Origin of the sequence: Mucilaginibacter sp., assembly GCF_028288205.1 — a bacterium.
In the GTDB taxonomy this organism is placed as follows: domain Bacteria; phylum Bacteroidota; class Bacteroidia; order Sphingobacteriales; family Sphingobacteriaceae; genus Mucilaginibacter.
Genome location: NZ_JAQBOD010000039.1, coordinates 115,344 through 230,686, shown reverse-complemented (window position 1 = coordinate 230,686; position 115,343 = coordinate 115,344). Strand labels below are relative to the sequence as shown.

Sequence of the window (115,343 nt, the reverse complement as noted above, 5' to 3'; positions counted from 1 at the left end):
AGCCAGTACTAATGATTCATTGTTTGTACAAATAAACTCCGAAACAAAAGCACCGCTTATTTATCAGCATAAGGGCCAGCTTGACCCTAAAATAGATACAGTGATGTTTAAAGCATCAAATGGATTTGTTTTTGGTCCATACCTGTCAAATGGCAGCTTTAAATTGGCAAAATTGGTTGATTCGCGTGTCGGGCCCGATTCTGTAAAAGCAAAGCATATTTTAATTAGCCCTGTAGATGGTGGTATGCCTAAGGCAATTGCTACAGCAGATTCACTTAAGAAATTGATTGAATCAGGAAAAAAATCATTTGCAGACCTTGCCTCAACATTTTCGGTTGATAAGGGCTCGGCAGCTAAAGGCGGCGAACTGGGTATGTTTGGTCGTGGCTCGATGGTACCTGCTTTTGAAGAAGCTGTTTTTAACGGTAAAAAAGGCGATCTTAAAATAGTTACCACACAATATGGCGCTCATTTGATCCAGATCGAAGATCAAAAAGGATCATCAAAAGTAGTAAAGGTTGCAGTTATTGATAAGCCATTATCAGCAAGCACCAAAACACAATCAGCAGCATACAGTAAAGCACAGGCGTTCCTGATCTCTTTAACAAAAGATAACTTTGATGCTCAGGCAAAAAAAGGAAGTTTAAGTGTTAAAACCGCTGATGATGTAACTGGTGTGGCGCGTACTTTGCCCGGACTTGATGATGCGCGTGATTTAATTAGATGGGCATTTAAATCAGCCAAAGGTGATATTTCTGACCAGGTATTTACTATAGGTAACCAATACATAGTTGCACATGTAACACAAATTAAGCCGCAGGGAACCTTAGCCCTTGATCTGGTTAAAAAACAAATAGAGCCGGCAGTAAGGAACCAGGTAAAAGGTAAATTATTAACCGATAAATTTGCAGCAGCCATAAGTGGCTCATCATCTATTGAGCAGATTGCTCAAAAGGCAGGTGCAAAAGTTGTTCCGGTACAAAATATTGTTTTTGCTAATCCTGTTATTCCGGGTTCATCGGCAGAGTATAAAGTTGTAGGTTCGGTTTTCGGCTCGCCGATTAATAAAATTTCTAAACCGGTTGCCGGCCAGCAAGGTGTTTATGTGTTTACGGTTAATAATTTTATAAGCCCGGCACCACTTACAAATGCAGTAAGAGAGAAAGAACAAATAGGCCAGGCAATGATGCAGCGATCAGAAGGGCAGATATTTGAGGCCCTGAAAGATAAGGACAATGTAAAAGATTACAGAGCCAAGCTGTTATAGACATATTTTAAAGTAATTTTGTATCCGGGATAACGTTAATAATACGTCATCCCGGATTTTTTATTTTGAAAACAATGGAAATACAGGAAAATTTTGTAAATAAGGTAGCACAAAGCGGTTTGGTTACACTTGACCCGGCCGAGTTTTATGCGCCCGGAGAACGCGTTATCTATGATATTAAAGACAATCTGTTCCAGGGATTAATACTGCGTGAGAAAGATTTCAGGGAGTTTGTAAAAGAACATGACTGGACACAATACGAAGGTAAAAATGTTGCTGTTACCTGCACAGCCGATGCTATTGTACCGGCATGGGCCTATTTGTTATTGGCTAACCGGATGGCGCCTTATGCCCACGAAGTGGTATTTGGCGATGCAGAAGTATTAGAGACCGTTTTGTATATAAAGGCCATAGCTAAATTGGATGTGGAGCAATACCGCGACCAGCGTTTGGTAATAAAAGGCTGTGGCGATATTGATGTACCTGTTTCTGCATATGTTGAACTGGGAAAAAAACTAACCCCGGTTGTAAAGAGCCTGATGTTTGGCGAGCCATGCTCTACCGTACCTATTTATAAAAAGAGGGATTGAGCCCCACCCAACCGTCCTTCGGAAAGGAGTGGGCTTTAAAATGCTGATACCCCCTTACCGAAGGAGATTAGAGGGGGCTAATAAGTTATAAATGAAGAAGAGTCTTTTTACTATCATACTTATTACAAACTGCTTTACTGCCGTTTTTAGCCAGGAGCTTAAGAGTATTAATGAACCGGTTTTTAAGGTTGGCGAACAATTAAGCTACCGTTTAAAATATGGGATTTTTACAGGAGCCGAGGCGAATTTACGTATCGAGGATGGCGAGAAGATTAATGGGCACCCTACTTTTCATATTACTGCCGATGGCAAAACGGCAGGTACATTTGATATTTTTTATAAAGTACGTAACCGCTATGAAACCTGGGTAGATCACAAAACGCTATTGCCCTACCTTTACCAGGAAAACCGGCGCGAAGGAAGCTGGAAACACACTGACAAAGTAAGTTTTGATCATGAAAGTGGTAAAATAACTGCCGGCAAAGGCGGTTTTCAGTTTAAAGGGCGGGTGTTTGATTTTGTATCCGCGTATTATTTTGCGAGAAATATAGATATTTCAAAGATCAAAGCAGGAGACAAGTTTGATTTGCCTTATTTCCTGGATGACGGCATTTATACCCTCAATATCACCTATATAGGCAAAGAAGCAGTTAGTTGTTCATTAGGTAAATTTAATTGTCTTAAATTTAACCCGACAATTATACCGGGCCGTATTTTTAAACAAAACAGCAAGCTATACTTATGGATAACTGATGATAATAACCGTATACCTATAAAAGCCAATGTAGGCCTAATTGTAGGCAGCGTAACAATGGACCTGACAGATGCTAAAGGGCTTAAATACCCACTTAATCCGATAAATAAATAGGTAGCAGTACAATAAAAAAATGTCATTTCGACGAGGAATGAAGAGAAATCTTCACCAGGCAATGCGCTTATATGTTGTATAAGATTTCTCACTATCGTTCGAAATGACAATAATTCTTTTGATAATATATAACGAAAAAATAAATGATAGAAGTTGGCAGCGTTTTAGTACATGAAGATGTAGTAAAAGAAAATTTTGTATGCAATTTAAACAAGTGCAAAGGCGCCTGTTGCTTAGAGGGCGATTCGGGCGCGCCGTTAAATACGGATGAACTGCATATACTGGACGAGATATATCCCAAAGTAAAGCCATACATGACTGCCAAAGGCATAGCAACCATAGAAAAAGTTGGAACCTACGTAACCGATTTTGAAGGCGACTACACCACCCCTTGCGTTGACGTTAACAAGGAATGCGCCTATGTAATATGGGAGGGCGGCATAACCAAATGCGCCATCGAAAAAGCCTATGAAGAAGGCGCGGTTAACTGGAAAAAACCTATCTCCTGTCACCTATATCCTATTCGGATAACAAAATACCCTGAGTTTGATGTATTGAATTATGACCGTTGGAGCATTTGCAGCCCTGCATGCAGTTTTGGTGATGAGCTTAAAGTACACGTACATGAATTTTTGAAGGCCCCGCTGATAAGAAAATATGGCGAAGAGTGGTACCGCGAACTGGAAGACGCAGTAGCGGGAATATAACTCATTCTGATCCTTTTATTCAAACTTTCCGTATAATATTAATCATAACCAATTAGATAGTTTTTCAATTAAATTGGATATTATTGCAGCTTAAAAAATTACATAGTAAATATTAAATGAAAATAGCTTTAATAACAGGTATTACAGGACAGGATGGTGCATATCTTGCAGAGTTTTTATTAAAAAAAGGTTATGAGGTACATGGGGTTAAAAGAAGATCCTCATTATTTAATACAGATCGTATAGATCATCTTTACCATGACCCGCATGAGCCTAATGTTAAATTTAAACTGCATTATGGCGATTTAACAGACTCCACTAATCTAATACGGCTTGTACAGGAGATCCAACCAGATGAAATTTACAATTTAGGAGCCATGTCTCATGTTCAGGTAAGCTTTGAAACGCCTGAATATACCGCTAATGCCGATGGCATAGGCACATTACGTATATTGGAGGCGGTAAGATTATTGGGCCTAACTAAAAAGACCCGCGTTTATCAGGCATCAACGTCTGAGTTATATGGTTTGGTGCAAGCCGTTCCGCAAAGCGAAACAACACCTTTTTATCCACGCTCGCCATACGCTGTTGCTAAACTTTATGGTTATTGGATAATAGTTAACTATCGCGAAGCATATGGTATGTATGCCTGTAATGGTATATTGTTTAACCACGAGAGCCCTATAAGAGGGGAAACTTTTGTAACGCGTAAAATTACCAGGGCGGCGGCTAAAATTGCTTTAGGGTTGCAAAATTGTCTGTATGTAGGTAATTTATCTGCTCGTCGGGACTGGGGCCACGCTAAGGATTATATTGAAGCAATGTGGCTGATGCTGCAACAAGATACTGCCGAAGATTACGTTATAGCAACCGGTGTAACTACAACTGTAAGAGACTTTATAAAAATGGCATTTGGCGAGTTGGGTATTGAAATTGAGTTTAGTGGCAAAGATGAGCATGAGCGCGGAGTAATTATAGATTATGATAAGCAAAAGGCTGAGGAATTAGGTTTAAATATAGAAAACCTTAAACCAGGGCAAACTGTAATTAAGGTAGATGCAAAATATTTTAGGCCAACAGAAGTGGACCTGCTGATAGGCGATCCTACAAAAGCACAAACACAATTAGGATGGAAACCTAAATATAATTTGCAGGCACTTGTTAAAGATATGGTGGAGTCTGACCTGCACCTGGTGAAAAAAGATGATTATTTGAAAAAAGGTGGCTTTAAAACCCTTAATTATTTCGAATAGCGTATACCATTACTAAAACTACCGCATGAAAAAAATATTAAGCAGTTTAATACTGCTTTTACTATTTGCTAAAGTTGCTACAGCGCAGGCCCAGTACATGCCTTATTCTTATCAATTTTACCAAAAATTTAACGACGAGCTTTATTCAACAAAAACCCGGATACACACCTCGTTAAAATCATATATTATTGATAGCGCTTTGCAAAGCCGGTATGATTCATTAATGAATTACGGTGCTGATACAATTGGGCACCATAGTTGGCTGCATCGTAAATTATTTAATGAGCATTTGATTGATGTAAAAACTAAAGAGTACACCTTTTTTGCTGATTATTTACCCGACTTAACAATTGGAAGAGATTTTGCAGGCAAAAAAACTACCTGGTTAAATACACGTGGTTACCAATTGGGTGGTACAATAGGAAAAAATTTTTATTTCTACTCGAGCGGATTTGAGAACCAGGCTGTTTTTCCTGAATATTTGAATACTTATATTAACCAGGTTGGGATAGTACCGGGTCAGGCTTATGATCGCAGTTATGGTAAGGCCACGAAGGATTGGTCGGATGCAACGGCAATAGTGTCTTATACCCCAATAAAATATTTGAATATTACCGCCGGGCATGATAAAACATTTATTGGTGATGGCTATCGTTCAGTAATCTTATCAGATTATGCAGCTGCTTATCCGTTTTTAAAGCTTACAGCCAATCTTGGTAATGTAAAGTATATGGTAATGTGGGCCTATATGACAGATCCGGCCTCCAAACAGCTTTCTTATACTAATGGCTACAAGAAAAAATGGGGAGTATTCCATTATTTGGATTGGAACGTAAATAACCGGTTATCAGTAGGGTTTTTTGATGCCATAATTTGGGCTGATATTGACAGCTTAGGTCACAAAAGAGGATTTGATTTTAATTATGGTAACCCGGTAATATTTTTAAGGCCTGTTGAAGCATCTATTGGATCGCCGGATAATGCCATGATTGGGTTTACCAGTAAATATAAAATAACAGATGGTATTACTGCGTATGGGCAGTTTTACTTAGATGAATTTAGGGCACAGGATTTTTTCTCTGGTAAAGGCAGTATAAAAAATAAATATGCCTGGCAAATAGGATTAAAAGGCGCAAATCTATTCAATATAAAGGCACTAAATTATTTGGCTGAATATAACGGAGCGTTGCCGTATACCTATTCTGAAGTAGAATCAATAAAAAATTATAGTGAAGAGGGCGAACCACTTGCTCATCCGTATGGCGCCAATTTTAAAGAACTGGTGGGTTTATTAAACTACTCCTATAAACGGTTTGATTTTAGTGGAGAGATTAATTATAGCCATTATGGTTTGGATGAGGGAGGACTAAACTATGGTAAGGATATATTTAAACTTTATATTAACCCCGTACATTTATATGGTAATTATATAGGCCAGGGGCTAACCACTAATATGACCTATTTGGAAGGAAAAGTAGCTTATATGCTTAACCCTAAATATAATTTAAGACTTGAGTTAGGTGGAATATACAGATTGGAAAAAAATACCGCGTTCACTGATAAAACAACTATGCTAACAATTGGCCTGCGCAGCTCATTCCGTATCATGTATACAGATTTGGCCAGTTATTTGAAGCATTAAGGTTAAAGGTTAAAGGTTAAAGGTTAAAGTACATTATGTTAAGCTGGATTGTAATTATCTACCAGTTAGACCTAATCTCTAATTAACTAATCTTTAATCTTTATGAAGCAATTGTATGAGTGTTGCGTTTTACAACTATGTTTTTTACTTGGGTAACAATACTTTTTGCATCATAACCACATTCGGCCCAAAGCTCAGGCTGTTCGCCATGTTCTACAATACGATCGGGTATACCTAAACGTATTACCTGGGCGTTGTAATTATTATCGGCCATAAATTCCAGAATAGCACTGCCCATTCCGCCTTCTATACAACCGTCTTCAACAGTAATTACTCTGTTAAATTTCTTAAATACCTCATGTAATAAAGCTTCGTCCAATGGCTTTACAAAACGAATATCATAATGTGCAGGATAATAGCCTTCGGTATTTAACTCGGCAACAGCTTTTACAGCTTCATTGCCAATATGGCCTATTGTTAATATAGCTGCATCTTCACCATCACATATTTTACGGCCCTTACCCACAGGTATAGCTTTAAAAGGACGCTGCCAGTCAACCATAACCCCATTGCCACGCGGGTAACGTATAACAAACGGCCCCATATCATCCTGCTGCGCGGTAAACATAAGGTTACGCAACTCTTCCTCATTCATCGGCGCCGATACCGTCATGTTAGGTATACAACGCATAAAGGCCAGGTCGTAAGCGCCATGGTGCGTTGGCCCATCGGCACCGGCAATACCGGCACGGTCTAAACAAAACACTACATTTAGCTTTTGTATGGCTACATCATGTATTACCTGGTCATACGCCCGTTGCATAAAGCTTGAATAGATGTTGCAAAAAGGTATCAACCCCTGTGTAGATAAACCTGCCGAAAATGTAACGGCATGCTGTTCTGCAATACCCACATCAAAAGCACGGTTAGGCATGGCCTTCATCATCAGGTTTAATGAGCAGCCCGACGGCATGGCAGGTGTAATGCCCATTATTTTAGGATTCTTCTCTGCCAGTTCAATAATACTATGGCCAAATACATCCTGGTATTTTGGCGGCTGTGGTTTTTCGTGCTTGGTTTTCTTGATCTCGCCGGTTATCTTATCAAACAGCCCCGGTGCGTGCCATTTGGTCTGGTCCTTTTCGGCAAGGGCATAGCCTTTGCCTTTAGTAGTGATGCAATGTAAAATTTTAGGGCCGGGTATATCACGTAGATCACGCAATACTCTAACCAGGTTTTTTACATCGTGCCCGTCTATAGGGCCAAAATATCTAAATTTAAGTGCCTCAAAGAAATTGCTGCGTTTAAGTAAAGTGCCTTTAATGCTTTTCTCTATTTTCTGCGCCATGTTATAAGCGTCCGGGCCTATTGACGATATTTTAGCCAGTACGTTGGCAATATCATCCCTGAAACGGTTATATGGCTTAGAGGTAGTAATAGTAGTTAAGTAATCCTTTAACGCGCCCACGTTAGGATCAATAGACATGTTATTATCATTAAGGATAACCAGCAGGTTAGAGTTTTCTATACCTGCATGGTTCAAAGCTTCAAAAGCTATACCGGCGGTCATGGCGCCATCGCCAATAACTGCTACGTGCTGCCTGTCGGTTTCGCCTTTATATTGCGACGCTACCGCCATGCCTAATGCTACTGATATAGAGGTAGAAGAGTGTCCAACGCCAAAAGTGTCATACTCGCTCTCTGAGCGTTTTGGAAAACCACTGATGCCACCATATACCCGGTTGGTATGAAAGGCCTCGCGGCGCCCGGTAAGTATTTTATGGCCATATGCCTGGTGCCCCACGTCCCAAACTAATTGGTCGTAAGGTGTATTTAATATGTATTGTAAGGCAACAGTTAGCTCAACCACACCCAAACTTGCAGCAAAATGCCCCCCGTTTACCGATACCACATCAATAATATATTGACGGAGCTCCTGGCAAACCTGTTCCAGTTGATCTTCACTAAGCTTCTTTAAATCAGATGGATAGTTTATCTTTTCTAATAAGTCACCGGCCTTTATCTGCATTGATATTAATAAGAATATTTTAACCTACAAATTAAGCAAGTTTAATTGGTAAATAAGGACAAATAATAGCTATTATTTGTTTGATATTGCATTTTTTAATTTGTTTAAAATCAATAAGGTGTATTTTTACCGGTAAATATGGAAGAAGAAGGCTTTGAAATAAAACTCCCCCAGTTTGAAGGACCGTTTGACTTATTGCTTTTTTTTATTGAAAGGGATGAGCTGGATATACACGATATACTCATTGCCCGCATTACCGACGATTTTTTAAATTATATACACCAAATGGTGAGCCTGAACATAGAGCTTGCCAGCGAGTTTATTTTTGTTGCAGCAACATTAATGCGCATTAAAGCCAAAATGCTGCTGCCCCGCTATGATGCCGAAGAGGGCGAAAGTGAGATAGACAGTAAAGAGGAACTGATACGTAAGCTTATTGAGTATAAAAAATTTAAGGAGCTATGCGAAGAGGTGCGCCCGTTTGAGGATGAGCGCATGAAGCAGGAAAAACGCGGTAATATTAAATACGACCTTGAACAGGCCGAACGCGTTGCCACCCCCGGCGAAGAATTATCAGATGTTAGTTTATATAAGTTGATGATGGTATATGGCCGCCTGATGCGCAATTATAATAATCGCAGCGAAGAAGTTACCCATACGGTAACACAATATCCTTATACCATCGAAAAACAGAAAAAAGCTATTGACGACTTGCTGCGCATTAATAAAATGATGGACTTTAAAGCCATCGCCAAAGAATCAGAAAACCGGGTTCATTTTGTATACAACTTCCTGGCCGTGCTGGAGATGCTGCAGCAGGAGCTGATAGATATACAAATAGGGTTGGGGTATAATAATTTTTGGATATCGGCGAAGGGAAGTGATTAGAGATTGGTTGATTGGAGATTAGTCGCCAGTTAAGAATTGCCAATTTCCATCATTTTCATGAGTCACTGGCATTTCTGTCAAATAAAGCGTCGGGAAATAAATTTTAATCAAAAATTTTCACCATATTTAAAAGTCAAATATATATATGAAGAAGTTTTTACTCCCTGCAATTATCATTTGCACCTTTGTTAACGCCTCCGCCCAAAAAATTAATAAAAAACCGCTTGACCACTCGGTATATGATGGTTGGCAAAGCATTACCGGCGACCGTATCAGCAATGATGGTAAATGGATATTGTATGCAGTTAAACCACAGGCCGGTGATGCCGAACTGGTAATTACCGACGTTGGCAATATCAATAAAACGCGCATTGCCCGTGCCGATACCGGCCATTTTACGCCCGATTCGAAATATGCGATATTGATGATAAGACCTTTTTATAAGGAAGTGCGCGAGTTAAAGATCAAAAAGAAGAAACCAAACGAATTCCCGAAGGATACATTATGCATAGTTACCCTTGGTATGCCGGGTGTTGAAAAAATACCTGCCATACGTTCCTTCAAAACTGCCGAAAAGGCATCGGTAATAGCTTATTTGGCACCAGCGGATAGCAGTGCTGTTACTACCGCCAAAAAGCCGGGTACAGATACCACCAAAACCCTAACTCCCCCAGTGCCGGGTGCAGAGCTTACGGTAAGGCAAATGGCTACCGGCAAAACCAGATCGTTTAAATATGTTAGCGATTACCAGCTGAATAAAACCGGTACTTTACTGGCATTTTCTGTTACCGCTCCACGCCGGTCGGCAACTATAAAATCAGGTGTATTTGTTTATGATATTGAAAAAGATGTTTTAAAACCGGTAAGCACCGGTCGCGGTACTTACCATACGTTAGTTTTTGATGAAGCCGGTAACCAGTTGGCTTTTACTGCCGAAAAGAATCCTGAAAAAGCCCCTATTAAGCCCTACAGTCTTTATTATTATGTTACCAGTGCCGATAGCGCCAAAATTATGGCCGCGCCAGGTTCGGTAGGTATGACTGCTAAATGGGCGGTAAGTGGCGAGGGCCGGGTATATTTCAGCAAGGATGGCAGCAGTCTGTTTTTTGGTACTGCGCCTATTCCAAAACCTATAGATACCACTATTGTTGATTTTGAAGTAGCTAAGCTGGATATATGGAACTATAAAGACGATTACTTACAGCCACAGCAATTGCATAACTTGAAGCGCGATCTGGGCCGCAGTTACCTGGCCGTTGTGTATCCGGCCGAAGGTAGTAAAATGGTGCAATTGGGTAATGAGGTTATACAGAATGTGCTGGTGCCTGATAATGGTAATTTTCAATATGTATTGGGCGTGTCTGATACCGGCGCTCGCATACAATCACAATGGGAAGGCGGATCACGCGAGCAGGCATTTTTGATCAATACTAAAACAGGCGAGCGTAAATTAATTAATCCCAGTTTAAAGGCGCGTTACAGCATTTCGCCGGGAGGTAGCTACGTAGTATGGTTCGATTCGAAGAAGCAAACCTGGAACAGCTATGCCATTGCCACAGGCAAAAAAACAAACCTTACCGCATTGATACTAACCAAAATGGGCGAGGAGGATAATGATGTACCCGATGACCCCTCGCCATACGGTATTGCCGGCTGGGAGCAGGACGATAAAAGCGTGTTGATTTATGACAGGTTTGATATCTGGAAAATAGACCCGGCTATCGGGGCTTCGGTAAATTTAACCAATCATGTGGGTAGAAAGAACAAGTTTATCCTCCGTTATCGTAATACCGATCCGGATGAAAAGGCTATCGCATCCGATAAAATGCTTTGGCTCATCACTCAAAATGATGTAAACAAAGAATGGGGCTATTATAAAAAAGCATTAAACAGTAGCGCCGGCCCTGAAAAGGTAATTATGGCGCCATACAGCTACAGCAGTTTACAGAAAGCAAAAAATGCCGAGAGTTTTATTTATACCAAGTCTAACTATGAGCACCCGGCAGATTTGTATGTATCATCCGACCTGAAAAAAGAAGTGCGTCTAAGTGCTATTAACCCGCAACAGGCCGACTACAACTGGGGCACCGCCGAGTTGATACACTGGACAACGCCTAAGGGCCATCTGGGTACCGGCATATTATTTAAACCGGAAAACTTTGATCCGAAGAAAAAGTATCCCATGATAGCCTATTTTTATGAGAAAGTATCCGAAACATTATACAACTATATTGCACCCTCGCCTACGCCTTCGCGGTTGCCTATTTCGTTTTTTGTAAGTAACGGATACCTGGTATTTACACCAGATATCAACTACGAAACCGGGCACCCCGGAAAATCGGCTGTGGAATACGTTAATTCAGGCGTAGAGGCATTAAAGAAAAACCTATGGGTTGATGATAAACACATTGGTATACAGGGCCAAAGCTGGGGTGGTTACCAGGTGGCCTATTTAATTACAGCCACTAATATGTATGCTGCTGCATGGGCCGGAGCGCCGGTTGCCAATATGACCTCGGCCTATGGGGGAATCCGCTGGGAGACGGGTGTAAACAGGCAGTTTCAGTACGAAAAAACACAGAGCCGTATTGGTGCAACCCTATGGGACAGGCCCGACCTATACATTGAAAATTCACCGCTGTTTCATTTACCCAACGTGCATACGCCGGTAGCTATAATGAGTAATGATGCGGATGGCGCGGTGCCATATTACCAGGGTATTGAATTGTTTACCGCCCTGCGCCGCTTAAATAAACCGGTTTGGCTGCTGATGTATAATGGGGAGGCTCATAACCTGGTACAGCGCCAAAACCGAAAAGATATATCCATCCGCGAACAGCAATTTTTTGATCATTTTTTAAAAGGCGCGACAATGCCCGAGTGGATGAGTAAGGGCGTGCCTGCGGTTGATAAGGGTAAGGATTGGGGGTTTGAATTGGGTGCGAAATAATGGATAATAGACTTAGTTTTTACACTTAAGTCTTTCTCACCATTAGCATAATGAAGCTATAATCTGAATTGTTAATTATAACGATCTGCTGTACCTATCAATTTACAAGGTTCTTCACTGCGTTGCCAATGACAAAAGCGAATTTTGTTTCACGCGAGTGTGAAACAAGTGAAACAAGTGAAACAAGATTTCGATTTAACCTATTGTAAATAAACTAATTATAAAAAAGTGATGAAACAAAATGTAACAACTTATTCGTCAGTATTTTTGGGTGTAATTTAAGTTTTTATCATTGATAATCAAACAATTATAAATTGCTAATTTAGGAGTGGTGAAACAAAATATTTGAAACAAGATGAAACAAAATCACTGACAATATAATGCAACCATTATATCAGTTGCCCAAAGTTTACAACACGCGAATGCTTGCATTAAGAATGGTTATCAAACAGATAATTTATCGTTATTTTCAATGCGGTTATTTGCACGCAAATATGGGTTACTCAGAATGACAAAAAAGCTCTTTTAGAATCTTCCCAACACTTATAGTGACAACACCAGCGAAAGTTATAAATATTGGCCACTTTTGGAAAATGTTAACAACTCCAAATTATTCACATAACCAACTAATCTCTAATCAACTAATTACTAATCAACCAATCTTTCTTAACTTAGCCGCGATTTTATTTATTACATGAAAAGAGACAAATTAATATTTAAGCTGTTAGATGAAGAACAACAGCGTCAGGAAGAGGGACTGGAGCTTATAGCATCAGAAAATTTTGTAAGCAAGCAGGTTATGGAAGCTGCCGGATCTGTAGCAACTAACAAATATGCCGAGGGCCTGCCGGGGAAACGTTATTATGGTGGCTGCCAGATAGTTGATGAAATTGAAACCATCGCTATTGAACGTGCCAAGCAACTGTTTAATGCCGGATGGGTAAACGTACAGCCGCACTCTGGGGCGCAGGCAAATGCAGCGGTTATGCTGGCCTGTTTGCAGCCCGGCGATAAAATATTAGGATTTGATCTTTCGCACGGCGGGCACTTAACACATGGCTCGGCGGTGAATTTTTCGGGTAAATTGTACGAGCCGCATTTTTATGGGGTTAGAAAAGATACCGGTTATGTTGATTACGATCAGCTAAAAAAAGTGGCCCTTGCCGAAAAACCCAAAATGATCATCTGCGGAGCCTCTGCTTACTCGCGCGATTGGGATTATGAGTTTATCCGCAAAGTTGCTGATGAAATTGGCGCGCTGGTATTGGCTGATATATCGCACCCTGCAGGCTTAATAGCAAGAGGTTTATTAGCAGATCCGTTGCCGCATTGCCATATAGTTACTACTACTACCCACAAAACCTTGCGTGGCCCGCGTGGTGGCATGATCATGATGGGTAAAGATTTTGAAAACCCATGGGGCCTTAAAACACCTAAAGGCGAGATCAGGATGATGTCTAACCTGTTAGATATGGCAGTTTTCCCCGGAACACAAGGCGGCCCGTTAGAACATATTATAGCAGCAAAAGCAATAGCATTTGGCGAGGCTTTGTCTGATAGTTATATGAAATATATACTGCAGGTAAAAAAGAACGGCGCTGCTATTGCCAAAGCGTTTACAGACCGCGGTTATGAGATCGTATCAGGAGGCACAGATAACCATTTGGTATTGATAGATCTTAGAAATAAAAATGTAACCGGCAAAGCTGCCGAGAACGCTTTGGTTAAAGCGGATATCACCATTAATAAAAACATGGTTCCGTATGATGATAAATCACCTTTTATTACTTCAGGCATACGCATAGGTACAGCTGCTGTAACAACACGTGGCATGAAGGAAAAACAAATGGATGCCATAGTTGAATTAATTGACGAGGTTTTAAAGGACCCTGAAAATGAACATTCTTTAATTAAAGTACGTAAAAAGGTGCATAAGCTAACGGAGAAATTTCCGTTATATAGTGACAAGGGCACCACCAATAGTGATTAAAAAACAAGACACCTCATCTGATATAGAAACTAAGCGCTTAAACGCGCTTAGTTCATACAATGTACTGGATACATTGCCAGAGAAGGAGTATGATGCCATAACCCGCCTGGCTTCCTATATATGCCAGGTGCCGATTGCACTTATTTCGTTAGTTGATAACGACAGGCAATGGTTCAAGTCAATAATTGGTTTGGATGCCACCCAAACTTCGCGTGCTGATGCTTTTTGCAACTATACCATTCTTAATGATGAGATATTAGAAATCAGCAATGCAGCCGAAGATAAAACTTTTAAAGATAATCCTTTTGTAAAAGGCGATACCCATATCAGGTTTTATGCCGGCGCGCCGCTTATCGATCCAGACGGGTACCGTTTAGGCTCGTTATGTGTTATTGACATGGTTCCGCGTAAGCTTACGGAGGAGCAGCGCGATGCTTTACGCACACTGGCAGATGAGGTGATGTCGCGTTTTTTATTGCGTAAACAAAAACGCGAACTGGAAGAATCATTAAATGCCCATAAAGAATTTTTTAATTTATTTGACACCTCACCTCAGATACATTTCATTGCCAATAAAGATTCTAATATTGAATTAATCAATAATTCGGTTAGTAAGATTTTAGGCTATGATCCTAAGCAGGCCATGGGGCGCTCTTTATGGGACTTTGTTGTTGGTAATAGCCGCGAACAATTTGTACCCCTTATTGAAAAAGCTATAGCAACAGGGCAATCATTTGAATTAGAAACCCAAACGGTTAGCCGCGATGGGAATGTGAAATGGATTGGTTGGTGTGGCATTTACAAAAGCGAAAAGTGGTATGCCAGCGGACGTGATATTACCTATCAAAAGCAAATTTTAGCAGAATTGGAGCAATTATCGCTGGTTGCAAGTAAAATGATTAATGGCGTGGCAATAAGTAATGCCAATGATAAAGTTATTTGGATAAATAATGCGTTTGAAACAATAACCGGTTATGAGTTTAGTGATGTAGAAGGAAAACGGCTGCGTGATATATTTGTACCCGACGTTAATAATAAAGAGAGTGTAGAGCAATATAATGCAAATATTGCAACAAAGCAATCATATTCTGTACATATACATGCCACACGAAAAGATGGGCAACAGGTATGGTTAGCAGTTTCAGCTTCTGTTATTTATGATAAGGATGGTGAGGTTGAAAAATATATTCGGCTTTTTGCTGACATAACTGCCCGCAAGATAGTGCAAAAAGACTTGGAGATACTATCATTTGCTGCACGTAAATCTCCAAGCGGAATGCTTAGCCGTGATGCCAATGGGGTGGTAATATGGATGAACGAGGCAATGGAACGCATAACAGGCTATACATTGGCCGAGATGAAGGGTAAAAAATTTGGCAGCATATTAATAGGAGAGGATACCGATATGGAGGTATTTAATAACGCGGTTAAAGCCGTTCAGGAAAAACGACCATATGATGCCGAAATATTAATTTACAGAAAAGACGGAACGCCGGTATGGGTAGTTATGTCAAACAGCCCATTGTTTGATGATGCCGGGGCCGTAGAGCGCCAGGTAACAACCATGTTAGATGTTACCGAACGAAAAATGGCCGAAAATGAGCTTAAATTACTTTCGTTAGTGGCGAGTAATACTATAAGCGGCGTTGTAATAAGTAATAAAGAAGGCGAGGTTGAATGGGTTAACAACGCATTCGAAAATATTACCGGCTTTAATATAGCTGATGTTAAGGATAAGCATCTTGGCGATATATTGCAAGGCGAACTGACAGATATATCTATCATACAAAAGAGCAGGGAGCTTTCTAAAAATAAACAATCATTTGAACTTGACCTGCTTGGTTATCGTAAAGATGGTAACCCAATATGGATTACGGTTATTAATTCGGTCATCCTGAATAAAGACGGGGACGTTGATAAATATATTGAAGTAGTTATTGATATAAGTTCTAAAAAGAAGGTTGAACTGGAACTTATGCAAGCCAAAGAAGAAGCATTGCAGCTTAACAAAGCTAAAGATATGTTCATCTCAGTAATGAGCCATGAAATACGCACGCCGCTTAACGCGGTTATTGGTATGTCGCATTTACTTTTAGAAGAAAATTTGCAGGAATCACAAAAAGAAAATTTAAATCTGCTTAAATTTTCTGCCGATAATTTGTTAAAGCTTATTAATGATGTACTTGATTTTACAAAAATTGAAACCGGAAATATTGAACTTGAAAAAGCAAAGTTTGATTTGCGCAAAACTGTTCAAAGTATTACAGGTTCGATGCAATATAGAACTAAAGAGAAAAATATTTATCTTAATGCCCGGATCGATCCCGCCGTACCTGCACACGTTATAGGCGACAGTACCAGGTTATCACAAATATTATTAAATTTGGTAAGTAATGCGGTTAAATTTACTGATAAGGGCGGCGTAATTGTTGAGCTTAAGGTAATAGATGATAACAATAAAAATGTACGTATACGTTTTTCTGTTACAGATACCGGTATTGGTATAGCAAATGATAAGTTAAGTACGATATTTGAATCGTTTAAACAGGCCGAGGCCGATACTACGCGTAAATATGGTGGTACAGGTTTAGGATTGGCAATTAGCAAGAGCCTGATAGAGTTGCATGACTCCCGAATAAACGTTGATAGCGAACCCGGAAAAGGCTCGACATTTTGGTTTACAATAACATTTAGCAAGGCAAACAGCAGCAATAATAATAACAATAATAATAAAGTGGAAACAGGATTAAGTATACATGTGCTTGTGGTGGATGATAACCAGATCAATAGATTATTAATAAATAAGATATTGACCAAATGGGGAGCTACTATTGATTTTGCTGAAAACGGCCTTCAGGCCGTTAATAAAGTTGAAAATAACAAATTCGATGTTGTATTAATGGACATCCACATGCCCGAAATGGGCGGTTTAGAAGCATCGCAGATCATCCGCAGTAAACACGAACCTTACTTTAAACAATTACCCATAATAGCATTAACCGCATCCATGTTAAATAGTCAGATTGACCAGATAAGTGGTGCCGGCATGAACGATTATATATTAAAACCTTTCGAGCCTAAAATGTTGCTCGAAAAGTTAAGCAGGTATCAGAAGCAGTAAGTTAGTGATCAGAGTTTAGTTAATTAGAGATTAGTTAACCGATTCCAACTAATCTCTGATCTCCAATTAACTAATCTCTTTATTCCGCATACGCTATAGTAGCAATACTTAATTTTAATCCCGGGATATTTAGTAGTTGTATGCCACACGCTTCGAGTGTTGAGCCGGTGGTTACTATGTCATCTACCAGCAATACATGCTTGTTTCTTAATCTTTCTATATCCTTTACCACAAAAACTTCCTGCATATTTTCAAATCTTGCAAAGCGCGATCTATGGGTTTGTGTTTCGGTAGCTTTTACACGTACCAGATTGGCATCCTCAACCACCGCGTTTAATTTATTGGCCAGGCCATTGGCAAAGCAGGCGCTTTGGTTGTAACCTCTTTCTTTGAGCCTGCTTTTATGCAAGGGTACAGGTATAATATAATCAACAGTAGTAAACTTTTCGTTTTTGCTAAGCTGGTCGCCGGCAATGCTGCCTAACAAATTGCCAATTTGGTGCATCCCCCTATATTTAAAATGATGCATTAAGTTTTGCACCTTACCGCCTTTGGTAAAATAATATAATGCGTAGGAGGCTTCTAAATTTATTTTGCCCCAAAACTGTTGGGCAACTATATTATCGGGCTGTAAATGAAAATTGGTAAGGGGTAAGTTGTAAAGGCAATCTGTACAAATTATTTTTTCATTCGCCATCAGATCTGTGCCGCAGGCGGGGCAAAGTTGGGGAAACAGTAAGGAAATAAAATTGGACAGGTAACCACTTTGCAATTTCATGGTATTAATATAGCACGTTTCTTTTTAAAATGAAATCATCACGTCAATTTTCACTCTTCGGCAGCAAAGATCCGTTATATATGCCTCTTATTCGGCCTTTGGTATCTATCACTACCAGATTTTCGATGTAGAAACTGGTGAGTCCCTTTACTAAACCCGAAAAACCCGGCCGAGGGTAACGTCTTATATTGATGGCTTTCATTCAGATTTGACACTTTTAAAAGTTGTCAAATCTTTTTAAACATATCGTCTAATTACTGCCCCTCTTTGATAGCCAGCTGCCCGCAAGCGGCATCAATATCTTTACCGCGGCTGCGGCGCAGGTGAGTGTTAACGCCATTTTTGCGCAAATGGTCGGCAAAGGCTTCTACTTTGTCTTCGCCGGCATTAATGAATGCGGCAAATGATATTGGGTTATATTCAATAATATTTACTTTGCATGGCAAATGCTTGCAAAACTGGACCAGCTCGGCAGCATCCTGTATAGTATCATTAAAACCATCAAAAATAATATACTCGTAAGGTACCGGGTTTTTAGTTTTGGCGTAGTAATATTTTAACGCTTCGGCCAAAGCTTTTAATGTGTTTTGCTCATTGATGGGCATAATGGTATTACGTTTTTCATCATTAGCGGCATGCAGCGATAGGGCAAGGTTAAATTTTACACCATCATCGCCCAGCTTTTTTATCATTTTAGCTATACCCGCGGTTGATACGGTGATGCGTTTAGCAGCCATATTCAAGCCATCTTCGGATGTTATTTTTTCAATCGAATCTAAAACATTCTTATAATTCAGTAAAGGTTCGCCCATACCCATGTAAACTATGTTACTTAATGCTATGCCATAATTTTCGCGGGCCTGTTTATCAATAAGCACCACCTGGTCATAAATTTCATCAGGGTTTAGGTTACGTTTTCGCTCCATATATCCCGTAGCACAAAATTTACAGGTGAGGCTGCAACCTACTTGCGAGGATACGCAGGCGGTCATTCTGCCCGGAGTTGGAATTAAAACGCCTTCAATTAGGTGCTTATCGTGTAAAATGAAAGAATTTTTTATAGTTTTATCAGTACTAAACTGTGAGTTGCTAATTTGTACATTATTAATGGCAAAATTCTCATCCAGTTTGGTACGAAGTTCTTTTGAAATATTGCTCATCTCGTCGAACGAAAAGCATGATTTTTTCCATAGCCATTCATAAACCTGTTTAGCACGGAAACTCTTTTCGTCCATCCGGATAAAATGTTTCTGAAGGCTTTCCAAGTTCAAGCTACGGATATCAATTTTTTGTTTTTCAGCAATCACGTTGCAAAAGTACAAATTTTAAAAAATCTATCTTTCTTTTAAAATTCATTAGATTAAAAACAATAATTTAAAGTTAATTGTATTTATCTATTGGATTAACAAACGAGGGGGTAACTCGCTAAGTTATATTTAATGAAAATTTTTAAAGCCGATTACGTTTTTCCTATTTGTGCCGATCCGATTAAGAATGGTGTTGTTACTGTTGATGATAATGGTAAAATTATTTCTGTAACAGACCAAATACCTCTTGGTGCAGAAAATGTACCTGTAGAGCAATTAAGTGGTATTATTTGTCCCGGATTTGTTAACGCTCACTGCCACGTTGAGCTATCACACCTTCAGGGTAAAATTTCCCCGAATAATGGTTTGATAAATTTTATTAAAGATGTTCAGCAATACCGGAACACTGATAGCAAAGAAATAGAGGCCGCGGCTGCTAAGGCCGATAATGATATGTACAGGAATGGTATTGTTGCTGTTGGCGATATATCAAACAGCAACGCCACCGTGGCTATTAAAGCCGGGAGTAAATTATACTACCATACTTTTGTTGAAACCTTTGGCTTTTTACCCAATAAAGCCGAAGAGGTTTTTAATAATGGATTAGCGCTGTTAAAAGAATTTAAGCCGCAATCATGCTCTATTACGCCGCACGCGCCTTATTCGGTATCAAAAGAATTATTTAAGCTGATAAAAAAGTACTGCGATACCCATGCTAAAAACCTCATCAGCATACATAATCAGGAATGCGAAGATGAGAATAAGTTTTACCGTTACAAGCTGGGTGGTTTTAATGACCTGTACAAGCATTTTGGCATTGATATAAGTTATTTTAAGCCACAGGCGCGCAATTCGTTACAATCGGTAATACCCTTGCTAAGCAGCAGGCAGGATATTTTGATGGTGCATAATACCTGCACTAATTTAAAAGATATTTACTTTATAAAACGGTTCGACCGTAAAATACACTGGTGCTTTTGCCCCAATGCAAATTTATATATTGAAGGTAGCTTGCCTAAGGTTGATCTGTTTTTAGACCAGGGGTTTAATATAACCCTGGGTACAGATAGCCTGGCATCAAACAGTAAACTTTGTATTTTAAGTGAAATGTTTACGCTGCAGCAAAAGTTCCCGGCATTAAGTATAGAAAGGATGCTACAATGGGCCACCATAAATGGCGCAAACTATTTAGGTATTGGTAAAGAAAAAGGAACTATAGAAGCCGGAAAAACTCCCGGACTAAACCTCATTACGGGGCTTGACGATTTAAAGATAACTGCTGATACAAAAGTTAAGCGGTTAATTTAACCCCATTGTCATTGCCACCAATGAGAGAAATCTATACACTTTATATAAGTTAAAAGGTGACTTTAATGGTTGGTTAACGCGTTTAGTGATTAAATTCGATATGAAAATTAGTTCGCCCGTGAAGTAAGCAAATGCAGCAATAAACCTATACCAGTTAAATATTGTCACTGTACTGTACCACGAACACATTGATACACCTGGGTGCACCTTGGTACACTAAAAATCACAATTGACTGAAAATCAATCATGTTAACTCATTGACAAATAAACTAACTATTAAATTAACGCGTTTAGCGATTGAAAATTAAGCAGCAAGCGCATGTTTAGTATGGTTAAGGAGTTTGCCGTGTAAATGGTAATATTATTGAATGACGGTCACAGCGGCCACTTTAGCCATAATTCTTATTCGCAATCCTTCAAAAGTTTTAGCATCATAATCGCTAAACACGTTTGGTTAATATTTTTTTGACTTTTTAATTTTTACTTTTGCCTTAACATGAAGCATTTCGATATTACAGTTAAGGGCAAAGTACAAGGTGTTTTTTATCGCGCATCAACCAAAGCCGTTGCCGATCAATTGGGTGTGAGGGGCACTATAAAAAATGAAGCAAACGGTGATGTAGTTATCGAAGCCGAAGGTGAACCCGCTATGATAGAAATGTTTTTAGAGTGGTGCCGTGAGGGCCCTCAAGGCGCCGAAGTTACCACAGTTGAAAGTAATGAGGGCGAATTAAAAAACTATCGTAATTTTGAAGTATTAAAAAGGGGATTGTTTAAATAATCCCTGTCACTTAATTGCCTAACTATTGTCAACAGCTAAAAAATTTGCCGGGCAAACTGCGGTGTATGGGTTAAGCACTATAGCCAGCCGTACATTAAGCTTTTTCCTTACATCAGCTTACACGCGTACCTACAGCAAAAATATTTACGGCATTTTTGGTAATATGTTTTCTTATGCTTCTATGCTGCAGGCTTTACTGGCTTTTGGCATGGAAACAACCTTTTTTAGGTATATAAATAAGTATGAAGGTAAAAAGCAACAGGTTTATAATAACTCTTTCGCTGCTGTCTTTGTAGTTACCATGATATTTTTGGCATCAACTCTGCCATTTTTAAACCCTATTACGCAGTGGCTTAAAATTGAAAAAACTACTTCTTTCCAGGATTACCGGTTGTATGTGGTGTTCTTTATATCATTCCTGGTTATTGATGCATGGTGCGTTGTGCCCTTTGCCAAAGTACGTGCCGATGGCAGGCCAGGCCGGTATGGCTTTATAAAACTGGCTAATGTGCTTTCATTTATTGGATTGAACCTTATTGTTATTTATGTTTTGCCTTTCATCATCAGCCATAATTATGTTGGTGCAGCCTGGATAAAAACATGGTTTAGGCCGAGATGGCTGGGTTATATATTTTTAGCTAACCTTATTTCAAGCAGTTTAACGTTGGTACTTTTACTGCCGGAGGTACTAAAGCTAACTTTTAGCTTTAGTACAGACATGTTTAAAAATATGTTTGTTTATAGCTTGCCTATATTGGTTGCTAATTTTTCATTCATCATTAATGAAAACCTTGATAAAATGCTGTTAGGTAAAATGCTGCCTGATACTATAAGCAGCGAGCAGGTGGGTATTTATACCGCTTGTGCCAAAATAGCCATCTTCCTGAGCATTTTTGTGCAGGCCTTTAGATTAGGTGCAGAGCCCTTCTTTTTCAGCCATGCAAAAAATAAAAACTCAGGTACTACCTACGCGCGCATTATGGATTATTTTGTAATAGCCATTTGTGTTGCTTTTTTAGGTATTGTAGCTAATATTAGCCTGTTAAAATATTTTATTGGCAGCAGTTACTGGGTAGGTTTAAACGTAATACCGTTATTATTATTCGGCTATATAAGTTTGGGTATATATATGAACCTTTCGGTATGGTACAAGCTGTCAGACCAAACCCGTTATGGGTTTTATATATCGGGCGTGGGCGCTATCTTAACTATTGTGCTTAACATAATTTTTATACCTAAATACAGCTACATGGCCTCGGCATGGGTGTCATTAATATCATACGCCGTAATGATGGTACTATCATACCTATGGGGGCAAAAAAATTATCCAATACCATATAACCTAAAAAAGAACCTGGCTTATATTATTTCTTCAATAATACTCGTTTATTTATCATTCTATGTATTTAACCGTAATATATTTATAGGTAATGGCTTGCTGATATTATTTGCTGCTACAGCATTGTATTTTGAGTGGAAAAATTTAAAAGCTATATTTATTAAACGTTAGCTGCTTTTTATAGTCAAGAGTTAAATATCAAGAAACAATAGTTTTTGAGAAAGTGATAAATAATACAGATCAATTAAAAATTAAGAGTTGGAAGCTGGTATCCGCCTTGCTGCTGGTTTCTTGTTTCCTGCTTTCTAATCCTGCCAGCGCGCAAACGCCTAAAGTACCAAAAAATAGCGGCGGAGTAGATAGCGACGCGATTAAAAGACTGTTTTATAACGCGCTGTTAGAAAAAACCGCCGAAAGAAATACCCAGGCTATAGAAATGTTTAACCAGATATTGGCCATTGATGCATCAAACGATGTCTCCATGTATGAACTGGCAAACATTAAAAAGCAGCAAAATAAATTTACAGAGGCGCAGCCATTGCTTGAAAAGGCGGTAACCATTAACCCCAACAATGAATGGTATTGGTCATCATTAGCTGATATTTACGAAAAAAACAATGATATTACTAAGCTTGAAAATGTATTTAATCAATTGATAAGAATCAACCCGGATAAGATTGAATATTATTACGATAAAGCCAACACGTATGCTTTAGAAAGCAAGTATGATGCGGCGTTAAAGGTTTATGACCAGATAGAACAAATAACCGGCCCAAGCGAGGAACTAATTATAAACAAGCAAAAAATTTATCTGAAACAAGGGAAGGTTGACAAGGCGGCCGAAGGACTTGAGCAAATGATAGCCGCTAATCCAAACCAGGTAAAATATTATTTGCTGCTATCAGAAATTTATACATCAAACAACGCCAATGATAAGGCTTTTAAGATTTTGGATAAGGCAAAAAGCATAGACCCCAATAATCCGCTTATTCATCTGGCATTGGCTGATAATTATCGCGAGAAAAAAAATATTGATGCCAGTTTTAAAGAGTTGCAACTGGCCTTTGCCTTGCCTGATCTGAGTATTGACCAGGAAATAAGAATTGTAATGGGTTATTTACCAAAGTTCCCGGATGTGAGCGCCAAAGCCAGCGCGCTTGAATTAAGCCGGATAATTGTAACCGCGCATCCAAATGATGCTAAAGCCTATGCACTGTATGGCGATATGCTGTTGCAAAATGAAAAATATAATGAAGCCAAAACTAATTACAAACGATCTGTTGAGCTAAACGGCCAGATATATGAAGTACGCGAGCAGTTGGTTCGCCTTGAACTAAGCAATGGCGAAATTGACAATGTTATAAAAGATGGCGAAACCGCGCTGTCCTTTTTCCCTAACCAGGGTTGGATGAATTATTTTGTAGGATTGGCCTGGCTGCAAAAAAAGGAATATAAAAAAGCATCAGGATATTTAAAGAATGTTGCAGCGGTAGAGTTCCAGGATAAAGAATTGCTTTCATTAAGCTACTCGGCATTGGGCGATTATTACCATGAAACGCAGAGCATTAAAAGCTCTGATGATGCCTATGATAAATCGCTAAGTTATAATGCTGATAATAAATATACGTTAAATAACTATGCTTATTATTTATCAATAAGGGGTGAGCAGTTAGATAAAGCCGCCCGGATGGCTAAACATGCCAATGAGCTTGAGCTTAATAATGCCGCATTTGAAGATACTTATGCGTGGATATTGTTTAAACAAAAAAATTATAAAGAAGCCAAAGTGTGGATGGAGAAGGCTCTTGCCCATGGCAAGAGTAAAAGCGCGGTACAAACAGAACATTATGGCGATATATTGTTTTGTTTAGGAGATGCCGCGGCCGCAGTACAATATTGGAAAAAGGCTAAGGAGTACGGCGCACATTCGCCGGTTTTAGATCGGAAAATAGATGAAAAGAAATATATTGAATAATTTATTGCTGATATGCTGCATATTGACAATAATAAGTTGTAAAGCGCATAAGCAAATAGTTGCCGCACCACAGGTAACTAATACTATAATTACGCCGACTACAACACCAGATGAAAATTTACTAAGAAACCAATTGGCGGCAATAAAAGGAAGACAGATTGTTTTTAATACGTTTTCTGGCCGGGCAAATACTAAACTTAATATTAATGGCGATAGCAATGATGTTACCTTAAACATCCGTATAAGCCGCGACAAGGAAATTTGGGTTTCTATTACCGCTTTATTAGGTATAGAGGTTGCACGCGCGGTAATTACGCCGGATAGTATAAAAATTGTAAATAAGTTACAGGGTTTATATACCATAAAACCTTTTAGCTATATTTATGATTATGCCAGTAAACAGGTTAATTATAAAACGCTCGAATCATTACTGGTAGGTAATGCCATGCCCGAGTTACTAAATGAAAATACCAGCCTGCAAACCGATAACGGCAACATTACACTATCAGGTAATTTGCAGGACCTTATTTATAAATTAATGTTGGGCCCGGATATGAAGGTTTCTCAATTTAATTTAGCCAATCAAAGCGCGGGGCAATCTTTGCAGGTAAATAATACTAATTTTATCCAGGCTGCTAATCGTATAATACCTTCGCAGATAGATATTTCATCAATTATAAAAGACAAAAAAATACTGGCTAATTTGCATTATACTAAGGTAGATTTTGACCAGCAATTAGAATTTCCATTCAATATTCCCGAAAGATATGCTCCGGCCAATTAAAATTAATATTTTTGACCGGATGAAATTTTTAAAAGTACTATTCTTCTTGATCTGTTTTTTTGCAGCGATAAGTGTACATGCACAAAGCAGTGCCGATTTAAAAAAACAACGCGATAAAATAACTGACCAGTTAGATCAGCTAAATCGCGAGTTGCAGGAAACGCAGAGCAATAAAAAGGCCACGTTAAAACAGGTAAATCTGTTAAAGGCCAAAATAAACCTGCAGGAAGAAAAGATAGTTGTAATAAATTCAGAGGTGCGGAACCTGGATAATCAGATATCAGAAAATACAAATACCGTACATAGCTTACAAAGCCAGTTAGACCAATTAAAAAAAGAATATGCGGCAATGGTGCTTTTTGCTTATCGTAACCAAAGCGCTTATAATAAGCTGATGTTTATTTTTGCTGCGAAGGATTTTAACCAGGCTTATAAACGTTTAAAATACTTGCAGCAATTTGCTACTTACCGTGAACGCCAGGCTACACATATAGAGGCCACGCAAAAAGATCTGCATGTAAAGATAGTTGAGCTGGATAAAACCAAAGACGAAAAACATACGTTATTAGTAGATAGGGAGAAGGAAAAAGAATCACTGGGTAAAGAGAAGAATAATCAATTATCTGTAGTAAAAGATCTTTCTAAGCAGGAAAAGCAATTAGTCAGCGAATATCAGGCTAAACAAAGAGAAGTATCAAGAATTATCAGGCAATATGCCAGGGCGTTAGCTGAAGAAGAAAGGCGCAAGGCCGAAGAGGAAGCAAGAATAGCGGCTGCGAAAGCTAAAGCAGCAGCAGCGGCGACAAATAAAGATGCCCCTGTTGTTGCTGCAAAACCTGCCGTACGTAAAACCAATAGCGAGATATTAAATGCTACTCCTGAGGCAGCCAAACTATCAAATGACTTTTTAGGTAACCGTGGCAGGTTACCATGGCCGGTAGCCAACGGCGAAATTACCCAGGGATTTGGAAATTATTATACAGAGGGCATAAAAAGTGAAAGTACGGGTTTAGATATCCGTGCAAATACCGGGGCATCGGTAAGAGCGGTATTTGAAGGCAATGTATCAAAGGTGCAGAATGTATTGGGCACGTGGTTAATAATTATGAGGCATGGCGAGTATTTAACAGCATATTCAAACCTTAAATCTGTAAATGTATCGGCGGGGCAAAAGGTAACTACCAAGCAAATATTGGGTACGGCAGCAACAGACGCGATAACCGGCGAAACGCAAGTGCACTTTGAATTGTACAAAGCCGGAACACCTGTTGATCCTAAAATTTGGTTAGCCGGCAGGTAGATTAAATTTGTAATACATTAATTGTTTATATTTGTAACTTTAATAAAAGATTATGTTTAGTTCAGTTTTTTTATTTTTTGAATTCAGCGCACCAGAAATAATGCTCATATTGTTTGTGACATTATTGCTTTTTGGCGGCGATAAACTTCCCGGCCTGGCAAAAGGTTTGGGTAAAGGTATTCGTGAATTTAAGGATGCATCAGAGGGTGTTAAGCGCGAAATAAATAACCAAATTGATAACTACGAAAACAAAAAGAAGGAAGAACCTGCTGCACCGGCGGTTGAAGAAACTCCTTTAGTTGCAGAGCACTCAACAGATAATATTGATAATGCCGCGCCTGATAGCCATGTAGTTAACACAATGCCTGTAGGCGAAAGCCAGGTGACGGGTACAGATAAGGTAGCGATCGAAACTCCCGCAAAGGAACACCATACGGGTGAGACTCAAATACCTGAGCATGAAAACACAAAACACGAATAATATTTATCAATTATATAAAACTCAATTATCATGGGATTAGATGGTCCGGCAATTTTTGTCATTCTAATAATAGTATTGTTACTATTTGGAGGTAAAAAAATACCTGAATTAATGAAAGGTTTAGGTAAAGGCGTAAAAGAATTTAAAGACGCGCAAAACAATCCTAACGAAGAAGATAAACCAAAGGTTTAGCCTTCGTTTCAAGATTAATTTGTTACAGCTTGTTACTAATACTACTTATCTGTTGAAAATATTTATGATTTCAACAGATAAGTTTTTTATTTTCGGCCCATGACTAAATTTTATTCCTCTTTAAGTGAAATAAAGAGTGGGTTACAAAACGGTAAAACTACTGTTGAAGGACTGGTAAAGAACTATCTAAGTCAAATAGAAATTAATGCCGGTTTAAATGCTTTTAACGAAGTATTTGATAAGGAGGCATTGCAGCGTGCAAAGGATATTGATGAGCGCCTAAAGCAAGGCATTGCCGGTAAACTGGCCGGTATGGTTATTGCCATTAAAGATAATATCTGTTATAAGGGGCATAAAGTAAGCGCCTCATCTAAAATATTAACAGGTTTTCAATCTGTTTATTCATCTACTGTAGTTGAGCGTTTATTGGCCGAAGATGCTATCATCATTGGCCGCTGTAACTGCGACGAATTTGCCATGGGCGCATCAAACGAGTCATCTTATTTTGGCCCGGTAAAAAACTATGCGGACCCTGCCAAGGTATCGGGCGGCTCGTCAGGTGGCTCGGCCGTTGCGGTTCAGGCAAATATGTGCCACGCGGCAATTGGTACAGATACCGGCGGCTCGGTAAGGCAACCTGCATCCTTTTGTGGTTTAATTGGCTTAAAACCAACCTACGGGCATGTTTCAAGGCATGGTTTAATTGCCTACGCTTCATCATTTGACCAGGCCGGCACCATAACCCGTTCTGTTGAAGATGCAGCACTTTTATTAGAAATTATGGCTGGCGCCGATGAGTATGATAGTACCACATCAAGTAAAGCCGTACCAGCTTACGCTACCGATCTGAAAAAATCAACAGATAAAAAGAAAATAGCCTATTTGCAGGAATCGTTATCAAGCCCGGCTGTAAATGATGAAGTAAAAAGTGCGCTTATCAACTCCATAGAAAAATTACGCGCTGCAGGGCATACAGTTAAACCCATCGCTTTTGAATACCTGGACTACCTTGTTCCGGCTTATTATATTTTAGTTATGGCCGAAGCTTCATCAAACCTGGCCCGGTTTGATGGGGTGCATTATGGCTACAGGAGCAAAGCAGCCACCGATCTGGTGTCGACTTATAAAAAGTCACGGTCTGAAGGGTTTGGCAAAGAGGTTAAGCGCCGCATTATGATGGGTACGTTTGTATTAAGTGCCGGCTATTATGATGCGTACTACGCCAAAGCGCAAAAAGTACGCCGGTTGATTCAGGAAAAAACCAATAAAATATTTGAAGAATACGATTTTATGCTGATGCCAACCGCACCCGAACCTGCGTTTGATATCGGCAGAAAAGTAACAGACCCGGTTGTAAATTATCTGGCAGATATTTTTACTGTACAGGCTTCATTAACCGGTACGCCGGCAATTTCATTACCGGCTGGCAATAATACCAAGGGATTACCGTTAGGATTACAGTTATTAACTAAACATTTTGGCGAACAGGAATTGTTAAATTTCTCTAAATATTTCCTGGAGCTATAATAAATTAATGTATTGGTAAAACTTTTGCGCTTGAAATGCGTATACGCTTATTCCCAACGAAAAAGAATGAAGAGATTATTAATTTTTGCTGCCTGCCTTTTATCACTGCAAATAGTAAAAGCTCATTCCTTGCCGGCTACAGATTCATCACTTCGGGTGGCGCGTGGCAATTACTCGCAAAAAATTTCACAGGATACAGCTTTAGCCCTTCCGCTTGGTATTTATTCAACTTCTATATTTAAGCTTCGGTTAGATTCTATCCAAAAGGATGTGCAGTTGGATTATAATGAATACGTTCAAAATTACATCGACCTGTATACCCGGCATAAAGAAGAAATGGGTCGGGTTATGGGGCTGTCCAAATACTATTTTCCTATTTATGAAAAGATATTTCGCGAAGCGGGTATCCCGGTTGAAATTAAATATTTATCTATAGTTGAATCAAAGCTTGATCCTAACGCGGTATCAAGAGTTGGCGCAACCGGGCCATGGCAATTTATGGCAACTACAGCCAAAATGTATGGTTTAAATATGGATAGCTATGTTGATGAGCGCCGCGACCCAATACAGGCCAGCTACGCGGCAGCAGCCTATTTAAAGGATGCTTATCAGGAGTTTGGCGATTGGCTGTTGGCCATAGCATCATATAATTGCGGTAAAAGCAATGTGGAACGAGCTGTTGAAAAAGCCGGAGCTATGGATTTTTGGTCCATTCGTCAATATTTACCGCCCGAAACGAGGAACTATGTACCTGCCTATATTGCAGTATCCTATGTTATGAATTATGCTGGTAAGCATAACATTATAACCCAAAACTGGAATTTTTCTGCGCGTACAGATACCGTTATGGTAGATAAGTTTATTGCTTTAAGCAATGTGGCCAGAGCATTAAATGTCGATTTAACCGATCTGGCCCTTTTAAACCCGTCATATAAACGGCAAATTGTAAATGGTACCACAGCTTTGCCACGCAGATTGGTTATCCCTTATGCAGAAAAAAGAAATTATAATGCATTGTATGATGTGTTAAATAACACGCCCACATCTGCTGTATTACAGCCTGAACCACAAATAGCGCCTGCGGCACGCGCGGTTAGTTTTGTTGATCCTGTTAGTACAATTAAACCGGCAGGAACAAAACCGCCTGATTATTACACTATTAAAGAAGGCGAGACTTTAGAAAACATAGCTGCTGATTACGGTCTTGATATACGCGAAATAAAAGCCTGGAACCATTTGCAAAGCAATAAAGCTATAGTTGGCAAAAAATTAAAGTTAAATCCTTTCGCTAAGATCAGCAGAGGATAAAAAAAATTATAAAAAAAGCCCGGTTTTGACTTCAAAACCGGGCTTTTTTTATAATACCGGGTCAAAAAAAGTTAACTTTAGGCCTTAATTTAGAACATGGATAAACCTAACCGTAAACAAGACGCACTTAACTACCACTCGAAAGGGCGCCCGGGGAAAATACAGGTAGTACCAACCAAACCTACAAATTCGCAACGCGACTTAACAATGGCCTATTCGCCGGGTGTTGCAGAGCCATGTTTACGCATTGCTGATAATGTTGACGATGTATATAAATACACAGCAAAAGGTAACCTGGTAGCCGTTATAAGTAATGGCACCGCGGTATTGGGCCTGGGCAATATTGGCCCGGAAGCAAGCAAGCCGGTTATGGAAGGCAAGGGTTTGTTATTTAAGATATACGCAGATATTGATGTTTTTGACCTGGAAATAAACGCCAAAACAGTTGATGAGTTTGTAACTATTGTAAAAGCGCTTGAGCCTACTTTTGGCGGCATAAACCTGGAAGATATATCGGCACCTACCTGTTTCGAGATCGAACGCAGACTAAAGGCCGAAATGAAAATACCCGTAATGCATGACGACCAGCACGGTACAGCAATTATATCGGGGGCGGCTTTAATGAATGCCTGCGAGATACAGGGCAAAAAGCTGGAGAAAATAAAAATGGTTATTAATGGTGCAGGCGCCGCCGCGGTATCCTGCTCAAAAATATATTTGGCGCTGGGGGTTAAAAAAGAAAACCTCGTGATGTTTGACATCAACGGATTAATAACCCCGCACCGTACGGATCTTGACGAAATGCGCCTGCAATTTGCTACCGAGCGCAAGGACATAGAAACACTGTCAGATGCCATGAAGGGTGCCGATGTTTTCATTGGCCTGTCAGCAGGCAATGTGGTTACGCCTGATATGCTGCGGGTTATGGCTAAAAACCCTATTGTGTTTGCCATGGCTAACCCCGAGCCTGAAATAGCTTATGATTTAGCCGTAACCTCGCGTAAAGATTTGATTATTGCTACAGGGCGCTCTGATTTTCCTAACCAGGTAAATAATGTATTAGGTTTTCCTTATATTTTTAGGGGCGCATTGGATGTTAGGGCAAGTGCCATAAACGAAGAAATGAAGCTGGCTGCTATCCACGCGATAGCCGGAATAGCTAAAAAACCGGTGCCCGAAGCCGTTAACCTGGCCTATAATGCCCGTAACCTAAAGTTTGGCCGCGATTATATCATCCCAAAACCAATGGATCAGCGGTTAATTACCGAAGTTTCATCGGCAGTTGCAAAAGCTGCGATCGATTCTGGTGTGGCACGACTGATAATAACGGATTGGGACGCTTATACAGAAGAACTGCGCTCTAAAATAGGGCCCGACGATAAGCTGCTGCGTAACATTACCAACACGGCTAAGAACAACCCTAAACGGGTGGTTTTTGCTGATGCTGATAATTATAAAATTTTGCGTGCCGCCCAAATTGTAAAAGACGAGGGTATAGCTACCCCCATATTGCTTGGGGATGTAGAAAAGATAAAACAGATAATAAAAGAAACCGAGCTGGAGTTTGGCGAGGTAGAGATCATCGATCCACATTTAGGCACCAAAAAATCTGAAGAATATGCACAATTTTACTTTAAAAAACGCCAGCGCAGGGGGGTAACCTTGTTTGAAGCGAGGCAGGTAATGACAGATTCTAACTATTATGGCGCCTGTATGGTGCAGTTTGGTGCCGCCGATGCCTTAATATCGGGCCTAAGTAAAAACTATGCTGATACCGTTAAACCTGCATTGCAAATCATCGGTACAGAAAAAGGGGTAAGCCGCGTAGCTGGTATGTATATGATGATTACCCAAAAAGGTCCTGTGTTTTTTGGTGATACTACGGTAAATGTTAACCCCACGGTTGAAGAACTGGTTGATATTACGGTATTAATAGAGCGTTCGGTAAAACAATTTAACATCAATCCACGGGTTGCTATTTTATCCTATTCTAACTTTGGGTCTAACGCCGGCCCTATCCCCGAAAAAACAAGAGAAGCTGTACAAATATTGCATGAAAAATATCCTGACATGATAGTTGATGGTGATATGCAGGCCAACTTTGCTTTAAATGCCGGATTACTTGCAGATAACTTTCCTTTTTCAACCCTAAAAGGCAGGGCGGCAAACACGCTTATATTCCCAAATCTTGAATCGGGTAATATAGCCTACAAGCTGTTGCAGGAAATTGGCAGCGCCGAAGCTGTGGGCCCAATATTATTGGGCCTAAAAAAGCCGGTGCACGTATTACAGTTAGATAGCTCCGTACGCGAAATTGTGAATATGGTAACTATTGCTGTTGTTGATGCACAGGAAAAGGCAGATAAATAGAAATTAGTGAACAAAGATTAGAGATTAGTGTTTAACGTTATAATTTATTAATATCAACTTTTTTACCTTTTAACCTTTCGCCCTTTACCTTTAACCTCAAAAAAATGTACGCTTATATTGATGGCCGTTTAGTTTTTAAAAGCCCCGCATATGTGGTGATTGATGCCGGTGGTGTGGGGTATCACATCAATATTTCATTAAACACGTATTCTTTATTGGCTGATGCTGAAAGATGTAAACTATTTACATGGCTGCACGTAAAAGAGGATGCACATACTTTATACGGGTTTGCAGATGAGGGGGAGCGCAGGTTGTTTTTGCACCTGATATCCATATCGGGTATCGGCCCAAATACGGGCCGGATGATGTTATCGTCTATTACTCCTGTTGAAATACAAACAGCTATTATTAATGGTAATGTTGCTTTAATACAGCGTATAAAGGGTATCGGGCCAAAATCTGCACAGCGGGTTATATTGGAGCTGCAGGATAAATTGAAAAAAGAAGGTCCTGACACATTAAGTACAACTCCTGTTGTTAAAACCGTTAAAGACGAGGCTCTTGCAGCATTAGTAATGCTTGGCTTTGCACGTAACGTAGCCGAAAAAGTACTTGAGCAGGAAATAAATAAAAATAGCGGCATATTAACTGTTGAACAGCTAATTAAGTTCGCCTTAAAAAACTTATAATTACGTCTATTTTAAACCGTATCTGTGGCGAGAAATTTTACTCATAAATTTCTTATTGGCGTACTCTTTATAGCTGCATTTTGCGGATTTAAAAATACTTTTGCTCAACAAAAGCCAATAGCTGCACCTAAAAAAGATTCGCTTACAGTTAAAGCCCCTTTTAAGTATACCGAATCAAAAAATGCATTAGCACGAAAGGGTATTTTTGATACAGTGCCTTTTGGTGTAACGCGTACCATTGAGTATGACGCTATCACCAATAAATATGTGCTTTATGAACGTATAGGGAATTTGCTGTACCGCCCGCCGGTATACCTCACTTTCGATGAATATATACGCTTAAAACAAACCGAACAAAAACGCGATTATTTTAAAAAGCTGGCAGATAATTATGCCTACCAACAGCAACAACCCGGTTTTATACCGCAGATAAACGTGCATAGCCAAACTTTTGAAAGGATATTTGGCAGTTCTGTTATTGATATAAGGCCGCAAGGTTCGGCCGAGGCTGTTATGACCGGGCAAATAAACCATAATGAAAACCCGTTGTTTAATGCCAGTCAACGCACGCAATTTAACTTTAACTTCGATCAGCACATTCAACTGAATGTAACTGGTAATATTGGCGATAAATTAAAGATAGCCACTAACTATAATACCGATGCCCAGTTTCAGTTTGATAACCAGGTAAAGCTTGATTATTTGGGCCATCCTGACGAGATTATACAGGAAATACAGGCGGGTACCGTAAGCATGCCGTTAAACACATCGCTTATTACCGGTACACAGCAACTGTTTGGTGTAAAAACCAAATTAAAGTTTGGTAAGCTAAACGTAACCTCTATTTTATCGCAGCAACGGTCGCAATCAAAAACCATTACCATAAACAACCAGGGGCAGCAGGGTAATTTTGCAGCAATGGCTTCTGATTATGAGGCCAACAAACACTATTTCCTGTCGCAATACTTCCGTAATAACTATAATAAGGCGCTGGCTAATATCCCCATCATCAACTCAAATATTAACATTACAAAAATTGAGGTTTGGGTAACCAACCGCAAAAACTCAACTACCGACTCGCGCGACGTGGTTGGGTTTTTGGACCTGGGTGAAAACGCGCCTTACAATACAACCCAAATACAAGGCGGCGCGGGTTTTTCTGGCCTGCCTGCAGGATTTAAGGGCCCGGGCTTTCCGGATCAGTCAAACTCGCTGTTAAATAACCTGCCCGCGGGCGCACGTTTAACTAATGATCCGTCAAACTCGCTGATAAGCTATTTTGCCCCCCGTGGCGGTACTGATAATTATGCCAAGCTAACTTATGCCCAAAAGCTTACCCCAAAAGAATATACGCTGCATCCGCAATTGGGCTATATATCGCTTAACTATCCTTTAAATAATGATGAGGTGCTTGCGGTGGCTTATCAATATTCTTATAATGGCAAGCAATACCAGGTTGGTGAATTTTCGAGCGATATCCCCGTGGATCCTACCGCGCCTAAAGTGCTTTATTTGAAACTACTTAAAAATACTTTATTAAAAACCAACCTCCCTACCTGGAAGCTAATGATGAAGAATATTTATTCGCTTAATGCATATCAGGTTAGCCCTACCGGTTTTAAATTGAGCATAGCCCGGCTTGACGATAAATCGGGCATTGAAAAGCCCATAATGGAGGAAGGGCAAAATACCAAAAGCAAGCTCTGGCTGCAGTTAACCAGCCTGGATAACCTAAACCAGCAAAATGAAAAGCAACCAGACGGTTACTTCGACTTTTTAGAGGGGATAACTATTGATTCGCAAAACGGGCGCATTATGTTCCCGGTGATAGAGCCTTTTGGGAATGACTTGTCCAAACAATTCAATCCCGGCGAAACGGATTTGATCAAACGATATACCTATCAGCAATTATATGATTCTACCAAAACTGTCGCGCAGCAATTTTTTCCACAGCTAAACCGGTACGCTATTAAGGGGACCTATAGCGCGCAAGGCGGCGGTGGTGTTTACCAGCTTAATGCAACCAACATTCCGCAGGGCTCTGTAATTGTATCTGCCGGCGCGTCAAAATTAGTTGAGGGTACAGATTATACCATTGATTACAGCGTGGGCCGTTTAAATGTAATTAATACAGCCATACTCTCATCGGGCCAGCCCATTACTGTAAATTTAGAAAATAATGAACTTTTTGGCGTTCAGCAAAAATCATTATACGGCTCGCGGTTTGACTATAAGCTGAACCCTAACCTGGCTTTGGGAGCCACTATTATGCACTTAACAGAACAGCCTATATCGCAAAATGAAGCGATAGGGCAGGAGTCTATATCAAATACCATATGGGGGCTTGATGGTAATTACTCATCAAACTCGCGTTTATTAACAAGGATGGTAGATAAAATACCATTTATACATACCAAAGCACCATCGTCAGTAAACTTTAGCGGCGAGTTTGCACAGCTGTTACCGGGTAGCCCCAGTGTACTAAATTATGCGGGGTCAAAAAATGGCACTTCATACCTGGACGATTTTGAGAACAGTCAATCTATAATTGATGTAAAGAGTGCTAACACCTGGCAAATTTCGGGTACGCCGCAGCTTTTCCCTGAGGCTGCTTTGTTTAATAACCTTAGCTATGGTTTTAACCGTGCCCGTTTAGCTTTTTATAATATCGATCCTATATTTTATACCAATACCAGTTCAACCTCGGTTACGAGGGCACAGCTATCAAACCATTATGCAAGGCAGGTGTTGCAAACAGAAGTATTTCCTTATAAACAATCTGTAACCGGGCAGCCATTGGCTTTATCAACGCTCGACCTGGCTTTTTATCCTACAGTTCGTGGTCCGTATAACTATACTACAAATGGCATTAATGCTGATGGTTCATTACAAAACCCTGCATCGCGCTGGGGTGGTATTTACCGGGGTATTTCTACCAACGATTTCCAGGCATTAAATGTGGAGTATATTGAATTTTGGGTGCTTGATCCGTTTATTTATAAACCGGCATCATTAGGTGGTGATGTGTATTTTAACCTGGGCAGCATATCAGAAGACGTGCTGAAAGATGGGCGCAAAAGTTTAGAGAATGGCTTGCCCGTTAACGGCGATCTGAGCACAATTGATACCACCGCATGGGGCCGTGTGCCGAAAGGACAGCCTGTTGTAAATGCTTTTGATAGCAACCCTTCATCGCGCCAGCTGCAGGATGTGGGTTTGGATGGTTTAAGTGATGCCGATGAGCAAGCCAAATTTGCACCGGTAATTCAATCTGTTAAAACCAAGGTTACCCAACAAGCCGCTAATGCTTTTGTTAATGACCCATCATCTGATGATTATCAGTATTACCTGGGTGCAGATCAGGATGGCGCCAAAGCAAGTATTTTACAGCGTTATGCCAAGTATAATGGTAATGAAAGTAACTCAAAAACTGCCGAACAATCGCTTGCGTTGCTGGGTTTGCAAACATCGGCATCAACATCCCTGCCCGATGGGGAAGATATTGACCATGATAACAACATGAGCCAGGATGATCAGTATTTTCAATACAAGGTATCCATGCGCCCAAAAGACCTGGTTGTGGGTCAAAACTTTGTAAATGATAAAGTAACCTCACAAGTTAAGCTGGCTGATGGTAGTACGCAATCTGTTACCTGGTACCAGTTTAGGGTACCTATTACAGCATATCAATCGGCAGTGGGTGGTATACAGGATTTTAAAGCTATCCGTTTTATGCGGATGTTCATGACCAATTTTGCCGATACTGCTGTATTGCGTTTTGCTACTTTACAATTAGTGCGTGGCGATTGGCGGGCATATAATACAGAAAACAATCCTTTAAATGTTATTGCCGACCCTGCAATTATTAATCCGCCGCTGGACAACTCGGCTATTAATGTAGAAACTGTAAATATTGAAGAAAATGGTAAAAGGGTACCTATACCATATATGGTGCCTCCCGGCATAACGCGCCAGCGCGATTATAATAACCTGCAAACCAATTCACAGTTAAATGAACAGTCATTATCACTAAACATAACTAATCTTACTGATGGTTATTCAAGAGCAGCATTTAAAACTTTTAATAATGACCTGCGCAAGTATAAGCACCTACAAATGTTTATCCATGCCGAAGCGAACCAAACCTCGTTGAAAGATAATGATGTTAATGCCTTTATCCGTTTAGGTGCAGATTACCAGGATAACTATTACGAGTACGAAATACCATTAGCGGTTACCCAGCCTAATACAACTAATGCCGATGCTATATGGCCCGCATCAAATGCGCTGGATATTGAATTATCACTTTTAACGGATGCCAAGGTGGCCCGCAACAATGCCAAATACCAGGGCAGGCCGTGGCCCATAAACATGCCGTTTACTTACCTGAGCGGAAATAATAAGATCACTATTATGGGTACCCCTGATCTGAGCCGGTTACGAACGATAATGCTGGGGGTGCGCAATCCGTACAGAAATAATGCACCTGCAGGGGTTGATGACGGATTAGCAAAATCGGCAATTGTATGGTTTGATGAGTTGCGGCTTACCGATTTTGATAACAAAGGTGGTTGGGCCGCTGTGGCGCGAGCCAATTTTAAACTGGCCGATTTTGCCGATATTACCGTATCGGGCAGTAAAAGTACAGCAGGCTTTGGTACGCTTGATTCTAAAATGGAAGACAGGTCATTAAGCGATAATCAAGCTTATGATATATCTGCCAATATGGATCTCGGTAAGTTTTTACCAGCTAAAAGCGGTGTGAAAATTCCTACCTATATCAATGTTTCGCAACAGGTAGCTACACCCCAATATGACCCCGCGCAGCCTGATATTTTGTTAAAACAAACGCTTAACGGCGCAACATCATCACAACAGCGCGACTCAATAAAAAATGCTGCCGAAGATTATACCATGCGCAAAAGCATAAACTTTACCAATATGCATAAAGACAGGGTAAATGCGTCGGCACCGGTACATGTATATGATGTTGAAAATTTTAATGCCACGTATGCCTTTACAGAATACATACACCATGATTTTACCACACAGAGCGACCTGGAGAAAACCTATCACGTATCGTTAGCTTATAATTATGTTAACAGGCCTAAGTATATTAGTCCGTTTGAAAAGATCATCAAAAACAATATGCTTACGTTGATAAAGGATATTAATTTTAGCCTGGCACCCACCCGTTTAAACTTTAGTATTGATTTTGACCGCTTTTATTCTGAAAACATATTGCGAAATAATGATCCAAACAACCCGGTGTTTATACCAACAACCTATAACAAATCTTTTAATATAAGACGGGTATACGGCTTGGGCTGGAACCTGACTAAATCATTAACCATGGATATTGATGCTACCAATTTATCGGTAGTTGATGAGCCTTATGGCAAGCTTGATGGTTTAAAAATTGATACGTTATGGCAAAATATACGCAAGCTTGGCCGTACCACTAATTATAACCATGCATTTAATGTAAATTATATAGTGCCATTAAATAAAATCCCGGGGTTTGATTGGGCATCGCTAACGGCGCATTACAGCACCAACTTTAATTGGCAGGCCGCACCTGAATTCGCAATTGGTAACCCGGCGTTTAACGTAGGCAACAGCATACAAAACGGGCGTAAAATACAATTAGATCCTGCTCTTAATTTAACTATGCTATACAATAAAATAGCATTTTTAAAGCAGGGCGGTAATGAAAAAGCGCCCGTAATTACGCGGGTTTTGGTTGGATTGTTAACCAGTATAAAAAACATAAGCGGTTCTTATACGCGTACAGATGGTACGTTTTTACCCGGTTATTTGCCGCAATCAAATTTATTTGGCGAGGACCTGAATTATGATGCACCCGGTATAGGGTTTTTATTAGGCAGCCAGGCCGATATACGAAACAAGGCGATCAGCCGTGGATGGATATCATCAGATACGCTGCAAAACCAGTTGTATGTAAAAACATTTAGTACAGATTTGCACTTAAAAGCAAGTGTTGAACCTATACATGATCTGCGTATACAGTTAACAGCTTTTAAAACCCAGGATCAGACTTATCAAACCAATTTCAAATTTTTAAGCACTACCGGTACATTCCAAAACCTGTCGCCTATAACATCAGGCGATTATAGTATTTCTTATTTTTCGCTGGCTACGGCATTTTCAAAAGAGAGTGGTGTGGATAATACCTCGGCACCGTTCCAAAAGTTTTTAGATAACCGGATCACTATTTCCAGAAGGCTGGGCAGCACCAATCCAAACTCGTTTGTTGGAACCACCGGTTTTGCAGATGGTTACGGGCCAAACTCTCAGAATGTGCTGGTGCCGGCTTTCCTGGCAGCTTATACGGGCAAAAATGCTTCGGGATCAAGCCTTAACCAGTTCCCTAACATACCTATACCTAATTGGCAATTAACCTATAGCGGTTTTGGCCACATGGCGGTATTCGAGGAGTTATTTGATTCATTTGATGTGCGTAACGGCTACCAGTCTACCTATACAGTAAACGGGTATAATACCTTATTGCAATACCAGGAAACTAATGGCGTTGCAAGTGCAAGGGATGTTAATAATGATTTCCTGCCGCTATACCAGTTTTCGCAGATAACTATTTTTGAGCAGTTTGTGCCATTGGTAGGTCTTGATATCCGCTTTAAAAATAACGTGACCACCAGCTTAGAGTACAGGAAAAGCCGTGCATTAAGCCTGAGCTTATTAAACAGCCAGCTTACCCAGCAAAACGAAAACGTAATAACATTTGGCTTTGGCTATAATACTAAAGATTTCCGGTTCCCTTTTGGATTGTTTAGTAATTTCATACTTAAAAACGATATAAAATTTAAGCTTGACTTTGCTTTACGCGACAATAAAACATTAATATACCAGGCTGATGTTAAGGTGGCACAGATATCCTCGGGAGCGCAAAATATTACTTACCGCCCATCTATTGATTACAGCATCAGCCAGCGATTTAATTTGAGTTTATTTTACGACTCCAACCTCACCAAACCATTTACCTCGCAGGCATTTAATACCTCGTTTACTAATTTTGGGGTTAATTTGAAGTTGTTACTACAATAAATAATTACAATATACCAGTTAAATGTTATTACTGTACTGTACCACGTACACGTTGATACACCTTGGTATACCCTGGTATACAAAAAGTTGTAATGTACTGAAAATCATTGTATTAAATGATTTAAAATAAACTAACTACTAAATTAACGTGTTTAGCGATTGAAAGTTAAGCAGCAAGTTAAACATTACCTGGTACTCGCCACACTTTTCTCTGCTTCTTTTTGTTGCCGTTTTATTTCTCTTTTCAATTTTCGTTCCGTGCGTTTCTTTATTCTCTGGTCCTTTTTAATTTTTCTATTTTGCTTATTCCGCTCGCCCTGTGTCATGCGGGCCGTGGCCATCTGTTGGGTTTTTGTATCATAACCAACTGCCGGTTTTATGCCTATAAGTAAAGTTTGCCATGCTGTTTTAAAAAAAGGCGAGTTTATAGGGCGCTTATACACCACATTAAATGATCGGGCTACTTCACCCTCCTTATCCGGGTTATTATGCTTTAATATAAAAATATTGGTAAACAGGCTTGCTACGATTTTTTGTTTAAGTGCAGCATTAGCAGTATCGGCTCTTAAAATATTAACCTTAAGGTCATTATATAAAACAGTGACCCTTCCTTTAGATACTTTGCTGTCGCCTTTGATATCAAAATTAAAGCTTTTAAGTGTTCCTGATGTAATTTTAACCATAGCTAACGGCATGGTAGCTGGATTAACTGCCTGCAGCCCCATTGGGCCCAGCGTACCTTTATAGCTATAAGATACATCTTTATCAGTTAAATTAAAGGTAAAGCTTACATCAAGCTTGCCATGCTCCATAAAATAGCTGGTAAGCTGTATTTTACTGATATTGTTTTTTTGCAGGGCAGCTTTGTTATTGGTAAAGTTTAATATTTTGCCGCTGGTGTTATTAAAAGATATAGTGCCAACCTGTTGCGATTTTTTATTGAGTTCGCTGTAGATAACGTTAATATGTTTAACAATAACGGTATCTATCTTTACTTCGGTTTTTAAATTATGAATAGCAACATTTGGAAAACTGGATACTTTGTTATTGAATGTTTGTGGTTTATTAGGGTTATTAAATACTTCAAAATCGCCCTTGGTTAATATCATGCTTGAGCTGCTTAACGTGCGGAATTTATGATAGGATAAAAAATCAAAATTATTTAACTGTAGCGAATCGAGCTTTAGGGTAAATTTGTCTTTACGGGTACTGTTAAAAAATAATCCCGTTTTAACAGGTTCCCACGTTAACCCCTGGGCATTTAATTGGGAGGTCCGTGTTGAAATTTTAAGCTTTTTAATAGTATAGGTATATAATCCGCTGGCCGATTTGCCTTTAAAATTGTTCAGATCGGCCACAATATCCTTAAAATAGAATAACCGCGATTTGTCCGTTTGTGTAGCCGAATCTATCAGCAGGTCATTGCCATGCAGGTTCATTTCCTTTAGTTCGGTTAAAAGTACCTTGCTGTTAGTATGATCATAATATTTAAAATTAACATTGCTTAAAAATATATTGCCGATATGAATTGATTTAAGGTTTGGTTTGATCTTTTGCCAAATGGTTTTGTGATCTATTATAACGGTATCTTTATTTTGGTTTAGCAGGTAACTGATCTTTATTTCCGGAGCATTTAGGCTCATTTGCCCAATATTTAATATATGCTTAAAATAAAGCCTTAAAGGGTGGATGTGTGAGAGGATGAGCCGTTTGGCATGAAATTCAAATAAAGTATTGGGTGCCGTATGCTGTTGGTTGCGTTTATTGTAAACGGCAGTATCGGGCTTAAAAGTGATATTGTAAAAAATTAGTTTTCCTTCCAGCACCTTTAGTTTAGCATCAGAAAAATCAACCGTATATAAACCACCAGTGCTGTTTAATACGCCGCTTTTTAATTTATCAGCTAAAATTGGCGACCAGTACCTATTAACCAGGAAGGCTAAAAATAAAATCACTACAGTAAGTGATGCAAAAACAATAATTGTAACTCTGTGCCGCTTTTGCTTTAATAATTTAAACGCCATAATTTATAAGCTCTGCTTTTGTTTAATACGGTTTATCGAGTCTTTTTTTGCCTGGCGCCTTGCCTGTCGTTCCACTTTTCGTTGTTTACGGCCGACTTTAAATTTATTGAACTTGTCTACCACGGTACTTACTTTAGCAACTATTTTATTAACCTTGTTTTCTGTTTTTTTGTCAAAACCAACACTGGGTTTTAACCCATCAAGCAAGCCTTTGTAAAGAAAACTAAAAAACGATGCCGTTGGTTCGCGTTTCAAATTAATTGGGCCTGGCCTAAAAACGCCTTTTTTATTGGGGTTATCTTTTTCAATAATAAGCGCGTTCGCAACTTTTGATATAAAGCCCTGCGTTTGCAGCCCGGCACGGCCGTTTACCTTTTTAAGCAATTGTACATTAAGGTTTTTATAGTAAAATTCTAAGTGCCCTTTGCTATTGTAATTATTAGCATCAACATTAAAATCTAACCGTTCCACATCGGCAGATTGTACCTGTACTAATGCTAAGGGTTTTACCAGCTTATTTAATATACGGCCATCAAATTTACCTAACGTACCCGAATAGTTAAATGCTCCGTTTTTAGCATTCAGATTAAATTTAAAATTTACCTGTAATGGCGCCGTTTTCATAAAATGAGTTTTTATGCGGGCTACCATAAAAGGATTTTTCTTTTTAGCGCGGGCATCATTGGTAACATTTACAATAGCGCCGCTGGTATTATTAAAAGTAATTACGCCGGTTTGTTCTGTGATGGCATCCGTTTCAGAATATATAATATCTGTATGCGCGATATTTAAACGGCTCAGCTTCATATCCAGCGCAACCCGTTGCAATGATTGGTGCGGGTCGTGCCCAATTTTTATTGATTTTTTGCCTTTATAAGCATTATTGCTATATATCTGCACATCAGCGTTAGAGACATTCATTATACCCGCATATAGCTTCTGGTCGCGCAGAAAACGTTGCAGGTCAATATAGGTAATAGTTATCTTCTTAAACTTTAATGTAAATATATCGCCTGATGTACCCATCTGGCGATAAAACTCGTTACGGTTATATCTTGGCAAAAAGGTTACCTGATCCAGTATGATCTCGCGTTTAGCGGTCGAAAAATAGATTTGCTTTAACTCGGCATTGTATAGGCTATCCGGCGTAGCTATTTTATAATTATGCAGTATAACTTCAACGCCTTTGGTATAGTAAAAGCGGGTACTATCCAGGGCCGACAAGGAATCAATCATCACATTAGATATATTAATATCCAAATGCTTTAGCGCGGTTTGTTTGGTTACAGGGTTGCTTTGGTTAATGTAATTTACGCTGATGTCTTTCAGCGAAATAGAGTCTATGCGTAACTGCTTGAATATTTTTTTAACTAACTGGTAAGGCGTTTTTGGCTTACCAATTTTTACGGTATCGTTAAAATCATAACGCTTATTTATAATAGTAAGACTGGGGTTATCAATAGAAATATTATTGATATTTAATATTTTTTCCTGGTAAGCTTTGCGGGCGCCCACGTTTTTAATGCTTAATTTTTTTACGCTGAGAATAAAAAGATTATCGGGCGCTTTTTTAGCGGCCACCAGTTTTTGATAAACAAGTGTATCAGGCACCAGTTTAAAATCAGAAAGTGTAGCATTGCCCGAGGTAATATTCAGGTCGAAATCAGAATACTCAATATGGTACAAGCTATCGCTCGCTCTGAGTACCAGTTCTTTTAACTGCGCCTGTAACAGGGGTTTCCAGCGGTTATCAGCCAAATAATGCCTGTAAAAATACCATACTACCGATGATAATAACAAAATTATTATTAATACAACAATAGGCCACGTGCGGATAGTTTTTTTTGTAGCAGTTTCGTGTTGTGTCATCAATTCTTTGATCCTGAGTTAATATAACAACAAAATATTGATTTTGTTAATTCTGCCAATCTGTCATCTAATATTTAAATTTTGTGTATTTTTGCTGTTCAATTTTTTATAACAATGATGGATTTGGTTATATCGGATAAAGTACATGACGAGAGCAGGCAGGGCGAGGCTTTATTATTAGAACCTGTTGCCGGCAAAAATAACGGGCGCAAGCTATATATTGAAAGTTATGGCTGTGCCATGAATTTTTCAGACAGTGAGATTGTTGCTTCTATTTTATCAGAGAAAGGATTTGAAACAACAACGGATTATACCAATGCCGATGTTATTTTTATCAATACCTGCTCAATCCGTGAAAATGCCGAAACACGGGTTCGTAACCGCCTGAAAGAATTTAAGGTTGCAAAATCTAAAAACCCCGGAATGGTGGTTGGCGTATTGGGCTGTATGGCCGAGCGTTTAAAAGCAAAATTTTTAGAAGAAGAAAAACTGGTTGATGTAGTGGTTGGTCCGGATGCTTACCGCGATCTGCCTAATTTGATAGACCAGGTTGATAGCGGGCAAAAGGCTGTTAACGTATTGTTATCCCGCGAGGAAACTTACGCGGATATTAGCCCGGTACGTTTAAACAGCAATGGCATTAACGCTTTTGTATCTATTATGCGTGGTTGCGATAATATGTGCTCTTTCTGCGTGGTACCTTTTACCCGTGGGCGCGAGCGCAGCCGTGATGCCATATCAATAGTAAATGAATGTACAGACTTGTTTGAGAAAGGATACCGCGAAGTTACTTTATTGGGCCAGAATGTAGATTCGTATAAGTGGCAGCCGCATCCAACCCTCCCCGGCAGAGAGGGCGTTGAAAAGGCTTCGGGCGAGGGGCAAGTCTCCCCAACCGGGGGAGATTTAGAGGGGGCTGGTGAGACAGTTAACTTTGCAAACTTATTGGAGTTAGTCGCACAAATTAACCCTGATCTGCGCGTGCGTTTTTCAACCTCGCATCCAAAAGACATTACAGACGAGGTTTTATATACCATCGCCAGATACGATAACATTTGTAACTATATACACCTTCCGGTACAATCTGGTAACAGCCGTGTGCTGGAACTGATGAACCGCACTTATGACCGCGAGTGGTACATTAACCGCATAGACGCTATACGCCGTATTATACCCGGGTGTGCCATATCAACAGATGTAATTACCGGCTTTTGTACAGAAACCGACGAGGAGCATAAAGAAACAGTAAGCATGATGGAGTATGTACAGTATGATTTTGCCTATATGTTCATGTACTCTGAGCGCCCGGGAACATTAGCCGCCAAGCGTTATGCTGATGATATACCCGAAACCGTAAAAGCCGCGAGGTTAACAGAGATAGTAGCGTTACAGCAAAAATACTCGCTGGTGCGCTTGCAGGCCCAAATTGGTAAAGTACAAAAGGTGCTGATAGAAGGTTTTTCAAAAAAATCAAAAAACGACTACTGCGGCCGGACCGATCAAAATGCAATGATGGTTTTCCCGGTAGATGAAAGATATAAACCGGGGATGTATGTGAATGTACTTGCAGAACGCAGTACTACGGCTACGTTGATGGGGACAATAGTAGGTTAGAGTCAAGAATCAAGAGCCAAGAATTAAGATTTTAGCATGAAGCATAATTTTAAGGACTTAAAGATATGGCAACGGTCAATGGAAAAAGAACTAATATTCACTTTGCCGAGTTTTTGTCTACAGCCTTAACGTCAACATTTGAATTAGAAACTCAGTTGTTAATATGTGAAAGAAGAAAATATGGTAATGCTAATAAACTAAACGAGTGTTTATCTCTTGCATCGGAAATGGAGAGAATGATTTTCTCGTTTAGAGATTATATAATAAATGATAAAACAACATCTTGAATCTTGATTCTTAACTCTTGATTCTAATAACATGGAAATACAAGAAATTAAACAACGCTACGGCATAATAGGTAATTCGCCATTATTGAACCGGGCTATAAATATTGCCAACCAGGTATCGCCTACTGATATTTCTGTTTTAATTACAGGAGAAAGCGGTAGCGGTAAAGAGGTATTCTCGCACATTATACACCAAATGAGCCCGCGCAAGCATGGGCCGTTTATTGCGGTTAACTGCGGCGCCATACCAGAGGGCACTATTGATTCTGAATTATTCGGCCACGAAAAAGGCGCCTACACAGGTGCCGTTGGCGAGCGTAAAGGGTATTTTGAAACCGTAAACGGCGGCACAATATTTTTAGATGAAATTGCCGAAATGCCCCTGGGCACACAAGCACGTTTGCTGCGTGTGCTTGAGTCTGGTCAGTATATAAAGGTAGGCTCATCAAAAGTAGAGAAAACCAATGTGCGGGTTATTGCAGCAACCAATGTTGATGTATATGACGCGGTTAAAAATGGCAAATTCAGAGAAGATCTTTATTATCGTTTAAATACGGTGCCATTGCGTATACCACCCCTGCGCGACAGGAAAGAAGATATTTACCTGCTTTTTAGAAAGTTTACATCAGATTTTACTGATAAATACCGCACGCCGCCCATACAGTTAGATGAAGAAGCGCAGCAGGTATTAATAAACTATTCGTGGCCGGGTAATGTGCGCCAGCTAAAAAACATGGCCGAGCAATTGGCTGTATTAGAGCGCGACCATGTAATTACCGCCCAAACTTTATTAACCTACATTCCGCAGGAAGCAAATGGTAAAAACTTACCAATGCGCATAGGTAACCAGGGCAAAGAAGATTTTTCTGAACGCGATATTTTGTACAAAGTATTATTTGATATGAAGCGCGATATGGTTGAGCTTAAAAAATTAGTTGCCGAAATTATAGAACATGGAGGTGTTACACCAAATTTTGCAAATCAATCACAAGCTATAAACCAATTATACCGCGATATTGAACTGCCGGGCAACCCCGACTCGCAATTTACCATACAACAACCCGTTAATAACAATGATGGTTATAATATAACCCATGAGGCTGAAGAAGTGGAAGAATCATTGTCGCTGATAGAAAAAGAATCAGACCTGATACGTAAGGCGTTGAAAAAGCATAAAGGCAAACGTAAGCTGGCTGCAAACGAACTGGGAATATCAGAAAGAACATTGTACAGGAAAATAAAGGAATTAAATTTATAAGGTTGATGAAAAGGTTATTGGGAATTTTTTTAACTATAGGTTCTTTGGCGTTTATTTCTTCGGGCTGCTACACGCTAAAAAGCACGGCCATTCCCATAGAGATGAAGTATATAAATATTGGCTTCTTTGAAAACAATGCCCAACTGGTTGTAGGCAATTTAAGCCAAACCTTTACAGAGGCTTTAAAAGAGAGGGTACGTTCAACCACACGCCTGAGCATAGTTGCAGGCGAAGGTAACGCGAATATGAGCGGTGCTATAACCGGTTATCATTTTGAGCCTATCTCTGTGCAGGCAACCAATAATAATGTTGCGCCAATTGCCGGCGCTCAGCGTTTATCAATAACTGTTCATGTTAAGTTTGTTTATGATGCCGAAAAAAAGTATAGTTTTGAACAAGACTTTACCCGGTATGCAGATTATACGGGCGACATCGCTACACAAGAACAAACCCTGATATTAACAATAGAGAAGCAGTTAATTGATGATATTTTTAACAAAGCCTTTAATAATTGGTAAGTATTTCATAGTTTCAACATCGTGAACCAACAAGTGGATAATATAGAATACGAGTTTTTATGGAAATTATTGGCAAATCCTGCCGATAATAATCATTCGCATATATTCAATTTACAATCGTTAGTTAATGATTATCCGCATAGCGGAATATTGCATGCCCTGCTTATGCCTAACGGCGAGAAGCGGAATTTAAAGCATGCGGCGGCCTATTTTAATCCGGGTATATTATATAAATTGGCTACGGCGCCTAATAGTTTGCCGGTAGTTACAGACGAACAGATTGTACAAAGTGACGTTTATTTTACGGTTCCGGTGACAGAGCCCTTTGCTGAATATGCCCGGGAGGAAGAAGCGGTTGCCGTAGAACGTACTACACCGGAGGCCCGGGCGGAAGCCATGCCAGCCGATAATACTTTTGCCGAGTGGAAACCTACTCCGGCCTTTACGCCGCATGATGAACAATATAATACGTTTGCTGAATATGAAACTATAAATAACGCATACCGGGAAAATGTAACGGAGAATTACCCTGAACAGGAAAATGCAGTTGCTAACCAACCGGAAATTGTTAATGATGCCCCGGCGCCATTAACGACCGAATTATCTGCCGGAGAGAAAATAGTAGAAGCTTCTGTTGAAGAAGAAAACTCGCTTGCTAAAGAATATAACGACTACCAGGCTAAAAATAATATTGAATCAACAGAACCTGTTTATAGCTTTAATGATAATGTTGAATATTTTCATCAGGATATTGATGATGAAATTTACGATGAGATAGTAAGTATTGAAGATATAGGCCTTGAGCAGTTAGCCATTCTGAACAAGGAAGCCGGTGAAAGAGCAAAAAACGAACCTGTAACCGAAGAAACACCGAAAAATAGCTTTTTTGTTTTTGAACCTGCTTTAACCGAAAAGATCAATACTAAAGAGGTTGACTATAACCAAACCGTATTAGCTGAGACCACCCGGCAGGGAGGGACAAATAGTGACATATCAAGGTACAATGACGAAAAGATGCCTTATACCTTTATGTGGTGGTTGGATAAAACCCGTAAAGACCATGCCGGCATATACCAGCCTTACACCAGTAATACAACACCTGCCGCCCCTAAAAAGAGGGGAGTAGTTGACGAATTGCAGCAACAGTATTACGAAAATATTGTAAGCATAAGCTCAATGAATGAACTGGATCAGGCGCCTTCGAAAACAATAGCAAACCCCGGGCGTAAAGAAGACAAGATAATAGAGCGCTTTATACAAGAGGAGCCGCAAATTAAACATCCAAGCGGTATTAAGCTGGATAATGAAAATAAAGCGAAGAAAAGCTCTGAAGATAAAGATGAGCTGGTAACCGAAACGCTGGCCCGTATTTATACCGAGCAAATGCTTTATCATAAAGCTATATTAACGTATAAAAAATTGATGTTGAAATTCCCGGAAAAAAGCCTTTACTTTGCAAGTCAAATTGAACAGTTAGAAAGTAAAATAAATTAATATAAAGAAATGTATTTAGTATTAGTGATCTTAGTGGTTATAGTGTGCACGCTTTTGGGCCTTATTGTATTAATACAAAACCCTAAAGGTGGTGGTTTATCATCAAATTTTTCAAGCTCATCACAGTTAATGGGCGTACAAAAAACCGGCGATTTTTTAGAAAAAGGCACCTGGGTATTGGCAATAATCTTAATGGTTTTAGCTTTGGCAATTAACATTGCAACCAAGGGTGGCGTAACAAAAGCCGATTCACAATATAACGAGCAAATTCAAAAATCATTAAAAGCACCGGCTAACGCGCCTGCTGCATTCCCAACTGCTCCGGCTACTACGCCAGGACAGGCTCCGGCTCCGGCAAAAAAATAATTTATAAAAATATAAATGGAAAAGCTCCCGATACACGGGGGCTTTTTTTATGAAATGCTACTGTCATCATGGCATTGGTAAATGTATTTAATATTAAGCTAATAATTCAGCTGTTACATAAATCTGACAATACAACAGTAAATACATGTCAATTGGTAAATTTTGTTTGCTTGGCATAATTGATGTGTAAGTGCAATAACAGATAACTTTTATAACCCAAAAAATAATATAGTATGTCATTAAACATTAAACCTATCGGAGACAGGGTAGTAGTTGAAGCTGCTCCGGCCGAAACAAAAACCGCTTCAGGTATTTATATACCTGAAACTGCGCAGGAAAAACCACAACACGGAAAAGTTGTAGCTGTTGGTCCGGGCAGATTTGCTGAGCAAACAGGTAACTTAATTCCCTTATCAGTAAAAGCCGGCGATAAAGTTCTGTATGGAAAATTTGCTGGTCAAGAAGTTACAATTGAAGGTAAGGATTACCTTATCATGAGAGAGTCTGATATTTATATAGTATTATAATTATTGAATTATTGAGGGAGTGAATTATTGAATTTACATCCCAATCAATAACAATCGATAATTCAACAAATCATTAATTCTAAAATTAAACAAATGGCAAAGCAAGTTAAATACAATGTTGAAGCAAGAGACGCCCTTAAAAGAGGCGTTGATACTTTAGCCAACGCGGTTAAAGTAACGTTAGGTCCAAAAGGTCGCCACGTAATTATTGATAAAAAATTCGGTTCGCCTGTTATAACTAAAGATGGTGTTACCGTAGCAAAAGAAATAGAATTAAAAGATCCTATTGAAAACATGGGTGCCCAAATGCTGAAAGAAGTTGCATCAAAAACTGCTGATATAGCAGGTGACGGTACTACCACTGCAACTGTTTTGGCACAAGCTATTGTTACTGCAGGTATTAAAAACGTGGCTGCCGGTGCAAACCCAATGGATTTGAAACGTGGTATTGATAAAGCGGTTAAAGTTGTTGTAGAGAGCTTAAAAGCTCAAAAACAAGATGTTGGCGATGATTTCAGCAAGATTAAACAAGTAGCTTCTATATCAGCTAACAATGATGATGTAATTGGCGAAATGATTGCTGATGCGATGCAAAAAGTTGGTACAGGTGGCGTTATCACTGTTGAAGAAGCAAAAGGTACAGAAACAGAAGTTAAAACTGTTGAAGGTATGCAGTTTGACCGTGGTTACCTTTCTGCCTATTTTGTTACCAATACTGATAAAATGGAAGCAGAGTTGGAGAATCCATACATCCTGATCTATGACAAGAAGATATCTTCAATGAAAGAATTGTTGCCGATATTGGAAAAACAAGTACAAACAGGCAAACCATTATTAATTATTGCTGAGGATCTGGATGGCGAAGCGTTATCAACTTTAGTAGTAAATAAAATTCGCGGTTCACTAAAAGTTGCTGCTGTTAAGGCACCAGGCTTTGGCGATCGCCGTAAAGCTATTTTAGAAGACATTGCTATCTTAACAGGTGGTACTGTAATATCCGAAGAAAGAGGCTATAAATTAGAGAACGCAGAGCTTTCTCACTTAGGTATTGCCGAAAAGATCACTATTGATAAAGACAATACTACTATCATTAACGGTAATGGCGAAAAAGCTGCCATACAGGGCCGTGTTAATGAGATCAAAACTCAAATGGAAGCAACTACATCTGATTATGATAAAGAAAAACTGCAAGAGCGTTTAGCTAAATTATCAGGTGGTGTAGCGGTATTATATATTGGTGCAGCTTCTGAAATTGAAATGAAAGAAAAGAAAGATCGTGTTGACGATGCTTTACATGCAACCCGTGCGGCTGTTGAAGAAGGTATAGTTGCAGGTGGTGGTGTAGCCTTCATCCGCGCGGTTGGTGCTTTAGCCGATCTGAAAGGTGAAAACGAAGATGAAAATACTGGTATCCAGATCATCCGTCGTGCTATTGAAGAGCCATTACGTCAAATTTGCGAAAACGCAGGTATTGAAGGTTCAATCATCGTACAAAAAGTAAAAGAAGGTAAAGGCGATTTTGGTTACAATGCCCGTACAGATAAGTTTGAAAACTTAATTGGCGCAGGTGTTATTGATCCAACTAAAGTAAGCCGTGTAGCTTTAGAGAATGCAGCATCAATTGCATCCATGTTGTTAACAACAGAATGCGTGTTGGCTGATGATCCTGAAGAAGCATCTGCCGGTGGCCCGCCAATGGGCGGCGGCGGCATGGGTGGAATGATGTAAGCCCCCGGCCCCCTAAAGGGCGAGTTTAAATATTTACAAAAACCCCTGTATGCAAAAGCATACAGGGGTTTTGTGTTTCATACACTATCCAAAGTCATTAAAAAGTAAACGGATGGTCATTTGTTAATCAAATGATTGATTAAGTAATATTGCAGCTACAATTAAACTTAAATTTGTACTCAAAGTCAGTTAAATTAATATCAGGCACAACAATTGAATACAATTATATATGAAACATCTAACAGAAACCACAATTCACATCCGCACAACAATAATTGAGTGGGTATTTTACAAAGGCCCTACACTTTTTGTATCTATATACGGAAGATAAAAAATTATTAACTTCGTAACTTAATTATGAAGTTACAAGATTCTAATTTACACGCGTTTTACAACACAGCCTATTCCTGGCTTTTATTACATGGGTTAACTCTGGTAATATCAATAATAGTACTATTAATTGGGTTAAGAGTAATAAAATTTATCGGCACACGGTTACGTGGCCGCATGAGTAAAAGAAAAGTCCATTCCTCGTTACAACCATTTTTTCTCAGTCTTACTTTAACCGCTTTATACATATTCCTTATTATTGGCGTAGCCGCTATAAATGATATTAATGTTACCGCATTCAGCGCTGTGTTAGGCGGTTTTTCGGTAGCCGTTGGTTTGGCGCTATCGGGCACGTTCCAAAACTTTGCCGGTGGTGTGCTTATACTTTTATTAAAGCCTTTTGAACTTGACGATAATATTATAGCCCAGGGACAGGATGGTATAGTAGTATCCATACAAATATTTTATACCGTATTACGCACCCCCGATAATAAAACCATCATTATTCCCAATGGTAAATTATTTAACGAGGTAATAGTTAACGTTACTCGCGAAGGCAAAAGGCGGCTTGATTTTGAGGTGAAGCTTGGTTACAGTATAGATGTGGATCAGGTAAAACAAATAATGACCACGGCTATAGCGTCTGTACCCAATGTGTTGACTGACCTCGCGATACGGGTAGGCATAATAGCATTTGAGGTAGATTGTATACGTTTCACGGTAAATGTTTGGGTAAGCCCTGCCGACTTTTTAAATGTTAAAATAGCGCTGCAGGAAAAAATAATTAAAGACCTAAAAGCCGCAGGTGTTAAATTACTTGGGACCTAAATTTGCCGTAAAAGTTTAAATAATATAATGCAACGCGAACAACTTTCTGTATTTGATATGTTTAAGATAGGCATAGGCCCGTCAAGCTCACATACACTTGGCCCCTGGCGCGCTGCCCAGCAATTTGTGCAGGTATTAGAACAGCGCGAAGCATTGCCATTAGTAACAGAAATAAAAATATTGCTTTATGGCTCGTTGGCTAAAACCGGCAGGGGCCATGGTACAGACATAGCCATACTATTAGGTTTAAGCGGAGATGACCCGGTTACGTTTGCGGTTGATGAAGTAGTGCCTAAAATACATCAGATCAAAAAATCTCATAAATTAACATTAAGCGGCAAGCATGAAATTAGTTTTGATGCCGATACCGACTTACTGTTCCTGTTTAATGAAAGCCTGCCTTATCATCCTAATGCGGTAACCTTCCAGGCGTTTTTAAATAATGGCAAAGCCACATCAGAAACCTATTATTCAATAGGCGGCGGGTTTGTTGTGAAAGAGGGCGGGCAAAGCCGGGGTAAAGCCGAGGTTGATCTGCCTTTCCCTATTGATACCGCCGGAGACCTGCTACATTGGTGCATTAAAACTGGGCTCAAAATATCCGAAGTGGTATTGGAAAACGAGCAGGCATGGCGCAGTGAGCAGGAAACCCGCACCGGCGTACTAAATATTTTTAATGCGATGGCAGCGTGTATGTACCGCGGCAGTCATACCGGTGGAAAATTACCCGGGGGATTGAATGTAGAACGGCGGGCAGCAAATTTAAACAAAAGGCTCATTGGTAATAACACCTATACTAATTTTGATGAATGGATTACCGCCATAAGGCAAACCGGCAATAGCTTTCAAAATATATTAGATTGGGTAAGCTGTTTCGCGCTGGCTGTAAATGAAGAGAATGCCTCTTTTGGCAGGGTGGTTACCGCCCCAACCAATGGCGCCGCAGGAGTTATACCCGCGGTATTGCAATATTATCTGGTTTTTTGTGATGGATATAATGAGAAACGCATTATCCAGTTTTTACTAACTGCATCAGAGATAGGGTGTATCTTTAAAAAAGGTGCTACCATATCGGCAGCTATGGGTGGTTGCCAGGCAGAAATAGGTGTATCATCAGCCATGGCTGCAGCTGCACTTACCGAGTGTTTAGGCGGCTCACAGCGACAGGTAATGATGGCGGCAGAGATTGCTATGGAACATCACCTGGGCCTAACCTGCGACCCGATAGGGGGCCTGGTACAAGTGCCCTGTATAGAGCGTAATACCATGGGCGCCATTAAAGCTATTACAGCCTCGCAGTTAGCACTGCAAACCAATCCTGATAACGCCAAAGTAAGTTTAGATGCCGTAGTTAGAACCATGTGGCAAACCGCGCAGGATATGAATTCAAAATATAAAGAAACAGCAGATGGTGGCCTCGCTATCAATATCCCGCTAAGCTTGCCGGAGTGTTAAACCTTATTTGCGCTGTCTGTGTTCCTCATTACAAGTGTTCAGAAGATTATAATTCCCTCCCAGGGGAGGGGTGCGGCTGGCTGTGAATTGGCAGGGAGGGGTTATGCGCTAAACCCCTCCCTGCCCCTCCCAGGGGAGGGAATCGCACTTGGCCACATTTTAATTTCTTCCGAACAAGTAGATAGCTGTCTTCAAATTGTCTGTGAAGACAACGTGAAGACACAGACAATGGTGGTATTTACTTCTTAAACAACCGCGAATCAAACACAAAAGGATCTACGCTTTTTACTTTCACCTTTTTAAAATCGGGATGCCTTGGATTGATCAGATAATTAAGATCGCCAATAACTGTTGCCGAAGGCACTTGTAACATCAAATGTTTGCTATCTTTTATAAATCTATCACCGGCAAACTGCGTGGCTTTTACAAACGGGTTCCTGTTCCAGTTAGTGGGAAGGTCGGTTACATCAAGTTGTAGAATGCTGTTATCCGGCACCTCAATAACTGCCATGTAATAATTAGTAGGGATAATACCTAACGGAACGTGTACCGCTACCTCAACTACTGCCAATGCCCGCGATGCCGAAGTATATAAAACAGGGGTTCCTTTACTGTTCCACCGGCCGCCGGTTTTCTCTGCACCGTAGCCGGATAGGTCATTGATAAATGCCTGTCCGCTAAGCCGGTAAACGATCATGCAAAAATACCATGTTCTATACGGCCCAACTCATCATAAATATGGGTAATGCCGAAAGAGGTATCCAGCATATCTTTAGGTTTTATACCGCCCAGGGCAACACTGGTGGTATCCATCCAGGTGTAAAAGTTATCGGCTACGCCAAAAACCTCAACCCCCTTTTTGTAAAGCAATTCAATTTGTAATATCCTTTCTGAGTATAAAGGATCGAAGGATTTATTTTCCTTTTTATAGCGTTGTATAGTACGCTCTGAAAGATGCAAGTATGACGACCAGTCTTCAAAGCCAAAGTGAATTTGATTAGAAAGTCTTGTAAAATACGGAAATGGAACACCTTCCCTAACCATGTTGGTTAAATCAAAGGTATCATCACCGGGATGGGCATATTTTTTTGATTTGCTCATATCTTTGTCATTTGTCATTTGTCATCAAATTTACGACAGATGTCTAATATAAGCAAGTTTTATTAAAAATTAGTTTTAATTAACCTTATACTATCTCCATTTCAAATAATGTAGTAATATAGTGTTGAAGGATTTTTTGTACTTGTTTTATATCAATTTCTTTGCCCAGTTCTTTTTGCATAGAGGTTACAGCTTTATCATCAATACCACAGGGGATTATGTTTTTAAAATAACCAAGATCATTGTTTACGTTAAATGCCAGGCCATGCATAGTAACCCAGCGGCTGCAGCGTACACCCATCGCGCTTATTTTTCGGGCGCGCTCGTTATCGGCATCAAGCCAAACACCGGTGTAGCCCGGGTAACGGCTGGCTTTTATGCCATAATCTGCCAGGGTAAGTATTACAGCCTCTTCAAGGGTGCGTAAGTATAAATGTATATCAGTAAAAAAATTATCAAGGTCAAGAATAGGATAGCTTACTAATTGCCCGGGGCCATGATAGGTAATATCGCCGCCACGGTTAATATGATAATAAACAGCATCGTTTTCTTCCAGGCCCTTTTCGTCAAGCAACAAATGTTCGGGCTTGCCGCTATTGCCCAAAGTATAAACATGCGGATGCTCACAAAAAACAAGGTAATTAGGAGTTAATATATCGTCGGGCTGGTTATCCCCGGCAACAGCCAGTAGCCTGTTACGTATCTCCATTTTTAATTGGATAGTATCGGCAAATAGTGCTTCCTGTTTGGCCCAGGCTTCTTTATAATCAATTAATCCCCAATCTTGTACTGTTACTTTTTTATTCTTCATCATTACCCCTTTACGTAACCTATCATATAATCTTCATACTGCAAATATCCTACGGTATAATCAATATTAATGTCGCCCTTGTTTAAAATGGCATTTACCTGACCCTGCTCTGTGAAACTGAATGGTCTTATCAAAATATCATCCATAAATGATACTTCTTTTTGGCCATGGCATTTATATACTGCTTCTTTAACACACCAACAGGCATATAGTTGCTGTATTTTATGTTCATTATTAATAAAAGCGAGTTCCGCGGGGCGTAAAAACCTGGAGGCAATACGTTCTACCTTTTGTTTTATCTGCTCAATATCAATTCCTACCGGTTTTTTTTTACTGATCATTACCGCGGCATAATCAAACGAATGACTTAAAGAAATATGATAGGGCAGGGATACAAGATATGGTTTGCCATGCTCGTCAACCCGGGAGTCAATATACTCTTCGGTACGTAACATTTTGCGTAACAAAACACGCGTACCTAACCAATGCAGGTGTCGTTTGCCGTTGCTTATGTTTTCAACAAAGGTCTTTTCTTCATCGTTTAGCTGTAATTGTTTGTACAGATCCTCAGCCTGTTCTTCTATTTTCCAGAGCGCAAATTCTGTATCCTCATCAACCCGTTGCCTGTAAGCTATAGCCATAAAAGTAAAATTGCAAAAAGCATGGCAAACTTAGGGCAATTAATTCTATTTTTAGCCAAATAAACATTCCTGTCTATGATATTATCAGATAAGCGCATACTTGAAGAAATTGATAAGGGCCATATTATTATTGAGCCGTTTAACCGTGAATGTTTAGGAACAAACTCGTACGATGTGCATTTAAGTAAACACCTGGCTACTTATCGCGATAGGGTACTGGATGCCAGGCTGCACAATGAAATAGATAGTTTTGAAATACCCAAAGAAGGATTTGTTTTACAACCCGGTACGCTTTACCTGGGCGTAACGGTAGAATATACTGAAACGCATAAACACGTTCCATTTTTAGAAGGGAAATCAAGCACCGGGCGTTTAGGTATTGATATACATGCAACAGCAGGTAAAGGCGATGTTGGCTTTTGCAATACCTGGACTTTGGAGATATCATGCGCGCAACCGGTAAAAATTTACCCGGGCATGCCTATAGGCCAGCTAATATATTTTGCTGTTGAAGGCGATATAGAAACCCTATATAACACAAAGGGAGATGCCAAGTATAATAACCCGACAACGCGCCCTGTTGAAAGTATGATGTGGAAGAATAAATTTTAGCGTTATTTTGCTAACATAAATTTACCCCAAAAATCTGCTTCGTCTGTTAAATCTATAAGGCTGCCATTTTTATTAGCTTGAGCGGTAAATTCAGAGCGCCCGTCATCTTTACCTGAACTGGGTTTTACACTAATTGAATGTTTTGCACCTGCTGCTGCCGGTCTTTCTTTTCCTTGTACAGGATTTAATTTAATGTTGAATGCCCATTCTTTGGTTGCCAGGTCGCCTGCATGAAAAAGTGCTAATGGTATAGCTTCTTCATAAGTTAAGTAACCACTGGCCGCATCATAACCCATAGCAATTAAAATATTGTATGGGTTTACTACTAATAGCTCTTCTTCACTAATGTCTTTAAAGCCTTCTACGTGTATTTTACCAAATTTGGCCGACATTTCAGTATTTCCCTGTACCCTTGGCGGCGGCATATCCATATATCTTGATTGGTCACGGTCTGTCGGGCTTGAGGGAAATGTAACAACATATGAAGATTTCTTTTTGCCTTTTGTATCAATACTTAAGGTAATGCCTGCACCTAAAATACTGCTTTGTTGTGTAGCGTCTTTTGTTCTTACAACCAGATAAAGATTATCTTTATCATTGGTAAGTGTATAATCAATTTTTGTTTTGGCATCCGTATAAGCCATCTTATCGCCCCATTCTTTACCATTGCCATCAATAACTACACCGGCAGGTGCAGAATTTAAGGTCAGTGTTTGGGCATTGCATATACTGATTGTGAATAATTGCACCGCTGCAGCGCAAATAAGGTAAGAGCAAGTGGTTTTCATTGCTTAGTGATTAGGTTTAATAAATTGGTTTAATTTAAGCCAGGTGCTTATGTTAAGTAAATATACATTTTTAATAATTAAAAAAATGTATATTATTTTATCACATAAATTATGCGGCCTAAAGTGTTTTTGCCAAATTAAATTTACCCCAAAAATCAGCAGATTTAAATGCAGGGTTATTGGAAGCAGCATCATCGTTAGCAGCACCCCGGCCATGGCCGCCACTGCCACCGCCTGCACCACCCCGGCCTCCACCACCTGCACCACCCCGACCACCGCCACCACCGCGGCCGCCACGGCCACCTCCACCCATAGATGAGTTGTTTGCCTGGTCGTCACCATCCTTTTTTTCAGGTTTCTGAAATCCGTTTATTTTAATATTAAACATCCATTCATTCTTTTTCAATTCATCGGCATGAAAAAGTGTTAATGGGATAGCTTCTTCGTATACCAAAAATCCATGGTCATCATAATTAATGGCTATTTTAAAGCCATAAGTGTTTTCAAGAGTTATAAAATCATATTCAACATCTTTAAAACCATCAGCCTTTATTTTTTTTAACTTGGCTAAACCGGCTTCCAGCTTTTTTTCCTGTAGTGTGTTACCGGCAACAGAAGGTGGGACTATTCCTTCCTGTACAGGAAAAGTAACGCTATAGGTTGATTTCTTTTTACCTTTTGTATCAATACTTAAAGTAATACCTGAGGTTAAAATTTTTGATTGTTCTACCGGATCACTGGTTTTTAAAACCAGGTACAGGTTGTCTTTATCATTGGCAAGTGCATAATTAAGCCCTGTTTCGCTGTTATAATAGCTAAGGCTATCGCCCCATTCTTTTAAACTACCGTCAATAGTAACATTTTCAGGCGCGGGTTTTAAATTGAGGGTTGTAATTTGAGCATTACAAAGATTCGCATGTAATAATTGAATAGCAAAAATGAGGATAAGGAAAGCGCAATTTTTTTTCATTTGAGTGGGTTGTAGGTTATTGTATGTTAAACAGCTATTGTGAAGATTACCTTTAAAACAATATTTTGGTTTATTTATTATTGTTTTTGAGTAATTTTGTCATTATACATGTCAACAGAAACACAAGAACAAACTTTCACACTCGAAGAGGTACTGGCAGGATTTAAAGAGATGCATCGCCTTATTTTATGGAATGATGACCATAACACTTTTGACCACGTAATTCATTGCATGATAAAGTACCTTGATTATACCGATACCCAAGCCGAAAGAATAGCCTGGAAAGTACATAACGAGGGTAAATGCGCCGTATTGGAAGGATCATTCACCGAAGTAGAAGTATATCGAAAAATTTTACAACAAGAAGGCTTGACTGTTAGTGTGGATTAGCTTTTTAAAGGTTGGTTATTGAAGATTAAAGATTAGTTGGATAGTTCAACAAAAAAGGTTCCTGCAAATTTAATTTGCAGGAACCTTTTTTGTATTTATTTAATTGACAGGCCCAATCTCTAATCTTCAATAATCAATCTTCTTTATACAAAGTAATTCCACCCATGCGTGTCAGGCGCGTTGCCGTACCGTATAGCATCAAGGGTTTTTAATACTTTTTGAGAGAATTCTCTTTCTTTAGCGTCTATCAATGTATACTCTTCGCCATTATAATTTATTGAGCCAACCGGTGCTATAGTAGCCGCGGTTCCTGCGCCAAATGCATCAGTCAGTTTACCGGTTTTAGCACCCTCAATAATTTCTGCAACGGCAACCTTGCGTTCTTCAACCGGGAAACCCCAGTCGCGGGCCAATGTAATAACGGTATCACGGGTTACACCATCTAATATGGTATCCTGTGCTATTGGAGTTATCAGTTTGCCATCCAATACAAACATGGCGTTGGCGGCACCCATTTCTTCAACATATTTATGCTCTTTGGCATCGGTCCATATTAATTGATCAAAACCTTCCTCGGTAGCTTTACGAGCCGGCAGCATAGAACCACCGTAGTTGCCTGATGATTTTGCATAACCCATGCCACCTTCGGCAGAGCGGGTATAGTAGGTTTCTATTTTAACCCTTAACGGTTTTGTAAAGTATGGGCCAACCGGGCAAAGTAAAACCATGTATTTATAGGTTTGTGATGGTGTAACACCCAAAAACTGATCTGTAGCAAACATAAACGGCCTGATATATAAAGAATGACCGGGAGCGGTTGGTATCCAGTCGCGGTCAATATCTACAACAGCGGCAAGGCTTTGTAAAAACATATCTTCGGGCAAAGTAGGCATGCACAAGCGTTCGGCCGATTTATTAAAACGGATCGCGTTTTTATCCGGGCGAAATATAGATACTTTGCCATCAGCATGCTTATAGGCTTTTATTCCTTCAAAAAATGATTGGCCATAATGCAGTGATGAAATAGCCGGGCTGACCAAAATATTACCGTAAGGAAGAATTTCGAAATTTTTCCATTCGCCGTCTTCATAATCGGCCACAAGCATATGGTCGGTAAAGGTACGGCCGAAAACTAAGTTGCTAAAATCCGTTTCTGCTAAACGGGATTTGCTTGATTTGGTGATTTTGATGTCCAGCGTCTCTGTCATGGCTTTTTCTTATTTGTAATTCAGGAAGTGCAATTTACCTAATTTACAGCGTGTTTAGCAAAAAAACCACAGGAATTTACTTTTATTTGATGGTTGCAAAATATTATTCTGCTTAGATATCAGCCCGGATAATCAAACTTAATGATCTGTTTTGTTTACCAAATTAATATTTTGATAATACGAGTTGCCAACGGGCAACACCGCGCCATTTATTTGCAGTTGGTGCCGCTCTATCTTATCAATTTTGTTTTTAGCAGCAATAAATGAGCGATGAATGCGGATAAATTGGTCGGTTGGTAACAATGCTTCAGCCTCGGTTATGGTTAAGCGCGACAGGATAGTTTTATCCCTCAAAACAAAATTAACATAATTGCCCGTAGCCTCCAGGTAGTGAATATCAGCAAAGCTTACCCTTATTTGCTCATAGCCTGTTTTTAAAAAAAGGTAATCCTTTTTGTCGGTTGTGCTGCCTCGTAAAGTATAAATTTCGTTAGCCTTATTGCAGGCTTTAATAAAACGTGCCAGGGCAAAGGGCTTTAACAGGTAATCAATAGCATCCAGTTCAAAGCTTTCTACCGCGTGTTCAGAGTAAGCGGTAGTAAAAATTACCAGCGGCTTTTTGCTGAGGCAGGTTAACAGGTCGATACCACTGATATCAGGCATTTTAATATCCAGGAATAACAGGTCGATCGGTTCCTGCTGTAAAAACTCCATCGCCTTAAAAGCATCGGTAAACCCGGCCCTTAAATTTAAAAACGGCACCTTAGCAGCGTGCGATCGCACAACTTCTAAAGCTAAGGGTTCATCATCAATGGCTATGGCCGTAAGCATGGTTAAATGTATAATAATTATTAAAATTAACGCGTTTAGCAATTAAATTCGATATAAAAAATTACTTCCCCCGTGAAGTAAGCAAATGCAGCAATAAACCTATACCGTTCTGTACTGTACATGAACACGTTGATACACCCTGGTACGCCTTGGTACAGTTAAAATTGCAATGTATTGAAAATCAACCATGTAAATAATTGCCAAATAAGCTAAATATTATATAATGACATACGGTGCTCACAACACCAAATCAATCACCTCATCAACATTAGCCATTAATTGTGCTTTTTGCTGCGGCGGCAGGTCTTTAAGAATAATCTCAAGGGCCTCAATTATTTTTACGCCCGTAAATTCTGCCATAGCCTCCCTCATGTTATTTGCAGTTAGGTTGGTTCTGGTAGATAAGAGCATATCGGGTTTTGCTTTTAATGCCATAACGTTTCATTTTAAGGTGAATGCTTATTAATCTTTTTAACTTTCTCATCCAACATTAAGCAGTAACAATAAGACAATCAATATCATAGAAGGTTACAAATTTACTGTAAGATGTATAAAAAATTCTTTAGCGTTTTCGCGGATAACTAATTCATGCCGTTGCGGATATAACAGTTGCAGCCGCTGTTTTACATTTGCAAGCCCTATGCCACTTTTGTTTTTTTCGGGGTCGTTATCTAATTTTGGGTGAATGCTGTTATAAACATCAAAAAGCAGTTGTGTGCCACGGGTTTGCAAGGTGATTTTTATGTGCGATGGCTCGCGCAGGCTGATACCATGTTTAAAGGCATTCTCTACAAAAGGTATCAACAACATCGGGGCTATTTGCAGGCCGTTTATTGATTCCTCAATCTCTGTATTTATCACAATATCAGGCGATGTTTGTGTGCGCAGTTTTTGCAGGTCGATGTAATTATTCAGGTAATCAACCTCGCGCATTAATGATATATGTTCCTGTACATTTTCCTGCAACATAAAGCGCATCATATCGCCCAGCTTTTGAATGCCCTCGCCGGTACGGTCGGCTTTTTCCTGTATAGATGTGGCATATAAGGTATTGAGCGCATTAAATAAAAAGTGCGGGTTTATTTGTGATCGTAAAAAATCAAGATTGGCAGATGAGCGGCCCAGGGCGGTTTTCAGGCCCACCAATTCTGCACTTTTATTCTGCCTGTGCTGGTATAAAAACCAGGAAAGCGGAGAAATGATAAATAAACTCACCCCTATATTGATCAGGTTAACAATAACAGGTGCCTGCACCCTGTGAAAGATTACAAACATCAGTATAGCGACAGGGAAGATAGAAATGAATAATAGGACTAACACCCTTGCTAAAAATGTGCCCAATTCGCCTTTTTCGGCAATTATCTTTGGAATAAGAATATGTGATGCATACCAGTATAAACAGATAGCAAACAATATAACCTCAGACCAAATAGTTGTATACGACCAATGTATATAGTTCAATAGAAAGAAAAATACGCTTAGTATCCATATACCCAAGGCTACACCAGCATCCTTGGTCACTTGTGTAAGCCCCCCAAACCTGGCCTCGAAATTTTCTGTTAATATAATGAAGACATATTTTGCAAGCGTGTAAAAACCAAAAATGATCAATAACCAAAGTATATCAATTATCTGCTGTTTAAAAAGTAGGTTATATACATAGGCTTCTGACTTGTTATGAAATAAGTAAGATCTCAGCCATGTGCCGGTAGTGCCAAATACGGCAACTACTATTATATAAATACATAAAATAAGCCCTATAGTTAAGACAATATTTTGTTTATTGGCAATGCGCTTTACAATAATGAAAGTTAACGCAAGGTAAGCGCAATAGTAGGTTGTATACCTGCATAGTGTGGGGATGAAATAATATTTAATATACGAAAACGGTACGTTATATTTTTCAAACAGGTAACCATATGGTATGTCCCAGTGGTCCCAACCCAGGTGCGAGGCACCCAGCAAAGTAAATATGGCAAACACATAAATGGCAGTGGCTGCCCAGAACTCAATTTTTTCAAATGTTACGGGCTTTTTTAACAGATCTTTCATGTGTACCAGGTTTAATTATGCCGCAAGGTAACGCGCTGATATCAACCACTAAAATAAATGGGATAAAAGTGCGGGAAATTGGGATGAACGTGCACGTTAAACTCTTCTCTTAGTCCGTCGCTTTTTCGCGAACACTTGATACGCAGTGTATTAATCCTGCCATCCTCCAATTCTAAAAATCCTGATCCACGCTTGTAACAATCAATTTACCGAAAATATATACCTCTGCAATCGATTATTGCCTAATATTGAACAACGTATTTGAGGCGACGAGCCCTCGTGCTGTTATTGACCAATTATAGCTTAATAATAATACATTTCATGAAAGAGAATCGCAGAGATTTTATCAGACAAGCCGGCGTATCTGTGGCAGCGGTATCTATGGGCAGTATTGGCGTTGCTGTGGCCGCTACACCTGCCGTTGCTCCCCCCGGAAAAAATGTAAGCGGCGACGCCTTGCAGGAGCTGATGGCTAAGTCGACCATAAGGGTAGCCGTACAGGCACCTGCAGAAGCTACCGCCCAACAACTAAGCTTTTACAAACAGATGGGTGTAAAGCACATTATACTATGGCCCGATGATACCAAGGGGCCGGATTACTACACCGACCGCAAAAAGTATTTTGGCGACGCGGGATTAGAAGTATACGGCCTTAACAACAACTCGTTGCTTAATGATGAGAAGATAGTTTTAAATATGCCCGGTCGTGATGAAAGGATAGAGCTGTATAAGCAACATCTGCGCGCTTTGGGTAAGGCAGGCATTACTTATACTACTTATGCCCACATGGGTAATGGTGTATGGAGCTCGGCCAACGGCGTTGCACGCTCGGGCGCTGTTGCACGCAGCTATAACCCCGGTGGTGAAAGCTGGGGGCAGTGGGGTGATAAGAAATATACCGGCCCGCTATCGCACGGCAGGGAATATACCCAAAAGGAAATGTGGGCAAACTTTGAGCATTTTATTAAAGCGGTTGCCCCTGTAGCTAAAGAGAATAATGTAAGGATAGGCATATTGCCAGATGATCCGCCGGTGCCAAAACTGGCGGGTGTACCGCGCCTGTTTAGTAGTTTTGATGGCTATAAACACGCTATCGATCTGGCTAAAAGCCCTAACGTGGGCCTTTGCCTTAGCGTAGGTACCTGGGCCGAAGGCGGCAATAACCTGGGTAAGGATGCTGCAGGCATGATAGATTATTTTGGCAAACAGAATAAACTATTCAAAGTGCGGGTGAGCAATATTGATGGTTCGGCGGCATTTACCAAAACTTTTGTAGATAGTGGTAATATTGATATGTATAAAGTGATGAAAGCGCTAAAGAAAGTAAACTTTGATGGTGTACTAATTGCCGATAATATTCCTCAGATGATAACCCAGGTGGGCGGAAGAACCAATGAAGCTTACGACCCGAGCCTGGCCTGGACCATAGGCTATACCAAATGCCTGCGCGACAGAGTAGAAGAAGAAGCGGCTATTGCCTAAAGAATTAAATTAAAAGAGAAAAAATTAAAGATCATGAGCGATAACCGCAGAGACTTTATAAAGAAGAGTATCGCGCTGGCAGCAGTATCGGCAGCCGGACTGGGCACCGCATCAGCCGAGATAAGCGATGCCGAATTTAGGGACAGGATGGAAACCCTGCTGGCACAGCCGGGCAAAAAATCAACCATGCGCATAGTGATGCAGCCCAATGCCCGCGCCAATGTAAATACCATGACCTGGTACAAGCAAATGGGGCTGGAAGATGTTACGGTTTGGACCGATCCGCCAAATGACAATGCCGAATTTTACAAGGGTACCAGGCTGCATTTTGCCGAGCAAGGCATTAACGTATATGGCTTGGGTAACGGTGCAGTGCATAACCAGGACAAGATAGTATTGAACCTGCCCGGACGTGATGCCAAGGTAGAAGAATATAAAAAACACTTGCGCAACTTAGGCGCGGCCGGCATAACCTATACTACTTATGCCCACATGGGTAACGGTATATGGGACTCGCCAAGCGAAACCACACGCGGCGGTGCTTCTGCCCGGGCATTTGACCAGTTTGGCGTAAACAGCGGGCGGTGGAATAAAAATAAATATTACCCGCCGCTATCACACGGCAGGGAGTATAGCGAAGAAGAATTATGGGACAACTGGACCTACTTTATCAGGCAGGTGGCCCCGGTTGCCGAGGAAAATAATGTCCGGATAGGAGTGCATCCAGACGACCCACCAATACCGAAACTGGCCGGTGTTCCGCGTATTTTTAGTCATTTTGAGCGATACAAGAAAGCAATGGAAATTGCCAACAGCCCTAATGTTGGTCTATGTCTTTGTGTAGGTTCATGGATGGAAGGTGGCAATACCACAGGTAAATCGCCGGTAGAGATGATAGATTACTTTGGTGCGCAGAAAAAGATATTCAAGGTGCATTTCCGTAATATTGAGCGCCCTATACCGCATTTTGTGGAGACGTTTGTAGATAGCGGCTATACCAATATGTACACCATCATGAAGGCCCTTAAACGGGTTAATTTTGATGGCGTAGTGTTTCCGGATCATGTACCCGGCATGGCAGGCGGCAACGCCTGGCCGTTTAGTGTAGGCTACGTAAAAGCATTGCGCGACAGGGTAGAGGCCGAAGCGTTAGTATAAAGTTAGGATTAAAGTTATATTTAAAGAGGGCTGTTTAGAGACAGTCTCTTTTTGTTTGCATTTGCACATTAAAGCGGCCTAAACGATAAAAAGTTTAACCATATTTTTAACCTAAACATCAGAAAAAATGAAAATTTCAGGTTTTATTAATTTATTTATTGGGAGTCTTTTTATTGCTGCCTGTGCATCTGCACAAACTAAAAAAGCGCCTGCACAAGCCAAAAAAGCGTCTGCGCAAACCAAACAGAAAACAGCATTAGATTATGTGGATCCTAATATCGGGGGTATAGGTCAACTGTTGGTAGCAACAGATCCCAGTGTTCAACTACCTGGTGCCGGGTCGCTTAAAATATGCTCAAACCCCTGGCCCGAGATCTACGACAGGTACCTTACCGACAAAGTATTTAGCTTCTCGCTTAGAGATGAGGTAAGGTATGGTACAAAAACAATTCCCTCATGGATCATGGCAACTACCGGGAATATTGAAGTAACCCCGGCTAAAATGGCGTCTAACTATGATCATGATTTTGAAAAAGTAACGCCTTATTATTCTTCACTTTTGCTGGAAGATTATGATATAAATGTTGAGTATACGGTTGCCGAGCAGGCATCGTACTTTAAGTTCACCTTCCCTCAAAGTTCAGATTCGCACATTTTGTTGGGCAGTAATGCTCAATTTAAGGTGGTAGATGAAACTACCATTGAATGGCAGGAAGGGACCGGGAACCGCGGTTATTATTTTTATGCAAAATTCAGCAAGCCGTTCAAGTCATTCGGTTCATGGAGTGGTGATAAGGCGTTTGCCGGAACAAATACGCAAAGCGGTACCAACGTAGGCGCTTATGCAAACTATGTCACATCAAAAGGCGAACAAATAGAGGTAAAGGTTGGTGTATCCAATGAAAGCAGCGAGCAGGCAAAGCAAAACCTTGAAAAAGGTATCCCTGCATGGAACTTTGAAGCGGTAAAGAACAGCGCAAAAAGCAAATGGGCCGCATCGTTGGATCTGTTTAAAGTTGAAGGCGGTACAGAAGCTCAGCGTAAAATATTTTACACAGGCATATATTTTAACAATGGTGGCGAAAGCCTTGAGGGCCGGATGAAACTCAGGGATGATAAAATAGCTGAAAGATCACAAAGGTATGCATCCTTAGAAAAAAGTCAACTATATCCGGCTGTTATCGGGCAAGGTGGTATGTTTCAACATACCAGTTTGGTTAATGTAGCAGATCTGTATCTGCATGGTATCCGGAATTTTGATGTGGAAAGGGCCTACGCCAATATGAAGGAAGATTTTTTGGGATCGACCAAATTGCCGTGGCGGAAAGGGCCTGCTACACACCTGGATAGCTTTTATGTTAAAAACGGATTTTTCCCGTCATTGGCACCCGGCCAACAAGAGTGGATCAAGGAAGTGCACCCCTCTGAAAAACGACAATCTGTTACCGTTACGCTACAAGCCGCCTACGAGGCCTGGTGCATTGCACAGGTTGCAAAGGGCTTAGGCAAGACGGACGATTATGAGTATTTTATGAAACATGCTCATGATTATCAGAACGTGTTTAATAAAGAAACCGGTTTCATGTCGCCTAAAACAGAGGATGGTAAATGGGTAACCCCTTTTGATCCCAAATTAGGGGGCGGGCAAGGTGGAAGGGATTATTTTGCTGAAATGAACAGTTGGATATACACCTGGTATGTCAGCCATGATGTACAGGGCCTGATCAATTTAATGGGCGGCAGAACTAATTTTAACAATAAACTCGACGCTCTTTTTGTAGAACAATATAAAACATCAAAATATAAATTCCTTGACCTGTTCCCTGATATGACAGGTTTAATTGGAAATTATGCACACGGAAATGAATTCTCGCGGAATATACCTTACCTGTACAACTACTCGGGTGCTCCCTGGAAAACGCAAAAACGTGTACGCGAAATTATGGATGTATGGTATAGTGCAAATCCGTTGGGCATGTGCGGGGATGAAGACACCGGCCTGCTATCTCACTTTTACGTAAGCAGTGCAATGGGCATTTACTCTGACCCTATGATCCCAAGTTACCCGATATGGCTTATAGGAAGCCCGATATTTTCAAAATCGACCATTACTTTGGGTAATAAGAAAACCTTTGTGATTGAAGCGAAAAATGTATCGGCACAAAACAAATACGTTCAATCGGCCACTTTAAATGGCGAGCCGCTTAATAAACCATGGTTTGATCATGCAACCCTGGTTAAAGGCGGGGTGCTTGTACTGAATATGGGGCCAAGGCCTAACAAGCAATGGGGAAGTTCGCCGGATGCGGTACCACCGTCAATGTCTAAAGCAGAGTAACTCTTGTTTCACGCAAGTGTGAAACAGATGAAACAAGTGAAACAAGATTTTGAGTTAAAGTGTTGTTTATGAGGTGATAGTGAAAAAGTGGTGAAACAAAATGAAACAACTTATTCGTCAGGATTTTTACGAATGATTTTTTAATATTATGCTGATTATCAAATAATTGCCAATAGCTACTTTTAAAGTGGTGAAACAAGATTTTTGGAGTTGTTGAACCATGATGAAACAAAGTGGACAGCCTCTTTTTTGTTTCGTCTTTTGTCATCCTGAGCATAGCGAAGGATCTTATACACCAAATAGTATATACCTTACATATCGACATATCGCTCGTACAAGATTCTGCGCTATGCTCAGAATTACAAATGATTTTATACTTTTAGGATTGTTAAGCAAGACATGCCTCGAACTAAAAATAAATTTATGATAAAATCATTGCAGCTAATAATTATCGGTTTCTTGCTTACTACGGCGTTGAGTGGCTGTAAAGCATCGATAGATATCTTCCCGACAAAAAAGCCAACCAACCTGGGTATTACCATAGCCTGGCATAAAGGAACAGTCTTTACAGCCGATTACCCAACCGAAAAATTAAAAGGCTCCGGTATCAACCTTGCCAAAAGATTTACACCCACCAAAGCTGATATTGAAATATTTCAAAGTATTTTTATTCAACAAGTTGTCGGACACGGTAGATCGCATATCGGCCATTACAAAGACTATCCGTATAAAGCTTCAGGAAAGCACTTCATGCAATTCGCTGGTTTTATTAATGAGCGCGGCGAGAAAGTGCTTCATATAAACTTTCTCTATAACCAGGATAATGCAATTACCTATGAGGACGATTATAAAACGGTACTTGACGGTGGCGACCACTACTGGCAATTAGATGTCAATTTAACCACACAACAGGTAATTGATCTGCGGGTTAATGGAGTTGGTTAACACTGCCCGTTTAAATGCCCACACTTGAACGGGCGGGCACAATGTTTATTTGTTGCAAACATGGACACTTGAATAGTGTAATTAAGTGAGGCGAATGCTATAAATAACTCAGTAATTCATCAGGCGGGAGCACGGCAACTCCTACATCTTTAAAGTCTTTAAATTCCTGGTTACAATATAATCCGCGTGTACAGATCTCTCACTATGTTCTAGATGACAATAAGTGTAGTTGGCTACAACTACAATTAACCCAATATCGTTAGCAGTTCATTCAGCTCGGCCACTTTCTCTGATGATCCCAAGTGCTCGTACGAACTGATGAGGTTGCGTAGTACACGTTTGATGATGTCGGTGTTTGAGCAGGGCTCGTAAAATTGCTTATCGAAGCTCAGGTTCAATTGCTTTAAAAACATGTCCACATCGCGGCGGCCAAATATAAAGCCCTTGTTAAACGCGTTGATGTAAAACAGGATGCCGCTCTCAAATTCGCTTTCCTTGCTCTCATCTAAATAAGCCAAAATAAAATGCTGCGGCAGGTTTACCCCATGTACCGGTATATCCAGCTTCTGCGCTATGATGGAATAAATAATGGCTAAAAGTATCTGGTTACCCTTCTTGGTTTCGATAACCTGGCTCAAATAGCTGTTCTGCGGGTCCTGGTGATTGGATGTATTGCCGCTGAACCCATACATATGGTAAAATACATGATTGATAAGCTTTACCTGCTCTACAGGGCTGACCTCGTTCATCATTTGTATCCATATATCGCGCTTAATGGCCTCTATTTGGTTAATTATTTTCTGCTCGTCAAGGTCAGGGTATTGGTAGCGGTTAATTATCAGTATGCCTTGCAGTAAATCGAACGCGCCTCCCTGATACCAAAGCTTTAAATCGTTTTTTACAATGCCAAATTGTATCTCGTGCACCAAATTAGCAATGCGCTCTTGCTGTACAGCATCAAAAGCCTGCTCAAATGCCGATTCCAAATGCTCAATAGCCTCGCTGCCGTACGACAATAATTTAGCGTGCACAAGATTGTATATTTCTTGGTCAGGGTCGTCCAGCAGGCGTATCAAAGAATTAACTTCTGTTAGATTTATCATTTCTGTACCGCTAAATTACTAACGTTTATATAATTTTACAACCATGTTTAATTTAAGGTTCGCCAAAGACTATCTGTTATACCGCTTAAAGGCCAAAAACAGGCATGGTTTACATTCCCCTTTTGTATACCAATTAATTGATAAAGTAATTTACGATTTTCGTGCCAAAAAAGTATATACCGAAATAGAAAGCATACGCGAAGGCTTATTAAATGACGATAGAATTATCACCGTAACCGACTTAGGCGCAGGCTCGCACGTAAATAACGAACGCCAAAAACGCGTAGGTGATATTGCCAAAAACGCCCTTAAACCACCCAAGCTGGCGCAATTGCTTTACCGCCTGGTTGCCGATTTGCAACCAACCAATATAATTGAGTTAGGCACCTGTTTAGGCACTACGACATTGTACCTGCAAAAAGCCGCGCCAAATGTAAAAGTTTATACGTTAGAAGGCTGCCCCGAAACTGCCAGCATCGCCAAAGAAAGCTTTAAAAAAACCAACCTAAATAATATTGAACTGATAACGGGCAACTTTGATAATACCCTGCCGGGTGTAATTGCCGGGTTAAACCAGCTTGACTTTGTATTTGTTGATGGCAATCATCAAAAAGACGCTACCCTAAAATATTTTGAATGGTGCCTGCCCAAAGTGCACGAAAATACCCTGCTTATATTCGACGATATTTACTGGAGCGAAGGCATGAAAGAAGCCTGGGCCGAAATAAAAGCACATCCGCGGGTAACTGTAACCATTGATTTGTTTTGGATTGGATTGGTATTTTTTAGAAGCGGACAGGTTAAGGAGGATTTTTTAATACGAATTTAGTTATGTGCGGATATGCACATCAAAATGCTTGCCCTAAACCAACATAAAAGCCGCTTTCGCGCTGTTCGCCAACTGGTTTTTGGCCAACGCCATAGTCAAGCCTTACGCTAAGGCCCTTTTCAATATCAAAAAAGTAGCGTGCGCCGCCGCCATAGTTGGGCTTTAGCTGGGCGGCACTAAACATGGTATGAAATACTTCGCCGGTACCCACAAAACCAACCACCCCAAAACGCTGGTTGATACGGTATCGCAATTCGGTTTGGCCGGCTATGAAATTACGGTCGCGGTAACGGCCGTTATAATAGCCGCGCATCATTTCGTCACTGCCAAGTGCCGGCAATAAATAAAATGGCGACCTGCCGCCTGTCAGGCTTTGTTCCTGCACATCAACACCCAACACCAGTTGTTTATTCAGTGCGAAAAACTGCGCGTATTCTATATTTAAGAACCCGCCTGTGTAACTATTGTTACCAAAAATGCCCTGCATCGCATTGAAATAGGCGGTTACGGTCATTCCTTTAGTAGTGTAGGTATTGTTATTACGGGTATCGTAATTAAAACTTGGGCCAATGTATATAAAGGCACCGCCCGTACGGTTCTCAATTTGCGGGTCGGTATCAAATATGCCGCCCGGGTTATTGTTCTTGTATTTAAAATTTACATCCCCGCCAACAATGCCTATATAAAAGTCACTGCCCACACGCTTTTCGGCGCCAAAAGTTAGTTTATATCTTTTCTCGTCTATATGCTCACTATTGGCTTTAGCCGTGTTATTACCTATGCCATAAAAATCAAAAGGAAAATGGGTATAACCCGCGTAAGCTGTAAAATGATATTTGTTCTCAGATGTCCAATAATTGATATTCAAACTGGTTCGGGTTTGGCCCTTGGTAGTGGCGGTAGCATAACCAAAAATACTTGAAACGCGGGTATCCAAATGAACAGTATCTGTATAAAATGAAAATAAACCGGCGCCCCCGGCTTCAATACCAGTTTCGGGCGATGAGGTAAGAACGGGTATAATAATAAAGCTGCTCTGCTTACTGGTATCTTTATTAAAGTACATGTGCCGGATAAACCGGGGTATAATATTTTGCCCGAAAACCGGGCTAAAACTTGCTGTAATACTAATTATAATAAGGAACGCTAAAAGTTTTCTCATGAGTGATATAAGGGTACGAAGATAAATTTTAAGAAATAGTTTGCAGAAATATTTTTTTTTTGGCGTGGCGGCGGTTACTCACCCCGACATCGCTTTGCTCGTCGACCCTCTCTTCCGCAAGCGGGAAAGAGGGTTGCCCCACCCTAAAACCCTCTTTCCGCCGAAGGCGAAGAGAGGGTGGTCCAGCGAAGCGTAGACCGGGTGAGTAATCGCCAGCATGCTTAGTATAACAACATTTTCAAAATTAAAATTCTGTTTTCATCAAAATACCTACTTTTGCGGCTGATCTATTTATTATCAAAATGAGCACAACAAAAGGACCCGTATCCCAATTTATTGAAAAAAATTACCTGCATTTTAATGCTGCCGCGTTAATGGATGCCGCAAAAGGCTATGAAACCCATTTGCTGGAAGGCGGTAAAATGATGGTAACATTGGCCGGTGCCATGAGCACAGCCGAGCTGGGTATATCGCTTGCTGAAATGATACGGCAGGATAAAATAGCTATTATATCATGCACGGGTGCCAATTTGGAAGAAGATATTATGAACCTGGTGGCGCATTCGCATTATAAGCGTGTGCCAAACTATCGTGATTTGAGTCCGCAGGATGAGTGGGACCTTTTAGAGAACCATTATAATCGTGTAACTGATACCTGCATACCCGAAGAAGAAGCTTTCCGCAGGTTGCAAAAGCATATTCATAAAATATGGAAGGATGCTGATGATAGCGGCGAACGCTATTTTCCGCATGAGTATATGTATAAAATGCTGTTGAGCGGAGATTTGGAGCAGTATTATGAGATAGATCCTAAAAATTCATGGATGCTGGCCGCGGCCGAAAAGAACTTACCGATAGTTGTACCGGGTTGGGAAGACTCTACCATGGGCAACATCTTTGCATCATACGTTATAAAAAACCAGATCAAAGCTGTTACCATGAAAAGTGGTATTGAGTATATGGCCTGGCTGGCAGATTGGTATGTTAAAAATTCATCGGGCAAAGGCATCGGGTTCTTCCAGATAGGCGGTGGTATTGCCGGAGATTTCCCGATATGTGTTGTACCTATGCTTTACCAGGATATGGAAATGCCCGAAATTCCGTTCTGGAGTTATTTTTGCCAGATATCAGACTCTACAACTTCTTACGGTTCTTATTCGGGAGCGGTGCCTAACGAAAAGATAACCTGGGGAAAACTGGATATACATACGCCAAAGTTCATCGTCGAATCCGACGCTACCATTGTAGTTCCGCTTATATTTGCCTGGTTGTTAGGGCAATAAGCCCCCTCTAAACGGCGCAGCCCTCATGAACACCATAACTATAAATATATGTGAATAATCTCCCCCGGTAGGAGAGACTATTTGAAGTATTTTTTATTTATTTAGAAAGATTATAAATTAGTATTGGTGTCATTTATTTGTCAGCGATTATTTAATAAATTATACTTTTGTGGCTGAAAAAATCGATATAAGCTCCGTCTTTTATCAGTTTCAAATACTAATACAATAACTATTTAGCATCAATACAACTTTATGAGAAGCATCTCATTGATTTTTAAACAATTCTCAAGGTCGGTTTTACTACTTGTTTGCTTTGCTGTTTGGGGATTTTCTGCTAAGGCACAGGGCGACGCCGCAAAAGGCGAGGCCGTATTTAAATCTGCTGGCTGTACCGGATGTCATAAGATCGACGTACGTATGACCGGCCCGGCATTAGGCCCAATCATTGCATCAGAAACTGATGATAAATGGTTAGCCAGCTGGATACATAACAGCCAGGCTTTAATAGCAGCAAAGGACCCTAAAGCGGTTGAAATTTTCACGAAGTTTAATCAATCTGTAATGCCGGCTTTCCCAAGTCTGTCTGACGGTGACATTGCCGACATTGCAGCTTATGTACGTGCCGACTGGAAAACTATCCAGGACGCGAAAGCAAAAGCACCGGCAGCAGCTGTGGCTACAGAATCAGGCCCGAGCAACTTAATTGTTTTTGGCTTAATAGGCGTAATTATTCTTGCCTTCATTATCATACTGGTATTGAACAAGGTAATAGCTACGTTAGAGCGCTTGCTAAGCGGCAAAAGATTATTACCTGAAGAAGCTGAGGCTACCGATGAAACAGTTGTTGCTGCCGACAAGTACGCTACCTTAAAGAAAGTACTTAAGAATAAAAAACTGGTATTCTTTATCCTGTTTTGCGGTACAATTGCTATGGGCAGCTGGACATGGGTTGCTTTATGGAACACCAACGTTCACCAGGGTTACCAGCCGGTACAGCCTATTAAGTTTCCGCATGATCTGCATGCAGGTATTATGAAAATTGAGTGCCAGTATTGCCACTCGGGAGCTTTCAAATCAAAAAACGCATCTATACCATCATTAAATGTTTGTATGAACTGCCACAAGGTTGTTAAAACCGAGTCGCCGGAGATACATAAGATATATGACGCGTTGGGTTATGATCCAAACACCACAAAATACGATAGCACAAAAGCTAAACCTATTCAATGGATACGTATCCACAACCTGCCTGATTTGGCTTACTTTAATCACTCACAACACGTAAAAGTTGGCGGTATTAAATGTCAGCAATGCCATGGCCCGGTTGAGACCATGAAAGAGGTTTACCAATACTCGCCGCTTACCATGAAATGGTGTATACAATGCCACAAACGCACAAACATTAACATGAAAGGCAACGCTTACTACGAAAACATGTTACAGGTACACGATCTTATTAAAAAAGGCGTGAAAGTTACACCTGCGCAATTGGGTGGTATTGAGTGCGGTAAGTGCCATTATTAATTAAAAAAGAACTTAGCATTACAGTTTATATTAAGCTTAAATGGATAGCAATAAAAAATACTGGAAAGGTTTAGAAGAGTTAAACAACACACCGGAATTTGTTGAGAAAAACAAACACGAATTCGCGGAACCTATTCCTATTGAAGATGTATTAAGCGGAGATGGTTTATTAGGCAAAACGCCTCGCCGCGACTTTTTAAAAGCGGTGGGTTTTGGCGTAGGTGCTGTTACATTGGCTGCCTGTCAAAAGGTGCCTGTACATAAATCTATCCCTTACTTAATTAAGCCGGAAGAAATTACCCCGGGCGTAGCAAATTATTACTCTTCAACTTATGAGGGCCATGCTATTTTGGTTAAAACCCGCGAGGGCCGTCCAATCAAAATTGAAGGTAACCCTAATGATGTTTTAGCAAAAGGTGGTTTAAGCGCGCAGGCGCAGGCTTCTGTATTGGATCTGTATGACGTTAACCGCGTTAAGGCCCCGGTGCAAGGCACATCAGAATTAGAGTGGAGCGACCTTGATGACTACGTTAAATTAGAGCTTGCAAAACTTAAGGATTCAGGCAAAAAAATACGTATTGTATCATCATCTATCCATAGCCCGTCAACACTGGCTGTAATTGCTGATTTTATTACCGAGTTCCCTGCCGCTAAACATGTATCATACGACGCGGTATCTTACACAGGTATTATACAGGCCAACCAAAACAGCTTTGGTAAAGCCGTATTGCCTCATTACAATTTTGATAAAGCAGACGTTATTGTAAGCTTCGGTGCAGATTTTCTGGGTTCATGGATATCTCCGGTTGAATTTACCGCGCAATACGTTAAGAATAGAAATAACAAATCGCTGCAAAGCAAAAAAATGTCGCGCCATATCCAGTTTGAGACTGGTATGAGTTTGGCCGGTACCAATGCCGACGTTCGTATACCGCTTAAACCATCAGAAGAAGGTATAGCGTTAATTAATTTATACAACGCTATTACAGGCGCTACTTTACCGGGTTCAAAAAAATTAAGCGATAACGCAACTAATAATGCCATTACTATCGCTGCTAAAGAATTACAGGCAGCAAAAGGAAAAGCGCTGGTTGTAGCCGGATCAAACGATGTTGCCACACAAGTATTGGTTAACGCTATCAATGCTGCTTTAGGTAGCTACGGAACTACTATTGATCTGGATAATAACTCAAATCAATATAATGGCAACGATGCTGACCTGGTTGAATTTATTGGCGAGGCTAAACGTGGCGAAGTTGGCGCGGTATTGTTTCTGAACGCTAACCCTGTTTACGATTATTATAATACAAAAGAATTGACAGACGCGCTTAGCAAAGTGCCTTTGAAAGTATCTTTTGCTGACCATATTGACGAAACTGCTGCTATTTGTAATGTTGTTGCACCTAACCACCATTATTTAGAATCATGGGGTGATGACAATGCTATTGCAGGATACTACACTATATTACAGCCCACTATCAACCCGGTGTATAATACCCGTCAGGCCGAGGAAAGCTTATTAATATGGAGTAATAACCCGGTTAAGGTTTATTATACTTATGTAAGAAACAACTGGGATAAAGGCATATTGGCACAAGGCGGTTTATCCGGTCAAAAAGGCTGGGAAACTTTATTGCAAACAGGCTTTATCAGCGCTGCTGCAAAAAACGGTGGTTCTTATGCATTCAGTCGTGATTTGAATGCTGTTGCGCAAACTATCTTAACTCAAAGCACACAATTAGCTGCATCAGGCGATAAAAAATTAGAATTACACCTTTACCAAACCGTAGCAATGCGCGATGGTAAACGTGCCAACAATCCATGGTTACAGGAGTTGCCTGATCCGGTATCAAAAGTAACATGGGATAACTTTGCAGCCCTTTCATTAACCGATCTTAAAAAACTAAACCTGCAGGAAGGTGATGTTATTACGGTTGATGTAAATGGTTCATCAATTGCTTTACCGGTATTATTACAACCCGGCCAGGCAGAAGGTACCCTATCGGTTGCTGTTGGTTATGGCCGTACTAAAGGTGGTGCTGTAATAGAATCTGGCGTGGGTAAAAACGCTTTCCCGCTGCATAGCTTCCGTAACGGTACTTTGCAAACAACCGGTGTTGCAGCTATATCTGCAACCGGCGATAGCATTGTATTAGCACAAACCCAAACACACCACTCATACGAAGGCCGCAGCGTTATCCGCGAAGCAAGCTTTACAGAGTACAAGAAAAATCCTTACAAAAACAGCGGTAAGGATGGCGCACATAAAGATTACAAGAGCTTGTGGGAAGATTATAGCGATACAGAGTATAAAACAACTGCCTATAATTGGGTAATGGCGATAGACCTTAACGCTTGTACCGGTTGCGGTGCTTGTGTGGTAGCTTGTAATGCCGAAAATAATGTTCCGGTTGTTGGTCGTGACGAGGTTCGCCGCCGCCGTGAAATGCACTGGATACGCATTGACCGTTACTACAGCTTTAACGAAAAAGGTGAAAGCATTACCGAAGAGCACGAGATAGATAAACTAACTAACTTAAACAATGTATCGGTTGTTCACCAGCCAATGCTTTGCCAGCACTGTGACCATGCGCCTTGCGAAACTGTTTGCCCGGTATTAGCTACCGTTCACTCATCAGAAGGTTTGAACCACATGGCTTACAATCGTTGCGTAGGTACACGTTATTGCGCTAACAACTGTCCATATAAAGTTCGTCGTTTTAACTGGTTTAATTACTGGAACGATTCTCGTTTTGATAACTACCTGAGCAACGAGCATACACAATTAGTATTAAACCCTGATGTAACTACACGTTTCCGTGGGGTGATGGAAAAATGCTCCATGTGTGTACAACGTATACAGGCCGGCAAATTAAAAGCTAAAATTGAAAAACGCCCTGTTAAAGATGGCGATATCAAAGTGGCTTGCCAGCAAACATGCCCTGCAAATGCAATTGTTTTTGGTAATGGAAATGATCCGGACTCAGAAGTATCAAAAGCATTAAGGAGCGAAAGAACTTATTACGTTCTGGAAGAATTAAACGTACAGCCGGGTATTGGTTACCAGGTTAAGGTTAGAAACACAACTGAATTAGAAGCTTAATATATACAATAGCTATACAATATGGCATCTCATAAAGAATCAATTATAAGGGAACCGCTGGTTACAGGCAAGGATATAACCTATGCCAAAGTTACAGATGATGTTTTGTTCCCTGTTGAAAATAAGCCCAACAAAGCCTGGTGGATAGGCTTTACGGTTGCATCATTAGGCGCTTGCCTTTGGGTGTTTGCTGTAAGCTGGACATTTTGGTACGGTATAGGCTCGTGGGGATTAAACAAAACAGTAGGATGGGCCTGGGATATCACCGGTTTCGTGTGGTGGGTAGGTATTGGTCACGCCGGTACATTGATCTCGGCAGTATTATTACTGTTCCGTCAAAAATGGCGTAACTCTATTAACCGCTCGGCAGAAGCGATGACCATCTTCGCGGTAATTTGCGCTGCTACTTACGTAGTATCGCACATGGGCCGCCCATGGATGGCACTATATTGCTTACCATTGCCTAACCAATACGGCTCGTTATGGGTTAACTTTAACTCGCCGCTGATTTGGGACGTATTCGCGATCTCAACTTATTTCTCGGTATCATTAGTATTCTGGTACACAGGTTTATTGCCTGATATAGCTACCATACGTGACCGCGGAACAGGCTGGTACCGCAGAATATATTCTGTATTATCTTTCGGATGGACGGGCTCAGTAAAAACCTGGCAGCGTTTTGAAACCGTATCATTAATATTAGCAGGTATATCTACACCGCTGGTACTATCGGTTCACACCATTGTATCAATGGACTTTGCAACATCATTAGAGCCGGGATGGCATACTACCATTTTCCCTCCATATTTCGTTGCAGGAGCTATCTTCTCTGGTTTTGCCATGGTGCAAACCTTATTATTAGTTACCCGTAAAGTATTAGGATTAGAGAACTATATTACCATGTTCCATATTGAATCAATGAACAAGATCATACTTGTAACAGGTTCGGTAGTAGGTGTGGCTTATATTACAGAATTCTTTATCGCTTATTACTCTGGTGGCGAGTATGAACAATATACCTTCCTTAACAGGTTTATTGGCCCGTACTGGTGGGCAGCTTGTATGATGTATGGCTGTAACGTATTAATGACCCAGGTAATGTGGTTTAAAAAGGTACGTACCAATATCGCAATGTCATGGGTACTATCCATCATTGTAAACATAGGTATGTGGTTCGAGCGTTTTGTTATCATCGTAACCTCATTACACCGCGATTATATACCATCAAGTTGGGCCATGTTTTACCCAACCTGGATTGATGTATCAGTATTCATCGGATCGATAGGTGTATTTTTTACCTTATTCCTGTTATTTATCCGTGTATTGCCTGCTATAGCAATGGCCGAGGTGAAACTGTTATTGAAAGAACAAAGCGAGCACGGTAAACGCAAACAAATTGAAGAAGGACACCTTGATCCGTCGCAGGTAGAATTCTACAAAGAAAATTTAATAAAATTTGATAGTGTTGATGTATCAGAATACGAAAACGCATAAACTATGAGCAGCACGAAATTTATTTTAGGCCTTTTTGATGATCCCGATGAAATGATGCACGGGATCGACAAACTACAAAAAAACAGCATCCCTATTTATGATGTGTATACCCCAATGCCAATACACGGTATTGAGGCAAAATTAGGGATAAAAGATTCACGCTTAGGTTATGCAGCTTTTATGTTTGGCTGTGTAGGCGGTACAACCATATTAAGCCTGGTTTATTACTTCCTGGCGCATGACTGGCCTATGAATATTGGTGGTAAGCCACACTTTGCCGTTCCGGATTTTATCCCGGTTACATTTGAGTGGTCTGTATTATTTGCCGCTTTTGGTATGACCTTTACCTTCTTTTATGCTACACACCTTTTCCCGGGCCGCGCGCCAAGGGTTATGGACCTGAGAGCAACTAATGACAGGTTTGTTATAGCCATTGATGCAAAAGGTAATACTCCTCATGAGGACATCACTAATTTACTAAAAGAAGCGGGAGCAGTTGAAGTTAAGCATAACGACAGAAAATATGTTAGCTATGAATAAATTTAGAATATTGGGTTTAGCGGTTATCACTATTACTGCATCGATTGTAGTTACATCATGCGATAGTAAGAGAAGTACCGGTTGGGAATATGCCCCCAATATGTATGAACACATTGCTTATGATCCGGATCAGAAGAATCCGAATTTTAAGGATGGTAAAACAGCACAGTTACCACCGGCAGGCACTACGCCAATTGGTTTTACAAGATTTGATTATCCTAACACTACCGAGGGTTATGCAGCGGCAAGCTTAGAGGTTAAAAACTTGTTACAGCCAACTGCCAAAAACATGGAAGATGGTAAGGCATTGTTTATAACCTTTTGCTCACCATGCCATGGAGTAACCGGGCAGGGTGATGGTATAGTGACAACGCATGGCTTTCCGCCACCGCCGTCATACTCAAAGGGCCAATCATCACGTGGGGGTGCTATGAAAGATCTAACTGATGGTAAAATATATCATACTATTACTTATGGTTTGAACGCTATGGGCTCATATGCTTCGCAATTGTCACCTGAAGAGCGTTGGAAAGTAGTACTGTATGTTCACCATTTACAAACTTTATAAGAATTGAATTTAATGGAAACTCATAATAGTTTTAACGAACAATTTGAATTTAACGGTAAGGCAAAAACATGGAGCCTGATAGCTGTAGTTGTAGGCATTATTGCCATAGCGTTCGGATTCCTTACTAATCATGGTGAACGCACATTTGCAAACTTGTTGCTAATGGGTTATTACTTTACCTGTGTTTGTATTGCCGGCATATTCTTTTGTGCATTACAATATGCTGCACAGGCCGGTTGGTCTGCTTCATTATTACGTGTACCGCAGGCATTTGTAAAAGTATTACCTTATGCCGCAGTTATATTACTGTTAATTATTGGCGCAGGCTTATACTTTACGCACCCGGTAATTACCGAAGAGGCTCATCAACATGTAACCGCCCCTTACTTATATAAAGAATGGGCATTAAAAGGTATTACAATAAAGGGCAGCGAAACTTATGATGCTGTAATTGCAGGTAAATCAGACTACTTAAATATTCCTTTCTTCTTTATCCGTTTAGCGTTTTATCTGCTTGCTTATAGCATATTAGGCTTGTTGCTGGTAAAATACTCAAACAATGAGGATGAATTGGGCGGTATGTTCAATTACAAAAAGAGCTTTAATGTAGCTTGTGCATTCCTGGTAGTATTTGGTTTTACTGTACCGTTATTCGCGTTTGATACGATCATGTCTTTAGACGCGCATTGGTTCTCTACCATGTTTGGCTGGTATAACTTTGCAGCTATGTGGGTAAGTGGTTTAGCAGTAATTACGCTGGTTATTATTTACCTGAGGAAACAAGGGTATTTTACCTGGATCACTGTAGATCATTTGCATAATCTGGGCCAGCTGATGTTTGGTTTCTCTATATTCTGGACCTATTTGTGGTTTGCACAGTTCCTGTTGATCTATTACGCCAATATACCTGAAGAAGCCGCTTATTTTTATAAGAGATGGGAACCTGAGTTTCAACCATGGTTCTGGTTAAATATAGTAGTGAATTTTTTAGCACCGTTCTTAGTATTAATGGCCCGCGATTCAAAACGTGCCGTAGGTGTGCTAAAAGCAGCCTGTATTATTTTAATACTGGGTCACTGGCTTGATTACTACATGATGATAATGCCTGCTACTGTAGGTGCAGAGGGCCGTGGTTTAGGTGTAGAAGAGATTGGAATTTTTATTGGATTTGCCGGATTATTTACCTTCTTGCTTTTCAACGCGTTAAGCAAGTTCAAATCGCTTGTGCCTAAAAATCATCCTTTCCTGCAGGAGAGCTTACATCATCACATATAATAATTGTTAAATTTGCAACAAAATAAAGAATACCAAACAACCAATACAATGGCATTCAAACAACTAATAAACGGCGGAGCCCTCTTGAACACCTCTGAGAGCAAACCACTCGTGAAAAATTCTAAGAAGTTATTTGCGCTTTTAGCGATGTTTATGCTTTTGGGCACAAACGTGTTAATGGCACAAACCGAAACTGCTTCTGCTACTACCGCCGATAAACCCGGTGTTGACTGGTTAAGTGTAGGTTATTATGTACTGCTTTTCTTTTTACTGGCAATATCAATAGCTGTTGTAGGTAAAATATTAAAGGTTTATGACCTTAGCCAGCAGATACAAGGCAAAAAAGGTATCCATTGGAACAATGTAATGGGTATAATTTGTATCATATTCCTGATAGCAGGAATGATTGGTGCTTATTGGGAATTTACCGTACAGGGTAGCATGTCATTACCCGAAGCTGCTTCAAAACACGGTATAAAAATAGATAGCATGTTTTTAACAACCACTATCATCACCATGATAGTATTTGTTATTACCCAGATATTGTTATTTACGTTTCTGTTTAGGTACAGGCATTCTGCAAAACGCAGGGCTTACTTTTTACCTCACAATAACACCATCGAAAAAATTTGGACAATTGTTCCGGCTGTTGTGTTAACGGTGTTGGTTATCTTCGGTTTCTTTACCTGGCAGGAAGTTGAAAACAGCTCTGACCTAAAGGGTGGGCCAGCCTCAATAAACATTGATATTACCGGCCACCAGTTTGCATGGGAAATACGTTACCCGGGTACTGATGGTATATTAGGAAAGAAAAATTTCAGGCTTATTGTTGGCAGCAACAAATTAGGTATTGATTATAAAGATAAACACAGCTTTGATGATTTACAGGCAGATACTTTAGTATTGCCGGTAAATAAAACAGTACGCTTAAACATATTTTCTCAGGACGTGATACATAGCGTTTATTTGCCGCACTTCAGGGTACAGCAAAACGCGGTGCCGGGCTTACCAACCTACTTCAAATTTATACCTACCATTACTACAGCAGAAATGCGCAGAAAGGTAGACGACCCTAAATTTGAATACCTGCTTTATTGCAACAAAATATGCGGTGGAAGCCATTACAACATGCAAAAAGTAGTGCGTGTGGTTACCGAAGGCGAATACCGCCAATGGATAGCCAAGCAAAAGCCTTATTTAACTTATCCGTTAATGAAGGAACTAAAGCTCGCGCAAGCAGGTCAGAATAAAAACATTTCACAAAATAGGTTAGCGTTAAACAATTAATTAGCGATTATGTCAACATTATCAGTTCACGATCACGGAGTAGTACACCACGAAGAGGGTCACGAGCATCACCACGATACTTTCCTTACTAAATACGTTTTTAGCCAGGATCACAAGATGATTGCCAAGCAATTCCTGATAACAGGTATTACTATGGCCGTTATTGCCATGCTATTGTCTATCTTATTCAGGATACAATTAGCATATCCTGATAAAGCATTTCCATTATTAGAAACATTATTGGGCCGTTTCGCTCCTGAGGGACGTTTGGACCCCGAGTTTTACCTGTCGTTAGTTACCATACATGGTACTATCATGGTGTTCTTTGTATTAACTGCCGGCTTAAGCGGTACTTTCAGTAACTTATTAATACCGTTACAGGTAGGCGCACGTGATATGGCTTCGCCATTCATTAATATGTTGTCTTACTGGTTTTTCTTAACTGCATGCGTTATCATGCTGTCATCATTCTTTATACAAAAGGGCCCGGCAGGACCGGGATGGACCATTTATCCGCCGCTATCTGCCTTGCCTACTGCTATGAAGGGTTCGGGCATGGGTATGACGTTGTGGTTAATTAGTATGGTATGCTTTGTGGCATCATCCCTAATGGGTGGTATAAACTATGTAAGTACCGTATTAAACATGCGTACAAAAGGTATGGACCTTTGGAAAATGCCTTTAACTATATGGGCGTTTTTCTTAACAGCTATTCTTGGTGTATTATCATTCCCTGTATTAGTTGCAGGTGTAGTATTGTTAATATTCGACCGTAGCTTTGGCACAAGCTTTTATTTATCAGACATTGTTGTTAATGGACAGGTAATGCCTTTTGAAGGCGGTAGCCCAATATTGTTTCAGCACTTATTCTGGTTCCTGGGCCACCCGGAAGTATATATCGTAATTATGCCGGCAATGGGTATCTCGTCCGAGATTATGTCTGTAAATTCACGTAAACCTATTTTTGGTTACCACGCGATGGTTTATTCATTAATTGGTATAACTGTACTATCTTTCATCGTATGGGGTCACCATATGTTCATCACCGGTATGAATCCGTTTTTGGGTGGTGTGTTCATGATCACTACATTAATCATCGCGGTACCATCAGCAGTAAAAACCTTTAACTGGCTGGCTACCCTTTGGCGCGGAAATATCAGGTTCACACCTGCTATGTTATTCGCTATTGGCATGGTGTCTTTCTTTATATCAGGTGGTTTAACCGGTATATTTTTAGGTAACGCCGCTTTAGATATTAACCTGCACGATACTTACTTTGTTGTTGCCCACTTCCACCTGGTAATGGGGTCGGCAGCTATTTTCGGGATGCTTGCCGGTGTATATCACTGGTTCCCTAAAATGTTTGGTAAAATGATGGACGAGAAATTAGGCTACCTGCACTTTTGGTTAACCTTTATAGGTGCTTACCTTGTATTCTTCCCAATGCACTTTATGGGCCTTGATGGCGTGCCACGCCGTTACTATGCCTTTACCGAGTTTGCTTCAATGCAGCGCTGGTTATCAGTAAATATGTTTATTACATGGGCGGCAATTATGTCGGCCTGTGCGCAGGTTGCATTCTTATACAACTTTATACATTCTATTTTCTGGGGTAAAAAAGCTATTCAAAACCCATGGCAGGCAAATACATTGGAATGGACAACACCTGTTGAGCATATACATGGCAACTGGCCGGGCGAAATACCAACTGTTTACCGTTGGCCGTATGATTATAGCAAACCAGGAGCAGAAGAAGACTTTATACTACAAACAACTCCTTTTTCACAAACAATGAGCTCAAACCTGCCGCATGATTTTGAAGATAACCCTGCAGGAATGGATGAGCTTAACAAGTGGACAAGTACACAAAAAGCTAACGAAGAAGTAAAATAATATAACACTTTACCGATCTGATCTTTTAGGGTATCTGTACCTTTTTTAAGTCCTAAGTTTTAAGTCATAAGTCTTTAGTCAATAAGTTTTGACTTACTTCAGACTCAAGACTGCAGACTTTGGACTTAAGGCTACAGCTACCCTAATTTGTTAGAAATATTTAGATGAACAGAGCCGCATCAAAAATCAGATTTCAAAAAATTAACTTTTTAAGTGTTGTTCTGCTTTTTGTATTAATATTAGCAGGCGGGGTAGTACGCAGTACCGGCTCTGGCATGGGTTGCCCAGACTGGCCCAAATGCTTCGGCGGATATATACCACCTGTTACCGCATCAGATCTTCCGGCTAATTATAAAGAGAAATATGTTGCCGGCCGTTTGGCTAAGAACCAACGCTTTGCCAAAACGCTTGATGTATTTGGTTACAGTGATTTGGCCCGCCGCTTGCGCGAAGATAAATCCATACTAATTCCTGAAGAATTTAACGTAGCTAAAACCTGGACGGAATATATTAATCGTTTAATTGGCGCTGTATCAGGCATATTTTTATTATTGGCCACTATCTATTCATTCAGCTATAGCGATACCAATAAGCTAATACCTTTTTTATCTGTTTTTAATTTAGTGCTGATAGGTTTCCAGGCATGGCTGGGCTCTATTGTAGTATCAACCAATTTAGTGGCCTGGATAATAACCGTGCACTTATTGCTGGCATTAGCCATATTAGCTATAAGCATTACTACCTACCATTTAGCAAGAGTTTACGGCCGGCCGAAATTGCAGGTAAACCCAATAACGCATATTGTTACTTTGTTTGCCTTGATAATAAGCATATTGCAAATAACTTTTGGTGCCCAGGTACGAGAGAGAATTGACGCGGTATCAACAAGGCTGCAGAACGGCTACCGGTCTGACTGGATCAAGGATGCCGGCGATATCTTTGCGCAGCATAGAGACGTAGCTGTATTAGTGCTGTTTATTAACGTAGTATTATACGCGTTGATACGTCGTACCTTTAACAGGCATTCGTTACAGCAGCAAATAATGAGTTTTACCTTTTTAATGATTGCCTTACAAATTGTAACGGGTATAATGTTGTCTTATTTTGCATTGCCTCCGGTTGCGCAGGCTGCACACATTTTATTGGCAAGCTTGGTATTTGGCGCCCAGTTTTATTTGATGTTGAATTTATATCAATCAGTTAATTTACAAGGGGGGCGCAAATGAAGTGGAGTGATTTTTCAAAACTGATAAAATTAAGGTTAACCTTTTTAGTGGTATTTTCTGCTTCCATATCATTCCTTATCGGCAGTAAAGAAAACGGTATAATTATTTGGGCCGATTGGGTAAAACTCATCATCGGCGGCTTTTTGGTAACATCAGCAGCTAACTGTTTTAATGAGATTATTGAGAAGGACCTTGATAAGTTAATGAAACGCACCATGGATCGCCCAATACCCGCGGGCCGTATGAACACCGGACAAGCCCTGGTGTTAGGTTTAGGCATGGCTATGGCCGGTACTTATTTACTGGGCGGGCTTAATATTTTAACCGGGTTGCTATCCGTATTCTCTATTATATTATACGCCTTTGCTTATACGCCGTTAAAACAAAAATCGCCAATTGCGGTGTTTGTGGGCGCTATCCCGGGCGCGTTGCCACCGCTTATTGGTTACGTTGCCGCACATGGTAAAATAGATAGTATAGCTTTAATATTGTTTGGGATACAGTTTGTATGGCAGTTCCCGCATTTTTGGGCAATTGCCTGGGTGTTGGATGATGATTATAAGCTGGCAGGCTTTAGGCTACTGCCAACTCAAAAAAGAGACCGTGCCAGCGCTGTAATTACTTTTATATTTACACTGATATTGTTACCGGTAAGTTTACTACCAACCATTTACGGCTATGGCGGTTATTATGTGGGCGCTGTATCTTTAGTGTGCAGCCTTATATTTTTATACCAGGCAGCAATGTTATTACGTACGCTGCAAATAGAATCGGCACGTAAGTTAATGTTCGGTTCGTTTTTTTATTTGCCGGTAGTGCAATTAATGTTTTTATTTGATTTTATAGGAAAGTGAGATGATGGCTCAAATACAACAAGAAGATAGGATAAACTTAAATGCCAAAAAATTTGTAATGTGGATTTTTATATTCACATCATTTATGCTTTTTGCGGCTCTTACCAGCGGGTTTATAGTTTATAGCGGAGGGAGCGGCCATGGGCTTAGTGTGATATTGCCAAGTTCATTCAGGTATAGCACCATAGTATTGATAGCAAGCAGTGTTACCTTATTTTTTGCATCAAGGGCCGCAAAGCGATTAGAATTTGAAAAACAACAAATGCTATTGTGGATAACCATAGGCCTGGGTGTAGGCTTTTTATTATTACAGGTATATGGCTGGTATATATTGGCCTACAAAATGCAAATATACCTGGTAGATCCAAATGCAACACGGTCATTTGTTTATGTAATGACATTTACACATTTACTGCATGTTATTGGCGGCCTTATATGGTTAATAAGCGCGCTAAAAGGCAGTATTAAACGTATACCACAGGTTAAAAATTTATATAGAATGGAAATGACATCTATTTTTTGGCATTTTCTAGATATTATATGGATTTATCTGTATGTTTTTTTACTTTTGAACCAATAATTTAATAACGCTATACTAATTACAAATGAGCGCAACAGTATCACAAATTGATGAAATAAAAACAACACCATGGTCGGGAGGAAGATCTCCGTTTAATGTTGAGTATGGTAAAATGATGATGTGGTTTTTCCTCCTTTCGGATGCATTTACCTTTTCTTCATTATTGATCTCTTACGGAGCCTTACGCTTTAGCGCAAGTACCTGGCCGGGCGCTGATAAAATATTTCAGTCAATCCCCGGGTTAGTTGAGCATGGCGCTCCATTAGTGTTTGTAGGATTAATGACCTTTATCCTTATCATGAGCTCTGTTACTATGGTATTGGCTGTTGAGGCCGGCCACCGTAACTCAAAGAAGGAAGTTATCATGTGGATGATATTTACTATTATTGGTGGGTTTATGTTTTTGGGTTGCCAGGCATTAGAGTGGAACCACTTACACAGCGAAGGTTTTTGGTGGTCAAGCATACCAACTAATACAGAAACTTTAAAAGAGTTTTTTACCGGTGGTACATTAGCAGCACAACAAACATCTGCACACCAGTTTGCTAATTTATTCTTTACTATAACAGGTTTTCACGGTTTCCACGTATTTAGCGGGGTTATCATTAACATCATTATCACCATTAATGTATTGGTTGGCACGTACGAAAAACGCGGCAGCTATTTAATGATAGAAAAAGTTGGCCTTTACTGGCACTTTGTAGACCTTGTATGGGTATTTGTATTTACTTTCTTTTATTTAGTTTAAAACAACATCTTAACATATTATATATGTCATCAGAACCTACAGAAGTTCATCACGAAGAACATGGTGAACACGATACAATGACCCGCAAAAAAATATGGAACGTATTTTTTGTGTTGCTGGGCATTACTACAATTGAATTTATAATTGCATTATATATGGTGCCTAAGGGTATCATTCCCGGCAATGTTGCAAACCCGGTATATATTGTTTTAACGTTGTTAAAAGCATTTTATATTGTTGCTTATTTTATGCACCTAAAGTTTGAAAGAGTAGGCCTGGTTTACGCCATATTGGTGCCTATTCTTTTCATCATCGGTTTGATCCTGGTATTGACGAACGAAAGTCACCACTGGATTGATCTGAGGTTGTAATGGGTAATTTAAGCACAGTAAAAAAAATTATAATCCTGGTAATGATATTAGCATTACCGGGATTTTTATATTATTTGCTAACCGCCGAAGGTAAGAACCGCTATAAGCCGCTTCCGTTTTTCGGGCCAAAGCAGCTGGCCAAAACCAGTCATAAATTTCATGGTAAGGTTATTCCTGATACAATATATCATCAATTACCTGATTTTAAATTATATGACCAAAACGGCAATATAGTAACCGCTAAAAGTTTTGACGATAAAATATTTGTAGCCAGCTTTTTTTATACACACTGTCCGTCGGTTTGTAATACCATAAATAAAAATGTTAACGCGTTACTATCAGATTATGCCAAGAACAACATGGTTTGTTTTGCCTCTATTACGGTCGATCCGCAAAGGGACTCGGTAGCGGTGTTAAAAAAATATTCGGCACAATATAACCCGCCGGGTATAAAGTGGTTGTTTTTAACCGGCGATACCTCAGTAATATATCCGTTGGCCCGTAAAGGTTTTTTGGTTAATGCTATAAAGGCCGGTAACGATGATTTTATATATAGTGATAAGTTGATATTAATTGATAAAGAAAAACGCATCAGGGGCTATTATTCAGGCACATCAAACAATGACCTTACCAAGCTTAATGATGAAATTAAAGTACTGATAGCCGAAGAGCTGCGCAAGAACGATAAACCGCTTTATTGAGTGGTGAGACAAATGTTAAGCAAATAATAAAAAATCATATTAATCCGCTAATCATACGAATCAGCGGTTCAGACAAAAAATTATGACTGATAAAATTATATTCCGTTTTGTAGCTGCAGTGTCTGTGTTTGTATTTGCAGTAGTGTTGATCCTCAGCATGAAAATATTGCCCACCCCGGCAGTTTTGCCATCATTTACCCCGTATTTACCTAAGCTTAATGCTTTATTAAATGGTACCTGCAGCGTGCTGCTGGTTATATCATTATACCTGATTACTCACGGAAATATTACCTGGCATAAGCGTATTAATATCCTGGCCTTTTGCTTGTCATCTTTGTTCCTGGTTTCATACATCTTGTTTCATTATTTAATGAAAGTGGATACAAAATATGGCGATTTGGATGGTGATGGAATTTTATCACCAATGGAACTTGCTGCCGTTGGTAACCTGCGTACCATTTATCTAACTATTTTAACATCGCACATTATACTGGCGGCAGGGGTATTGCCGTTAATATTATTGAGCTTCTACTATGGCTTGCAAATGCGGGTAGCGAAGCATAAAAAACTGGTAAGATGGGCGTTCCCTATATGGTTATATGTAACTGTTACCGGGGTAATTGTATATATATTGATATCGCCTTATTACCATTTCTAAATAGCAGTTATCGTTCGAAATGACAGATATTATTGATTAATTTTGTACTAATGAAAGCCTATAGAATATTATTGATCCTTTTTGTTGCAGGAATGCTGATTTGCAGTGTTGAAGCAGTAAACGCGCAATGTGCCATGTGTACAGCCTCGGTCGAATCAAACGCAAAAAGCGGCAGTACAACAGCTAATGGATTGAACCATGGTATTATGTATTTGCTGGCTGCCCCGTATTTGGCGGTTGCTATAGTAGGTTATATATGGTATAAAAAATATCGCCGTAAAAATGTTGATCTTAACATGCGCGACGAAAAACTTCATTTAAACTAATCAGGTAAAAAGCCTGTCTCCGGCTTAAATATATCATGGCTACAACATCCAAAACATGGGCAATGTTACATGCCAAATGCCCCCGTTGCCGCCGTGGAGATATGTTTAGCGGCAGGATATATAGTTTAACCAGCAACCGTATTAATATTGATTGCCCGCGCTGCGGCATGCACTTTGAAATTGAGCCCGGCTACTTTTACGCGGCTATGTATGTAAGTTATGCCTTGAATGTGGGTACATCATTTACCATTGCCATGCTTACCTATATTATTACAGGCAATACCACTTCGCCATGGTTATACACGGGGGTTATTATTGGGGGATGCTTTTTATTGGCTCCTATAATTTTCAGAACTTCGAGGGTATTACTTTTGTACTGGTTATCGCCCAAAATACATTATCAACCTTATTTAGATGTAGATGATACAACAGCAAACACTTGATTTTTTAAAAGAGCTTGTTGAAAATAATAACCGCGAGTGGTTCATGGCCAATAAAGAACGCTATGATACCGCCCGCGAAAACATGATCGATTTTACGGGCCGGCTTATTAAATTGCTCCATAAATTTGATCCGGCGGTATCAGAAGAGCTTGATCCTAAAAAATGTGTTATGCGCATTTACCGCGACATCAGGTTCAGTAAAAATAAAACGCCCTATAAAAATAACTTTGGGGTAAGTATTCCAACCTCAGGCACTAAATTAGGCGGGGCCGAGTATTATTTCCATGTACAACCCGGTAAATCATTTATAGCAGGTGGATATTGGATGCCCGAAGCGGCACACTTAAAAGCTATACGTCAGGAAATTGATTATAACGCTCATGACCTGCTATCAATCATTAATGATCCGGAATTTGTAAAACTATTTGGCGATTTTAGAAACCAGGATAAACTGAAAACCTTACCGCGTGATTATACTGCCGATAATGAGAATATTGAATTACTTAAACTAAAAAGCTTTATTGTTAGCTGCCCGCTAAAAGATAAGGACCTGTTGAGTGACGGCGGTGCAGAGAAAGTAGCCACTATATGCAGCAAACTATACCCGCTTAATGTTTTTTTACGAAATGCAATTGTTTAACCTATAATCCCCCGATACTATGAAAATAAAATATTTTTTATTCGCCCTGTTTTTAAGTATAACCTTGCATTCGTGCGTGGTATTATCCACAAAAAAGTATAAAGCAATGCTGTCTCAACGCGATTCGTTGTTTAGCCGTTCGGCTAATTTAGAGGAAGAATTAGCAAAGCTACAGAGCGATACTGCACGGCTACACCGTGAATTGGCAGGGTTAAGGCATGACCTTGCAGACCAACAAGCCGGCTATACTACATTAAAAGGCAATTATGATGCATTGAATACTAACTATGGGTCAGCATCATCTAAAGTAAGTCAATTATCAAGCGATCTGCAAAAACGCGAGAAGCGCTTAAGAGAGGTAGAAGATATATTGCGCAAACGCGATGAGGCAACCAATGCTTTAAAAGATAAGCTGCAAAAAGCTTTACTGGGTTTCCAGCAAAATGGTTTAACGGTTGATATCAGGAACGGTAAGGTTTATGTTTCGTTGACTGATAAATTGCTTTTCCCATCGGGTAGTATTGTGATAGATGAGCGAGGTAAAGCGGCATTGAAACAATTGGCCGCGGTATTAAATAAAGAACCGGATATTAATATGGCTGTTGAAGGCCATACCGATGATAAAAAAGTAATTAACCTTGGCCAGATAAAAGATAACTGGGATTTGAGCGTACTGCGTGCAACATCTGTTACCCGTTATTTAACTGAGGTTGAAAAGATAGATCCGCACAGGTTAACCGCAACAGGTAAAAGCGAATACCAGCCAATTGATCCGGCTGATAGTAATGATGCCCGTACAAAAAATAGAAGAATAGAGATTGTACTTAGCCCTAAATTGGATGAGCTATATAATTTGATAAAGAAGTAAGCTCCACCCAACCCTCCCCGGAAGGGGAGGGCTTTAAAAATTTTGCTAAAGTCTCCCCGATAGGGGAGACTTTAGCAAAATTTAATTTTTTTATTCAGGGCATTCATAAAGGCTACGCCATTTAGAGGGGGCTAAAATGGGCTCACAAACCCCGCAAACTCCGGCAATACCGCATCCTTTGGTGATATCAATGCATCCTGCTCTGCAATGCCCCAGTTTATGGCAAGGGTAGGGTCGTTCCATTTTACACCAACCTCGCATTCTTTGCTATAATAGTCATTCACCTTATAGGTAAAAATAGTATTATCCTCCAGCGTAGCAAACCCATGTAAAAATCCTTCGGGAATTAAAAACTGTAATTGGTTATCACCGCTTAACTCAATGGTTTCATATTTACCATAAGTGGGCGAGTCTTTGCGGGCATCTACAACCACATCCAAAACCCGGCCCTGTATCACCCGCACTAATTTGGCTTGTGCATGCGGGGCAGATTGTGCATGTAACCCTCTTATGGCACCTTTATGCGAAAAAGATTGGTTATCCTGTACAAAATCAGTAGTTATTCCGGCAGCGGCAAACTTTGTTTTGCTGTAGCTTTCAAAAAAATATCCGCGGCCATCATTAAATACCTGCGGTTCAATTATCATTAATCCTTTAATACTTGTTTCTGTAATTTTCATTTTTTAGTCTACTGTTTGCATTAAAGTATTAAACAGCACAAATTGGTTCTCGAATTTTTGCTGATGTATAGCTTGAAGATCTTGTAAATGTTTTTTGTTAAAATTATTGTAATGCTCCAGTTTATCAGTTAAATACTGAATGCAATAAGTAACCCCTTCATTTGGCGAATCAAGTACATTCAATATTTTATAAGATTTAAAATGGCCGCTTTTCATTACCATGGGGATGTATTCGTTTTGCATCCAGCTTAGCCATTGCTTATGTATGGCTTCGTCCACAATAATGGTTTCATTGTATATGATCATGTGCAAAAATACAAATTAAGGCTTGATATGGCTTAACAGTTTTTAATTATAAACCATCGGGCTTATCGCCCCGCAGTTTCCTGAAACGTTTACGTGCCTCGTTTATAAAAAGGCTGCCGCCATAATCAGTTATAATTTTTTGATAATAATTTTTTGCCTGTTCCTTGTCGGTAAGCTGGTTTTCATAAATATCGCCCAGCATAAAAACCGCATCATCTGCCCAAAGATCAGTAGGATGTTCGGCTATAATTTTTTTCAGATCAGCCGCTGCATCAGCATAGTTTTTTTGCTGAAGTGCAATACGCGCCTTCGCCATTAATATATCATCGCTCAAAGCATTGTTTGGATATTTAATATTTATACTATCCAATATTTTTATGGCTTTATCCTGTTGTTCGGCAAATATTTGCAGATCAGCATGGGCATACATTTGCAATGCCTTGCCGCTGGTATCAACTGCTATATTATCAGCAATTAAAAGCGACAGGTTAAGGGCATCGTTAGCTATGAGTTGTGATGTTGCTGCTTTTAAAACATCCAACTGCCCTTTTGCCCAGGTAAAATCGCCGGTATAATAAGCAAACTTAGCATTCCTGAATTTAGCATCCTGGCCTATTGCAGTGTTAGGGTATTCTTTTTCCACCTGGCTATATAACAGCGTAGCCTCCCATGGCTGATTGTTTAACAAATAAATATCGCCAAGATCAAGCTTGCAGGCTGCACGTAAATTGGGCCTTATTTCGGTAATATTTATAGCATCTTCCAGTACTTTTTGCGCCTCGTTTAGCTTATGCAGTTTAAATACCTGCAGGTTAGCCAGTTTTTGCATGGCAAAAGCGGTTATATTGTTGCGGCCAAACTCGGTTATAAGGTTTATATAATCTTTTTCAAGATCAACCAGGTCACCTTGTACATATTTACCCGCTGTTACCTTTAGGTTTTTAGTATTTATTAACTCAATTCTCGCATCAGCATATAGTGGTTTGTCTTTACCCATGCCAATCAAATACTCATAACCCCTTATGGCTTCGTCATAAGCTTCATTCGCTATCAGCGTGCGGCACAGATCAAATACATCACTGCCATCGCTATTTGTTCTGCGGCTTAATGCCAGCGCCTGGTTTAATGCCTGGCCAAAATCTTTTTGTTGTAAAAATTGCCAGGTAAGCAAATTAACAAAAACGGTTTGCTGCGGATCTTTTTGTATCCGTTTTAACAAAGCTATCCTGAGCATATCATAATCAGCCTCGCCCTCAAATAAAGTAGAAAATGTATTTTCTGCCTGGCTAAGGAAAAGCGGATTTTTAGGCAAAATATTTAAATACTCCTCGGTAAGCTCTGGTTTGTTTCTTTTAAAGCGATAAAGCGTTATCAGCTCATACGTAAACAGATCATCATTATGCAACAGCTTGCGCCCCTGTTGAAATGTTTTTATAGCAAAATCTGCATTAGTGCCCTGGTAAAACTTAGCCGCAAGCGATGCAATAACATTTTGGTCGGCCGGAAGGCTTTTAATTAAACCATCATATAAAGCGTTAGCTTTTTCAGTATCGCCGCGCTGGATATAAATGGAGCCTAAAGTAATGGTGTACTCTGTAGCATTAGGGTGCTTACGTATTATTTTTTTGGTGGCGGCTTCTGCTTCATCAAACTTTTTAAGCGCCCTCAATGTAGTAACATAACTATTGTAATAGGCATCATTATCCTGCTTATACAGTTTTTGATATATAGTAAGTGCCTTTTCGTGCTCACCATTAGCATAATACTGCTTTGCTAACTCTAACTCATCGCTTTGAGCAAACAGCTTAGTGCAGCTAAGTATGGCAAAAAAAACTAATACCAATATCCGTTTCATTGGTTAAAAATAATTATTTAAAAATTAAACCCGATGTATATTTTTGACGATTATTTATATAACGCTTAAGTAGGGTAAAATTGTAGTGACATTTTGAAAAGCCTAAGTAAAATGTATAATTTACCTGATTATAAGCCGGAGTTTGATATCTATGTTAAGAAATCTGCGAGTTTTATCTTTATTTTTTTTAATAGCTGCTTTATACTCATGCCAGGGCAATAAAGTTCAGGAAATTCCTATTGTTGAATTTTTTAAAACTCCCGAAAAAACCAATTTTAAAATATCTCCGGACGGAAAATACATATCGTATTTAAAGAATTATAAACTTAAGCAAAATCTTTTTATCCAATCGCTTGTTGATGGAAAAGAGCGTGCGGCAACCTCATTTAGCGACTTTGCCGTACGTGGTGATTATAGCTGGACATTTGATAACCAGATTGTTTTTAGCCTGGATGGTACACCCCATAATGTATATTTAATGTTTGCATTGGATGTTAATACTTTGCAAAAAAGGCCCTTGCTGTCTGAAGAAAAAGTTAATGTAAGGATGGTAGGCAGAAATAAGCTTACGCCTGATATTATAACTATTTCAATGAATAAGCGAGACTCGGCTAATTTTGATGTGTACCGGCTGAACGTTACAAATGGAGAGTTGAAACCCTACCTGGTGAACCCCGGGAACATAACAGAATGGGTAATGGATGCTGATGGCCGGATACGACTGGCAAAAGCATCAGATGGTGTTGATGAAACTATATTATACCGCGCTAATGATAATGCACCGTTTAATCCCATTATAAAAAACAATTTCAAAAACTCTGTAAAACCTATAGCTTTTACAGGGGTGAAAAATTATTTCTATGCATTATCAAACGTGGGGCGCGATAAAACAGCTTTTGTAGAGATAAATGCAGAAAATGGAAAAGAAGAACGGGTAATTTATTCAAGCGGTACGTCAGATATACAACGGGTAGATTATTCGAAGAGCAAACACCGCCTCGAATTAGCTGCATGGGAAGAAGCAAAACCGAAGAAACATTTTTTAAATGCGGATATTAAAACCATATACGATAACCTGTCTAAACAACTTGGTGAAAGCGAAATAAATATTACCGACCGGGACACGGCAGAGAAAAAATTTATTGTTACAACTTATACAGATCGTAGCCGTGGTTCGGTTTACCTATATGAGCGGGTAACTGATAAATTAATCAAATTGGCTGATAATTCGGACATTAATCCCGATGAATTATGTACCATGCAACCTATACATTATAAAGCGAGTGATGGCTTGATAATAAACGGTTATCTTACACTACCGCTGGGCGATAATAAAACTAATTTGCCGGTAGTGGTTATGCCGCACGACGGGCCTTTTGGCGCGCGTAACTCATGGGAATATAAACCCGAAGTGCAGTTTTTAGCCAATCGTGGTTTTGCGGTTTTACAAGTTAATTACCGGGGCTCATCAGGTTATGGAAAAGCTTTTTATAGCGCCGGATTTAAAGAAATTGGCGGTAAAATACAGCAGGATATAACTGATGGTGTAAATTGGCTCATTGCCAATAAAATAGCTAACCCTAAAAAAATAGCTATATACGGGCGTGGCTTTGGTGGTTTTTCGGCCTTGTACGGCGTTTCTTTTCATCCGCATTTATATAGTTGTGCAGTGGTGCAAAATGGGTTGATAAGCTTTTTTACTTATATACAAACCGCGCCGGCTTATTATAAGCCATTTTTGCAAAAAATGTATGCAACCATCGGCGATCCTGAAAAGGATGCCGCGCAATTAATGGCTATATCACCGGCATTTCATCCCGAAAAACCGGTAGTTCCACTTTTTATTTCACAGGATGCAAAAGACCCGCGTGCAAATTTGGACGATATGAACCATTATGTTAGTAAATTGCAAAAGCGTAACGTACAGGTTAAATATTCTGTAAATAAAAACGAACGCGGATCAGTTGGTAATGAAAAATGGCGAATGCAAAACTACGCTGATATTGAAAAGTTCCTGGATAATAATATACGGGTTAAACCTTAATCCCTACAGGTGATGAAGGGCTCTAAAACCGTATACCGCAAAAACTTTTCGCTTATTGTTGCTTTTTTAATATTGGTAACACTAACCCTTATTATAGGATTAATAGTGGCCTACAAGTTTACGGCTCAAACCGTCGAGAATGATTTTTTGGCAAAAAAAAATAACGTTGCCGACCAGATCATTAATTCTTATACCGATTTTTCAAATAAGATACAGGATATAAACGTTTACTCCGGATTGCTTGATTCGGCATTGGCGGCCAACTATACCGATTCGGTTTTTCACAATTTTAATTTTGTAAGCAAAATAGTTTTTTATCAAATAGTAGTTGGTAATCAAAATAGCGCGCTTGCTGACAAGAAAAACCTAAACATATCTCTTAAATCAATTTACCAATATTACCCAAAAGACGGTAAGCCGAGGAGGCAGAAGAACGAAGATGAGATCAATCAAAACGATTTCAGGCAAATGGCTGATAAATTTAGCGATTATATTGCCGGGTACGATTCTTTGAAGGGCCCTCGGGCTGATGTATCTTTCGAAACATTTTATGACGCAAGGCCCGGTAAAATTATTTTTTTAAATGAACCCACCCCCGAGGTGTTAAAAACTTACCATGATCTTTTAAGAGCGGGTCATACCAAATCATTTTACAAGCAGCAAAATATGATGGTTTTTTATGTTGATCCGCATAGGCTCAATATTAAAAATACCCATCCCGAACTATACCAAAGCATATTGCTGAGGCAAATAATTTATGATCCTACTGATATTGACCGTGCCAACACAATTACGGGCGAGGTTGCTCTTATAGGGGCCTTTGCTAACTATAAATTATATTTTAGGTCGCCCAGGGATTTTCTTATCCCTGAAATCGATCACCGTTTTATGCCCGTTGGAGGTATTATATTTTTGATCTATTTCTTTTTTGTATTAATAGGCTGGTTAATTTACCGCAATCTGGCTGTTAACCTTAAGCTGTTTAAACTGCAATATGATTTTATAAACAACTTTACGCACGAGTTTAAAACACCGGTAAGTGTAATAAAAATTGCAGGCTCAAACCTAAAAGGCGATAATGAGCTTACAGACCGCCAGCGTAAGCATTATGGCAAGATTTTAGATGAAGAAGCCGATAAGCTGAATGAATTAATGAACAAACTATTATCATTCACACAGTTAGAAAACAAATCTATCACCATAAAGAAAGATAAGATCAAAATTGAAAGCTTTGTGAAAGGATATATTGATACCTTTAAAATAAAATATCCTGATTTTAAACTGAATTATAATATAAGCGAAGCGAATATATTCTATACAGATACGGTATTGCTTGGCAGTGTATTTCAAAACCTTATAGAAAATGCCTATAAATACTCACACCCCGAAAAAAGAGAGCTTTTTATAAATATTACGCTCGAAAAACGTAATATTATATTTTCTTTTATTGATAAAGGAATTGGCATACCCAAAAACGAATTGAACAATATATTCAGGAAATTTTATAGATTAGAAAACCAATATAACCAAAACGGAAGCGTAGGGCTTGGCCTGGCATTTTGCAAAGAACTGGTTAATTTTATGGGTGGCGATATAACCGTACGAAGTAAAGTTGACCAGGGATCAGAATTTATTGTTACACTTCCATACGAAAATTAGATTATGAATAAAGAAATAAAGATAGTACTGGTTGAAGACGATGAAAACCTTCGTTTCCTGGTTGCCGAACGTTTACAATCAGAAGGATATAAGGTTTTAGAAGCCGGTAATGGCGATGAAGCCGAAACAATGATACTGGCCGAGCAGCCTGATATTGTATTGTTAGACTGGATGCTGCCCGGTAAACAGGGTGCAGAAGTTTGTAGTAACATTCGTGCTAAAGGATTTGATGGCGTAGTAATAATGACAACCGCTAAACAGCAGGATATTGATAAAATATCGGCCTATGGCTTTGGCGTGTCTGATTATGTGACCAAACCGTTTAATATGGATGTGCTGGTAGCGCTGATAGATAATAAGATCAAATTTTCATTAAATAGTGATAAATCTGAAACGTATCATTTTGCTAATATGGAGCACCATCCAAACACGCATTTGCTGATACGTGATGGTAAAAAAATTGAGTTGACGATATTAGAAAACCGCATATTATTATACTTCCTTAAAAACAAGAACAAGGTAATTAACCGCGAGGAGTTAATGATGGAAGTATGGGGCTATAACGCCGATGTAAATACGCGCACATTAGATATGCACATTGTAAGGCTTCGCAAAAAAATAGAAACTAACCCTGATTACCCGCAATTTTTACAAACCGTTAGGGGCATTGGGTATAAGTTTGCTTATGTGCAGTAGTTGAAAGTAGCTACAATAAACTATAGTGTCTCAAAAGTGTCCCATGTTGTCCCAGGTGTATTTAGGTGTCCCTGGGACAGTTTGAAACTACTTTTGATAGGCTCTTGAAGCAATGAACCCACCAAAGAAAGTTTTTTCAGCAATAGTGATATACTTGGTTTGGCTAAACTGTTTTTCAATAGCAGGTAAAGCCGAAGCTTCTATGCCGCATAGTATTTTGAAAAACACAAACATCGTATTTAGTAATATATTTTGCCACCATTTTCCGGTTAGCTGAAAATCAGTATTTAACCATAAGCCACCTGTTTTAAGTTGCGGGTGCAAATAATCAAATACTTTTTGCAGGGTTTGTTCGGTAAAGTTATCAAACAGGAACGGGGTAATGATCACATCAAAATCGCCGGGCAGTAATGTATCTTCTGCGGCAGCATTTATAAAGGTTACTTCGTTATTGCCCCAGTTCCTTTTTTTAGAGAGCGTCATCATATTTGCAGCCACTTCTACATAGGTGATCTTTAATCCGGCAGGGTAAACGCGGGTTAATTCTTCCAGTATCCAACCGGTACCACCACCCACAATTAATAGATTTGAATTTGGCGGGATAAATTGCAGCAAATAAACCTGGGCGTTTATCAATGCCCGCCCATAAATCAGGCGCGATAAACGATCATAGAACCAGGCGGAATTATTATAATTAGCGGCCATGCAAATTTATTCAAATTAATATTTTGCTGTATAATGCTTATATTTAAGCGGATATCATAAAACTCACAGCAAATATGAAAATTCTCTTTACCAAGATCTCCATCATTGCAACTTTAACATTAGCTACAGCTAACCTGTTTGCACAACGTGTAAGTCCGGATGATAAATATAACCGAAAGGAAGTAATGATACCCATGCGCGACGGAATTAAACTGCATACCGTAGTATTCACGCCGAAAAAGCAATCAGAAAAGCTGCCTTTCCTGATGTTGAGGACACCCTATGGTGTGAACAAATATCCAAGCCCCGAAAAATCAGAATATGTAAAAGATATGGCTGAAGATGAATATATATTTGTATACCAGGATATTAGGGGCAGATATCTTTCTGATGGAAAATACGAAATGCAGCGTTTTAGCAGGAATAAAAAAGATACCAAATCTATTGACGAAGCCAGCGATACTTATGATACCATAGACTGGCTGCTTAAAAACATACCCGAGAATAATGGCAAAGCAGGGATGTACGGCATATCATACGATGGCTGGACAAGCATAATAGCGGCAGCCGATCCGCATCCGGCTTTAAAAGCTGTGTCTGAACAGGCTACTCCGTCTGATATGTTTATGAATGATGACCTGCACCATAACGGCGCTTTTCGTTTAAGTTATGCTTTCGAATATGCCTTTATGGAAGAGATATCAAAGACCGACTCGCTTTACCAGTTTGGCAATTATGATACGTATGATTGGTATTTAAAACTGGGCCCATTATCAAATATTAACAAAAAGTATATGCATGGAATTTTACCAAGTTGGAACGCCTATACAAAACATCCTGATTACGATGATTACTGGAAAAAACAAGCGGTAACCGCCCGGCTTGATTACCCGCGTTTAGCCATACAGCACGTTAGCGGCTGGTGGGACCAGGAGGATATGGTGGGCCCGCAGGATGTATATAAATTTTTAGAAAAACGCGATACAAACAACAATAACTTTATAGTAATGGGCCCGTGGAGACATGGCGGTTGGAGCAGGGGGGAGGGCACAAGCTTAGGTAATATTACCTTTAGTAGCCAGCCTACCGCGGCTTATTTCAGAAAAGAGATACAGGCCAAGTGGTTTGCATGGTATTTAAAAGGCAAAGGCGAGGGCAAGTTTGCCGAAGCCATATCATTCCAAACCGGCTCTGATAAATGGAAGAGCTATGCTACGTGGCCGCCTAAAGAGGCTGTAGAAAAGAATATCTATTTTCATGCTAATGGCAAGTTGTCTTTCGAGAAACCATCAGCTACCGAAGCTAAAACTTTTGATAGCTATGTGTCTGATCCCGCTAAGCCGGTGCCTTACCGCGCAAGGCCGATTGAAGAAACTTACGGCCCGGGCTCACGTTGGTTCTTTTGGTTGACGGATGATCAGCGGTTTGTTGATAACCGCCCCGACATATTAACCTGGCAGACCGATACGCTTAAAGAAGATATAACTATAACCGGCAATGTTGCTGCTAAACTGTATGCGGCAACATCAGGCACTGATGCAGATTGGGTTGTGAAGCTGATAGATGTATATCCGCAGGAATATAAAAAAGAGCCAAAAATGGCCGGTTATGAATTGATGATAGTTGATGATGTTTTCCGCGGCAGGTTCAGGAAGAGCTTTACTAATCCTGAGCCAATTACACCTGGTAAAGTTGAAGAATATACTATTGGTTTACATGCGGCAGACCACGTATTTAAAAAGGGGCATAAAATAATGGTGCAGGTGCAAAGCACGTGGTTCCCTATAATTGACCGTAACCCGCAAAAGTATATTCGGAATATTTTTGATGCGAAGGAAAGCGATTATCAAAAGGCAACACAAAAAATATTTCACTCCAGCAGTATTGTATTGCCCGTGGTGGAGTAAATTCTTTTGTTATCCTGAATTATAAAATCCGGGGATGCTGAATGGGAAGTGATACAAGAGCGCTGACATCCTAAGCCAGTCGAAGGATACGCGGGATGGCCTTTGCGCTTACGCTTCGAGAGCCTTCTAATGACACCTCAGCCACATAGTTCAAGCAAACTTGTTAGGAGTAATGCGTGAAAAATCTTGACAAAGTGATAGTAACCGGGCACCTTTAAAGTTTAGGCGAATTTGCTAAACAGAACCAGTACTACGTATTGCAATATTAATACGCCGTCAAGGTAAAAGAAGTAGTAATATTCATCTTTTTTCCATTCGGATTTGAAGATGAGCCAGCCTGCTAATATGGCGGTAAGGGTAAGCGCCCAAAAATCATTGTTAAAGCTGTTGTTTTTAAAGAGGAACAACAGTACAACATATCCGGCTAAAAGTACCTGGCAAAACAAATAGGCCCGTTTTTCGCCTAATACTACCGGGATGGTTTTTAAGCCTGATTTACGGTCCTCAAACAGGTCACGGATATCAAAAGGAACAGTTAACGCGCCTATCAATAAAAACCGTTTAGCAAGGAGTATAGTGGTGTCACGCATTGATATATTGGTTAGGTGCATGTCCTGCGCCTCTAAAATGGGTAGCAACACAGTGCTTAATGTCCAAACCGTGGTTATTAAAAATTGCTTTAGCCCGGGAATGTTGCGTAAACCAAATTTTTGATCGCCCAATGAAAATAGCGGCAGGCTGTATGCAAAAGATATAATAGCGAGGAAAACAAGTAATAGCCTTGCTTCTGTAGATACCAAAAAGAATAAAGGAACCAGTGAAAGAATAGATACAATGGTAAAAGTAACCATCAGCCTATGATGCGAAAAGAACCAGCGCACACGTATGTATACTGATTTTTGAGGTTCTTTAGGCTTGGTTAAAAGGATAGAGAAATTATAAATGCCAATTGTAGAGGTAAATAATAATGCAAGTACAGTATAGAGCGGCCGGCAGCCTATTAAATGAAAAGTAACCATCGCCTGTGTAACCGCGCATAGGGCCATGAATACATTACTAAACAGAAAAAAATCAAAAACAGGTTTAAATAGTTTTTTCATTTATGATGAGAGCCCGCCAGCAAACCTTAAACTTTTTTAGCTAACGGATTGTGGGCGGATCTTAATGTAAATATCGTAATCTCCGGCAATATTCCAACCCTGCCGGGGAAACCTAAAAATCCGTAGCCTACATTTACATATAGTTGCTGATTTCCTTGGTGGTAAAGGCCTGCCCATTCTTTGTAAACATACTTTACCGGGCTCCATTGAAAATGCTCTGTACGCACACCAAACTGCATGCCATGTGTATGGCCAGAGAACATAACATCTATCTGCGGATAATGCGGCAATATCTGCGCCCGCCAGTGCGAGGGGTCGTGCGATAAAAGAAGTTTAACCGGGAGGTCCTCTGTGCCTTTTAGCGTGGGTTCCATTTTACCATATTTAGGGAACCTGGTTAACTCGCCCCAGTTTTCGCAACCTAAAATACCTATTTCTTCGCCATTAACTTTAAGGCGGTGGTTTTCATTAAGCAGTAGGTCCCAACCCATATTTTTGTGGGTGGTTATCAGGTCGGAAAGGTTTTTCTTTTTGGCTGATAATGATGCCCAGTCGGCATAATCACCATAATCATGGTTTCCTAAAGTAGAGAAAACACCAAGCGGCGCCTTTACTTTGCTGAAGATATCCTGGTAGCCGTATACCTCATCGGTACGCTTGTTAACCAGATCGCCGGTAAAGAAAATAACATCCGGCTTTTGGCCCAATAACATTTCTACACCGCCCTGTACTGCTTTTTTATTATAAAAACTGCCGGAATGTATATCAGATATCTGCCCTATTTTAATGCCATCAAATGCTTTGGGTAAGTTGGGCAGATAGAGTGTTTGATAACGTACACGGTAATCATAAGCGCCCGCAACAATACCATATCCTATTGCCGCTAACGGGACAGCGCCGGTAATTAGCCCGGCCCTCATTAAAAACTCTGAACGGGGGATGGTTTCTTTACCCGTTTCTTTAGTTGGTGCAGCAAGCTTTGACCTGGTGCCGGCATGCTTAAGCCAAACAATTAACCGCCTTATATCATCGGCCAGCACAAAAGGTAAAAAAGTGATCTTTACAATGGCCAGTACAAAAAATACCATTAAAAATCCGGCACGAATGCCAACCGGTATTTTCATATATATACTGATGATGACACCAGTTATCAGCACTATAGAAAATAGCGTATAACCAATTTTAAACCCGATGGTATTGCCAACCCCCCGCTTTTTAAAGGCAGCGGCAAAACCCATGGCTAAATATTGGTCAAGCAGGAAAATCCCTATGCCTATTAAAATTAAAATGAATAACTGACTTTGCATTTATTAATTAGTAACGATCATCTTCTATATCAAGATCGTCATCATCAGGTTGTAAGTTAAATAAACTGTTAAACATATCAGAAAAAGCGAAGCCATTGTCAAGGAAGCCTTTACTTAGTTGTGAAAATTCTGCAAGACCATGCAATACAAATTCCATTAATATTAACTGCTGACTCTCTATCAAGCCCGGATGGAATTTTTTAACCAGGTCCTTTAACCCGGTAACAGTGTTTAATAACTTTTTATATTCGGCAAGCGGCAGGTCGTCAAGTACAGACAGATTGTTGCCCTCGCTAAACCAATTGATGATCTCTGCATAAGGGTTCGGGGTTTTTGATTTTTTGGCTTTCTCCGGATCAGGGAAAAATTTAACTAACAATGTTTTAATGGCCTTGCCTATTAAAATATTAGCCACTTTAGCCGGGCCTTCCAGCTCGCCCTCATAAACCAACTCTATCTTGCCGGTAATAGCCGGGATAACACCCAGGAAATCAGCAATACGTACAAAGGTTTTATCTTCGTGATTGATGATCATGCGACGTTCGGCATTGCTTATCAGGTTTTCATAAGCCGATATGGTTAAACGCGCAGATACTCCCGATTTTTTATCAATATATTCTGAGTTACGCGCCTCGAAAGCAATTTGTTCAACCAGATCTTTAACCAACCCGTCTGCTTCAACACTAATCCTTTGTTCGGGTGAAAGGGATGCCTCCTGCTGAGTAATTTTGCGGGAGATCTCTACCGATCGGGGGTAATGTGTTAATATCTGGCTCTCTATACGGTCCTTTAGCGGTGTTACTATCGAGCCACGATTGGTATAATCTTCCGGGTTGGCAGTAAATACAAATTGTATGTCTAACGGCAAACGCAATTTAAAACCACGTATCTGTATATCCCTTTCCTGCAGGATGTTGAATAGCGAAACCTGTATGCGTGCCTGCAGATCCGGCAGCTCATTAATTACAAAAATACCTCTATGCGCACGTGGAATTAACCCGAAGTGAATAACCCGCTCATCCGAATAGGTAAGTTTCATGGTAGCGGCTTTGATAGGGTCAACATCACCAATCAAATCGGCAACGGTAACATCAGGTGTAGCCAGTTTTTCGGTATAACGTTCAGAGCGGTGTATCCAGGCTATAGGGGTATCATCACCTTTTTCTTTAACAATATTATGCCCGAACCATGATATAGGGTTCAATGGATCATCAAATAACTCAGAACCATCTATATATGGAATATACTCATCAAGCAAATTAACCAACAAACGCGCAATACGTGTTTTGGCCTGCCCGCGTAAACCCAGCAATAATATATTATGCCTTGATAAAATAGCGGTTTGCAGATCAGGAATTACCGTATCTTCAAAACCGATAATACCCTCAAAGCCACCTTCATGCTGTTTTTGCAGCTGGGCAATAAGGTTCCTTCTCAATTCATCCTTAACCGATTCGCTTTTGTAACCTGTTCGTTTTAGCTGGCCTAAGGTTGTTATATTTTGTTTGTTAGTCATAGTATTTGTAAGTGTTTCTGTCATTTCGAACGATAGTGATAAATCTATACATAGCTAAGTCGCCAATGCATGTGTATAGATTTCTCCTCGTTCCTTCGTCGAAATGACAATCGAGTTAAATGTGTTGGACTATCTTACGTTCTTCCTTCTATTCTTTGCGTAATCCTCAAAAATATATTCGCCTAAATTATTAAGCGAACTGTAAAAAGCTTTGCCACCGTTTGTTTCTGTAAATTTACGTACAAATTGCTGTAGGTAGGGATCTTTAGCTATCATAAAAGTAGTGATAGGTATTTTTAAGCGCTTGCATTGTGCCGCCATGTTAAGGGTTTTATTAACCACTTTTCTATCCAGCCCAATGCTGTTTTTATAATATTTGGTGCCCTCTTTTAAGCAAGTGGGTTTACCATCGGTAATCATAAATATCTGCTTGTTATGTGTTTTACGGCGACGTAATAAATCGGTAGCCAACTCTAAGCCAGCATAGGTATTGGTATGATAAGGGCCAACCTGCAAATAGGGCAGATCCTGCAAAGTAATGGGCCAGGCATCGTTGCCAAACACCACAATATCCAGAGTATCCTTAGGGTATTTGGTGCGGATGAGTTCGGCCAGCGCCATAGCTACTTTTTTTGCCGGGGTAATCCTGTCCTCGCCATATAAGATCATGGAGTGCGATATATCTATCATTAGCACGGTAGAGGTTAGGGTTTTATAGTCCATTTCCTCTACTTCCAGGTCGCGTTCGGTCATCATAAAATCGCCGATGCCGTGGTTAACCTGGGCGTTGTGTATAGATTGGGTCATATCTATCTGGTCCAAACTATCTCCAAACTCAAACTCGCGGCGCTCTGAGTTCCGCTCATCGCCCTGCCCGCTTTGCGGTGAGCGGTGATTGCCCTTGCCAGATTTTTTAAGCTTGCCAAATATCTCTTCCAGCGCCGACTGCCTTATGCTTTGCTCTGTTTTAGCGGTAATGTTAAAACCGCCGTTTTGCTTATCCTCATCAAGGTAGCCTTTTTGTTTAAGCTCGTCAATGAAGTCGCCCATGCCATAGTCGTCATTGGTAAGGTTGTATTGCTTATCCAACTCGTTTAGCCAGGCCAAAGCCTCGCCGGCATCGCCCGCGGTATAGTTGAGCAATTCCAGGAATAATTTTAATAATTCTTCAAATCCACCTTTTGGAATTTGGTTGGGGGTAAACTTCGAAAATCCGAAACCACGCATAATTTGCCTTTCAGTTATAAAATAACGGATTATTTTACGCAAAAGTTTGATGACAGACAGATAAAGTTGAATTGTTAGGTAAGGATGACAAAGTTGGTGAGTAGTAAGTGGGGAATAGTGATTGGTTTAGTTGCACTGCACCACGGTGCATATGGCGCGACTGGTGCAGTGATGGCGCACAGTTCAGTTATCTAACGCGTTTGTTTCACCAAAATGTGAAACAAAATGTAACAAGTGAAACAAGATTTTGACTTAACTTATTGAAAATAAATATATTACTAAAAAGTGGTGTAACAAAATGTAACAACTTATTAGTTTGTTTTTTTATGCGTAAACTTTTAATATTTTATTGATTATCAAATAATTACAAATGTGCTGTTTTGGGAGTGATGAAACAAGATGTGAAACAAACACAGATCGAATAATAATAATAAAGAGGTTATTGTTAATTGGCGTAGCCCTCCAGGAGGCCATTAAAAAACAAATTATTGCGGGTTAAACTTTCAAGTCTTTACACTACATTTATACTATGTATACCGACATTCAATTAATTAACAACACCGCCATCCACAATTTCGAGGTATTTGTTGATGGTCACCGCGCGTTTATTGATTACAAGCAACACGGCGATAAAGTATTTTTAATACATACCGAAGTGCCGGTAGAACTGGAAGGCAAAGGCGTTGCCTCGGCCCTCGTTGAAAAAACCTTTAAATACCTGGAAGAAAATAATTTAAAGATGGTGCCTTATTGCGAATATATTAAAGTGTATTTAAAGCGCCACCCGGAGTGGGAGCGATTGCTTGCATAGGCCCCGAACATTATCAGTCAAATTTATATAGCTTAACTTTTAATATGCCCGGGCCCGGGTTTTCAAAACGCACAACGGTTCCTGTCTGGTTCTTTGTCGATTGCTCTGTCATATTATAGTTTTGCATAATATTATCGCCGTTCAGCCTTCTGCCGGGTTTCCATTTGCCGTTATCGTAGACACCTTCCCATAGCGACGCAATGCCCGCAATTTGCGGCCCTGCAGTCGATGGTGCAAAGATGGCTTCCAGGTTAACGCCCGAAATGATAAATTCATCAGGCGCTGAGTTGATAATTATACCGTAAGATGAATTGGGCAAATACCGTTCTGTACCCATTTTTTTGCGGCGGGTGCGAAGCTCTATATTATAACCGCCCATATTAATGGTTTGTACGGGGTTGCTTTTGTTGATGGTAACCGCTGTAATAGTACCTTTGGCCTGTGCATCTAAAATTATGGGTGCCAAACCGCCAAGCACTTTATAAGCTTTTGGTATTGGGCCATTAATCGGGTCGGCAACACGGTCCTCAATAGCAAATGGCGAGTAACCGATAGCATTATGCATACCAATGGCATAATACGCGTTTGATGCCCCTGCCGAATCCGCAGCACACTCGGGTATAAACAAAGGGTTCCACGAATGGTGGAACAATGGGATTATCCCTTTAAAATCGGGCTGGTAAATATCGGGTGTGAAAATATCAATTTTAGGTGCAGCTACCCGCCAAACATCATGCATATAAGCTACCGGCCCGCCCCGTGGATAAACCGGGCTTATCCAGGCGTTTACGTACATGGGGACATTGTATTCGGCTTTGCCCGCGGCGGTTATCGCGTTAACGTATTTGGCATAGTGCCAGGCCATAAATACTTCGTCGCCAAAAGCATTTTTGCCAAAAACGTCTTCCCATGTTCCTGCGGTTTTTGAGCCTGCTTTCTCCCATGCCTGTTTAAATTCGGGCTGTAGCTCGGCTTGGTGTTTTTGCAGGCCGGTTATCAATTCGGCCGGTACTTGTTTGGAGAAATTAGCATTGGCTACGTCCGACCGATCGCGGTTATCGCCATGTATACCCACCTCGTTTTCCACCTGTATCATAATAACAGTACGTTCTTTCGAATCAATTGCTTTAATATGTTTCATCAGGGCGGAAAACGCTTTTGCATCGGCTTTCAGGTTTTCGGGCGAAAAAACATTCAGTGTTTCAGTGCTTTTGCCATTACCCATTTTTACCCTAGGGAAACGTGCCTGGTCCTTCTTTACCCAATCGGGCACATAATGCGACATGCCATTCTTCCAACTACCAAACCAAAGTATAACCAGTTTCAGCTTATTATCCCGCGATTGTTTGATCAAACCATCAACCAGCGAGAAATCAAATTTGCCTTCTTCCGGCTCCAGCAGGTCCCAGTTTACTGCACCCAAAACTGTATTAAAATGCATAGCGGCTACCTTGGCCATTATCGGCTTTAAATATTCAAGGCTTGATGTGTTTGAGTTATGCAGCTCGCCGCCTAATACCAGGTAAGGTTGGCCGTCAACAATAAGCTGAGTGACCTGCCCGCGTTTTTCCAGGCGAGGGATTGGCTTTGCAGCCTTTTGTTGCGAAAAAGCAGGTGCGCATAAAAACATGCCGATAAGAGCAAGAAGCTTTGCAGATAGTTTCATTTGGGATGATTGGTTGGTTATTGGTTTGATAAAGTTATCGCTTTATTTTAATAAACGATCATGTTGTAAAAGATCCTGAAACAACTCCAGTATGACTACTGATCAAATTACTTCAACAACTCCCTAATCCCCTCATCATAAACCGGGTTGGCCCCGCGTTTACCGGTAACATATGCGCCAACGGCACATGATCTTTCCAGCACCTGTTGTATAGGTTGTTTATTCAATAAGCCGTTAATAAAAGTGGCCAAAAACGAATCGCCGGCACCTACGGTATCAACCGCATTTACCTTGAAGCCGGGGTGTTCATAAAATTCATAGTCATGCCATACGATGGCGCCGTTTTCGCCGCGGGTTACACAGATGGTTTGGGCGTGGTATTTTTTGCGGAACTCGGTTATCTTATCTTTCAGGTTGCCATTGCTGCCATTGATGAGCAGGTTAGCTTCATCCTCGTTCATCTTTACCACATCGGCCCGGGCAGCCAGCGTTTCAATGGTCGATAGCGTGTAATGCGGCGCGCGCAGGTTAACATCAAACACTTTTAAGGCATTGGTTTCGTTCAGCAGGTTTAACAGCGTATCGCGCGTAGTTTGCTGCCTGCAGGCCAGGCTGCCAAATATTATGGCCGATGCCTTTATGCCGCTTTGTGTAAGAGTGGTTTCTGTTTTTATATTATCCCATGATACCGGTTGGGGTATGATATAAGTGGCTTGCCGGTTCTTATCTAATTGTACAGTAACCTGGCAGGTAGGCAGTTCTGCATCATTCTGTATCAGTTCACTATAAAGGTTATTTTCTTTTAAGAACGCTACCAGCTCATAACCCGAAGTATCCATGCCAACCTTACTGGCAAACAAGGCATTGGCACCTTGCTGTTGCAGGTGATAGGCCACATTCATAACGGCGCCACCAGCTACTTTTTCGTCGCCAAAGGCGTCCCATAAAACTTCGCCGAAGCATAGAATATTGTTTTTCATAAGTGGTACAAGTTACAGGTTGTGGAGGGTAAGCAACAATAAATGTATATATTTAGTTTATGAAAAAGTATATACTTTCTTGTCTCCTGCTTCTTAACGCTTGTTTTTTATTACACGCCCAGGACAGGCAAGCTATCATTAAACTAATGGACGACCAGCGCCTGGCCTGGAACCGCGGCGATCTTGAGGGTTTTATGCAGGGTTACTGGAAATCAGACTCGCTTATGTTTGTGGGTAAAACAGCACCCACGTTTGGCTGGCAAAACACGCTTAACAACTATAAACGCGGCTACCCGGATAAGGCTGCCATGGGTATTTTAATTTTTGATATTAAAAAAGTACAAATTCTTGATCTCGAAAATGCTTTTGTATTTGGTGCATGGCGCCTTAAACGTGAAAAGGATGAACCCGGTGGTTATTATACTTTATGGTTCAGAAAAATTAATGGGGTTTGGAAAATAGTGGTGGATCATACTTCGTAAAGTAAGGCTGCAATAAGCATTTGAACGCGTCGTAGCGCTCAGGGCCGCCGGGCTTAGTTACTTTTCCTTGATGAAAAGTAACCAAAAATCAAGTCACCCGGGATGCTTCTCTGCCGCACAAGCCATTGCGCTGCAAATCAGGTAAAATCACAGGCTGCAATATTTTTGCTCCATATCGCGCAGGGCCATTGCCCGGGCAAAAAGTTGCTATGCCTCTGCCGCCCACAGGCCCGCATATTTTACCTGATTTCGCCCGAAGCTGCCCGTTTGACGCTTTTTCCAATGGGCCAACAATTTTCATATTAATGAGAAAGAAAAAAGCGCGTTGGCCTGTCAGCCCACGCGGCCGGGAGTCTGGCCCTGTGAGGTGGCAGCGATTGGGCTGACTTGATTTTTTGGTCCTTTTTCATCTAAGGAAAAAGGACTAGGCCTTAGCGGCCATGAGCGTCACCAAGCGATAAATACGACGCTGATTATATTACCTGGGCTTCCCGTTTGCTAAAGCTTTATTGGCCCGTTTTACAGCAAGCTTTTCACGGTACCGTGCATAATCGCCTTTAAAAGCCATTTTAAGCACGCTGTCTAAACCCCCTTTAACGGCCAGGTTATATAAGCTTGCCGCCTTGCGTGCAGGCGACGCATCCCAGGCACGCAGACTTAGTGAGTAGCCGCCCTCTAAATATTTCATCCAGTGCCAATAGCCGGTTGGCATAAACAAAGTATCGCCGTGTTCTAAAAAAACTTCGGTACCTTCAATGCCGTCCAGTGCCGGGAATTTTTTTACGTCGGGATTAGCTACGTCGTAATCTTCCAGCGCGTAGGTGGCGTTGGGTATACAGTACAGGCGTTCCTTCCATTTATTTTCAAACAGGATAATGTGTTTTCGCCCACCAAAGTGGGTATGAAATATATGGGGCAGATCAATGTCATAATGCAAAAACGTAACCGAATTAGAACCGCCGAAAAACATAGCCGGCATACTTTCTAAAAACCCGCCCATCAAATCTTTCGGCAAAACAATATCGTTCAGTAATTGCGGGGCTTGTTTAAATATATTGAAAAAGAATATGCGCAGCTCGGTAGGTTGCGACATGATAAGGTCCATATATTCATCAAAAGGCATCTCGGCCGCTGCCGAATTGATAGGTTTCGCCGGGTCGGCCTTGGCGTTGTCATATAACGGCACTACCTTTTTACCAACTACCTGTTTTAAATATTCGGGCGTCCATTTTTCGCGGGCGGGCCAGTTGTTGGTTAACCCTTTAATTACCAGCGGACGGCGCGCATCTAAATAGTTCTTTTTAAAATCGGCAGGAGAAATGGTATCAACGGTATCAATAGGGTGCAGAATAAAGCTCATGTTTTGGGATTAGGAAACTATTTACTATGCATCTAATACGGCAAAATAACGAAATTAAAGCACGGGATATGTTAAGGAAATGTTAAATATTGGAGGTTAAAGGTTAAAGGTACATTATGTTAAGCAGGGTCTGTCAATATATAGCCGATAGGTCTAATCTTTAATTAACTAATCTTTTTGCCGATAGGCTCAATCACAACCTTGGTTCTCCTGCAGCCAGGGCCTTGCCTGCCCGTTTAACTGCCAGTCTTTCCTTCCAATCCATATACCGGCTTTTAAAGTTCTTTTTCATAATATCGTCAAACTTACGTTGGATGGTTAGGTTATACAGGCTTTTGGCTTTAATGGCCCATGAACTATCCCAGGCGCGTAGTGATATAGAGAATGATCCGTCCAGGTATTTCATCCAATGCCAGTAGCCGGTAGGCATAAACAGGGTATCACCATGTTCTAAAATAATTTCATAGCCTTCAACGCCGTCCAACGCCGGGAACTTGCTGTAATCGGGTTTTTCTATATCGTAATCCTCCAATGCATAAGTGGCAAAAGGGATCTGGTACAATCGTTCTTTCCACTTATTATCAAATAAAATAACGTGTTTGCGCCCGTTAAAATGGGTATGAAATATATGTGCGAGGTCTATATCATAATGCAAAAAAGTAATTGATCCGGCACCGCCGAAAAACATATTAGGATATTTATCTAAAAAGCCGCCCATCAGGTCGGTAGGCGAGCGGTAATCTTTCAGCAATTTAGGCGCGTGTTTTATCGGGTCGAACAAAAATATACGCAGATCAGTAGGTTGCTTTTGTATAAGGTCTATATAATCGCCAAACTTCATTTCGGCCGCGGACGCATTGATGGGTTTTGAGGGATCGGCTTTGGAGCTATCGTATAGCGGAACCATCTGGTCGCCAACAGTTTCCTTTAAATAATCAAACGTCCATTTTTTTAAAGCGGGCCAGTTTTTAGTAGCCTTACGGATAACCAGCGGCTTGCGCGGCTTTAAATAATTGTTAATAAAATCTTCTTTACTAATGCTATCAACCCTATCAATAGGGGTAAGAATGATGCCCATGTTCACAATTAATTAACATGCAAAATTAATTAATACTATAGAAGCTTAATATAACCGTTTTGTTTTTTATATTTCATTGACAAAAGTGGTGAGTGGAGAGTAGTGAGTGGTAAATAGAGAGTGGTGAATACTGGTTTATTTTTAAACCAAAGCGCCGGTTCATTAAGGCTCCGCCGTTTAGAGAGTGGGGGGCTAACATAGCTAAAAAAACAGCTCTGCAGCTATATGGTCGGCATATAATTTACCGGTTTGGGTGAGGTAAAAAATATTATTTTTTTGGGTGATCCATTCCTTTTCTAAAAAAGGTTGGGCCGCTTTGAGCAATACATTTGA

97 protein-coding genes (2 of these 97 cut by a window edge) are annotated in these 115,343 nt (G+C 40.2%); 66 read left to right on the top strand and 31 right to left on the bottom strand.

What is annotated here, in order from left to right:
* The 6 genes from JWR23_RS09000 to JWR23_RS08975 form a co-directional block, all read left to right on the top strand.
* On the top strand, window positions 1–1,267 hold the 3' portion of the coding sequence (locus JWR23_RS09000; RefSeq protein WP_299515448.1) for a SurA N-terminal domain-containing protein. 845 nt of this gene lie to the left of the window's left edge; 1,267 of the gene's 2,112 nt are visible here — the last part of the coding sequence; its start codon lies off the left edge, out of view; its stop codon occupies window positions 1,265–1,267.
* Window positions 1,268–1,341: 74 nt separating this feature from the next.
* Window positions 1,342–1,857 (top strand): DUF2480 family protein, encoded by a 516-nt coding sequence (locus JWR23_RS08995; protein ID WP_299515447.1) that lies wholly within the window; start codon window positions 1,342–1,344, stop codon window positions 1,855–1,857.
* Window positions 1,858–1,948: 91 nt separating this feature from the next.
* Window positions 1,949–2,725, top strand: coding sequence for a DUF3108 domain-containing protein (locus tag JWR23_RS08990; protein ID WP_299515446.1), 777 nt, complete (start codon window positions 1,949–1,951; stop codon window positions 2,723–2,725).
* Between the two features lie 143 nt (window positions 2,726–2,868).
* Window positions 2,869–3,432 (top strand): DUF3109 family protein, encoded by a 564-nt coding sequence (locus JWR23_RS08985; protein WP_299515444.1) that lies wholly within the window; start codon window positions 2,869–2,871, stop codon window positions 3,430–3,432.
* Between the two features lie 116 nt (window positions 3,433–3,548).
* Entirely contained in the window at window positions 3,549–4,685 is a 1,137-nt protein-coding gene (gmd, locus tag JWR23_RS08980) for a GDP-mannose 4,6-dehydratase (RefSeq protein ID WP_299515442.1), read from the top strand.
* 25 nt (window positions 4,686–4,710) lie between these two features.
* Window positions 4,711–6,327, top strand: a complete 1,617-nt coding sequence (locus JWR23_RS08975; RefSeq protein WP_299515440.1) for a gliding motility protein RemB — start codon at window positions 4,711–4,713, stop codon at window positions 6,325–6,327.
* A gap of 100 nt (window positions 6,328–6,427) precedes the next feature.
* On the opposite strand, the gene dxs is transcribed toward JWR23_RS08975, so the two are convergent.
* Window positions 6,428–8,356, bottom strand: a complete 1,929-nt coding sequence (gene dxs, locus JWR23_RS08970) for a 1-deoxy-D-xylulose-5-phosphate synthase (RefSeq protein ID WP_299515438.1) — start codon at window positions 8,354–8,356, stop codon at window positions 6,428–6,430.
* 138 nt (window positions 8,357–8,494) lie between these two features.
* On the opposite strand from dxs, the gene JWR23_RS08965 reads away from it, so the two are divergent.
* From JWR23_RS08965 to JWR23_RS08950, 4 genes are all read left to right on the top strand, one after another.
* Window positions 8,495–9,244: a segregation/condensation protein A gene (locus tag JWR23_RS08965; RefSeq protein WP_299515436.1), complete on the top strand. Its 750-nt coding sequence runs from the start codon at window positions 8,495–8,497 to the stop codon at window positions 9,242–9,244.
* A gap of 145 nt (window positions 9,245–9,389) precedes the next feature.
* Entirely contained in the window at window positions 9,390–12,194 is a 2,805-nt protein-coding gene (locus JWR23_RS08960) for a prolyl oligopeptidase family serine peptidase (protein ID WP_299515434.1), read from the top strand.
* Between the two features lie 694 nt (window positions 12,195–12,888).
* Window positions 12,889–14,184: a serine hydroxymethyltransferase gene (gene glyA, locus JWR23_RS08955; protein ID WP_299515433.1), complete on the top strand. Its 1,296-nt coding sequence runs from the start codon at window positions 12,889–12,891 to the stop codon at window positions 14,182–14,184.
* The gene (locus tag JWR23_RS08950; protein ID WP_299515431.1) at window positions 14,156–17,305 is read left to right on the top strand and encodes a PAS domain-containing protein; all 3,150 of its coding nucleotides are present in this window, start codon (window positions 14,156–14,158) and stop codon (window positions 17,303–17,305) included. Before glyA ends, JWR23_RS08950 begins: the two co-directional genes overlap by 29 nt.
* Window positions 17,306–17,384: 79 nt before the next feature.
* Here the strand turns inward: JWR23_RS08950 and JWR23_RS08945 are convergent, their stop codons facing one another.
* Complete coding sequence (locus tag JWR23_RS08945; RefSeq protein ID WP_299515429.1) at window positions 17,385–18,083, bottom strand: ComF family protein; 699 nt, start codon at window positions 18,081–18,083, stop codon at window positions 17,385–17,387.
* Window positions 18,084–18,337: 254 nt separating this feature from the next.
* Window positions 18,338–19,387 (bottom strand): 23S rRNA (adenine(2503)-C(2))-methyltransferase RlmN, encoded by a 1,050-nt coding sequence (gene rlmN / locus JWR23_RS08940; RefSeq protein WP_299515473.1) that lies wholly within the window; start codon window positions 19,385–19,387, stop codon window positions 18,338–18,340.
* Window positions 19,388–19,522: 135 nt separating this feature from the next.
* Here rlmN and JWR23_RS08935 point away from each other — a divergent pair, with 135 nt between their 5' ends.
* The 13 genes from JWR23_RS08935 (at window position 19,523) to sprA (ending at window position 40,530) form a co-directional block, all read left to right on the top strand.
* A complete protein-coding gene (locus JWR23_RS08935; RefSeq protein WP_299515427.1) occupies window positions 19,523–20,698 on the top strand; it encodes an amidohydrolase family protein in 1,176 nt (391 codons plus the stop codon).
* Between the two features lie 496 nt (window positions 20,699–21,194).
* Window positions 21,195–21,479: an acylphosphatase gene (locus tag JWR23_RS08930; RefSeq protein ID WP_299498476.1), complete on the top strand. Its 285-nt coding sequence runs from the start codon at window positions 21,195–21,197 to the stop codon at window positions 21,477–21,479.
* Between the two features lie 25 nt (window positions 21,480–21,504).
* Window positions 21,505–22,989, top strand: a complete 1,485-nt coding sequence (locus JWR23_RS08925; protein ID WP_299515426.1) for a lipopolysaccharide biosynthesis protein — start codon at window positions 21,505–21,507, stop codon at window positions 22,987–22,989.
* Window positions 22,990–23,041: 52 nt separating this feature from the next.
* Window positions 23,042–24,793, top strand: coding sequence for a tetratricopeptide repeat protein (locus JWR23_RS08920; protein WP_299515425.1), 1,752 nt, complete (start codon window positions 23,042–23,044; stop codon window positions 24,791–24,793).
* On the top strand, window positions 24,771–25,577 hold the full coding sequence (locus tag JWR23_RS08915) for a DUF4292 domain-containing protein (RefSeq protein ID WP_299515424.1): 807 nt from the start codon (window positions 24,771–24,773) through the stop codon (window positions 25,575–25,577). The genes JWR23_RS08920 and JWR23_RS08915 overlap by 23 nt, the downstream gene beginning before the upstream one ends.
* A gap of 19 nt (window positions 25,578–25,596) precedes the next feature.
* Window positions 25,597–26,877 carry a peptidoglycan DD-metalloendopeptidase family protein gene (locus tag JWR23_RS08910; RefSeq protein WP_299515423.1) on the top strand — a complete coding sequence of 427 codons (1,281 nt, stop codon included), beginning with the start codon at window positions 25,597–25,599 and terminating at the stop codon, window positions 26,875–26,877.
* A 52-nt stretch (window positions 26,878–26,929) separates the two neighbouring features.
* Window positions 26,930–27,358, top strand: a complete 429-nt coding sequence (locus JWR23_RS08905) for a twin-arginine translocase TatA/TatE family subunit (protein ID WP_299515422.1) — start codon at window positions 26,930–26,932, stop codon at window positions 27,356–27,358.
* 30 nt (window positions 27,359–27,388) lie between these two features.
* Window positions 27,389–27,550 carry a twin-arginine translocase TatA/TatE family subunit gene (locus tag JWR23_RS08900; RefSeq protein ID WP_299498463.1) on the top strand — a complete coding sequence of 54 codons (162 nt, stop codon included), beginning with the start codon at window positions 27,389–27,391 and terminating at the stop codon, window positions 27,548–27,550.
* Between the two features lie 99 nt (window positions 27,551–27,649).
* On the top strand, window positions 27,650–29,077 hold the full coding sequence (gene gatA / locus JWR23_RS08895) for an Asp-tRNA(Asn)/Glu-tRNA(Gln) amidotransferase subunit GatA (RefSeq protein WP_299515419.1): 1,428 nt from the start codon (window positions 27,650–27,652) through the stop codon (window positions 29,075–29,077).
* Window positions 29,078–29,143: 66 nt separating this feature from the next.
* A complete protein-coding gene (locus JWR23_RS08890) occupies window positions 29,144–30,385 on the top strand; it encodes a lytic transglycosylase domain-containing protein (protein WP_299515417.1) in 1,242 nt (413 codons plus the stop codon).
* Window positions 30,386–30,481: 96 nt separating this feature from the next.
* Entirely contained in the window at window positions 30,482–32,755 is a 2,274-nt protein-coding gene (locus JWR23_RS08885; protein ID WP_299515415.1) for an NADP-dependent malic enzyme, read from the top strand.
* 104 nt (window positions 32,756–32,859) lie between these two features.
* The gene (gene ruvA / locus JWR23_RS08880) at window positions 32,860–33,444 is read left to right on the top strand and encodes a Holliday junction branch migration protein RuvA (protein ID WP_299515413.1); all 585 of its coding nucleotides are present in this window, start codon (window positions 32,860–32,862) and stop codon (window positions 33,442–33,444) included.
* A gap of 24 nt (window positions 33,445–33,468) precedes the next feature.
* Window positions 33,469–40,530, top strand: a complete 7,062-nt coding sequence (sprA, locus tag JWR23_RS08875) for a cell surface protein SprA (protein WP_299515411.1) — start codon at window positions 33,469–33,471, stop codon at window positions 40,528–40,530.
* Window positions 40,531–40,715: 185 nt separating this feature from the next.
* On the opposite strand, the gene JWR23_RS08870 is transcribed toward sprA, so the two are convergent.
* Both JWR23_RS08870 and JWR23_RS08865 read right to left on the bottom strand, forming a co-directional pair.
* Window positions 40,716–42,554, bottom strand: coding sequence for a hypothetical protein (locus JWR23_RS08870; RefSeq protein ID WP_299515409.1), 1,839 nt, complete (start codon window positions 42,552–42,554; stop codon window positions 40,716–40,718).
* 3 nt (window positions 42,555–42,557) lie between these two features.
* The gene (locus JWR23_RS08865; protein ID WP_299515407.1) at window positions 42,558–44,423 is read right to left on the bottom strand and encodes a hypothetical protein; all 1,866 of its coding nucleotides are present in this window, start codon (window positions 44,421–44,423) and stop codon (window positions 42,558–42,560) included.
* A gap of 114 nt (window positions 44,424–44,537) precedes the next feature.
* Between JWR23_RS08865 and JWR23_RS08860 the strand changes: the two genes are divergently transcribed.
* From JWR23_RS08860 to JWR23_RS08820, 10 genes are all read left to right on the top strand, one after another.
* Entirely contained in the window at window positions 44,538–46,037 is a 1,500-nt protein-coding gene (locus JWR23_RS08860; protein WP_299515405.1) for a MiaB/RimO family radical SAM methylthiotransferase, read from the top strand.
* A gap of 65 nt (window positions 46,038–46,102) precedes the next feature.
* Window positions 46,103–46,324, top strand: a complete 222-nt coding sequence (locus JWR23_RS17755; protein WP_367277531.1) for a four helix bundle protein — start codon at window positions 46,103–46,105, stop codon at window positions 46,322–46,324.
* Window positions 46,325–46,355: 31 nt separating this feature from the next.
* A complete protein-coding gene (locus JWR23_RS08855) occupies window positions 46,356–47,582 on the top strand; it encodes a sigma-54-dependent Fis family transcriptional regulator (RefSeq protein WP_299515403.1) in 1,227 nt (408 codons plus the stop codon).
* A 5-nt stretch (window positions 47,583–47,587) separates the two neighbouring features.
* Entirely contained in the window at window positions 47,588–48,100 is a 513-nt protein-coding gene (lptE, locus tag JWR23_RS08850; RefSeq protein ID WP_299515401.1) for an LPS assembly lipoprotein LptE, read from the top strand.
* A gap of 21 nt (window positions 48,101–48,121) precedes the next feature.
* Window positions 48,122–49,594, top strand: a complete 1,473-nt coding sequence (locus JWR23_RS08845; protein WP_299515400.1) for a hypothetical protein — start codon at window positions 48,122–48,124, stop codon at window positions 49,592–49,594.
* 9 nt (window positions 49,595–49,603) lie between these two features.
* A complete protein-coding gene (gene secG, locus JWR23_RS08840) occupies window positions 49,604–49,960 on the top strand; it encodes a preprotein translocase subunit SecG (protein WP_299515398.1) in 357 nt (118 codons plus the stop codon).
* A gap of 233 nt (window positions 49,961–50,193) precedes the next feature.
* Window positions 50,194–50,487 (top strand): co-chaperone GroES, encoded by a 294-nt coding sequence (gene groES / locus JWR23_RS08835; protein ID WP_299515397.1) that lies wholly within the window; start codon window positions 50,194–50,196, stop codon window positions 50,485–50,487.
* 93 nt (window positions 50,488–50,580) lie between these two features.
* A complete protein-coding gene (gene groL, locus JWR23_RS08830) occupies window positions 50,581–52,215 on the top strand; it encodes a chaperonin GroEL (protein ID WP_299515396.1) in 1,635 nt (544 codons plus the stop codon).
* A 357-nt stretch (window positions 52,216–52,572) separates the two neighbouring features.
* Window positions 52,573–53,373, top strand: coding sequence for a mechanosensitive ion channel domain-containing protein (locus JWR23_RS08825; protein WP_299515394.1), 801 nt, complete (start codon window positions 52,573–52,575; stop codon window positions 53,371–53,373).
* 27 nt (window positions 53,374–53,400) lie between these two features.
* The gene (locus JWR23_RS08820) at window positions 53,401–54,828 is read left to right on the top strand and encodes an L-serine ammonia-lyase (RefSeq protein ID WP_299515392.1); all 1,428 of its coding nucleotides are present in this window, start codon (window positions 53,401–53,403) and stop codon (window positions 54,826–54,828) included.
* A 238-nt stretch (window positions 54,829–55,066) separates the two neighbouring features.
* On the opposite strand, the gene JWR23_RS08815 is transcribed toward JWR23_RS08820, so the two are convergent.
* The 4 genes from JWR23_RS08815 to JWR23_RS08800 form a co-directional block, all read right to left on the bottom strand.
* Window positions 55,067–55,525 (bottom strand): RES domain-containing protein, encoded by a 459-nt coding sequence (locus JWR23_RS08815; protein ID WP_299515390.1) that lies wholly within the window; start codon window positions 55,523–55,525, stop codon window positions 55,067–55,069.
* Window positions 55,522–55,947 (bottom strand): antitoxin Xre-like helix-turn-helix domain-containing protein, encoded by a 426-nt coding sequence (locus JWR23_RS08810; RefSeq protein WP_299515388.1) that lies wholly within the window; start codon window positions 55,945–55,947, stop codon window positions 55,522–55,524. Before JWR23_RS08810 ends, JWR23_RS08815 begins: the two co-directional genes overlap by 4 nt.
* A 67-nt stretch (window positions 55,948–56,014) precedes the next feature.
* Window positions 56,015–56,743 (bottom strand): lipoyl(octanoyl) transferase LipB, encoded by a 729-nt coding sequence (lipB, locus tag JWR23_RS08805; RefSeq protein WP_299515386.1) that lies wholly within the window; start codon window positions 56,741–56,743, stop codon window positions 56,015–56,017.
* Window positions 56,743–57,381, bottom strand: coding sequence for a 4'-phosphopantetheinyl transferase superfamily protein (locus JWR23_RS08800; RefSeq protein WP_299515384.1), 639 nt, complete (start codon window positions 57,379–57,381; stop codon window positions 56,743–56,745). The genes lipB and JWR23_RS08800 overlap by 1 nt, the downstream gene beginning before the upstream one ends.
* A gap of 75 nt (window positions 57,382–57,456) precedes the next feature.
* Here JWR23_RS08800 and dcd point away from each other — a divergent pair, with 75 nt between their 5' ends.
* A complete protein-coding gene (dcd, locus tag JWR23_RS08795; RefSeq protein WP_299515382.1) occupies window positions 57,457–57,993 on the top strand; it encodes a dCTP deaminase in 537 nt (178 codons plus the stop codon).
* A gap of 2 nt (window positions 57,994–57,995) precedes the next feature.
* On the opposite strand, the gene JWR23_RS08790 is transcribed toward dcd, so the two are convergent.
* Together JWR23_RS08790 and JWR23_RS08785 are read right to left on the bottom strand one after the other, a co-directional pair.
* Window positions 57,996–58,781, bottom strand: a complete 786-nt coding sequence (locus tag JWR23_RS08790) for a hypothetical protein (RefSeq protein WP_299515380.1) — start codon at window positions 58,779–58,781, stop codon at window positions 57,996–57,998.
* A gap of 118 nt (window positions 58,782–58,899) precedes the next feature.
* On the bottom strand, window positions 58,900–59,751 hold the full coding sequence (locus JWR23_RS08785) for a hypothetical protein (RefSeq protein WP_299515378.1): 852 nt from the start codon (window positions 59,749–59,751) through the stop codon (window positions 58,900–58,902).
* A 108-nt stretch (window positions 59,752–59,859) separates the two neighbouring features.
* On the opposite strand from JWR23_RS08785, the gene JWR23_RS08780 reads away from it, so the two are divergent.
* The gene (locus JWR23_RS08780) at window positions 59,860–60,141 is read left to right on the top strand and encodes an ATP-dependent Clp protease adaptor ClpS (protein ID WP_299515376.1); all 282 of its coding nucleotides are present in this window, start codon (window positions 59,860–59,862) and stop codon (window positions 60,139–60,141) included.
* A gap of 143 nt (window positions 60,142–60,284) precedes the next feature.
* Here JWR23_RS08780 and JWR23_RS08775 read toward each other — a convergent pair whose 3' ends face one another.
* The 4 genes from JWR23_RS08775 to JWR23_RS08760 all read right to left on the bottom strand — a co-directional run bounded on the left by JWR23_RS08775 (window position 60,285) and on the right by JWR23_RS08760 (window position 64,232).
* Window positions 60,285–61,349 (bottom strand): branched-chain amino acid aminotransferase, encoded by a 1,065-nt coding sequence (locus JWR23_RS08775; protein ID WP_299515374.1) that lies wholly within the window; start codon window positions 61,347–61,349, stop codon window positions 60,285–60,287.
* Window positions 61,350–61,487: 138 nt separating this feature from the next.
* Window positions 61,488–62,180, bottom strand: coding sequence for a LytTR family DNA-binding domain-containing protein (locus JWR23_RS08770; RefSeq protein WP_299515372.1), 693 nt, complete (start codon window positions 62,178–62,180; stop codon window positions 61,488–61,490).
* Between the two features lie 237 nt (window positions 62,181–62,417).
* Complete coding sequence (locus tag JWR23_RS08765; RefSeq protein ID WP_299515370.1) at window positions 62,418–62,615, bottom strand: hypothetical protein; 198 nt, start codon at window positions 62,613–62,615, stop codon at window positions 62,418–62,420.
* 93 nt (window positions 62,616–62,708) lie between these two features.
* Complete coding sequence (locus JWR23_RS08760) at window positions 62,709–64,232, bottom strand: sensor histidine kinase (RefSeq protein WP_299515369.1); 1,524 nt, start codon at window positions 64,230–64,232, stop codon at window positions 62,709–62,711.
* 321 nt (window positions 64,233–64,553) lie between these two features.
* On the opposite strand from JWR23_RS08760, the gene JWR23_RS08755 reads away from it, so the two are divergent.
* From JWR23_RS08755 to JWR23_RS08740, 4 genes are all read left to right on the top strand, one after another.
* On the top strand, window positions 64,554–65,714 hold the full coding sequence (locus tag JWR23_RS08755; protein WP_299515367.1) for a mannonate dehydratase: 1,161 nt from the start codon (window positions 64,554–64,556) through the stop codon (window positions 65,712–65,714).
* A gap of 33 nt (window positions 65,715–65,747) precedes the next feature.
* Complete coding sequence (locus JWR23_RS08750; protein WP_299515365.1) at window positions 65,748–66,872, top strand: mannonate dehydratase; 1,125 nt, start codon at window positions 65,748–65,750, stop codon at window positions 66,870–66,872.
* Between the two features lie 127 nt (window positions 66,873–66,999).
* Complete coding sequence (locus JWR23_RS08745; RefSeq protein ID WP_299515363.1) at window positions 67,000–69,210, top strand: GH92 family glycosyl hydrolase; 2,211 nt, start codon at window positions 67,000–67,002, stop codon at window positions 69,208–69,210.
* A gap of 423 nt (window positions 69,211–69,633) precedes the next feature.
* Window positions 69,634–70,155: a hypothetical protein gene (locus JWR23_RS08740; RefSeq protein WP_299515361.1), complete on the top strand. Its 522-nt coding sequence runs from the start codon at window positions 69,634–69,636 to the stop codon at window positions 70,153–70,155.
* A gap of 245 nt (window positions 70,156–70,400) precedes the next feature.
* Here the strand turns inward: JWR23_RS08740 and JWR23_RS08735 are convergent, their stop codons facing one another.
* A complete protein-coding gene (locus JWR23_RS08735) occupies window positions 70,401–71,258 on the bottom strand; it encodes a transglutaminase-like domain-containing protein (RefSeq protein ID WP_299515359.1) in 858 nt (285 codons plus the stop codon).
* A gap of 43 nt (window positions 71,259–71,301) precedes the next feature.
* Here JWR23_RS08735 and JWR23_RS08730 point away from each other — a divergent pair, with 43 nt between their 5' ends.
* Complete coding sequence (locus tag JWR23_RS08730) at window positions 71,302–72,087, top strand: O-methyltransferase (RefSeq protein WP_299515357.1); 786 nt, start codon at window positions 71,302–71,304, stop codon at window positions 72,085–72,087.
* A 19-nt stretch (window positions 72,088–72,106) separates the two neighbouring features.
* Here JWR23_RS08730 and JWR23_RS08725 read toward each other — a convergent pair whose 3' ends face one another.
* Window positions 72,107–73,249: a polymerase gene (locus JWR23_RS08725; RefSeq protein WP_299515356.1), complete on the bottom strand. Its 1,143-nt coding sequence runs from the start codon at window positions 73,247–73,249 to the stop codon at window positions 72,107–72,109.
* Between the two features lie 302 nt (window positions 73,250–73,551).
* Between JWR23_RS08725 and JWR23_RS08720 the strand changes: the two genes are divergently transcribed.
* From JWR23_RS08720 to JWR23_RS08625, 20 genes are all read left to right on the top strand, one after another.
* Window positions 73,552–74,532 (top strand): deoxyhypusine synthase family protein, encoded by a 981-nt coding sequence (locus JWR23_RS08720; RefSeq protein ID WP_299515354.1) that lies wholly within the window; start codon window positions 73,552–73,554, stop codon window positions 74,530–74,532.
* A gap of 252 nt (window positions 74,533–74,784) precedes the next feature.
* On the top strand, window positions 74,785–76,056 hold the full coding sequence (locus tag JWR23_RS08715; RefSeq protein WP_299515352.1) for a cytochrome c3 family protein: 1,272 nt from the start codon (window positions 74,785–74,787) through the stop codon (window positions 76,054–76,056).
* Between the two features lie 40 nt (window positions 76,057–76,096).
* Window positions 76,097–79,159 carry a TAT-variant-translocated molybdopterin oxidoreductase gene (locus tag JWR23_RS08710; protein WP_299515351.1) on the top strand — a complete coding sequence of 1,021 codons (3,063 nt, stop codon included), beginning with the start codon at window positions 76,097–76,099 and terminating at the stop codon, window positions 79,157–79,159.
* Window positions 79,160–79,180: 21 nt separating this feature from the next.
* Window positions 79,181–80,653, top strand: coding sequence for an NrfD/PsrC family molybdoenzyme membrane anchor subunit (gene nrfD / locus JWR23_RS08705; protein ID WP_299515349.1), 1,473 nt, complete (start codon window positions 79,181–79,183; stop codon window positions 80,651–80,653).
* A 3-nt stretch (window positions 80,654–80,656) separates the two neighbouring features.
* On the top strand, window positions 80,657–81,193 hold the full coding sequence (locus JWR23_RS08700) for a DUF3341 domain-containing protein (protein WP_299515347.1): 537 nt from the start codon (window positions 80,657–80,659) through the stop codon (window positions 81,191–81,193).
* Entirely contained in the window at window positions 81,177–81,761 is a 585-nt protein-coding gene (locus tag JWR23_RS08695) for a cytochrome c (protein ID WP_299515346.1), read from the top strand. Before JWR23_RS08700 ends, JWR23_RS08695 begins: the two co-directional genes overlap by 17 nt.
* Before the next feature lie 12 nt (window positions 81,762–81,773).
* Window positions 81,774–83,036 (top strand): quinol:cytochrome C oxidoreductase, encoded by a 1,263-nt coding sequence (locus JWR23_RS08690; RefSeq protein ID WP_299515344.1) that lies wholly within the window; start codon window positions 81,774–81,776, stop codon window positions 83,034–83,036.
* Between the two features lie 177 nt (window positions 83,037–83,213).
* Entirely contained in the window at window positions 83,214–84,323 is a 1,110-nt protein-coding gene (locus JWR23_RS08685) for a cytochrome c oxidase subunit II (RefSeq protein WP_299515342.1), read from the top strand.
* 9 nt (window positions 84,324–84,332) lie between these two features.
* A complete protein-coding gene (locus JWR23_RS08680) occupies window positions 84,333–86,216 on the top strand; it encodes a cbb3-type cytochrome c oxidase subunit I (RefSeq protein WP_299515340.1) in 1,884 nt (627 codons plus the stop codon).
* A 164-nt stretch (window positions 86,217–86,380) separates the two neighbouring features.
* Window positions 86,381–87,442: a COX15/CtaA family protein gene (locus JWR23_RS08675; protein WP_299515338.1), complete on the top strand. Its 1,062-nt coding sequence runs from the start codon at window positions 86,381–86,383 to the stop codon at window positions 87,440–87,442.
* Window positions 87,439–88,296: a heme o synthase gene (cyoE, locus tag JWR23_RS08670; protein WP_299515336.1), complete on the top strand. Its 858-nt coding sequence runs from the start codon at window positions 87,439–87,441 to the stop codon at window positions 88,294–88,296. The genes JWR23_RS08675 and cyoE overlap by 4 nt, the downstream gene beginning before the upstream one ends.
* Window position 88,297: 1 nt before the next feature.
* Complete coding sequence (locus tag JWR23_RS08665) at window positions 88,298–88,876, top strand: cytochrome c oxidase subunit 3 (protein ID WP_299515334.1); 579 nt, start codon at window positions 88,298–88,300, stop codon at window positions 88,874–88,876.
* 25 nt (window positions 88,877–88,901) lie between these two features.
* Window positions 88,902–89,624, top strand: a complete 723-nt coding sequence (locus tag JWR23_RS08660) for a cytochrome c oxidase subunit 3 (RefSeq protein WP_299515333.1) — start codon at window positions 88,902–88,904, stop codon at window positions 89,622–89,624.
* Between the two features lie 23 nt (window positions 89,625–89,647).
* Window positions 89,648–89,995 (top strand): cytochrome C oxidase subunit IV family protein, encoded by a 348-nt coding sequence (locus tag JWR23_RS08655; protein ID WP_299515331.1) that lies wholly within the window; start codon window positions 89,648–89,650, stop codon window positions 89,993–89,995.
* A 41-nt stretch (window positions 89,996–90,036) separates the two neighbouring features.
* Window positions 90,037–90,696 carry an SCO family protein gene (locus JWR23_RS08650; RefSeq protein ID WP_299515329.1) on the top strand — a complete coding sequence of 220 codons (660 nt, stop codon included), beginning with the start codon at window positions 90,037–90,039 and terminating at the stop codon, window positions 90,694–90,696.
* Between the two features lie 82 nt (window positions 90,697–90,778).
* Complete coding sequence (locus tag JWR23_RS08645) at window positions 90,779–91,354, top strand: DUF420 domain-containing protein (protein WP_299515327.1); 576 nt, start codon at window positions 90,779–90,781, stop codon at window positions 91,352–91,354.
* Between the two features lie 50 nt (window positions 91,355–91,404).
* Entirely contained in the window at window positions 91,405–91,680 is a 276-nt protein-coding gene (locus JWR23_RS08640) for a hypothetical protein (protein ID WP_299515325.1), read from the top strand.
* Window positions 91,681–91,715: 35 nt separating this feature from the next.
* Window positions 91,716–92,123, top strand: a complete 408-nt coding sequence (locus JWR23_RS08635) for a DUF983 domain-containing protein (RefSeq protein WP_299515323.1) — start codon at window positions 91,716–91,718, stop codon at window positions 92,121–92,123.
* Window positions 92,101–92,763 carry a DUF2461 domain-containing protein gene (locus JWR23_RS08630; RefSeq protein ID WP_299515321.1) on the top strand — a complete coding sequence of 221 codons (663 nt, stop codon included), beginning with the start codon at window positions 92,101–92,103 and terminating at the stop codon, window positions 92,761–92,763. The genes JWR23_RS08635 and JWR23_RS08630 overlap by 23 nt, the downstream gene beginning before the upstream one ends.
* A gap of 19 nt (window positions 92,764–92,782) precedes the next feature.
* The gene (locus tag JWR23_RS08625) at window positions 92,783–93,631 is read left to right on the top strand and encodes an OmpA family protein (RefSeq protein ID WP_299515319.1); all 849 of its coding nucleotides are present in this window, start codon (window positions 92,783–92,785) and stop codon (window positions 93,629–93,631) included.
* 131 nt (window positions 93,632–93,762) lie between these two features.
* Here JWR23_RS08625 and rfbC read toward each other — a convergent pair whose 3' ends face one another.
* From rfbC to JWR23_RS08610, 3 genes are read right to left on the bottom strand one after another with little or no spacing between them, the layout of a single operon-like run.
* On the bottom strand, window positions 93,763–94,311 hold the full coding sequence (gene rfbC, locus JWR23_RS08620) for a dTDP-4-dehydrorhamnose 3,5-epimerase (RefSeq protein WP_299515318.1): 549 nt from the start codon (window positions 94,309–94,311) through the stop codon (window positions 93,763–93,765).
* Between the two features lie 3 nt (window positions 94,312–94,314).
* Window positions 94,315–94,617 carry a DUF4286 family protein gene (locus JWR23_RS08615; protein WP_299515316.1) on the bottom strand — a complete coding sequence of 101 codons (303 nt, stop codon included), beginning with the start codon at window positions 94,615–94,617 and terminating at the stop codon, window positions 94,315–94,317.
* A gap of 46 nt (window positions 94,618–94,663) precedes the next feature.
* Window positions 94,664–96,472 (bottom strand): tetratricopeptide repeat protein, encoded by a 1,809-nt coding sequence (locus tag JWR23_RS08610; protein WP_299515314.1) that lies wholly within the window; start codon window positions 96,470–96,472, stop codon window positions 94,664–94,666.
* Between the two features lie 151 nt (window positions 96,473–96,623).
* Between JWR23_RS08610 and JWR23_RS08605 the strand changes: the two genes are divergently transcribed.
* The 3 genes from JWR23_RS08605 to JWR23_RS08595 are packed head-to-tail and all read left to right on the top strand — an operon-like array spanning window position 96,624 to window position 100,871.
* On the top strand, window positions 96,624–98,516 hold the full coding sequence (locus JWR23_RS08605) for a prolyl oligopeptidase family serine peptidase (protein ID WP_299515312.1): 1,893 nt from the start codon (window positions 96,624–96,626) through the stop codon (window positions 98,514–98,516).
* A 12-nt stretch (window positions 98,517–98,528) separates the two neighbouring features.
* Window positions 98,529–100,175 (top strand): sensor histidine kinase KdpD, encoded by a 1,647-nt coding sequence (locus tag JWR23_RS08600; protein WP_299515309.1) that lies wholly within the window; start codon window positions 98,529–98,531, stop codon window positions 100,173–100,175.
* A gap of 3 nt (window positions 100,176–100,178) precedes the next feature.
* Window positions 100,179–100,871, top strand: a complete 693-nt coding sequence (locus tag JWR23_RS08595; RefSeq protein WP_299515307.1) for a response regulator transcription factor — start codon at window positions 100,179–100,181, stop codon at window positions 100,869–100,871.
* An 87-nt stretch (window positions 100,872–100,958) separates the two neighbouring features.
* Here the strand turns inward: JWR23_RS08595 and JWR23_RS08590 are convergent, their stop codons facing one another.
* On the bottom strand, window positions 100,959–101,576 hold the full coding sequence (locus JWR23_RS08590) for a class I SAM-dependent methyltransferase (protein ID WP_299515305.1): 618 nt from the start codon (window positions 101,574–101,576) through the stop codon (window positions 100,959–100,961).
* Between the two features lie 74 nt (window positions 101,577–101,650).
* Between JWR23_RS08590 and JWR23_RS08585 the strand changes: the two genes are divergently transcribed.
* Window positions 101,651–103,483, top strand: coding sequence for a CocE/NonD family hydrolase (locus JWR23_RS08585; protein WP_299515304.1), 1,833 nt, complete (start codon window positions 101,651–101,653; stop codon window positions 103,481–103,483).
* A 221-nt stretch (window positions 103,484–103,704) separates the two neighbouring features.
* On the opposite strand, the gene JWR23_RS08580 is transcribed toward JWR23_RS08585, so the two are convergent.
* The 4 genes from JWR23_RS08580 to JWR23_RS08565 all read right to left on the bottom strand — a co-directional run bounded on the left by JWR23_RS08580 (window position 103,705) and on the right by JWR23_RS08565 (window position 108,633).
* Window positions 103,705–104,583 (bottom strand): UbiA family prenyltransferase, encoded by an 879-nt coding sequence (locus JWR23_RS08580; RefSeq protein WP_299515303.1) that lies wholly within the window; start codon window positions 104,581–104,583, stop codon window positions 103,705–103,707.
* A 26-nt stretch (window positions 104,584–104,609) separates the two neighbouring features.
* Window positions 104,610–105,890, bottom strand: a complete 1,281-nt coding sequence (locus tag JWR23_RS08575; RefSeq protein ID WP_299515302.1) for a metallophosphoesterase — start codon at window positions 105,888–105,890, stop codon at window positions 104,610–104,612.
* A gap of 7 nt (window positions 105,891–105,897) precedes the next feature.
* Complete coding sequence (locus tag JWR23_RS08570; RefSeq protein WP_299515300.1) at window positions 105,898–107,430, bottom strand: sigma 54-interacting transcriptional regulator; 1,533 nt, start codon at window positions 107,428–107,430, stop codon at window positions 105,898–105,900.
* Window positions 107,431–107,535: 105 nt separating this feature from the next.
* A complete protein-coding gene (locus JWR23_RS08565) occupies window positions 107,536–108,633 on the bottom strand; it encodes a VWA domain-containing protein (protein WP_299502342.1) in 1,098 nt (365 codons plus the stop codon).
* A gap of 529 nt (window positions 108,634–109,162) precedes the next feature.
* On the opposite strand from JWR23_RS08565, the gene JWR23_RS08560 reads away from it, so the two are divergent.
* Window positions 109,163–109,444 (top strand): GNAT family N-acetyltransferase, encoded by a 282-nt coding sequence (locus tag JWR23_RS08560; protein ID WP_299515299.1) that lies wholly within the window; start codon window positions 109,163–109,165, stop codon window positions 109,442–109,444.
* 13 nt (window positions 109,445–109,457) lie between these two features.
* Here JWR23_RS08560 and JWR23_RS08555 read toward each other — a convergent pair whose 3' ends face one another.
* Window positions 109,458–111,110, bottom strand: a complete 1,653-nt coding sequence (locus tag JWR23_RS08555) for a DUF5597 domain-containing protein (protein ID WP_299515298.1) — start codon at window positions 111,108–111,110, stop codon at window positions 109,458–109,460.
* A 107-nt stretch (window positions 111,111–111,217) separates the two neighbouring features.
* Window positions 111,218–112,090 (bottom strand): carbohydrate kinase, encoded by an 873-nt coding sequence (locus JWR23_RS08550; protein WP_299515297.1) that lies wholly within the window; start codon window positions 112,088–112,090, stop codon window positions 111,218–111,220.
* A gap of 59 nt (window positions 112,091–112,149) precedes the next feature.
* Between JWR23_RS08550 and JWR23_RS08545 the strand changes: the two genes are divergently transcribed.
* Window positions 112,150–112,572, top strand: coding sequence for a DUF4440 domain-containing protein (locus JWR23_RS08545; protein ID WP_299515296.1), 423 nt, complete (start codon window positions 112,150–112,152; stop codon window positions 112,570–112,572).
* A gap of 88 nt (window positions 112,573–112,660) precedes the next feature.
* On the opposite strand, the gene JWR23_RS08540 is transcribed toward JWR23_RS08545, so the two are convergent.
* The 4 genes from JWR23_RS08540 to hemW all read right to left on the bottom strand — a co-directional run.
* The gene (locus JWR23_RS08540) at window positions 112,661–112,873 is read right to left on the bottom strand and encodes a hypothetical protein (RefSeq protein ID WP_299515294.1); all 213 of its coding nucleotides are present in this window, start codon (window positions 112,871–112,873) and stop codon (window positions 112,661–112,663) included.
* A 177-nt stretch (window positions 112,874–113,050) separates the two neighbouring features.
* Window positions 113,051–113,932 (bottom strand): cupin-like domain-containing protein, encoded by an 882-nt coding sequence (locus tag JWR23_RS08535; RefSeq protein WP_299515292.1) that lies wholly within the window; start codon window positions 113,930–113,932, stop codon window positions 113,051–113,053.
* Window positions 113,933–114,125: 193 nt separating this feature from the next.
* A complete protein-coding gene (locus JWR23_RS08530; protein ID WP_299515291.1) occupies window positions 114,126–115,010 on the bottom strand; it encodes a cupin-like domain-containing protein in 885 nt (294 codons plus the stop codon).
* 201 nt (window positions 115,011–115,211) lie between these two features.
* Window positions 115,212–115,343: the 3' portion of a radical SAM family heme chaperone HemW gene (gene hemW, locus JWR23_RS08525; RefSeq protein ID WP_299515290.1), read on the bottom strand. 990 nt of this gene lie beyond the right edge of the window; 132 of the gene's 1,122 nt are visible here — the last part of the coding sequence; the start codon falls outside the window, past its right edge; its stop codon occupies window positions 115,212–115,214.

Excerpts from the sequence above, each read along its gene's own strand:
- JWR23_RS08905 (WP_299515422.1), top strand. The coding sequence starts at position 26,930 with ATGTTTAGTTCAGTTTTTTTATTTTTTGAATTCAGCGCACCAGAAATA.
- JWR23_RS08760 (WP_299515369.1), bottom strand. The coding sequence starts at position 64,232 with ATGAAAGATCTGTTAAAAAAGCCCGTAACATTTGAAAAAATTGAGTTC.
- dxs (WP_299515438.1), bottom strand. The coding sequence starts at position 8,356 with ATGCAGATAAAGGCCGGTGACTTATTAGAAAAGATAAACTATCCATCT.
- JWR23_RS08870 (WP_299515409.1), bottom strand. The coding sequence starts at position 42,554 with ATGGCGTTTAAATTATTAAAGCAAAAGCGGCACAGAGTTACAATTATT.
- JWR23_RS08945 (WP_299515429.1), bottom strand. The coding sequence starts at position 18,083 with ATGAAATTGCAAAGTGGTTACCTGTCCAATTTTATTTCCTTACTGTTT.
- JWR23_RS08715 (WP_299515352.1), top strand. The coding sequence starts at position 74,785 with ATGAGAAGCATCTCATTGATTTTTAAACAATTCTCAAGGTCGGTTTTA.
- JWR23_RS08540 (WP_299515294.1), bottom strand. The coding sequence starts at position 112,873 with ATGAAAATTGTTGGCCCATTGGAAAAAGCGTCAAACGGGCAGCTTCGG.
- JWR23_RS08815 (WP_299515390.1), bottom strand. The coding sequence starts at position 55,525 with ATGATCGTTTACCGGCTTAGCGGACAGGCATTTATCAATGACCTATCC.
- JWR23_RS08560 (WP_299515299.1), top strand. The coding sequence starts at position 109,163 with ATGTATACCGACATTCAATTAATTAACAACACCGCCATCCACAATTTC.
- JWR23_RS08710 (WP_299515351.1), top strand. The coding sequence starts at position 76,097 with ATGGATAGCAATAAAAAATACTGGAAAGGTTTAGAAGAGTTAAACAAC.
- JWR23_RS08885 (WP_299515415.1), top strand. The coding sequence starts at position 30,482 with ATGGATAAACCTAACCGTAAACAAGACGCACTTAACTACCACTCGAAA.
- glyA (WP_299515433.1), top strand. The coding sequence starts at position 12,889 with ATGAAAAGAGACAAATTAATATTTAAGCTGTTAGATGAAGAACAACAG.
- JWR23_RS08580 (WP_299515303.1), bottom strand. The coding sequence starts at position 104,583 with ATGAAAAAACTATTTAAACCTGTTTTTGATTTTTTTCTGTTTAGTAAT.
- JWR23_RS08545 (WP_299515296.1), top strand. The coding sequence starts at position 112,150 with ATGAAAAAGTATATACTTTCTTGTCTCCTGCTTCTTAACGCTTGTTTT.
- JWR23_RS17755 (WP_367277531.1), top strand. The coding sequence starts at position 46,103 with ATGGCAACGGTCAATGGAAAAAGAACTAATATTCACTTTGCCGAGTTT.
- JWR23_RS08575 (WP_299515302.1), bottom strand. The coding sequence starts at position 105,890 with ATGCAAAGTCAGTTATTCATTTTAATTTTAATAGGCATAGGGATTTTC.
- JWR23_RS08535 (WP_299515292.1), bottom strand. The coding sequence starts at position 113,932 with ATGAGCTTTATTCTGCACCCTATTGATACCGTTGATACCATTTCTCCT.
- JWR23_RS08860 (WP_299515405.1), top strand. The coding sequence starts at position 44,538 with ATGATGGATTTGGTTATATCGGATAAAGTACATGACGAGAGCAGGCAG.
- JWR23_RS08605 (WP_299515312.1), top strand. The coding sequence starts at position 96,624 with ATGTTAAGAAATCTGCGAGTTTTATCTTTATTTTTTTTAATAGCTGCT.
- JWR23_RS08775 (WP_299515374.1), bottom strand. The coding sequence starts at position 61,349 with ATGACAGAGACGCTGGACATCAAAATCACCAAATCAAGCAAATCCCGT.
- lptE (WP_299515401.1), top strand. The coding sequence starts at position 47,588 with ATGAAAAGGTTATTGGGAATTTTTTTAACTATAGGTTCTTTGGCGTTT.
- JWR23_RS08625 (WP_299515319.1), top strand. The coding sequence starts at position 92,783 with ATGAAAATAAAATATTTTTTATTCGCCCTGTTTTTAAGTATAACCTTG.
- lipB (WP_299515386.1), bottom strand. The coding sequence starts at position 56,743 with ATGATGAAGAATAAAAAAGTAACAGTACAAGATTGGGGATTAATTGAT.
- JWR23_RS08755 (WP_299515367.1), top strand. The coding sequence starts at position 64,554 with ATGAAAGAGAATCGCAGAGATTTTATCAGACAAGCCGGCGTATCTGTG.
- JWR23_RS08745 (WP_299515363.1), top strand. The coding sequence starts at position 67,000 with ATGAAAATTTCAGGTTTTATTAATTTATTTATTGGGAGTCTTTTTATT.
- JWR23_RS08735 (WP_299515359.1), bottom strand. The coding sequence starts at position 71,258 with ATGATAAATCTAACAGAAGTTAATTCTTTGATACGCCTGCTGGACGAC.
- JWR23_RS08740 (WP_299515361.1), top strand. The coding sequence starts at position 69,634 with ATGATAAAATCATTGCAGCTAATAATTATCGGTTTCTTGCTTACTACG.
- JWR23_RS08900 (WP_299498463.1), top strand. The coding sequence starts at position 27,389 with ATGGGATTAGATGGTCCGGCAATTTTTGTCATTCTAATAATAGTATTG.
- ruvA (WP_299515413.1), top strand. The coding sequence starts at position 32,860 with ATGTACGCTTATATTGATGGCCGTTTAGTTTTTAAAAGCCCCGCATAT.
- JWR23_RS08635 (WP_299515323.1), top strand. The coding sequence starts at position 91,716 with ATGGCTACAACATCCAAAACATGGGCAATGTTACATGCCAAATGCCCC.
- JWR23_RS08555 (WP_299515298.1), bottom strand. The coding sequence starts at position 111,110 with ATGAAACTATCTGCAAAGCTTCTTGCTCTTATCGGCATGTTTTTATGC.
- groL (WP_299515396.1), top strand. The coding sequence starts at position 50,581 with ATGGCAAAGCAAGTTAAATACAATGTTGAAGCAAGAGACGCCCTTAAA.
- JWR23_RS08985 (WP_299515444.1), top strand. The coding sequence starts at position 2,869 with ATGATAGAAGTTGGCAGCGTTTTAGTACATGAAGATGTAGTAAAAGAA.
- JWR23_RS08810 (WP_299515388.1), bottom strand. The coding sequence starts at position 55,947 with ATGACAAATGACAAAGATATGAGCAAATCAAAAAAATATGCCCATCCC.
- JWR23_RS08750 (WP_299515365.1), top strand. The coding sequence starts at position 65,748 with ATGAGCGATAACCGCAGAGACTTTATAAAGAAGAGTATCGCGCTGGCA.
- JWR23_RS08650 (WP_299515329.1), top strand. The coding sequence starts at position 90,037 with ATGATATTAGCATTACCGGGATTTTTATATTATTTGCTAACCGCCGAA.
- JWR23_RS08660 (WP_299515333.1), top strand. The coding sequence starts at position 88,902 with ATGAGCGCAACAGTATCACAAATTGATGAAATAAAAACAACACCATGG.
- JWR23_RS08960 (WP_299515434.1), top strand. The coding sequence starts at position 9,390 with ATGAAGAAGTTTTTACTCCCTGCAATTATCATTTGCACCTTTGTTAAC.
- JWR23_RS08770 (WP_299515372.1), bottom strand. The coding sequence starts at position 62,180 with ATGCTTACGGCCATAGCCATTGATGATGAACCCTTAGCTTTAGAAGTT.
- rfbC (WP_299515318.1), bottom strand. The coding sequence starts at position 94,311 with ATGAAAATTACAGAAACAAGTATTAAAGGATTAATGATAATTGAACCG.
- JWR23_RS08695 (WP_299515346.1), top strand. The coding sequence starts at position 81,177 with ATGTTAGCTATGAATAAATTTAGAATATTGGGTTTAGCGGTTATCACT.
- gatA (WP_299515419.1), top strand. The coding sequence starts at position 27,650 with ATGACTAAATTTTATTCCTCTTTAAGTGAAATAAAGAGTGGGTTACAA.
- JWR23_RS08610 (WP_299515314.1), bottom strand. The coding sequence starts at position 96,472 with ATGAAACGGATATTGGTATTAGTTTTTTTTGCCATACTTAGCTGCACT.
- JWR23_RS08700 (WP_299515347.1), top strand. The coding sequence starts at position 80,657 with ATGAGCAGCACGAAATTTATTTTAGGCCTTTTTGATGATCCCGATGAA.
- JWR23_RS08530 (WP_299515291.1), bottom strand. The coding sequence starts at position 115,010 with ATGGGCATCATTCTTACCCCTATTGATAGGGTTGATAGCATTAGTAAA.
- JWR23_RS08590 (WP_299515305.1), bottom strand. The coding sequence starts at position 101,576 with ATGGCCGCTAATTATAATAATTCCGCCTGGTTCTATGATCGTTTATCG.
- JWR23_RS08655 (WP_299515331.1), top strand. The coding sequence starts at position 89,648 with ATGTCATCAGAACCTACAGAAGTTCATCACGAAGAACATGGTGAACAC.
- JWR23_RS08790 (WP_299515380.1), bottom strand. The coding sequence starts at position 58,781 with ATGAAAACCACTTGCTCTTACCTTATTTGCGCTGCAGCGGTGCAATTA.
- JWR23_RS08615 (WP_299515316.1), bottom strand. The coding sequence starts at position 94,617 with ATGATCATATACAATGAAACCATTATTGTGGACGAAGCCATACATAAG.
- JWR23_RS08965 (WP_299515436.1), top strand. The coding sequence starts at position 8,495 with ATGGAAGAAGAAGGCTTTGAAATAAAACTCCCCCAGTTTGAAGGACCG.
- JWR23_RS08975 (WP_299515440.1), top strand. The coding sequence starts at position 4,711 with ATGAAAAAAATATTAAGCAGTTTAATACTGCTTTTACTATTTGCTAAA.
- JWR23_RS08765 (WP_299515370.1), bottom strand. The coding sequence starts at position 62,615 with ATGGCATTAAAAGCAAAACCCGATATGCTCTTATCTACCAGAACCAAC.
- JWR23_RS08600 (WP_299515309.1), top strand. The coding sequence starts at position 98,529 with ATGAAGGGCTCTAAAACCGTATACCGCAAAAACTTTTCGCTTATTGTT.
- JWR23_RS08800 (WP_299515384.1), bottom strand. The coding sequence starts at position 57,381 with ATGGCTATAGCTTACAGGCAACGGGTTGATGAGGATACAGAATTTGCG.
- JWR23_RS08995 (WP_299515447.1), top strand. The coding sequence starts at position 1,342 with ATGGAAATACAGGAAAATTTTGTAAATAAGGTAGCACAAAGCGGTTTG.
- JWR23_RS08730 (WP_299515357.1), top strand. The coding sequence starts at position 71,302 with ATGTTTAATTTAAGGTTCGCCAAAGACTATCTGTTATACCGCTTAAAG.
- dcd (WP_299515382.1), top strand. The coding sequence starts at position 57,457 with ATGATATTATCAGATAAGCGCATACTTGAAGAAATTGATAAGGGCCAT.
- JWR23_RS08595 (WP_299515307.1), top strand. The coding sequence starts at position 100,179 with ATGAATAAAGAAATAAAGATAGTACTGGTTGAAGACGATGAAAACCTT.
- JWR23_RS08645 (WP_299515327.1), top strand. The coding sequence starts at position 90,779 with ATGACTGATAAAATTATATTCCGTTTTGTAGCTGCAGTGTCTGTGTTT.
- nrfD (WP_299515349.1), top strand. The coding sequence starts at position 79,181 with ATGGCATCTCATAAAGAATCAATTATAAGGGAACCGCTGGTTACAGGC.
- JWR23_RS08565 (WP_299502342.1), bottom strand. The coding sequence starts at position 108,633 with ATGCGTGGTTTCGGATTTTCGAAGTTTACCCCCAACCAAATTCCAAAA.
- JWR23_RS08585 (WP_299515304.1), top strand. The coding sequence starts at position 101,651 with ATGAAAATTCTCTTTACCAAGATCTCCATCATTGCAACTTTAACATTA.
- JWR23_RS08865 (WP_299515407.1), bottom strand. The coding sequence starts at position 44,423 with ATGACACAACACGAAACTGCTACAAAAAAAACTATCCGCACGTGGCCT.
- JWR23_RS08685 (WP_299515342.1), top strand. The coding sequence starts at position 83,214 with ATGGCACAAACCGAAACTGCTTCTGCTACTACCGCCGATAAACCCGGT.
- JWR23_RS08935 (WP_299515427.1), top strand. The coding sequence starts at position 19,523 with ATGAAAATTTTTAAAGCCGATTACGTTTTTCCTATTTGTGCCGATCCG.
- JWR23_RS08820 (WP_299515392.1), top strand. The coding sequence starts at position 53,401 with ATGCAACGCGAACAACTTTCTGTATTTGATATGTTTAAGATAGGCATA.
- groES (WP_299515397.1), top strand. The coding sequence starts at position 50,194 with ATGTCATTAAACATTAAACCTATCGGAGACAGGGTAGTAGTTGAAGCT.
- JWR23_RS08785 (WP_299515378.1), bottom strand. The coding sequence starts at position 59,751 with ATGAAAAAAAATTGCGCTTTCCTTATCCTCATTTTTGCTATTCAATTA.
- JWR23_RS08570 (WP_299515300.1), bottom strand. The coding sequence starts at position 107,430 with ATGACAGAAACACTTACAAATACTATGACTAACAAACAAAATATAACA.
- JWR23_RS08665 (WP_299515334.1), top strand. The coding sequence starts at position 88,298 with ATGATGGCTCAAATACAACAAGAAGATAGGATAAACTTAAATGCCAAA.
- JWR23_RS08915 (WP_299515424.1), top strand. The coding sequence starts at position 24,771 with ATGAAAAGAAATATATTGAATAATTTATTGCTGATATGCTGCATATTG.
- JWR23_RS08910 (WP_299515423.1), top strand. The coding sequence starts at position 25,597 with ATGAAATTTTTAAAAGTACTATTCTTCTTGATCTGTTTTTTTGCAGCG.
- JWR23_RS08640 (WP_299515325.1), top strand. The coding sequence starts at position 91,405 with ATGAAAGCCTATAGAATATTATTGATCCTTTTTGTTGCAGGAATGCTG.
- JWR23_RS08720 (WP_299515354.1), top strand. The coding sequence starts at position 73,552 with ATGAGCACAACAAAAGGACCCGTATCCCAATTTATTGAAAAAAATTAC.
- JWR23_RS08550 (WP_299515297.1), bottom strand. The coding sequence starts at position 112,090 with ATGAAAAACAATATTCTATGCTTCGGCGAAGTTTTATGGGACGCCTTT.
- JWR23_RS08690 (WP_299515344.1), top strand. The coding sequence starts at position 81,774 with ATGGAAACTCATAATAGTTTTAACGAACAATTTGAATTTAACGGTAAG.
- gmd (WP_299515442.1), top strand. The coding sequence starts at position 3,549 with ATGAAAATAGCTTTAATAACAGGTATTACAGGACAGGATGGTGCATAT.
- JWR23_RS08630 (WP_299515321.1), top strand. The coding sequence starts at position 92,101 with ATGATACAACAGCAAACACTTGATTTTTTAAAAGAGCTTGTTGAAAAT.
- JWR23_RS08890 (WP_299515417.1), top strand. The coding sequence starts at position 29,144 with ATGAAGAGATTATTAATTTTTGCTGCCTGCCTTTTATCACTGCAAATA.
- cyoE (WP_299515336.1), top strand. The coding sequence starts at position 87,439 with ATGAAGTGGAGTGATTTTTCAAAACTGATAAAATTAAGGTTAACCTTT.
- JWR23_RS08675 (WP_299515338.1), top strand. The coding sequence starts at position 86,381 with ATGAACAGAGCCGCATCAAAAATCAGATTTCAAAAAATTAACTTTTTA.
- JWR23_RS08855 (WP_299515403.1), top strand. The coding sequence starts at position 46,356 with ATGGAAATACAAGAAATTAAACAACGCTACGGCATAATAGGTAATTCG.
- JWR23_RS08780 (WP_299515376.1), top strand. The coding sequence starts at position 59,860 with ATGTCAACAGAAACACAAGAACAAACTTTCACACTCGAAGAGGTACTG.
- JWR23_RS08930 (WP_299498476.1), top strand. The coding sequence starts at position 21,195 with ATGAAGCATTTCGATATTACAGTTAAGGGCAAAGTACAAGGTGTTTTT.
- secG (WP_299515398.1), top strand. The coding sequence starts at position 49,604 with ATGTATTTAGTATTAGTGATCTTAGTGGTTATAGTGTGCACGCTTTTG.
- JWR23_RS08680 (WP_299515340.1), top strand. The coding sequence starts at position 84,333 with ATGTCAACATTATCAGTTCACGATCACGGAGTAGTACACCACGAAGAG.
- JWR23_RS08725 (WP_299515356.1), bottom strand. The coding sequence starts at position 73,249 with ATGAGAAAACTTTTAGCGTTCCTTATTATAATTAGTATTACAGCAAGT.
- JWR23_RS08990 (WP_299515446.1), top strand. The coding sequence starts at position 1,949 with ATGAAGAAGAGTCTTTTTACTATCATACTTATTACAAACTGCTTTACT.
- JWR23_RS08825 (WP_299515394.1), top strand. The coding sequence starts at position 52,573 with ATGAAGTTACAAGATTCTAATTTACACGCGTTTTACAACACAGCCTAT.